We start from the raw sequence: 115,343 nt of genomic DNA, 5'->3' as shown, positions 1-115,343 counted from the left end.
CGCCCGGCGGGCCCTCTGCTCGGAAGCGTGCTGTCCCCGGCGCACGCAGACGGGGACGACTCCCGGGTGGAGACGCTGATGCGTACCAGCCTGGAGGATCTGCGCGCGATGCTGGTCCGCGCACCGGGGCACCCGACCGACATCTACCCGGCGGCGGGAGTGCCCTGGCGGTGCGGGTTCGCGCCCGCGGAGATCCTCTGGACCGCCCGGATGGCGCTGCCGCTCGGCACCCGTCTCGCTGCGGCCGCGCTGCGCCAACTGGCACGTTCCCAGCTCGGGGGGACCGGCTCCGGCGCGGGACGTATCCCCGGGCCTCTCCGGGACGCGGGCCCCCATCTGCCGCCCAGCTGCACCGGAGTGGAGGCGACACTGCTCTTTCCTGTGCTGCTGGCGGAGGCCAGGCGCTGGGGGCTGCCCGAGCGGGAGGTGGCGGAGCTGCTCCCTGCGGCGGAGCGCTGTCTTGCGTGGCTCCGCTCGGCGGCCGACGAGGACGGGCTGCTCGGTGAGGCCGGAGCGGGGGGCCTGCAACGCGCGGAGATCCAGGCGCATGCCCACCGAGCCGCGGCTCTGGCGGCCGAACTGCTCGACGAGTGCGGCCGTCCGGGCGCGGACCGGTGGCGTGAGTGGGCGGGCCGGCTGCGGAGCGGATTCCGGCAGACGTTCTGGATCGAGGACCGCGCAGGGGGAAGACCCGCGGCCGCACGTACCCCCGATGGCCGGACGGTCCCCCAGCTGGGTGCCGGAGCAGCCCATCTTCTGGACACCGGGCTGCTGGGAGGTGGCAGATTCGCGGAGGGGCTGCTGGACAAGGTGCAGACCGAGCAGGTCGCCAGGCTGCTGGGCGGCCCGGCGATGGATTCGGGCTGGGGACTCCGCAGCCTCGGAGCCAGGGAGCAGGGACACAATCCCTTCGGGCACCGGGGTGGCGCGGTGCGCGTGCATGAGACGGCCCTCGCGGTGGCGGGGCTGGCGGCAGCGGGATTCGAGAAGGAGGCGTGCTCGCTGCTCGGCGGAGTGCTCGCCGCGTCCGACGCCTTCGGCCACCGGCTTCCCGAGATGTACGCCGGAGTGCAGAGAACCGAGGACAGCGTCCCCCTCCCGCATCCGGCGGCCTGTCGCCCGGCAGCGGTGTCCGCGGCCGCCGGGGTGCATCTGCTGATGAGTCTCGCGGGTGTCCGTCCCGATGTTCCGGCGGGCACGGTCGCACTCCGGCCGATGAGCAGCGCCCCGCTCGGCGCGATCCAGCTGACGGGCCTGGCGGTCGCGGGGGAGCCCTTCTCGGTTCGCGTCAGCAGGCTGGGCCTCGGGATGGTCGAGGAGGCCGCAGCCGGACTCCAACTGGGGATGTGAGCGGGCGTGAGGAGCGCCGGAGTACGGGTGAATTGGAGAACACTGTGGATGCCGAAGGGCGTGTTTATCGTCAGAGAGACGACTATGATCATGTCATGCCCCCCTACGACCCGTCGGCCTTTCCGCCCTTCGCTGTCACCGTCGATCTGGTCGTGCTCACAGTGCGCAGTCATGCGCTGTGCGCACTGGCTGTACGCCGTGGAGAGGCGCCCTTTCAGGGCCGGTGGGCGCTGCCCGGCGGCTTCGTCAAAACCGACGAGGACCTCGGCGCGGCCGCCGCGCGCGAGCTCGCGGAGGAGACGGGGCTGTGTGCCCTCGACCCCTCGGCCCCGGTCCCGGCTCCCGGCTACGGCGCACATCTCGAACAGCTGGGCACCTACGGAGATCCGAAGCGTGACCCTCGCATGAGAGTTGTCAGCGTGGCCCACCTGGCACTCGCGCCCGATCTGCCCGCGCCCCGGGCCGGTGGGGACGCCCACAGCGCCCGGTGGGCCCCCGTCGATGTCCTGCTCGGCCAGGACGGCGCAGCCGTCAGGGCAGGCGAGCCGCCCGAGCCACTCGCCTTCGACCATGCGCGGATCCTCGCGGACGGTGTGGAAAGGGCCCGCTCGAAGATCGAGTACTCCTCGCTGGCCACTGCCTTCTGTCCCCAGGAGTTCACGGTCGGGGAGCTGCGCCGGGTGTACGAGGCGGTGTGGGGCGTGGTCCTGGATCCCCGTAATTTCCACCGCAAAGTCACCGGGACGCCGGGCTTCCTGGTTCCCTCGGGCGGTACCACGACCCGCCAGGGCGGTCGGCCCGCACAACTGTTCAGAGCGGGAGGAGCGACGCTGCTCAACCCCCCGATGCTTCGGCCGGAGGTCTGAGAATCTCTGCCACGCTGCACTAAAAGTCTGAAATGTCGCGTTATCTTGCTCCGGTAGCCGCCCATGCCGCCCGGCGGCCCTGCTACCCGCGAGAGAAGCGATGCTCCAGGCCATCGGACTCACCAGCCACCCCCGCCGGGATCTGCCGCCCGCGGTGGACGATCTGACCTTCGACGCCGCCCCGGGCCAGATCACCGCACTGCTCGGCCCTCCGGATGCCGGCAAGACCACCGCTCTGCGATTGATGCTCGAACTCGACCAGGGGCGTGGCATCACCTACTTCCGGGGTCTTCCGCTGCACCGGATCGCCCGCCCGGCCGCCGAAGTGGGCACCCTGCTCGGCGATGTGCCCGGGAATCCCGCGCGTACCGTACGCGGACAGCTGCGCATGCTCTGCGCCGCGACCGGAGTGCCGGCATCGCGCGCCGACGAACTCCTCGAAGCCGTGGATCTCGTCAGCCTCGCGGACGAGCGGCTCGGCATGCTCTCCCGTGCCATGGACCGCAGGCTCGGCCTCGCCGTTGCCCTGCTCGCCGATCCGCAGACGCTGGTCCTGGACGAACCCGCCGAAGGGCTCTCGGCGCGGGACAGCGGCTGGCTCTTCGGGCTGTTGCGCGACCACGCGGCCCAGGGCGGCACGGTCCTGTACACCACGAGCGACCCCAAAGCGGCGGCCCGTACCGCCGATCACGTCGTCACCATCGAAGCCGGACGGCTCGTGGCGGACCAGGAAGGAGCCGAGTTCGCCCGTACCCGGCTCCGGCCACGGGTCGCCGTGCGCACGCCCCACACCGCGCGCCTCGCCGGTCTGCTCGGCCGTGAGGCCCGTGAGGGGCACCGCTCCGTAGAAGTCGTCACCGAGGGCGGCAGCAGGCTCTCCGTCTACGGCAGTAGTTGCGCGGAGATCGGCGAGGCGGCGTTCCGGCACGGGGTGCTGATCCATCAGCTTGCCGATGAGACAGGCGACATGGGGCCGGGGGTCGAGACCGTCGCGCCGGCCTCCGGTGTGTCCGGCTCCGAACCTGTCGAGTCGGAACCCGACGGACGCCGGCCCCTCCATCCAGAAGCCCTCGGCCCGGACGGCTCCTTCGGCGACACGTCTGATCCCGGCCCCTTCGACTCCGAGGTTCCGGCCGCCGACGCCCCCGTACTCGCGGCCCGGTCCGTACTCCCGGAGTTCGATTCGCTGATCGAGGTGCGATCCGAACTCTCCGAGCAGCAGCCGGTGATCACTCCGATCCCGCTCAGGGGCCCTGTCAGGCCGCTGCGTTATGAGCTGCGGCGGCTGTTCGGCGTCCGGACGGCGCTTCTCGTCGTGAGCGTCGTCCTCGCCGTTTCCGTGGCCCTGTCCGTGCTGCTCGCCAGGACCGGAGGGACGCCGCTCTCTCATCTCCTGATGGCATGGCCAGGTCCGCTTCCGCTGCCGCCCGCGGCTTTCGCGGCCGGACTCCTCGGCGCTCTGGCGTTCGGCGACGAGTTCCGGTACCCGGCGCTCGCCGTCGGCCGCGGCGGTGCCCCGAGGAGATTCGGTCTGCTGGTCGCCAAGCTCGCCGTGTCGGGCGGGACGGCTCTCCTGCTGGCCCTGCTCACGGCTGCCGCGGACGGGGGGACGCTCCGCCTTGTGTACGGCGGAGACTTGGCGGGAATCCCGGCCAACTGGCTGTCCCTGGCCGTTGGTTGGGTGGGCCTCACGGTCGGCTGCGCCTGGGCCGGACTGCTGGGCGCGGGGGTGTTCAAGAGTACGACCGCAGGGCTGGCCGCCGTCCTGTCGGTCCCTGTCGCCGTCGTACCGCTGGTGAGGGCGGTGCTGGCGGCGCCGGCCGCCCGTTCGGTCGCCGGGCTCCCCGCCAGGCTCCGAGAGGTCGCCGGGGTCTGGCCCGGCAAGGCCGACCGCTGGCTCGTCGGGGTGCTCAGGCTCCTGTCGCAGCCCGTCGGCGCGGCCCTCGTGCTCTCGCTCGCGGCCCTGCTGTGCGCGTTTCTGTTCACGGGCCTTCGGGGCAGGGCTCGTTGGTGACCGTCCTGGCCCGCTTCTCGGCGCCTTGCAAGCAACTCACAGGGGAATGCCCGGGTTCTTTCCGATAAGGCGTCAATTGCAGGGAGGTCGATGATCACCCTTTCGTGTGCTTTTCACCAAAGACCTCAAGGGGGGCTCGGGGCGCGCCGACAAAGGATGCGTGACTACCCTTGCGCATTCCATGATGACCACCGCCCGCTCTGCCGAGTCCGGCCTCGCAGGCTCGGGCGAACTCGACCGCTATCCGTACGCAGAAGCGCCCGGCGCCGCCCGTGCCGGAGCTCCTTCCTGGGGCGGCGGCGATACCGAGATGGGCAGGGCGGGCCGGCGGACCACGGGCAGTCGTGGCCGCGGTCTGCACGGCCAGCTGGTTCAGCAGCTCGGCCAGATGATTGTCTCCGGCGACCTCGGTGCCGACCGTCCGCTGGTTCCCGAGGAGATCGGCCAGCGTTTCGAGGTGTCCCGCACGGTGGTGCGCGAGTCGCTGCGTGTTCTTGAGGCCAAGGGCCTGGTCAGCGCTCGCCCCAATGTGGGTACCCGGGTCCGCCCGGTCAGCGACTGGAATCTGCTGGACCCGGACATCATCGAATGGCGGGCGTTCGGGCCGCAGCGTGACGACCAGCGACGCGAGCTGAGTGAGCTGCGCTGGACGATCGAGCCGCTGGCCGCACGCCTGGCCGCCGGTCATGGACGTGAGGACATGCAGCAGCGCCTCGCGGACATGGTCGAGATCATGAGCCACGCTCTGGCCCAGGGCGACGCGGTCACCTTTTCCCGTGCGGATGCCGAGTTCCACGCCCTGCTGATCCAGCTCGCGGGCAACCGGATGCTGGAGCACCTCTCGGGCATCGTCGCGGGTGCCCTCCAGGTTTCGGGAGGCCCCGTCACGGGGTGTGACCGCCCCACGGAGATCTCTCTCGTTCACCACGCGCGGATCGCTGACGCGCTCGCCGCGAACGACCCGCAGGCCGCAGAGGCGGCCATGCGTCAACTGCTGACCGTCCACCCGGAGGTGGAGCGCGTCGTTCCCGCGCCGCGCGTGCACTGATCGCGGGGTGCGGCCGGTGTGTGCGCCCGAACCCGGTGCCGCCGGATCTTCGGTGCCGCCGGATCTTCGGGGGGTCCGGCGGCATAATTGTGGGTATGCGTCCCCTGGGGAGCCGTATGTCGCAAATGGAGTGTGACTCGGGCCACGTGGATTGGGCGTAACACTCTTTGAGGCAGCGCGATGACCTAAGAGGTGGTAGCCGAAGAGGGAATGCAGGCGTCGTTGGCGGCGCTGTACAGCTCCGAAGCTCAGCCCGCGCCGTCGGTCATCCCCAGCCGGCGGTCGTCGGTTCCAGGCCCGTCAAGGGCGGAGCCGGAAGCCGTTTCCATCGTTTCGAGAGGTTGTTCGTGTCGGCCAGCACATCCCGTACTCTCCCGCCGGAGATCGCCGAGTCCGAGTCTGTCATGGCGCTCATCGAGCGGGGAAAGGCTGATGGGCAGATCGCCGGCGACGATGTACGCCGGGCCTTCGAGGCTGACCAGATTCCGGCCACCCAGTGGAAGAACGTTCTGCGCAGCCTCAACCAGATCCTCGAGGAAGAGGGTGTGACTCTGATGGTCAGTGCCGCGGAGTCGCCGAAGCGTCCCCGCAAGAGCGTCGCAGCGAAGAGCCCGGTGAAGCGCACCGCCACCAGGACTGTCGCGGTCAAGACGACCGCGGCGAGGGCTGTGGCGGCCACTTCCGCTCCTTCTGCCGACAGTGTGGACGCTGTGGCTGACGATGCCGAGCCCGCGAAGAAGGCTGCTGCCAAGAAGACGGCCGCCAAGAAGACCGCCGCGAAGAAGACGGCGGTCAAGAAGACGGCGGCCAAGAAGACCGCCTCCAAGAAGGACGCCGACGAGCTCCAGGACGGAGACGAGGCGGCCGAGGAGACTCCGGTCGCCAAGGCCGGCGAGGAGGAGGAAGAGGGTGGCGAGGCCAAGGGCTTCGTCCTCTCCGACGATGACGAGGACGACGCGCCCGCTCAGCAGGTCGCCGTCGCCGGTGCCACCGCGGACCCCGTCAAGGACTATCTGAAGCAGATCGGCAAGGTCCCGCTCCTCAACGCGGAGCAGGAGGTGGAGCTCGCCAAGCGTATCGAGGCCGGCCTCTTCGCCGAGGACAAGCTCGCCAACGCCGACAAGCTCGCGCCGAAGCTCAAGCGTGAGCTGGAGATCATCGCGGAGGACGGCCGCCGGGCCAAGAACCACCTGCTCGAGGCCAACCTCCGTCTGGTCGTCTCGCTCGCCAAGCGCTACACCGGCCGCGGAATGCTCTTCCTGGACCTGATCCAGGAGGGCAACCTCGGTCTGATCCGCGCGGTCGAGAAGTTCGACTACACCAAGGGCTACAAGTTCTCCACGTATGCCACCTGGTGGATCCGGCAGGCGATCACCCGCGCCATGGCCGACCAGGCCCGCACCATCCGTATCCCGGTGCACATGGTCGAGGTCATCAACAAGCTCGCGCGCGTCCAGCGCCAGATGCTCCAGGACCTGGGCCGTGAGCCCACCCCGGAGGAGCTGGCCAAGGAGCTCGACATGACCCCTGAGAAGGTCATCGAGGTCCAGAAGTACGGCCGTGAGCCGATCTCCCTGCACACCCCGCTGGGTGAGGACGGTGACAGCGAGTTCGGTGACCTCATCGAGGACTCCGAAGCGGTCGTCCCGGCCGACGCGGTCAGCTTCACGCTCCTCCAGGAGCAGCTGCACTCGGTCCTGGACACGCTGTCCGAGCGTGAGGCGGGCGTGGTCTCCATGCGCTTCGGTCTCACCGACGGCCAGCCGAAGACGCTGGACGAGATCGGCAAGGTCTACGGCGTGACGCGTGAGCGTATTCGTCAGATCGAGTCGAAGACGATGTCGAAGCTGCGCCACCCGTCGCGGTCGCAGGTGCTGCGCGACTACCTCGACTAGTCCGCCGGTCGGCCCGGTCCGCCGGTCCTTCGCAGGATGTGACGAAGCGGGCCCGTGTCTCTCCGCAGGGAGAGGTGCGGGCCCGCTTCGCGTTTCCTGAGTGGGTGTACGCGCCACGAGACTGATGCACTCTGAGTGAGACAAGTTCACTGGAGAGTCAGGAAGTCGTATGCGTCGTCCTATCGTCCGAGCACTGACAGGCGTGCTGGCGCTGGCCGCGACAGCACTGCCGCTGGGTGCGTCCATCCCCGCGTCCGCCGCCCAGAAGGCGGTGATCGGCGGCCAGGGGGTGTCGGTGACCGACACCCCCTGGGTGGTCGCGGTATCCAGCCGTGAGCGCTTCGGAGGGGGCCGGGCGGGACAGTTCTGCGGGGGAGTGGTGGTGTCATCGCGCGAGGTCGTGACGGCGGCCCACTGCCTGAGCCGGGAAGTGCTCGGGGCCCCACTGGGCCAAGTGCATGACCTGTCGGTCGTCGCGGGCCGCAGTGACCTGCGTACGTCGGCCGGGCGTGAGATCCGAGTGCAGTCCACCTGGACCGACCCGCGGTACGACCGTGTCAGCAACGCGGCGGATCTCGCGGTGCTGACGCTGTCACGTGCGCTGCCCCGTTCGTACGCGATCAGAATCGCCGATCCGCACGATCCGGCCGAGGGGCCAGGCACGGACGCGACCGTCTACGGCTGGGGCGACACGGCCGGCACGGGGGACTATCCCTCGGGGCTGCACGCCACCCGTGTCTCGGTACTGCCGGACGCGCGATGTGCGTCTGCTTATCCCGGGTCGTCGAGCGGCACTTTCGAGGCGGCGACCATGCTGTGCGCAGGTGAGCCTCAGGGGGGTCACGACGCGTGCCAGGGTGACAGCGGAGGGCCACTGGTCGCCAGGGGGCGGCTCATCGGGCTGGTCTCGTGGGGTGCGGGGTGTGGCCGGGCGAAAAGCCCGGGCGTCTACACGCGGATGTCCGCCATGGCGCAGGCTGTGGCGTCGCACAGCTGACGGAGGGGATCCGGTGGGTGGTCGGCCGCGCTGGGCCGGACCGCGCCGAGACGGGGTCCTCGGGGGCCGGACACGCCCTGACAGGCGTGCTGGGGCCCAGAGGGCTCCGGCTGCCTTACGGACACGCCAGAAGGCCGGTCGGGGCTCTCCTGGGGTCAGGGTATGAGAACGGGCGGCCTCTCCTGTGGGTGCAGGCGGGGCCGCCCGTCGACCGGGCTGATACCGGTCCTTGGCTCGTCGTGGGTGCGAGGTGTCAGCGGTCCTCTTCTTCGGAATGGTTCGGGACGGCCGTCAGGCGATCCGTCTCATCCTGGATGTCCGCGGCGATCTTCTTGAGTTCTGGCTCGAACTTGCGACCATGGTGGGCGCAGAAGAGCAGTTCGCCACCGCTGGTGAGGACAACGCGCAGGTATGCCTGGGCGCCGCATCGGTCGCAGCGGTCAGCGGCCGTCAGCGGGCTCGCGGGGGTCAGAACAGTAGTCACGTCGCCTCTTCTCTAGCTCGACGAGCTGTCGTACCAGGGTCAACATCCAACCAGGCCCAAAACGTTCCCGCTCGTGGCTTTTCCTTGAAACTTTCTGTTCAAGGTGGCTGTCTGCTGCCGGTTGGCGGCGAATAAGCCGTATTGCGGTGGCTTTACGGTTTCGCGTTGCTTGTCTTCGGGTTGATCCTCCCGACTGGCTGCCGGTTGTTGATGAGGACGTGCCCGGAGCCTAAATGGTTCATGCCTGGAAGGGAACGTGATGTGTGAGTCACTCCATCGAGGTATCGAACAGGTGTACGGTGCAGGTTTGGCGCCCCGGCTCTTCTAGGGTGGCGTAACAACGGCTCTACCAGGGCTCGGTAGGCTCTGACGGGCGACCGACGCCCCGGCCTTACCCACAGGGCCCCAAAATAAATTCAGCGAGGAGCGAACCGCGTGACCGCCGATACGTCCGTGCCTTCCACTGCGCTGCTGAGCGGTGCAGACCGTGACGGCTCCAACTACACCGCGCGGCACCTGCTCGTACTCGAAGGGCTCGAAGCGGTCCGTAAACGGCCCGGCATGTACATCGGGTCCACCGACAGCCGCGGTCTGATGCACTGCCTCTGGGAGATCATCGACAACTCGGTCGACGAGGCTCTCGGCGGCTACTGCGACCACATCGACGTGATCCTCCACGAGGACGGCTCCGTCGAGGTCCGGGACAACGGCCGGGGGATCCCGGTCGATGTCGAGCCCAAGACCGGGCTCTCCGGCGTCGAGGTCGTGATGACCAAGCTGCACGCGGGCGGAAAGTTCGGCGGCGGCTCGTACGCGGCCTCCGGCGGGCTGCACGGCGTCGGCGCCTCGGTCGTCAACGCCCTGTCCGCCCGGCTGGACGTCGAGGTCGACCGCGGGAGCGCCACGCACTCCATCAGCTTCCGCCGGGGCGTCCCCGGGATCTTCACCGAGAGCGGCCCCGACAGCCCCTTCGACCCGGCCAACGGGCTGCTCAAGGGCAAGCGCGTACCCAAGACCAGGACGGGCACCCGAGTCCGGTACTGGGCCGACCGGCAGATCTTCCTGAAGGATGCCAAGCTTTCCCTGGACCACCTGTACCAGCGGGCCCGGCAGACGGCGTTCCTGGTCCCCGGGCTGACTCTCGTGGTGCGCGACGAGCGCGGTCTCGAGGGTGCGGGAAAGACCGAGGAGACATTCCGCTTCGACGGCGGGATCAGCGAATTCTGTGAGTACCTGGCCCAGGACAAGGCGGTCTGCGACGTGCAGCGGCTGTCCGGGCAGGGCACTTTCAAGGAGACGGTCCCGGTCCTCGACGACCGCGGCCACATGACCCCGACCGAGGTCACCCGTGATCTCGGCGTGGACATCGCGCTCCGCTGGGGCACCGGCTACGACACCACGGTCAGGTCCTTCGTCAACATCATCGCGACGCCCAAGGGCGGCACGCATGTGTCGGGCTTCGAGCGCTCGCTGACCAGGACGGTCAACGAGGTGCTGCGCTCGTCGAAGCTCCTGCGTGTCGCCGAGGACGACGTGGTGAAGGACGACGCGCTGGAGGGCCTGACCGCGGTCGTGACCGTGCGCCTCGCCGAGCCGCAGTTCGAGGGCCAGACCAAGGAAGTGCTCGGTACCTCCGCTGCCAACCGGATCGTGTCCAACGTCGTCGCCAAGGAGCTCAAGGCGTTTCTGACCTCCACCAAGCGCGATTCCAAGGCACAGGCCCGTGCGGTGCTGGAGAAGGCCGTCGCCGCTGCCCGTACCCGGATCGCGGCCCGCCAGCACAAGGACGCCCAGCGCCGCAAGACGGCTCTGGAGTCCTCGTCGCTGCCGGCCAAGCTCGCCGACTGCCGCAGCGACGACGTGGGGCGCAGCGAGCTCTTCATCGTCGAGGGCGACTCGGCGCTCGGTACGGCCAAGCTGGCCCGGAACTCCGAGTTCCAGGCGCTGCTGCCCATCCGGGGCAAGATCCTCAATGTCCAGAAGGCGTCGGTCTCGGACATGCTCAAGAACGCCGAGTGCGGCGCCATCATCCAAGTCATAGGAGCAGGATCCGGGCGGACCTTCGACATCGACGCGGCGCGGTACGGCAAGATCGTGCTGCTGGTCGACGCCGATGTGGACGGCGCGCACATCCGGATCCTGCTGCTGACGCTCTTCCAGCGGTACATGCGGCCGATGGTGGAGGCGGGCCGGGTCTTCGCCGCCGTGCCGCCGCTGCACCGCATCGAGCTGGTCCAGCCCAAGAAGGGCCAGGACAAGTACGTCTACACGTACTCCGACAACGAGCTGCGGCAGAAGCTGCTGGAATTCCAGCGTAAGAACATCCGTTTCAAGGACTCGATCCAGCGCTACAAGGGGCTGGGCGAGATGGACGCCGATCAGCTGGCGGAGACCACCATGGATCCGCGGTTCCGGACGCTGCGGCGGATCAACATCGGTGACCTGGAGTCGTCCGAGCAGGTCTTCGACCTGCTCATGGGTAATGAGGTCGCGCCGCGCAAGGAGTTCATCACCAGCTCGGCCGCGACGCTGGACCGCTCGCGGATCGACGCCTGACGGCTGACCGTTCGGGGCCTTTGGCCAACGCCGGGTCACCCAGGCCCTCTGCGGCACGCTCGTCCTCCACCAGCGGCCTCCACTCATGGGTTCTCCACCCGTGGGTGGAGCCGCAAGCTCCACCCGGGGTCCACCTCTGCTCCGATTTGCGGGCCCGCTCGCTTCCGTAGCGTCGAAGGCGTCAACCTTCCCCGCTCACCGGAGGCACCCATGTCAGCGTCCACGCTCACCGACGTCGCGGTGGCTGTCGCGGTCATCGCTCTGGTGCTCGTGCGGCAGTTCCGCCCTCAGCAGGTCAACCAGGACAGGCGCTGGTGGCTGCTGCCCGCCATCCTCGTCTTCGTCGCCCTGCGTCAGCACGGTCTGCTCGACGCGCATCACCGCTCCCTGTCCGTCCTGCTGGTCGGGGCCCAGCTGCTGGCCGGGCTGGTCATGGGTGCCGGCTGGGCCTGGACCAGCAAGGTGTGGAGCGAGCCGGACGGGTCGGTCTGGACCAGGGGCACCAAGGCCACGGCGGCCGTCTGGGTCGCGGGACTGCTCGTGCGGTTGGGGGTGGCGGGCCTCGGGGCCCTCGCCGGAGTGAGCCTGGGGACCGGGGCGATGCTGCTCGCGCTGGCGTCCTCGCTGCTGGTGCGGGCCGGAGTGGTCTCATGGCGGGCCGGGCGAATACACCCGTCGTACGGTGTCCCTGCCGCAGTATCGCCCGGAGGGGCAAGGAAGGACCGCGTATGACGCCCGGCGCCTGGACGAGCTGGCCCTCCCGGGAGGCCCTCTCCCGGGTGGGCGTGACGGGCGCGCGCCGCTCGCTCAACTGGACGGTTCGGCTCATTGGCCTGGGCGCCCTGCTGTGGAGCACCTTCGCGCAGATCGGTGGCGACACCTGGGAGCTGGCCGCCGCGGTGGCAGGGGTCGGTGTCTGCGTCGCGGCGGCGAGCGCCTTCTACCGGGCCACTCTGGAACACCGCCTGTGGCCTTCCGTGGCGCTGCTCGTGGTTCTGCTGGGCGCCGCCATGGTGGCGCATCAGTCGGGATTCTCCGGTCCGGCCACTGTCCTGTGGTGCGGCTGCGCCGTCACCGCGCTGGGGCGCCTGCCGCTCGCGGCGGCCCTGCCCTGTACAGCGGCGGCCCTTGCTGCCTATGCCCTGCTGAGCGAGGACCAGTGGCTGACCACCGCCCTGACCACCGCCGGGCTGGCCCTGGTCGGATACGTGCTGCGGCTCGACGCGGAGGCCCGGGGCAGCGCCCAGCGGCTGCTGGTGCAGGAGCGGGCGGCCCGGGTGGCCGAGGCGGAGTCCGCGGCACTGGCGGAGCGCTCGCGTATCGCCCGGGAGATCCACGATGTTCTCGCCCACAGCCTCTCCGCGCAGATGGTGCATCTGGAGGCAGCCAGGTTGCTGATCGAGAGCGATGCCGAGCGGGACCGGATCCTGGAGCGGGTGGTGGCGGCGCGCGGGATGGCCCGGGAGGGGCTCGTCGAGACCAGGCAGGCGCTCTCGGCGCTGCGCGGTGAGATGACACCGGTCGAGGAGTTCCTGGAGGAGGTGGCGGGCCGCTCACGGTTGGCTGTGGCGGGGGACCGCAGACCGTTGCCCGCGGAAGCCTCGCAGACCGTGCGGCGGGTGGCACAGGAGGCGATGACGAATGTGCGCAAGCACGCTCCGGGCGCCGAGGTCCGGCTCCGGCTGGAGTACCTCCCGGACGAAATCACTCTGGAGGTAAGGGACTCGGGCCCCCGGAAGCCGGTGGATGAGCTCGCTGTCAGTGGCTCGGGATACGGTTTGGTCGGAATGCGGGAGCGTGCCGAGCTGCTCGGCGGGACGCTGGAGGCGGGACCTCATGAGGAGGGCTTCTTGGTACGGCTGAGGGTGCCGGCATGACGGCACGGGTGGTGGTGGCCGACGACCAGTCCGTTGTGCGTGAGGGCATCGTGATGCTGCTGGGGCTGCTGCCCGGGATCGAGGTCGTGGGCGCGGCGAAGGACGGCGAGGAGGCTGTCGCGCTGGCCGGCGAACACGCCCCCGACGTGGTCCTGATGGATCTGCGGATGCCCCGCTGCGACGGGGTGGAGGCGACCCGTCGTATCCGCGAGCAGTATCCGTCCACCCAGGTCGTGGTCCTCACGACGTTCTCCGACGACGACTCGCTTTTTCCCGCGCTGCAGGCCGGGGCACGCGGGTATCTCACCAAGGACGCGGGCGGCGAGGAAATCGTCCGGGCCATCGAGGACGTCATGGCCGGGCAGGCCGGGCTCTCGCCGAGCGTGCAGCGGCTGCTCGTCGAGCGGGTCACGGCGCCGCCCGCGTCGGCCCTGCGGACCTCGGTCGAGCTGCCCGACGGCCTCACCCCCAGGGAGGCCGAGATCCTGGCGCTCATCGCGGAAGGGCTCTCCAACGCGGAGATCTCCCGTTCCCTGCACATCTCGCCGGCCACCGTGAAGACGCACATCAACAACCTCTTCGCCAAAACCGGGATCCGCGACCGGGCGCAGGCGGTGCGGTACGCATACCGCCACGGTCTTGCGCTGCCACCGGGTGCGTCCCTCACCTAAAGGGGTGAAGAGGGGGAGATAAGGGTTCGTACGCCCTGTGAAGTACCCATCCTTGGGCACGCGGCTGATGCGGTCGCGCACAGGGAGAGGGTGTTCGGTGGAGAAGGACGATGGGCTCGACGCCGCTGAGGTGCGGTTGGACGACCCCTGGTACGACGCGTTGGCCTCCGGCTGGGGCGAGTTGGACGGTACGGGTGCTTCCGCCGCCGTGCCGGCGCAGGCAGCCTCGACGCCGGGACGCAGCGCGGCCGACATCTATCTGGAAGTACAGAGCAGCGCGGCCTTCCAGGAAGTGCGCGGCCGCTACCGGAGGTTCGTCGTCCCCGCAGTGTGTGCGTTCTTCACCTGGTATCTCGCGTACGTCGTCCTGGCCACCGCCGCACCCGGGCTCATGGCACGCCCGGTGGCCGGAGCGGTGAATGTGGCGATGCTGGCGGGGCTCGGACAGTTCCTCTCCACCTTCCTGCTCACCTGGGCCTACACCCGTCACGCTCGGCTCCACAGGGACCGGGCGGCGCTCGACCTCCGCTGGGACACACAGGAACTGACGCGAGGGATCAGCCGTTGAGCAGCCACACGATCACCACCCAGCACCAGACCCTGGCGCTGCTGCTGTTCAGCGTCTTCGTCGCGGCCACCCTCGCGATCACCACCTGGGTGAGCCGCAACCGGCATGGTTCGGCGGAGGAGTTCTACGTCGGCGGGCGGCTCTTCTCCCCCATGGAGAACGGTTTCGCCATCGCCGGCGACTACATGTCGGCCGCGTCCTTCCTCGGTATCTCGGGACTGATCGCGCTCTTCGGCTACGACGGCATGCTCTACTCGGTCGGCTTCCTCGTCGCCTGGCTGGTCGTGCTGCTGCTGGTGGCCGAACTGGTGCGCAACTGCGGCCGGTTCACGCTGGCCGATGTGGTGGCGGCCCGGATGAGTGAGCGCCCGGTCAGGATCGCGGTGGGCTCGTCGTCCGTCACGGTCTCCGTGCTCTACCTGGTGGCGCAGATGGTCGGTGCCGGAAGCCTTGTCTCTCTCCTGCTGGGCGGGAACAGCGGCGCCGCCCAGGCATGGACCGTGATCGGTGTCGGCGCGCTGATGGTGATCTATGTGACGCTCGGCGGGATGCGGGCCACCACCTGGATCCAGATCGTGAAAGCCGTCCTGCTGATGACGGGATCGGTCCTGCTCACGGCGCTCGTCCTGGTGCGGTTCCACGGGGACTTCAACCAGCTGCTCACCTCCGCCGCGCACCGCAGCGGCCACGGGGCCAAGTTCCTGGCGCCCGGACTCAAGTACGGCGGGGACTGGACCTCCCGCATCGACTTCATCAGTCTCGGCCTTGCCCTGGTTCTCGGGACGGCCGGGCTGCCGCACATCCTGTCGCGCTTCTACACCGTCCCCACCGCCCGTGCCGCCCGCCGTTCCGTCGTCTGGTCGATCGGACTCATCGGCGGGTTCTACCTGATGACGATCGTGCTCGGCTTCGGTGCGGCCGCGCTCGTGGGTTCCGACCAGGTACGGGCGTCGAACCCGGCGGGGAACACCGCGATCCCGTTGCTGGCGCTCGAGGTCGGCGGGGGAGCGGACTCCACCGGTGGGACGGTGCTCTTCGCCGTGGTCGCCGCCGTTGCCTTCGCCACCATCCTCGCCGTCGTCGCGGGGATCACGCTGGCCTCGTCGGCCTCCGTCGCCCACGACCTCTATGCGACGCTCAGGCGGCGCAACGCAGCGAAGCAGAAGCAGAAGCAGCGCAGCGAGGTGGCCGTGGCCCGTGTCGCCGCGGCCGGGATCGGCGCCGTGGCCATCGGGCTCAGCCTGCTGGCGAAGGACCTGAACGTCGCGTTCCTGGTGGGGCTCGCCTTCGCCGTCGCGGCATCCGCCAATCTTCCGGTGCTGCTCTTCTCGCTGTTCTGGCGGAACTTCACCACACGCGGCGCGGTCTGGTCGGTGTACGGAGGGCTCATTCCGGCGGTCGTCCTGGTGGTTCTCTCGCCGGTCGTCTCCGGAAGCCCCACCTCGCTCTTCCCCGGCGTGGACTTCCAGTTCTTCCCCCTGGAGAATCCGGGGCTGCTCTCCATCCCCCTCGGCTTCCTCGCGGGGTGGCTCGGTACGGTCACGTCGTCCGAGCCGCCGGACGCCGCCAAGCACGCCGAGACGGAAGTGCGGTCACTGACCGGCGCCGGGGCCGTCTGAACCGGATGCCGCCCACGCGTAACGATGCTCGGGCCGTCCCGTGTCCCCGTACTTGAGCGTCAGCCGCAGCCGCCCCGTCTGCTCCAGCTGCCGCAGGTAGCGCTGCGCGGTGGAGCGGCTCAGCCCCGTCCTGGCGGCCACCTGGTGCGCCGACAGGGGCTGCCGGGCGCCGGTCAGGACCTCCCGGATCAGATCGGACGTCGGGACGGAGTGCCCGCTGGGCAGCCCGGAGGACGCGGCGGTTCCTGTGGTCCGCAGTGCGCCGAAGATCCGGTCGACCTGTTCCTGCCCCGCGCACTGTCCGCTGCCTCCCACCCGGCTCACGGTGCGCCGCAGCGCCGCGTACCCCTCCAGCCGGGAGCGCAGGACCGAGAAGGTGAACGGCTTGACCAGGTAGTGCAGGGCGCCATGGCGCATGGCGGCCTGTACGGTCGCCACGTCGCCGGCCGCCGTCACCATGATCACGTCGGTGTGGTGGCCCTGTTCCCGCATCCGGCGGACCAGCGACAGCCCCGTCTCGTCCGGCAGATAGTGGTCGAGCAGCACCAGATCGATGGGTTCGCGCTCCAGTGCGGCCATGGCCTGGGCGGCGCTGTGCGCACGGGCCGCGACGCGGAATCCGGGAACCTTCCCCACGTACGCAGCGTTGATCTCAGCGACACGGAAGTCGTCATCGACCACCAGTACATCAATCATCGGGCCGCTCTCTGTCAATGCCGGGTGTGAGACGTTCTTGTCAACCACGTAGTTGTAGCGCGCGCAAAACGAGCACAACAGTCTCTTGCAGGCAGAAGACTGCCTTGCGCCCACAAGGCTGCCGCTGTGCTGTGTGCCACATCTACGGTCCCGGTTCATGAGCACAGACACGAGCCCCGCCATTGAGCTGCGAGGCGCCAGCAAGGTGTTCCGCACCCCGTCGGGGGTGCCGCACACAGCCGTGCGGGATGTGGATCTGACCGTGGGACGCGGTGAGTTCGTCGCCGTGGTCGGCCCCACCGGCTGCGGCAAGTCGACCACCCTGACCCTGGTCAGCGGCCTTGAGGAGCCCACCGAGGGCGAGGTGCTGGTGGCCGGTGAACCGGTCCGCGGCATCGGCGACAAGGTCGGATTCGTCTTCCAGCAGGACGCCGTCTTCCCCTGGCGGACGGTCCTGTCCAATGTGATGGCGGGTCCGCGTTTCCGTGGCGTACAGAAGGCCGAGGCGAAGGAGAAGGCCCGCGAGTGGCTGGCCCGCGTCGGCCTCTCCTCGTTCGAGGACCGCTACCCCCACCAGCTCTCCGGGGGGCAGCGCAAGCGGGTCGCGCTCGCCGCGACCTTTGTGAACGACCCCGAGATCCTGCTGATGGACGAGCCGTTCTCCGCGCTCGACGTCCAGACCCGGGCTCTGATGTCGGACGAGCTCCTGGAACTCTGCGCGGGCACCGGCACTTCGGTCGTCTTCGTCACCCACGACCTGGAGGAGTCCATCGCGCTGGCCGACCGGGTGGTGGTGATGACGGCGGGACCGGCGACCGTGAAACAGGTCTTCGATATCGATCTGCCCAGGCCACGCAAGGTCGAAGAGGTGCGGCTCGAACCCCGCTTCGTCGAGATCTACCGCGAGATCTGGTCCTCGCTGGGCGAGGAAGTCCGTATCACCCGTGAGCGAGGTGCCGCTGATGCCGCCTGAGACCGAGCCGGCGCCGGGCGCCGCCCCCGCCACCTCTTCCTCCAGCTCTTCCTCCACCTCGCCCCTCGCGGTGGCCGCTCCGGCTGTGGCCCTCGACAAGAGGACCGGCCGGACCGAGGAGCGTCAGCGGGCCGCGCGCAACCGCCGTGCCGTGGTGTACGTGAGCCGTGCGCTGCTGCTGGTCGCGGTGATCGCGCTCTGGGAGATCCTGGCCCGCGCCAAGATCATCGATCCCTTCAACTTCTCGATGCCGTCGAAGATCTGGGACCAGATCCGGGACTGGGCGCTGCACGGCACCGCTCAGGGATCCCTGTGGGAACAGATCTGGTACACGATGTACGAGGCGCTCCTCGGCTGGGTCATCGGTGTGGTCACCGGTGTCGTCCTCGGCATCACCCTGGGCCGCATCCGGTTCCTCTCCGATGTGCTCGGCCCGTACATCAAGGTCCTCAACGCCATCCCGCGTATCGTCCTGGCGCCGGTCTTCCTCATCTGGTTCGGGCTCGGCCCGGCGTCGAAGGTCGCCTCGGCCGTCGTGCTGGTCTTCTTCCCGGTCTTCTTCAACGCCTTCCAGGGCGCCAGGGAGGTCGACCGCAATCTGGTCGCCAACGCGCGGATCCTCGGCGCGAGCAACCGGCGGGTCACCTTCCAGGTGGTCATCCCCTCCGCCACCTCGTGGATCTTCACCAGCCTCCATGTCAGCTTCGGCTTCGCCCTCATCGGCGCGATCGTCGGTGAGTACATCGGCGCGACCAAGGGCCTCGGACTGCTGGTGTCGGCCTCACAGGGAACCTTCAACGCCGCTGGTGTATACGCGGCGATGGTGATCCTCGCGGTCGTCGCACTGATCACCGAGGGGCTGCTGACCTTCGCCGAACGGCGGCTGTTCAGGTGGCGGCCCGCCGAAGCCGGCAGCGAGCGCTGACGCACAGCAAGATCAATTCCGAATTAATCACAGGGTTAATCACAGGGACGTGATGAACATGCGCAGCATCAGCAGAGTGTCGGCAGTCGCGGTGACGGGTGTACTGGCGCTGACCGCGCTCACCGGCTGCGGCGGCGACTCACTGGGTGAGGGCAAGAACGCCAACAAGATCAAGATCATGGTGGGCGGCCTGGACAAGGTCATCTATCTGCCCGCGATGCTCACCCAGCGCCTTGGCTACTTCAAGGACGAGGGCCTCGACGTCTCGCTGCTGACGGAGCCCGCGGGTGTCCAGGCCGAGACGGCGCTGGTCTCCGGCGATGTCCAGGGCACTGTCGGCTTCTACGACCACACGCTCGATCTGCAGACCAAGGGCAAACACGTGGAGTCGGTGGTGCAGCTCTCGCACGCACCCGGCGAGGTCGAGGTGGTGTCCAACAAGGCCGCCGGGTCGCTCAGCGGTCCCAAGGACTTCAAGGGCAAGAAGCTGGGTGTCACCGGGCTCGGTTCGTCCACCGACTTCCTGACCAAGTACCTGGCGGTCCGCGGCGGCGGGAAGAGCGGCGACTTCACCCCTGTCGCCGTCGGCGCGGGGCAGACGTTCATCGCCGCGCTCAAACAGGGCTCGATCCAGGGCGGGATGACCACTGACCCCACGGTCACGAACATCGTCGACCAGAAGCTCGGCAAGATCCTCATCGATATGCGCACCCCTGAGGGTTCGCAGGCGGCACTGGGCGGTCCGTACCCCTCGTCCAGCATGTACATGAACGCCGACTGGGTCGACAGCCACAAGCCCGCGGTGCAGAAGCTGGTCAACGCCTTTGTGAAGACCCTGAAATGGATGTCGTCCCACTCGCCCGAGGAGATCGCGGCGAAGATGCCGGCCGACTACGCGCAGGGCGGCAAGAGCCTTTACGCGCAGTCGATCAAGGCGACTCTGCCGATGTTCACCAAGGACGGTGTGATGCCGGCCAACGGACCCGAGACGGTCGAGAAGGTACTCAAGGCGTTCAACCCGAACCTCAAGAACGCCACGGTGGATCTGTCCAAGACGTACACGACGGAGTTCGCGAAGAAGGCCCACTGAGGCGCGTCGGGAGAAGGCCCACTGAGGCGTTGTCGGTGACGGGGCCTGGCCCCGGCTGAGATGATCAGGGTCGGCCGACGCTGATGGGCGTGGCCGCGGAACGTCCTGCCCCGGAGGGTGAACGATGCGTCTTGCCGATGGTCCCCACGTCGAGTGTCAGATCGAGATCGCCGCGCCACCGGACCAGGTGTGGGGGCTGGTGTCGGACATCTCGACATCGGCCCGCCACAGCCCGGAACTCCAGGAGGTGACGTGGCTGGACGGTGCGGAGGCACCGGTCGTCGGTGCGTGTTTCTCCGGCCGCAACCGCAACGAAGGCCTGGGGGAGTGGCACACCGTCAGCCGCATCGCCGAAGTGGAGGAGCCGCGGGCCTTCCGCTGGGAGGTCGTGTACGCCGAGGAGCGGGCCGGCGGCGAGCCGCTGGCCATATGGACGTATCTGCTGGAGCCGGTCGCGGGAGGGGGCACCCGCCTGCGGCACGGCATGCGGATCGGCACGGCGCGCGGTCCGATGCACACCTTTGTGGAGAAGCATCCGGAGCGGGAGACGGAGATCATCGCCGGTCGCCTGGCGCTGCTGCGCGATGGTATCGAGGCGACGCTCGCCGGGGTGAAGTCCGAGGCGGAGGCGCGGGCGCAAGCGTAGGGCGCTGGCGTCGTAGGCCCCTGTCCGTTCCGGGCGGGGGCCTGCTGCCGTCCGGAACGGACAGTGCCGGTCAGCCTGTCGGCCCGTCAGCCCGCCAGCCGGTCCCCCCGTCAGCCCGTAGGCTCCCGCGCCGGCGTCCGGCCGCCGGTCAGCGCCTCCGGGAGTACGACGGTGAACTCGGCGCCCCCGCCCGTCCCCGCGCCCACCTCCGCGCTGCCGCCCTGGCGCTCGGCGAGTCTGCGGACCAGCGGCAGCCCCAGGCCGCGCTTCCCGTGAGCGGGAAGCTTCTTGGTCGACCAGCCCTCCGTGAAGATCAGCTCGCGCTGCTCCTGAGGGACCCCCTCGCCGCTGTCGCCGACGCGCAGGACGGCCGTATGGCCCTCGGTGAGCAGCTCGACCTCCACCCGAGCGCCGTCCGAACCGGACGCCGCGTCCAGGGCGTTGTCGACCAGGTTGCCCACGATCGTCACCAGCCCCTGCGGGTCGACCAGCCGGTCGGGCAGCAGGGTCTCCGGGGTGAGTTGCAGCATGACCCCGCGCTCCGCCGCCACCGTGGCCTTGCCGACCAGCAGCGCGGCCAGCAGCGGGTCGTGGATCTTCTCGGTGACCTGCTCGGCGGTGGTGCGGTGCGCCCCGACCACCTCGGTGATGAAATCGGCTGCCTCGTCGTGCATCTCCAGTTCCAGGAGGCCCAGCAGGGTGTGCATCCGGTTGGCGTGCTCGTGGTCCTGGGCGCGCAGGGCGTCGATCAGGCCACGGGTGGAGTCGAGTTCACGGCCCAGCTGCTCCAGCTCGGTACGGTCGCGGAGGGTGGCCACGGCGCCCCCGTCGTCGGTGGGCATCCGGTTGGTGACCAGGACGCGGCGCCCCCGTACCGCCAGCAGGTCCTCACCGGTGACCCGCCCCGCCAGCACATCGGTGGTGCGCCCCTCGCCCAGTGCCTCGGTGAGCGGCAGCCCGATGATCTCGGGGCCGAGGTCGAGGAGCCGCTGGGCCTCGTCGTTCATGAGCCGTATCCGGCCGCCGCCGTCCAGCGCGACCACGCCCTCGCGGATGCCGTGCAGCATCGCCTCGCGCTCGGCGAGCAGCGCGGCGATGTCGGAGAACGCAAGGTCGTGCATCTGCCGTTGGAGCCGCCGGGAGATCAGATACGCGGCCAGCGCCCCCGCGGCGAGCGCACCGCCCGCGTACGCGAGAAGCCCGGGGATCATGGCGAGCAGATGCGCGCGCACGCTGTCGTACCTGATGCCGACCGACACCGCGCCGACGATCCGGTGGTGGCTGTCGCGCAGCGGGACCTTGCCACGGGCCGAGCGGCCGAGCGTACCGGTGTCGATCTGCATGACCTCGTGGCCGGACAGCGGCTCCTCGGCGCTCGTCGAGACGACACTGCCGATCTCGGAGCGGGTGGTGTGCGACCAGCGGATCCCGCGCACGTCCATGACCACGATGTACTCGGCGTGGGTCGCGCGCCGGATGCGTTCGGCCTCGGCCTGTACGGGGCCCCCGGGCGTCGGCCTGGATGCGAGGAGCTCCGCCGCCAGCCGGGGGGAGGCGGTGGTCTCGGCGATCGCCAGGGCGCGGCGCATGGCCTGGTCGTCGAGCTGGGCGCCGAGCGGGCGCAGGAAGAGGCCGGTCGCCAGCACGAGCACTCCGCCGGCGATGGTCAGCTGCATCAGCAGCACCTGGGAGAACGCCCGTCGGGGCAGTCCGATGCGACGTTTCCAGGGCTGTCCGGTGTTCATGTGGCAGAACGGTAGAGGGCGAGAGGAGCTACCGGAAGTTCCCCCCTGGCCCGCAAACCGCTTGCGGTGCTTGCGCTAATCTTGCGTGTATGACGCGACGACTTGCACAGGTGGCACAGAAGGTTGGGGTCAGCGAGGCCACGGTCAGCCGGGTACTCAACGGCAGGCCCGGCGTCTCGGAGGCCACCCGCCAGGCTGTTCTGTCGGCACTCGACGTGCTCGGGTACGAGCGCCCGACCCAGCTGCGCGGCGAACGGGCCCGGCTGGTCGGCCTGGTGCTCCCCGAGCTCCAGAACCCCATCTTCCCGGCCTTCGCCGAAGTGGTCGGCGGCGCACTCGCGCAGCAGGGCCTGACCCCCGTGCTGTGCACGCAGACCAAGGGCGGGGTCTCGGAGGCCGACTACGTCGAACTCCTGCTGGAGCAGCAGGTCTCCGGGGTGGTCTTCGCCGGCGGTCTCTACCACCAGCTCGACGCGCCGCACGACCACTACAAGGTGCTCGCGGACCGCAAGATTCCGGTTGTTCTGATCAATGCGGTCATCGAGCACCTCGGTTTCCCCGGTGTCTCCTGCGACGACGCGGTCGCCCTCGACCAGGCGTGGCGCCATCTGGCCTCCCTCGGTCACGAGCGGATCGGTCTGGTGCTCGGGCCCGGTGACCACGTGCCGTCGATGCGCAAGCTGGACGCGGCCCGGGTGATCGCGGCCGAGCTGGGCGCCGAACTCCCCGACGAGCGTGTCGTACGGGCGATGTTCTCGCTGGAGGGCGGCCAGGCAGCGGCGGCCCGGCTGCTCGACCAGGGGGTCACCGGAGTCATCTGTGCGAGCGACCCGCTCGCACTGGGCGCGGTGCGCGCCGCCCGCCGGCGGGGCCTCTCGGTGCCCGGTGACATCTCGATCGTCGGCTACGACGACTCGGCCTTCATGAACTGCACCGACCCGCCGCTGACCACGGTCCGCCAGCCCATCGAGGCGATGGGGCGCGCCGCGGTCGAGCTGCTGTCCCTGCAGATCGGAGGCCGTACGGTCCCCTCCGACGAGCTGCTCTTCGAGCCCGAGCTCGTGGTGCGCGGCTCGACGGCCCAGGTGCCGCGGGGCGGGAAGCGGTAGCTGTCAAAAATTTGCGAAATCTGCGCGACATCTTGCGGAGTGCTGTGCCGGGTGGTTGAGTTTGCGCCGCCGCACAGCGACGCAGCTGTGGGCTTCCAGCGCTCTTGCCCACAGGGGGACCACCGATGAGAAGCACCTGGTTCCGCCCGACCCACCGCCGTACCGCGGCGGCGGCCCTCGTCTCCGCGCTCGCGCTGACCGCACTGGCTGCCTGCGGCACCAGCAGCAGCGGGGGCGGCAATGAGGAATCGGGCGGCGGCAGTTCGGACCCGTCTGCGCCACTCGACCCGAAGACCAAGGTCACGCTGACCATGGACTGCATGCCCCCGGCCGCGAAGGCGGCGGAGCTGCGCGAGTGGAAGGAGGACGTCAGGACGTTCAACAAGCAGTACCCGAACGTCACGATCGACGGTAAGTCCACCCCTGGCCAGTGCGAGGAGCCCACGCGCTTCACCGCCGCGCTCAAGGGCAAGTCGCAGCCGGACGTCTTCTACACCTACTTCACCGACCTCCAGCAGGTGCTGGACAACGGCGGCGCCGCCGACATATCGGCGTACGTGAACGCGAAGACGGTTCCGGCGCTGGGCAGCATCGACCCGGATGTCATGAAGGTCCTCAAGCAGGACGGCAAGACCTACGGCCTGCCCACCAGCAACTACACGATGGGCTTGATGATCAATCGCAAGCTCTTCAAGCAGGCCGGACTCGACCCGGACAAGCCGCCGACCACCTGGGCCGAGGTCCGCAAGGACGCCAAGGCCATCGCCGGTCTCGGCAACGGCATCGCGGGCTACGGCGACTACAGCGCGACCAATCAGGGCGGCTGGCACTTCACCGCCGAGATGTACGGACTCGGCGGCGACGTCGTCAGCCCGGACGGCAAGAAGGCGGCCTTCAACAACGCCATCGGCAGACAGGTCCTGACCAACCTCAAGGCCATGCGCTGGGACGACGGCAGCATGGGCAAGACCCAGCTGCTCAAGTGGGGGGATCTGCAGAAGCAGATCTCCACCGACAAGCTCGGGATGTTCCTCGCCGCCCCGGACGACCTCACGTACATGGTCCAGCAGCTCGGTGCCACGTACGCCGACTACGGCATGGGGCCGATCCCCGGCGGCCGCGCCACGCTCTTCGGCGGCAACGACTACATGATCAAGCAGGGCAGTTCGCCGGACAAGATCAAGGCGGCCATCGCCTGGATCAACTTCAAGACGCTCACCCCCGGCAAGGGCCAGTTCGACTGGGCGCGCGCCAAGGCCGACAAGCTGCCGGTCGGGCTGCCGCAGCCCAACTTCTGGACCGGTCAGACCAAGGCGGCTGACCTCCGGTCCCGGACCGACAGCGCGACCATGCCGGTGGAGAACTTCAAGCCCTTCATGGACAACCCCGTCAAGGGCAAGGCCGAGCCGGCCAAGGCCCAGGAGATCTACAAGGTCCTCGACAACGCGATGTCGGGGGTGCTGACCAACAGGAACGCCGACGTCGGCTCCCTGCTCTCCACAGCCGAGCAGCAGGTCAACCAGGTCCTGGCGAACTAGGGCGTGTCCGCAAAGTCGCGTCTGGCGCGCGACGCCCGGCACGCACTCTCGCCGCACCGGGCGAAAGCCCTAGTACGGCCCAGTACGAGGACTTCCGCCCGGCACGCCGAGACCACGCACCGGACGCCGCGCGCCCGCCCTGCGGGCAACGACGCGACTTTGCGGACACGCCCTAGAGCCGGGCGGTCCAGCTCCCGCCCAGCCCGAGCACCGGCGCCAAGGAGAGACGATGTCGGCCCCCACCCTGTCCACGAGCAGCATGACGCCGGCGCAGCCGCCGCGGCACGACGGTCCGCCGCCCGAGGCACGCCGCGAGATCTTCGTCCGCAATCTGCGGCGCAACCTCTCGGCGCACGGCTTCCTGATCGGCGCCGTGCTCTGCTTCGCCTTCTTCTCGTGGTACCCGATGGTCAGGGAGTTCCTCCTGGCCTTCCAGAAGAACACGGCAGGCAGGACCACCTGGGTCGGCCTGGACAACCTGGACTACGTCTTCCACGATCCGGCGTTCTGGCAGGCATGGCGCAACACCCTGCTGTTCACCGGTCTGGCGCTGGTGCTCGGCTTCCTGGTGCCGTTCGTCATCGCGATCGTCATCAATGAATTCCGGCACGCCCAGGGGTACTTGCGCCTGCTGGTCTATCTCCCCGTGATGCTGCCGCCGGTCGCGTCCGTCCTGCTCTTCAAGTACTTCTACGACCCCGGATACGGGCTCTTCAACGGCATCCTGCACTTTCTGCACCTGCCCGAACAGCAGTGGCTCCAGTCCACCAGCACCTCGATGCTCTCCGTGGTCATCGCCTCGACCTGGATGAACATGGGCGGTGCGACGCTGATCTACCTCGCCGCCCTCCAGGGCATCCCGGGCGAGCTGTACGAGGCGGCCGAGCTGGACGGCGCCGGGCTTTTCCGGAAGATCTGGCATGTGACCGTCCCGCAGACCCGGCTGATCCTCTCGCTGCTCCTGCTGATGCAGATCATCGCGACGATGCAGGTCTTCACCGAACCGTTCCTGCTGACCAACGGCGCCGGACCCGAGGGATCGACGACGACCGTCGTCTACCTCATCTACCAGTACGCCTTCAACTTCGACAACTACGGCGGCGCCGCCGCACTCGGCCTGGTCCTGCTCGTACTGCTCGCCGGATTCTCGGCGGCGTACGTCCGGCTCAGCCGCGACAGCGACAGCCAGTGACAGGGGTACGACGATGGCAGAGCGCACTCTGATCTCACCCGCCCAACTGGGCAGGCCCCGCGGCAAGGCCGTCTACTGGGGCGTCCTCACCCTCGTGGTCCTCCTGTTCACGCTGGTCTTCCTCGGGCCGCTCTACTGGATGGTGACCGGCGGGCTGAAGACCGCGCAGGAGATCGCCCAGTCGCCGCCCACCGCCTTCCCCAAGAGCCTCCACCCGGACAACTACTCCAAGGCGTGGCACGTGATGCAGCTGTCCAAGCTGCTGCTCAACACGCTCTACTACGCCTTCGGGGCGCTCTTCTTCCAGCTGGTACTCGACGTCGCCGCGGCCTACTCGCTCTCCAGGCTCAGGCCCGTCTTCGGCAAGGCCATCCTCGGGATGATGCTGGCGACGCTGATGATCCCGGCGACCGTCCTCGTCGTACCGCAGTACCTCACGGTGCTCGACGTGCCGCTGTTCCAGCGCAACCTGCTCAACTCGCCCTGGGTGATCTGGCTTCCCTCCGTGACGAACGCCTTCAACATCTTCCTGCTGAAGCGGTTCTTCGACTCGATCCCCCGGGAGCTGCTGGACGCGGCCGCCATCGACGGGGCCTCGCCACTGCGCACGCTGCGCTCGGTGGTGCTGCCCATCTCCCGGCCCATTCTGGGCGTCGTCTCGATCTTCGCGGTCGTCGGCGTCTGGAAGGACTTCCTCTGGCCGATGCTCACCCTGCCCGACCCCGGCAAGCAGACCCTCAACGTCGGTATCTACTCCCTGGCCCAGGGGGTGCCCGAGAACTGGCTCATCGCCGCACTCGCCATGGCCTCGGCGCCGACACTGATCATCTTCCTGATCTTCCAGCGCAACATCATGAGCGGCCTGACCGCCGGCAGCCTGAAGGGCTGACCACCGGCGCTCCGCCCCAACGACCCTCCGCGCTCCGCCGCCGGACCCGGCCCGGTGCCCCGCTGTCCGGGGCCGGCGGCGGAGTCCCACCTGCCCGAAAGGACCGTCACGTGGCAGCCACCCCTCCGCCCGAGGCCACCGATGACTGGTGGCGCTCCGCCGCCATCTACCAGGTGTACGTACGCAGTTTCGCCGACGCGGACGGTGACGGAACCGGGGATCTGGCAGGGGTACGCAGCAGACTGCCGTACCTCGCGGAACTCGGCGTGGACGCCCTCTGGTTCACCCCCTGGTATCTGTCGCCGCTCGCGGACGGCGGTTACGACGTCGCCGACTACCGCAGCATCGACCCCGCGTTCGGCACCCTCGGCGAGGCCGAGAAACTCATCGCCGAAGCACGTGCGCTGGGGATCGGGGTCATCGTCGACATCGTGCCCAACCATGTGTCCGACCAGCACGCCTGGTTCAGGGCCGCGCTCGCCGCGGGCCCCGGCAGCCCGGAGCGTGAACTCTTCCACTTCCGTCCCGGCCGCGGTGAGCACGGCGAACTCGCCCCGAACGACTGGCCGTCCCAGTTCGCCGGCTCCACCTGGACCCGGGTCCCGGACGGCGAGTGGTACCTCCACCTCTTCGCCCCCGAGCAGCCCGACCTCAACTGGGCCCACCCCGTGGTGCGCGACGAGCACGAGAACGTCCTGCGTTTCTGGTTCGAACGGGGAGTCGCCGGCGTACGCGTCGATTCGGCGGCGCTGCTCACGAAGGCGGCCGGGCTGCCCGACTTCGTCGAGGGACGCGACCCGCACCCCTATATCGACCAGGACGAGATCCACGACATCTACCGCTCCTGGCGTGCCGTCGCCGACGAGTACGGCGGCATCTTCGTCGGCGAGGTCTGGCTGCCCGACTCGGAGCGCTTCGCGCGCTATCTGCGCCCGGACGAGCTGCACACGGCCTTCAACTTCAACTTCCTGAGCTGCCCGTGGGACGCCGCCCGGCTCCGTACCGCGGTCGAGGAGACCCTGGCGGAGCACGCCCCGGTCGGCGCTCCGGCGACCTGGGTGCTGTGCAACCACGACGTGACCCGGACGGTCACCCGTTACGGCCGCCGCGACACCGGTTTCGACTTCGCGGCCAAGACCTTCGGCACCCCCACCGACCTGGCGTTGGGGACCCGGAGAGCCCGGGCGGCCGCACTGCTGTCGCTGGCGCTGCCCGGATCCGTCTACCTCTACCAGGGCGAGGAACTGGGGCTGCCCGAGGCGGAGATCCCCCTGGACCGGATCCAGGACCCGATGCACTTCCGCTCCGGCGGCGCCGACCCGGGCCGCGACGGCTGCCGGGTGCCGCTGCCCTGGACGGCCGGACCGCCCACGGCCGAGCCCTGGCTCCCCCAGCCGGACGGCTGGAGCGGTTACGCGGCGGAACTCCAGGCGGCCGACCCGGACTCGATGCTCTCGCTGTACCGCACGGCGCTCGGGCTGCGCCGGACGGAGGCCGGGTTCGGCGACGGACCGCTGAGCTGGCTGCCCGCCGCCGACGGGGTGCTGGCCTTCGCCCGGTCCGAAGGGCTGATCTGTGTCGTCAACCTCGCCGCGGAGCCCGCCGTGCTCCCCGGCCACTCGCACGCCCTGCTGAGCAGCGGTCCTCTGGACGACGGAGGGCGGCTGCCGCAGGACACGGCGGTCTGGCTGCGGGCCTGACCCCGCGGCCGGACCGCCGGCTCCTCATCCCCCACCGCAGGAAGGCGCAGGACCCCCACATGAAACTGCACAGGACACCGCACAGGAACCAGCGGACGGATCAGCATCAGCATGTCAGGCGCATGACACTCGCCTGGTCGACCGCGGTAGCGCTCTCCGCGACGAGCCTGGTCCTCATGGCTCCCGCCGCGCACGCGGCGGCCACGGCCGGTGCGTCGCTCCCGTTCACATCGGTCGAAGCCGAGAGTGCCACCACCGACGGCACCCTGATCGGACCCGACTACACGCAGGGAACGCTCGCGTCGGAGGCATCAGGACGGCAGGCGGTGACTCTCGGAGCGGGCCAGTCCGTGGAGTTCACGGTGCCCGTCACGGCCAACGCCGTGAACGTCTCGTACAGCGTCCCCGACGGGCAGTCCGGCTCGCTGGGTGTCTACGTCGACGGCGAGAAGCTCACCGGATCCCTGCCCGTCACCTCCACGTACTCGTACGTGGACACGCCCTGGATCGTGGGCTCGAAGACCCACCACCTCTTCGACAACACCCGGATGCTCCTGGGCCGCACCGTCCAGGCAGGGGCGAAGGTGAAGCTGGAGGCGACGATCCCGACCACCGTCGATGTCGCCGACTTCCAGCAGGTGGCCGACCCGGCGGCGCAGCCCGCGGGGTCCGTCTCGGTCACCGACAAGGGCGCCGACCCGACCGGGGCGGGCGACTCCACCCAGGCGTTCCGCGACGCCATCAGTGCCGCGAAGGGCGGCACCGTCTGGATCCCGCCGGGGGACTACCGGCTCACCTCGTCGCTCAGCGGGGTCGACGATGTGACGCTTCTGGGTGCGGGCAACTGGTACTCGGTGGTGCACAGTTCCAGCTTCATCAACCAGTCCGACGCACCGACCGGAAAGGTCGGCCTGCGTGACTTCGCGGTGTTCGGCGAGGTCACCGAGCGCGTCGACTCCAGCCCCGACAACTTCGTCAACGGCTCGCTCGGCCCCGGCTCGTCCGTGTCCGGGATGTGGATCCAGCACATGAAGGTCGGCCTCTGGCTGACCGGCGACAACGACGACCTGGTCGTCGAGAACAACCGGATCCAGGACACGACGGCCGACGGGCTGAACCTCAACGGCGCCGCCCGCGGCGTGCAGGTGCGCAACAACTTCCTGCGCAACAACGGCGACGACGCACTCGCCATGTGGGCGCTCAACACCACCAACAGCTCCGACACCTTCGCCGACAACACCGTCTCCCAGCCCAATCTGGCCAACGGCATCGCCATCTACGGCGGCAGCGACATCACCGTCAGGAACAACCTGGTCTCCGACACCAACGCGCTGGGCAGCGGTATCGCGATCTCCAACCAGAAGTTCGCCGACCCGTTCTTCCCGCTGGGCGGCACCATCAACGTCTCCGGGAACACACTCGTACGCACCGGGGCGCTCAACCCCAACTGGGGCCACCCGATGGGGGCGCTGCGCGTCGACTCGTACGACAGCGAGATCGCGGCCCAGGTCGACATCACCGACACGACGGTCACCGACAGCCCGTACAGCGCGTTCGAGTTCGTGTCGGGCGGCGGCACCGGCAAGGACGTCAGGAATGTGACGGTCGACGGCGCCACGCTGAACAAGGTCGGCACGGTGGCGGTCCAGGCCGAGACACCCGGCGCGGCGACCTTCCGTGATGTCACCGCCACCGGGGTCGGCGCCGCCGGGGTCTACAACTGCCCCTATCCGGCGGGCAGCGGCACCTTCACGGTCACCGACGGGGGTGGCAACACCGGCTGGTCGAGTCTCTGGCAGGACTGCTCGGCCTGGCCGCAGCCGGGCACCGCTGACCCCTCGTCCTGAGGGGTCCGGGAGGCCGGGCTGCCTGGACTGCCGGACTGCCGGACTGCCGGACTGCCGGACTGCCGGACTGCCGGACTGCCGGACTGCCGGTCTGGAGGTCTGTCCGCCTGCCTGCCGACCTGCCCGCCTGCTGGTCTTCGGGCCCCGCTGTGGCTCTCCGGCCGCTGATCTCTCCCGCCCGGTGATCCGCCGTACGGTGCTTCGGCCCGCCCCGCTGTCAGGGCGGGCGGAAGCACCACGACGGCTCATGACGGCGGGGCTGGCCGGGGTCCGGGCAGCGGCTGCGGCGGGCGCGGGCCGTTGTACTGGCCGCTCGGGCGCAGCCGCAGCGGCCGCTCCGCGTACTCCTCCAGCGCATGGGCGATCCAGCCCGCGGTCCTGGCCACCGCGAACAGTGCCTCGCCCGCCTCGGCGCGCATCCCCGACGCCACCGAGAACACGGCAAGCGCCAGATCGACGTTGGCGTGCAGCTCGGTGTGGCGGGCTGTCGTCGTCACCACGTCACGGGCGGCGGCGAGCGCGGGAGCGGCCGCCGGGACCCTGTCGAGCAGCGCGAACAGCGTCGTGGCCCGGGGGTCCTCGCCCCGGTACAGCCGGTGTCCGAGCCCCGGCACCCGCCGCCCGGCCCGCAGATGGTCGGCGACCACCGGGGCCGCACCGCCGCGCTCCAGCACTTCCGCCAGCATCCGGTGGGCGAGTCCGCTGGCCGCCCCGTGCAGAGGGCCTTCCAGGGCGCCGAGCCCGGCCGATACGACGGCGTACGGATGGGCGCGGGCGGATGCCGCGACCCGCGTCGCGAGTGTGGAAGCCGCCAGGTCGTGGTCGATCAGCAGCACAAGAGCCGCTTCCAGCACGGCGAGTGAGGGCACGTCAGGGGCGCGTGTGGTCAGCCGGCGCCAGAACCGGGGCGCGAGCCCCTCGCCTCCGGCGCCTCCGGCCTCCTGGCGGGTCCCGTCGCCCGCGTCCTGGGGGCCTGCCACCGGCAATGAGCCCACCAGGGTGGGGATCAGGGCGCGCGCCGTCCCGAGCACGGCGTCCGGTGAGAGATCGAAGCGCAGCGGATCGGCCGCCGAAGCGGCGACGGCCGCCGCCCGCAGCCGGTCCATCGCCGTGCTGTGCGGGGGCAGCGCGCCGACCGCCCGCCGTCCGGCCGCCAGCGTCTCCGGGGGAGCGGTGAAGCGCACCCCGGGGCGGAGCGTTCCGGTCCACAGCCATTCGGCCACCTCCTCGTAGCCGTACCGCCCGGCCAGCTCGGCCGCGTCCACCCCGCGGAAGTAGTAGCGGCCGGCCTCTGGGTCGATCAGCGTCACGCCGGTGCGGAAGACGAGGTCGGTGCCGGTCGGCTGGGGCTCCCGCCGGGCACCGCGTGCGGCCAGCGCGTCCACCTCGGCTGCGTCGAAGGTGCTGCCCCGGCCGCCCGGTGCGCGACGGCTGCCGAGCTGGCCCCGGCTGACGTACGCGTAGACGGTCTCCGGCTTCACCCCGAGGCGGTCGGCCGCCTCCCTGGTGGTCAGCCGCCGGGGTTCCGCTGCCGCTGGTTGATCGCTCATGTGGTTCACCGTATCTACATTGATTCAATCAACATTGACAGGATTACAGTCAATCATGGACAGTCGAATCAATGAAGAGGGGACGCGTCACCGGACCCGTCTGACGAGGCGCGCTTGACCAAGGAGACAGCCATGTCCACCATCACCGCCCCACGAGGGCTCGCGGGCGTAGTCGTCACGGACACCGAACTGGGCGATGTGCGCGGCCGTGAGGGCTTCTACCACTACCGGCAGTACTCGGCGGTCGACCTCGCCCGGCTCCGTACCTTCGAGGACGTCTGGTATCTGATGGTCCACGGCGAACTCCCCGACGCCGCCCGGCGTGCGGAATTCACCGCGCGGACGGCCGGGCTGCGCCGGCTCCCCGCCGCGGTCCGGGAGGCGCTTCCCGCCATCGCCCGCGCCGGATCAGGTCCGCTCGCCGGGCTGCGGACCGCGCTCTCCCTGCTCGGTGCCGACGCGGACTTCCGGCCGGTCTACGACATCGACGCGGAGCGCCGGGTCGACGACACCCTCGCCGCCTGCGCGGTCGTGCCGACACTGCTGGCCGCGCTGTACCGCATCGGTCAGGGCCTGGAGCCCGTCGAGCCGCGTGACGACCTGCCGGCCGCGGCCAACTACCTCTACATGATCACCGGTTCGGAGCCGGACCCGGACCGGGCGCGCGCCGTCGAGCAGTACCTCGTCTCGACCGTCGACCACGGCTTCAACGCCTCCACGTTCACCGCCCGGGTCATCGCGTCCACCGGCGCCGATGTGGCGGCCTGCCTGGTCGGCGCGGTCGGTGCGCTCTCCGGGCCGCTGCACGGCGGGGCGCCGAGCCGGGCGCTGGACACCCTCGACGCGATCGGCACACCGGACCGCATCGACCCGTGGATACGGGAGAGGGTGCTGGCCGGCGACCGGATCATGGGCTTCGGACATCCCGTCTACCGCACCGAAGACCCCCGCTCGCGGATGCTCCGGGAGATCGCCCAGGGGTTCGGCGGACCGCTCGTGGACTTCGCCGTCCAGGTCGAGGAGCGGGTGGAGGCACTGCTCGCCGAACTGAAACCCGGCCGTGAACTGCACACCAATGTCGAGTTCTACGCCGGGGTCGTCATGGAGCAGTGCGGGCTGCCGCGCGAGATGTTCACGCCGACCTTCTGTGTGGCCCGGGTGATCGGCTGGAGCGCCAACATCCTGGAGCAGGCGGCCGACTCCAAGATCATCCGGCCTGCCGCCCGCTATGTGGGGCCGCCCCCGCCGCAGCCGGTTCCGGACATCGGCTGACCTGCCCGGGCCGGTACGCGGCTCGATTAGGATCGGTGCCCATGTCCAGGAAACCCGTGCCCGTCGTCGTCCTCGCGGGATTCCTCGGTTCCGGCAAGACCACCCTACTCAACCATCTGCTCCGGCAGAGCCGGGGCACCCGGATCGGCGCCGTCGTCAATGACTTCGGCGCCATCGAGATCGACGCGATGACCGTCGCGGGCCAGGTCGACTCGATGGTCTCGCTCGGCGACGGCTGTCTGTGCTGCGCCGTCGACACCAGCGAACTCGACGAGTATCTGGGCCGGCTCTCCCGCCCCGACCTGCGGATCGACGTCATCGTCATCGAGGCGAGCGGCCTCGCGGAGCCGCAGGAGCTGATCAGGATGATCCTGGCGAGCGAAAATCCGGACATCGTGTACGGAGGGCTCGTCCAGGTCGTCGACGCCGCCGAGTTCGACGCGACCCGCAGCCGCCACCCCGAGACCGACCGCCATCTGACCCTCGCCGACCTGGTCGTCCTCAACAAGGCGGACCGGGTGGACGAGGCGGACCGCGCCCGAATCCGCGCCGCGGTCGGCGAGCACGCCGTCGGGGTGCCGGTGGTGACTGCCGAGTACGGGCAGATCGACCCGGGGCTGCTGATCGACCGCAGACCGGCCGGTGAGCGCGTCGGCCAGCTCTCCTTCGACGACCTGCGCGACACGGAGCGCGGCGGCGGTGAGCACATCGGTGGCGGTGATCACGGCGGTGGTGAACACGGTGGCGGCGGTGACCACAGTGGTCATCTGCACGCGCGCTACGAGAGCATCGGCTTCGTCTCGGCCGAGCCGATGAACCCCCGGCGACTGATGGAGTTCCTGGACGCCCGCCCCGACGGCCTCTACCGCATCAAGGGATTCGTCCACTTCGGAGTCCCCGGCCACCCGGAGAAGTACACCCTGCACGCGGTGGGCAACTTCCTGCGCTTCTATCCCTCGCCCCCGGCAGTCGAGCCGCGCGCGGATCAGCCCCGTACCGAGCTGGTTCTCATCGGGTCGGGTATCGACGCCGAAGCCGTACGTGAACGGCTCGACGGCTGCCGGGAGTACGCACCGCGGGACGTCCCCGCCGAAGCCATGTGGGGCGTCCTGCGATATGTGCCCGGCCTCTCCGAAGGGCCCGTCGAACCGGACGGGACCGAGGGAGAGGCCGGGCTGCCGTACTGAGCCCGCCGACTACACCGGGCCCGCGAGCTTCGCCACCGCCGAGGTGAGCGGCAGGCCCGAGCCGTCGCGGCGCGGGTCGGGCTCCGGCAGTTCGGCCGGGGCGCCGTTCGCTGCGGCGGCCCGCACCGGGGTCTCGCCCGCCCAGGCCAGCACCAGCAGATCCTCGCCCTTCAGGAAGCGCTGACAGCGCACCCCGCCGGTCGCCCGGCCCTTGCGCGGATACTGGTCGAACGGGGTCAGCTTCGCCGTGCGCACCGAGTCGTCCAGGGTGCCGTGCGAACTCGCGACGGTGAACACCGCCGCACCGGCCGCCGGATCCACCGCGGTGAACGAGATCACCTTGGCCCCCTCGGCCAGCTTGATACCGGCCATACCGCCCGCCGGCCGGCCCTGCGGCCTGACCTGCCCGGCCGGATAGCGCAGCAGCTGTGCGTCGTCCGTGATGAAGACCAGGTCCTCGTCACCGGTGCGCAGCTCGGCTGCGCCCACGATCCGGTCGCCGTCGCGCAGGCCGATGACCTCCAACTCGTCCTTGTGGGCCGGGTAGTCGGGCACCACCCGCTTGACGATGCCCTGTTCGGTACCGATCGCCAGACCCGGTGACGACTCGTCGACCGTGGTGAGGCAGACGACCCGCTCACCGTCGGCGAGCGAGACGAACTCCGCGATCTGCGCACCCCCCGCCAGGCTGGGCGCGGACGCCGTGTCCGGCAGCTGCGGCAGGTCGATCACCGCCAGCCGCAGCAGCCGGCCGGCCGATGTCACCACACCGATGTCGCCGCGCGCCGTCGCCGGGACGGCCGAGACCACCACATCGTGCTTGGTGCGCTTCTGCCCCTCCGTACTGAGTGTTTCCGCGGTGGCCGTACGCGCCAGGAGCCCGGTGGACGACAGCAGCACCCGGCACGGGTCGTCGGCGACCTCCAGCGATGCCGCGGCGACCGGGGTGCCCGCCGACTCCAGCAGCACGGTGCGGCGGTCGGTGGAGAACTTCTTCGCCACCGCGGCCAGTTCGGACGAGACCAGCTTGCGCAGCTCCGCGTCCGACTCCAGGATCCGGGTCAGCTCCTCGATCTCCTGGTTCAGCCGGTCGCGCTCGCTCTCCAGCTCGATCCGGTCGAACTTGGTGAGCCGGCGCAGCGGAGTGTCCAGGATGTACTGGGTCTGGATCTCGCTCAGCGAGAAGTGCGAGATCAGCCGCTCCTTGGCCTGTGCCGAGTTGTCGCTGGAGCGGATGAGGCGGATGACCTCGTCGATGTCGAGCAGCGCCACGAGCAGGCCGAGGACCAGATGCAGCCGGTCCTGCCGCTTGGTCCTGCGGAACTCGCTGCGCCGTCTGACCACCGAGAAGCGGTGGTCGAGATAGACCTCAAGGAGCTCCTTGAGGCCCAGCGTCAGCGGCTGGCCGTCGACCAGCGCCACGTTGTTGATCCCGAAGGACTCCTCCATCGGGGTGAGCTTGTAGAGCTGCTCCAGCACGGCCTCGGGCACGAAGCCGTTCTTGATCTCGATGACCAGCCGCAGCCCGTGCGCCCGGTCGGTGAGGTCCTTCAGGTCGGCGATGCCCTGGAGCTTCTTCGACGCCACCAGGTCCTTGATCTTGGCGCGGACCTTCTCCGGGCCGACCGCGAAGGGCAGTTCGGTGACGACGATGCCCTTGCGGCGCGGAGTGACGTTCTCCACGGTGGCCGTCGCGCGGATCTTGAAGGTGCCGCGGCCGCGCTCGTACGCGTCCCTGATCCCGTCGAGACCCACGATCCGGCCGCCGGTGGGCAGGTCGGGGCCCGGCACGAAGCGCATCAGGGTGTCGAGGTCGGCGCCCGGGTGCTTGATCAGATGGCGGGCCGCCGCGATGATCTCGCCCAGATTGTGCGGGGGCATATTGGTCGCCATCCCGACCGCGATCCCGGACGAGCCGTTCACCAGCAGGTTCGGGTAGGCCGCCGGGAGCACGACGGGCTCGCGCTCCTGGCCGTCGTAATTGGGCTCGAAGTCGACGGTGTTCTCGTCGATCGACTCCGTCATCAGTGACGTGGCGTCAGCCATCCGGCACTCGGTGTACCGCATCGCGGCCGGCGGGTCGTCATTGCCGAGCGACCCGAAGTTCCCGTGTCCGTCGACCAGCGGGAGCCGCATCGAGAAGGACTGCGAGAGCCGCACCAGGGCGTCGTAGATCGACGCGTCGCCGTGCGGGTGCAGCTTGCCCATGACCTCGCCGACGACCCGGGCGCACTTCACATAGCTGCGGTCGGGGCGCAGCCCCATCTCGTTCATCTGGTAGAGAATGCGCCGGTGTACGGGCTTCATACCGTCACGGGCGTCCGGCAGGGCCCGTGAGTAGATCACCGAGTACGCGTACTCCAGGAAGGAGCCCTGCATTTCATCGACCACGTCGATGTCGAGAATCTTCTCCTCGAAGTCCTCCGGCGGCGGGGTCTTCGTGCTGCGGCGGGCCATCGCTGCTGCGGCTCCTTCACGTGCCTGGTCCGGTACTGACGCCGACCATTGTGGACTGTCCCACCGACAACACCGACCGCGACCCGTGCACACCGGGATGGCTCCCGGCTGTCGCCGCGCTTGCATACAGTGGCAGGACTGCATTTCAACGCGGTCAACACACGCGATCGAAGGGACGTACATGCCCATGGGTCACACGGCCACAGCCGAGGCCGGTTCCGGCGGCCTGACAGCGACCGAGCACCGGCTGGCCAACGGCCTGCGGGTGGTGCTCTCCGAGGACCACCTGACCCCGGTCGCCGCGGTCTGCCTCTGGTACGACGTCGGTTCACGCCACGAGGTCAAGGGGCGTACCGGGCTCGCCCACCTCTTCGAGCACCTGATGTTCCAGGGATCGGGACAGGTCGAGGGCAACGGGCACTTCGAGCTGGTGCAGGGGGCAGGGGGCTCGCTCAACGGGACCACCAGCTTCGAGCGCACCAACTACTTCGAGACGATGCCCACCCACCAGCTGGAGTTGGCGCTCTGGCTGGAGGCCGACCGGATGGGCTCCCTCCTCGCCGCGCTCGACGAGGAGTCCATGGAGAACCAGCGGGACGTCGTCAAGAACGAACGCCGCCAGCGCTACGACAACGTGCCGTACGGCACGGCGTTCGAGAAGCTGACCGCCCTCTCCTACCCGGAGGGGCACCCGTACCACCACACGCCGATCGGCTCCATGGCGGACCTGGACGCGGCGACGCTGGAGGACGCCCGTGCGTTCTTCCGAACGAACTACGCCCCCAACAACGCGGTGCTGTCGGTCGTCGGCGACATCGACCCGGAGCAGACCCTCGCCTGGGTCGAGAAGTACTTCGGCACCATCCCCTCCCACGACGGCAAGCAGCCGCCCCGGGACGGCTCCCTGCCCGACACCCTCGGCGGTGAGGTGCGCGAGGAGCTGTACGAGGAGGTGCCGTCGCGTGCCCTGATGGCCGCCTACCGGCTCCCCGAGGACGGCACCCGTGCGTGTGACGCGGCGGACATCGCGCTGACCATCCTGGGCGGCGGCGAGTCGTCGCTGCTCCACAACAGGCTGGTGCGCCGGGACCGCACGGCCGTCGCCGCGGGCTTCGGCCTGCTGCGGCTCTCCGGCGCCCCCTCGCTCGGCTGGCTGGACGTCAAGACGTCGGGCGGTGTCGAGGTCCCGCAGATCGAGGCGGCCGTCGACGAGGAGCTGGCCCGCTTCGCCGCCGACGGCCCCACGGCCGAGGAGATGGAGCGCGCACAGGCCCAGCTGGAGCGGGAGTGGCTCGACCGGCTCGGCACGGTCGCCGGCCGCGCCGACGAACTGTGCAGGTACGCCGTGCTGTTCGGCGACCCGCAGCTGGCGCTGACCGCGGTGGCCCGGGTGCTGGACATCACGGCCGCCGAGGTGCAGGAGGTCGCGAAGGCCCGGCTGCGCCCCGACAACAGGGCCGTGCTGGTGTACGAGCCCGTCACCGCCGATGAGCCCGAAGAGACCAGTGCGGACGGCGTATCCGACGAGGCCACCGCAGCCACCGAGAGCACAGAGGCGGACCAGTGACCGACCCCGCGGCCGTGATGATGACCTTCCACCCGCAGCCCCAGGCGGGTGCCCCCAGGCCCTGGGCCTTCCCGGCCCCCGGGCGCTCCACCCTGCCCAACGGCCTGACGGTGCTGCGCTGCGACCGTCCCGGACAGCAGGTGGTCGCCGTCGAGATCAGCCTCGACGCCCCGCTGGACGCCGAGCCCGAGGGGCTCGACGGTATCGCCACGATCATGGCGAGGGCCTTCTCCGAGGGCACCGACAAGCACAGCGCGGAGGAGTTCGCCGCCGAGCTGGAGCGCTGCGGCGCCACCCTCGACGCGCACGCGGACCACCCCGGTGTCCGGGTCTCCCTGGAAGTGCCGGTGTCCCGCCTGCCGAAGGCGCTCGGCCTGCTCGCCGACGCGCTGCGGGCGCCCGCCTTCGCGCCGAGCGAGGTCGAGCGGATCGTGGGCAACCGGCTGGACGAGATCCCGCACGAGCTGGCCAACCCGGCCCGCCGGGCCGCCAAGCAGCTCTCCAAGGAGCTGTTCCCGGCCACCGCGCGGATGTCGCGTCCGCGCCAGGGCACCGAGGAGACGGTGGCGCGGATCGACGCGGCCGCCGTCCGCGCCTTCTACGACGCGTACGTCCGGCCGTCCACCGCCACCGCCGTGGTCGTCGGCGACCTGACGGGGACGGACCTGGACGCGGTGCTCGCCGAGACCCTCGGCGAGTGGAAGGGCAACGCGGGTACACCCCGCCCGGTGCCCGCGATCACCGCCGACGACACCGGCCGGGTGGTCGTCGTGGACCGCCCAGGAGCGGTCCAGACGCAGCTGCTGATCGGCCGGATCGGTGCCGACCGGCACGACCGTGTCTGGCCCGCGCAGGTCCTCGGCACGTACTGCCTGGGCGGCACGCTCACCTCCCGCCTCGACCGTGTCCTGCGCGAGGAGAAGGGCTACACCTACGGCGTCCGTGCCTTCAGCCAGGTGATCCGCTCGGCCCCTGACGGGACGGGCGCCGCGATGCTCGCCATCAGCGGTTCGGTGGACACCGAGTCGACCGGGCCCGCGCTGGACGACCTCTGGAAGGTGCTGAGGACGCTCGCAGCGGGCGGTCTGACCGACACGGAGCGGGACGTCGCCGTACAGAATCTGGTGGGCGTCGCCCCGCTGAAGTACGAGACGGCGGCCGCGGTGGCGGGCACCCTCGCCGACCAGGTCGAGCAGCATCTGCCGGACGACTTCCAGGCGCAGCTGTACGCGCGGCTGGCCGCGACCGGCACGGTCGAGGCGACCGCCGCCGTGGTCTCGGCCTTCCCCGACGACCGGCTGGTGACGGTGCTGGTGGGCGACGCCGCGCAGATCGTGGAGCCGGTCAGGGCGCTGGGCATCGGCGAAGTGACCGTGGTCGCGAGCTAGGGCCTTCCGCCCGGATCGTGTGCGCGTGGCAGGGGCCCGGCGGGCAGTGCGTCCGCCGGGCCCCGCTCTCTGAACGCTCCCTGCCCCGGCGCTCCCTGTGGGATGTGCGACAAAACCCGCTGTCTGTTTGGCGCAACGGCGGCGCACCACTTAGCGTCACACCGCTGTCCGTCGGACGTAAGCCGCAACCGCGGCGCCGGGCAGCGATCGCCGAGTCCCCGTCAGGCGCGAGCCGGGGGAGCCGGGGACCCACGCAGTCCCTGGGGTGAATCGGGGCCGCCCCACCGGGGTGGGCCCGTAGGAGACCTTCCTGCTCCGAACCCGTCAGCTAACCCGGTAGGCGAGAGGGAAGGAAAGGATCCAGTTTCTTCATGGCGTTCAGCCGCCCTACCGGCAAGCACCGTGCCCCGAGCCGTCCGGCCCGCAGGACCGCGGGCGTCGCCGGAGTCGTCACCCTCGCCACAGCCGGTGTCATCGGCACCCTCGCATCCCCGGCGCTGGCCGACGGCGCGCAGGTCTCCACCGCACAGGAAGCCCGGCTCGACCGGACCATCCTCGTCGGTGACACCGTCGCCGACCGGATAGCCGCCCAGGCCACCGCACAGCAGCACGCGGCCAACCACGCCGAGGCCGTCGCGAAGGCCAAGGCCGCCGCCAAGGCCAGGGCCGTCGCCGCGAAGGCGAAGGCCGAGCGGGAGCGCAAGGCCGAGGCGGCCAAGCGGCGTGCCGCCCGGGACGCCGCCCGCAAGCGCCTCAACGCCTTCGTGGCCCCGGTCGCCCACTCGTACGTCTCCACCGGCTACAAGACCGGCGGCAGCCTGTGGTCGTCCGGCAGCCACACCGGCATCGACTTCCACGCCGCGAGCGGCACCCCGGTCCACGCCGTCGGCGCGGGCACGGTCGTGGAGGCCGGCTGGGGCGGCGCGTACGGGAACAACATCGTCATCCGGATGCACGACGGCACGTACACGCAGTACGGCCACCTCTCGTCCATCGGCGTCTCGGTCGGCCAGACCGTCACATCGGACCAGCGGATCGCGCTCTCCGGTGCCACCGGCAATGTCACGGGCCCGCACCTCCACTTCGAGGCCCGCACCGGCCCCGACTACGGCTCGGACATCGACCCCGTCGCGTATCTGCGCTCGCACGGCGTCCACGTCTGACGCCTCCTGCCCGGAGCGCCGGCCGTCCCGCGTGCTGTGCTTGAGGCCGGTTTCTGCCTGGCCAAAAGATATCCATGATTTACCGGGGGCCCTCCGGAATTCGGCTGCCCTGCCATAGAGTCGCCGCACAGGTGTGGACAGACCGCGATATGCGGGCGTCGATGCGGAGGTTCGGTCATGCGCATTCCCGCGCATTCGGTATGCACGGCAATCCGTGACGACATCATCTCGGGGGTGTACGAGCGGGGCGGCCGGCTGACCGAGGAGGTGCTCGCGCGCCGTTACGGTGTCTCCCGTGTCCCGGTCCGTGAGGCCCTGCGCACCCTGGAGTCCGAGGGGTTCGTGGTCACCCGCCGCCACGCAGGGGCCTGTGTCGCCGAACCGACCGAGCGGGAGGCGGCCGACCTGCTGGAGATACGGATGCTGCTGGAGCCGATGGGCGCGGCGCGCGCGGCGCAGCGGCGGACCGAAGCGCATCTGAAGGTGCTCCGTGGCCTGGTCAGACTGGGTCAGGAGCGGGCCAGGCGTGGCCAGGGCGAGGATCTGCGGTCGCTGGGCGGCTGGTTCCACGAGACGCTCGCGCAGGCGTCGGGCAGCTCCGCGCTGACCACGCTGCTCGGTCAGCTGAGGCAGAAGATCAGCTGGATGTACGCCGTCGACCAGCCGGTCCTTCCGGTCGTGTCCTGGGCCGAGCACGGCTCGATCGTGGACGCGGTGGCGCGCGGCGACGCGGAGCGGGCCCGCGCCCTGACCGCGCTGCACGGCGAGCGCGCCACGGCGGCGCACCGGCTGCGGAGACAGGGCCGCGTGAGTGATTCGCAACATGCTGTAAACATCGCGGGCATCAGCGATTAACACAGCTGCCGTATACAGAGAGGAAGCATTTTTTGTGCAGCCTTTCCGTGCGGCCCCGCGTGTCTTTTTATGTTCTGCTTTTCTGATTCCAGGAAAGACGGAAAACGAAGAGCCGCAGTGACCGAATTCGGATCACTGCGGCCCGGTGTGTGGCAAGGACGCTGTGTGCGGCAGGGGCGCCTCAGATGTCAGGTACGCCTCAGACGGTCTCGGGGAGTTCGTCGAGCCCGTCGGCGACCAGCTTCGCCAGCCGGTCCAGAGCGGCGTCGGCGCCGTCCACGTCCGAGGTGAGCACGATCTCCTCGCCGCCCTCCACGCCCAGGCCGAGAACGGCCAGCATCGACGCCGCGTTCACCGGCTTGCTGCCGTTCTTCGCGATCGTCACCGGGACGCCGGAAGCCGTGCTGGCACGGACGAAGATGGAGGCCGGTCGGGCGTGCAGGCCCTCGGTCCAACCGACCTTGACGCGACGCTCAGCCATGGTGTTGCCCTTCGAGTTCTGCGACTGTTGTCTAGACCATTCTTGCACGGGTGGGGCGCGTGGTGCGGGCACTGCCGGATCCCACACTGCACCGCCCGCCGTACCACCGCGACCCGTACGCTTTCAGCATGCAGCCCCCGCTGGAGGAGAAGCGACACCAGGAGTACCCGGCCCACTGGGAAGCGGATGTGGTGCTGCGGGACGGCGGTACCGCGCGGATCCGGCCGATCACCACCGAGGACGCCGACCGGCTGGTCAGCTTCTACGAGCTGGTCTCGCCCGAGTCGAAGTACTACCGCTTCTTCGCTCCGTACCCCCGGCTCTCCGCCAAGGACGTCCACCGCTTCACCCATCACGACTACGTCGACCGGGTAGGTCTCGCCGCGACCGTCAACGGCGAGTTCATCGCGACCGTCCGCTACGACCGGATCGGCGCCCACGAGGCCGAGGTCGCCTTCCTCGTCCAGGACGCCCACCAGGGGCGCGGTGTGGCCTCCGCGCTGCTCGAACACATCGCCGCGGTCGCCCGGGAGCGCGAGGTCAGCCGCTTCGTCGCCGAGGTCCTGCCCGCCAACAACAAAATGATCAAGGTCTTCACCGACGCCGGCTACGAGCAGAAGCGCAGCTTCGAGGACGGCTCGGTCCACCTCACCTTCGACCTGGAACCCACCGAAGCGTCCCTCGCTGTCCAGCGCGCCCGCGAACAGCGGGCGGAGGCGCGGTCGGTGCAGCGGCTCCTTTCGCCCCGTTCCGTCGCCGTCGTCGGAGTGGGGCGCGCACCCGGCGGGGTCGGGCGCGCCGTCCTGCGCAATCTGCGCGGCTCCGGCTTCACCGGGCGCACCTACGCGGTGAACCGCGCCTTCCCCGACAGCCTCACCGAAGTGGACGGCGCCCCGGCCCACCGGTCGGTGGCGTCCGTCGCCGCCACCGGGGACGCGGTCGACCTGGTGGTCGTCGCCGTCCCGGCCGCCCAGGTGTCCGACGTGGTCGACGACTGCGGGGCGAGCGGGGTGCAGGGGCTCGTCGTGATCTCCGCCGGTTACGCGGAGAGCGGGCCCGAAGGGCTGCTGCGCCAGCGCCAACTGCTGCGCCGCGCCCGCTCGTACGGCATGCGCGTCATCGGGCCGAACGCCTTCGGCCTCATCAACACCGCGGAAGCCGTCCGGCTGAACGCCTCGCTGGCCCCCGAGTCCCCGGCACGCGGCCGGATCGGGCTCTTCACCCAGTCCGGAGCGATCGGTATCGCCCTGCTCTCCGCGCTGCACCGGCGCGGCGCCGGGCTCTCCTCCTTCATCTCGGCCGGCAACCGCGCCGATCTTTCGGGCAACGACTTCCTCCAGTACTGGCACGACGACCCGGACACCGACGTCGCCCTGCTCTACCTGGAATCGATCGGCAACCCCCGGAAGTTCACCCGCCTCGCCCGGCGCACCGCGGCGGTGAAGCCGGTCGTGGTCGTCAAGGGCGCCCGGCACAGCGGCAGCGCCCCGCCCGGCCACGCGGTCCCGGTCACCCGCGTCCCGGACGCCACCGTCTCGGCGCTGCTGCGGCAGGCCGGGGTGGTCAGGGTCGACACCGTCACCGAACTCGTCGACGCCGGCCTGCTGCTCGCGGACCAGCCGCTGCCCGCGGGGCCGCGCGTCGCGATCCTCGGCAACTCCGAGTCGCTCGGCCTGCTCACCTACGACGCCTGTCTCACCGAGCGGCTGCGCCCGCTGTCGCCCGTCGACCTGACGACCGACGCGACCCCGCAGGACTTCCGCGACGCGCTCGGCCGGGCCCTGGCCGACGACGGCTGCGACGCGGTGCTGGTCACGGCGATTCCCTGGGTGGGCGAGAACGGCGTGACCGAGTCGGGCGACGGCGAGGTGCTGGCCGCGGCCCTGCGCGAGGCGGCGGCGGGCGCCCCCGCCAAGCCGGTCGCCGTGGTGCATCTGGAGATCGGCGGCCTCGCCGAGGCGCTGGCCGAAGCCAGCGGCACGGTGCGCCCGCGCGGAACGGCCCCCGCGGCACCGGGCCCTGCGGCGGCCCCGGACAGCGACGGGGGAGAGGCACCGCCCGCCGACGCGAACGCGCCGGACACGGCGAGCACCACGGACGCAGCGAACACTGCGAGCGCGGTCGGCGCCACACACGCGGCTGACACGGGTGGAGACACGAACACCGGCACCCGCACCGGCACCCGCACCCGCACCGACAACATCAGCACCGGCACCGCCGCCCCCTCCGCGGACGCCGCGCCCCCGCCCGTCCGCACCCGCGGCATCCCCGCCTACCCGGCCGCCGAGCGGGCCGTCCGCGCGCTCGCGCAGGCCGTCCGGTACGCGCAGTGGCGCCGCGAGTCCGCCGAGCCCGGCCGGGTCCCCGAGTACGACGACATCGACGAGAACGCCGCCGCCACCCGGATCGAGGAGCTGCTCGCCACCGCCCGCGTCGACGTCACACGCGGCCTCGCGCTCCCGTCCGACGACGCCTGCGAACTCCTCGGTCTGTACGGCATCCGCGTCCTGCCCGCCCAGCCCGCCCCTGACGCGGACACCGCCGTCGCGGCGGCCGGGCGTCTCGGCTACCCCGTCGCGCTCAAGGCCACGGCCCCCCACCTCCGCCACCGCCCCGACCTCGGCGGTGTGCGCCTCGACATCGGCACCGAGGCGGGGCTGCGCCGCGCCTACGCGGAACTCTCCGGTGACCTCGGCAGCCCGGCCGAGGTCCGGCCCGTGGTGCAGGCGATGGTGGGGCGCGGCGTCGACACCGTCGTACGGTCCGCGATCGACCCCGCCGTCGGGGCCGTCCTCTCCTTCGGCCTGGCCGGGGCGCCGTCGGAACTGCTCGGCGACACCGCCCACCGCCTCGTCCCGGCCACCGACCGGGACGCCGCAGGGCTCATCAGGAGCATCAGGACCGCCCCGCTCCTGTTCGGCTGGCGCGGCTCGGCACCCGTCGACACCGCGGCTCTCGAAGAGCTGCTGCTGCGGGTGTCGCGGCTGGTGGACGACCACCCCGAAGTGGTGTCCGTCGCTCTCGAACCTGTGGTGGTCGGGCAGAACGGGCTCTCCGTGCTCGGTGCCGCGGTACGGCTCGCCCCCGCGAACGCGCTCGGCGACCTCGGCCCGCGCCGCCTCCCCAGCTACTGAGGCGGCCCGCGGCCGGGCCCCGTGCGGCCCCTGCTCCGGCGGCCTCTCGCCCCGCGGCCGTCGGTCTAAGATGGAGCCCATGGCGAAGACCGGTACAACGACCCAGGGGCTCCGCGCGGCGATCGAGCGCAGCGGCTACTACCCGGCCCTCGTGGCCGAGGCGGTGGAGGCCGCTGTCGGCGGCGAACCGGTCTCTTCGTACCTGGTGCATCAAGAGACGACATTCGATTCCAACGAGGTCCGCCGCCATGTCACGGTCCTCGTCCTGACGGGCAACCGTTTCATCGTCAGCCACACCGACGAGCAGGCCGCCGACGGCAGCTCCCCGACACCGTTCGCCACCACGTCGACCGAGTCGGTGAAGCTGGGCCGGATCTCCTCCGTGGTGCTCAGCCGGGTCGTGGCGAACCCGGAGAAGTACGTCCCCGGCACCCTGCCCCGCGAGGTCGTCCTGACCATCGGCTGGGGCGCGGTCGCCCGGCTCGACCTGGAGCCCGCGGCCTGCGGCGACCCCAACTGCGAGGCGGACCACGGCTACACGGGCAGCTCGACGGCCGACGACCTGAGCCTGCGCGTGAGCGAGGCGGGCGACGGCCCGGACACCGTCCGCCAGACCCTCGCCTTCTCGCAGGCGCTCTCCGAGGCGACCGCGGCGGCCGGCCGCTGATGGCTCTGCCCGACTGGCCGTACGAGGACGACACCGCTCCGCTCGCCCTCTCCACCGCCCCGGTGCCGGAGTACGGCTCGGGTTCGCTCGCCGACCTGCTGCCGACGCTCGCCGCCGGGCTGGGAGTCCCCGGCTGCACCTCCGCGATCCCCGAACTGGCACCCGCCGACCGGAACTGCGTCTTCCTGATCGACGGCCTCGGCTGGGAGCAGATCCGCGCGCACCCGGACGAGGCCCCGTACCTCCACTCCCTGCTGGCGACCTCGCGCGGCGGCACCGGCCGTCCGCTCACCGCAGGCTTCCCCGCCACCACGGCGACCTCGCTCGCCTCGGTCGGCACCGGACTTCCGCCCGGCGCGCACGGCCTCACCGGGTACACCACCCGGAATCCGGAGACCGGCGAGCTGATGAACCAGCTGCGCTGGCGCCCCTGGACCGACCCGCACGTCTGGCAGCCGTACCCCACGGTCTTCCAGCTCGCCGACGCGGCGGGCGTGTACACCGCGCAGGTCTCGTCGCCCGACTTCCAGAACACCCCGCTCACCAAGATCGCGCTCAGCGGCGGCACCTTCCGCGGCAAACTCACCGGTGAGGACCGGATGGATCTGGCCGCCGCCCAACTGGGCGCCGCCGACCGTTCGTTGATCTACACGTACTACAGCGAGGTGGACGGCAAGGGCCACCGCTTCGGTATGGAATCGGACGCCTGGCGCGGCCAGTTGATGTACGTCGACCGGCTCGTCCAGCGCCTCGCCGAGCAGCTGCCGCCCCGGTCGGCGCTGTATGTCACCGCGGACCACGGCATGATCGACATCCCCTTCGACGAGGAGTCGCGCATCGACTTCGACGAGGACTGGGAACTGGGCGCGGGCGTCGCCCTGCTGGGCGGCGAAGGCAGGGCCCGGCACGTCTACGCGGTGCCAGGCGCCCGGAGCGATGTGCTGGCCGTCTGGCGCGAGGTGCTGGGCGAGCAGTTCTGGGTCGCGAGCCGCGACGAGGCCATCGCCGCGGGCTGGTTCGGCCCGGCGGTCGACGAGCGGGTGTACGGGCGGATCGGCGATGTCGTCGCCGCGGCCCACGCCGACGTGGTGATCACCGCGTCCCGGCGCGAGCCCCACGAGTCGGCGATGGTCGGCATGCACGGCTCGATGACCCCCGCGGAGCAGCTGGTCCCGCTGCTCGAAGTACGCTCGTAACCGCGCCCGGCGCGTTGCCCCGCTCCGCAGACCCGAACTCTCCGCAGACCCGAAAGGCCCGCGACCTCTCATGCCCGAGCTGGTTTTCTTCTCCGGAACGATGGACTGCGGGAAGAGCACACTGGCGCTCCAGATCGGGCACAACCGCTCCGCGCGCGGTCTGCAGGGCGTGATCTTCACCCGCGACGACCGCGCGGGCCAGGGCAAACTCTCCTCGCGCCTCGGTCTGGTGACCGACGCGGTCGAAGCGGCGCCCGGGATGGACCTCTACGCCTATCTGGTGGGCCTGATGTCGCAGGGCGGCAGGGTCGACCATGTCATCGTGGACGAGGCGCAGTTCCTGGCGCCCGATCAGATCGACCAACTGGCCCGCATCGTGGACGACTTGAGCCTGGATGTCTTCGCTTTCGGCATCACCACCGACTTCCGCACCAAGCTCTTTCCCGGCTCGCAGCGGCTGATCGAACTCGCGGACCGGATCGAGTCCCTCCAGGTCGAGGCGATGTGCTGGTGCGGGGCCCGTGCCACCCACAACGCCCGCACCGTGAGCGGCGAGATGGTCATGGAGGGCGAGCAGGTCGTCGTGGGCGATGTCGACCGCTCCGCGGAGGACGTCGGTTACGAAGTCCTGTGCAGGCGACATCACCGCCGTCGTATGACGAGTGCCGCATCGCGGGCGGGGGCGCTGTCGCCCGACACGCTGCCGGTCACCCCCGCCTGGCTACCGCCCGGTCCGGCCAACCGCTGCTAGCACGACTCGTCCAGGTACGTGCGCGTCAGCGCACCGGCGCGCACGAACCAGTCGGTGAGTACGGCGATCTCGTCCGGCGTGTACTCCGCGCAGAGCTCTGCGAGGCGCGCGTAGTACGGCCCGTAGACGGCCCGCACACGCTCGCCGGCGGCCTGCACCGCGCTGATGTGCACCCGGCGCCGGTCGGTGGGGTCCGGCTCGCGGGTCACGAACCCTCCCCGCTCCAGGCGGTTGAGGATGCCGGTCACCGCTCCTGTCGTGACATGTGCGCGCCCCGCGAGATCGCCGGCGGTGACCCGGGAACCCCCGGCCTCCAGGACGTACGCGAAGCAGATCAGGTCGGTGACGCTCAGCCCCAGATTCCGGGCGAACTCCTGCTGGCCGACGAGGCTCGTCGCTATGAGGCCGTCCATCGCGCTGATCGCGTCAGAGGCGGAAGCGGCGGGCTTGCCCTCCATTGAATTCCCTTAGCACGTAAGATAAATTCTTCACTTACGAAGTCATCGTAAGCCCGGTGGGCGCGAGGGGGCAGGCACGTGAGCGGACATCTGCACGACGAGGGCCACACTATCGCGGGATGGACGGGTAGCGCCGTCGCCACAGCCGGGGCCCTGGTGGCGGGTGTGGGCATCATCGCCTGGCGCCCGGGGATCTGGGTGGGGCTGGCCGTCATGGTGTTCGCGGCGCTCATCGCGTGGGTCCTGCATCTCGCCGGCTGGGGCAAACCGCCCGGCTGGCGGGCTGCCGACCAGTGGGGTCTCACGGTGCGCGACCGCGCCGTGCGTGAGGGGCACGCGGCCTGCCTCGGGTGCCGACTGGCCGGCCGACGCGGTGTTCCGGCGGGCGCGAGTGCCGCGCCCGAGCCCGCTGTCGCCACCGCTCTTACGGATTCTCAGGCCGACGTGTCGGTCTGAGGGACGCCACTCGAGCGTGGGGCCGACGAGGCTGCCCGCGCCGCGGGTCCCGGCTGCGTGAGCTTTCGCGAACCGGTCACCCGTGGGGTGCGGCCCTGCGTCGAGCCGCCGGTGTCCCCCAACGGTGCGCCGGCTGTAGGGGGTCCACATCATCGACGTGGACCCCCTACAGCTTTTTCTATGCGACGGCGTCAAGCGCCGGTGCGACGATGGCGAAGGCCCGGTCGGTCAGTGCGGCGGGGTCCTCGGTGCCGTCGCTGTCGCTCCATCGCTGCAGCACGGCGCCGAAGGCGGTCAGGGCGATCCCTGCGGCCAGTTGCGGGTACAGGTCGGTCGCGGGATCCAGGTCCAGCCTGTCGGCCACCTCCGCCGCGAGCCCGTCGCGCCACTGTGCCTGGCGCTCCAGGAAACGGGCGAGCAGCGCGGGCGTGCCCAGGATCAGCTGCACCACGCGCAGCGCCTGGTCGGCATGGCCGGCGCAGGCGTCGATGGAGACCCAGACGGTGTGCCGCAGCGCAGTGGACGGCGACTCCCGAGCCGGCCGGCCGGCCAGCTCTGCCCGCATGCCGGTGCCCATCTCGGCCAGGAACTGGATGACCACGTCCTCCTTGGACGCGAAGTACCGGAAGAACGTCCGTTTGGACACGCCGACGGCGGCCACGATCTCGTCGACCGTGACCGCGTCGAACCCTCTCAGGGCCAGCAACTTCAGTGCGGCTCCGGTCAGCTCATCCGAGACGAGCTGACGCTTGCGTTGGGCCAGGCTCACTTCAGGGCGGGTAGTCACCCCTCCATCGTATACGCCGTGCCATCGGTGACACTCAGGATCGGCTTGACACCGAATGCCACGTGAGGCAGCTTGTGCCGTATGGGCAATCAGCAGCGCTGGACCGCCGACCAGATTCCCGACCAGAGCAAGCGCGTGTTCCTCGTCACGGGGGCCAACAGTGGTCTCGGCCTGGCCACCACCCGCGCCCTCGCCCGCAAGGGCGCGCACGTGATCCTCGCCGTACGCGACGAGGGCAAGGGGCGCCGGGTGGTCGCGGACCTCACCGCCGAGTACCCGGACGCCCGGCTCGAGGTGCGCCAAGTCGACCTGGCGGACCTGGAATCGGTCCGTGCCTTCTCTGAGCTGCTGCACTCCGACCACGCGCGCCTGGACGTGCTCATCAACAACGCCGGGGTGATGGCGCCGCCCCGCACGCTCAGCCCTCAGGGCCACGAAGTGCAGTTCGCCGCCAACCACCTCGGCCATTTCGCGCTCACCGGCCTGCTGCTCGATCTGCTGGAAGCAGGTGACAATCCCCGTGTGGTCACGGTGAGTTCGCCCAATCACCGGCAGGGAACCATCTTCTTCGACGACGTCTCAGGCGAGCGCAAGTACTCGCCCATGGCCTACTACAACCAGTCGAAGCTGGCAAACGCCGTCTTCGGCTGGGAGCTTCACCAGCGGCTGACCGCGGCCGGCAGCCCGGTGCGGAGCGTGCTCGCGCATCCCGGCTACACCTCGACCAATCTGCAGACGAGCTCGCCGGTCGGCATGGTGAAGCTGCTGTTCGGCCGCATCCTCCTCCCGCTCGCCCAGTCCCCGGACCAGGGTGCGCTGTCCCAGCTGTACGCGGCGACCGCCCCGTCCGCGGCGGGCGGGCAGTTCATCGGCCCGGACGGCATGGCCGAGCTGCGTGGCGCGCCGAAGGTGGTGGAGTTGGCACCGAGGGCCGCCGATGCCGAGACCGGCCGCCGGCTGTGGGAGCTGTCGGAGAAGCTGACCGCCGTGCGGTTCGCCTTCCCGGCTGCTGCCTGAGCCCGCGAAGGCCACGCAGGTGACCGCGAACAGCACCGAGACCAGCCCGTGGATCCGCCGGTACAGCCCGGTCACGGACGCGCGCGCGAGGCTGCTCTGCCTGCCGCACGCCGGCGGTTCCGCGCCGTTCTACCTCCCCTTTGCCCGTGCGCTCGCGCCCGACGTGGACGTGCTCACGGTCCAGTACCCGGGACGCCAGGACCGTCGGCACGAGCCGTGCATCGACTCCATCACCGACCTGGCCGACTCGCTGACCGGCGAGGTGCTCCCGTGGGCCGACCGGCCGCTCGCGATCTTCGGGCACAGCATGGGCGCCATGATCGCCTTCGAGCTGGCCCTGCGTCTCGAGCGTCAGGGGACGCAGCCGCTCGTGGTTTTCGCCTCGGGCAGGCGTGCACCCTCCCGGCGGCGTGAGAACGCTGCTCCTGTGCACCTGCTCGACGAGAAGAGCATGATCGCGGAGCTGCGGTCGCTCAGCGGGACGGACGCGCGGGTCTTCGAGGACGAGGATCTCCTGCGGATGGTGCTGCCCGCCATCCGCAGCGACTACAAGGCGGCCGAGACCTACCGCTACGTCCCCGGACCCCGCCTCGCGGCTCCCGTGCACGCGCATGTGGGCACGGATGACGCGAAGGCGACCCTGGACGAGGTGCGCGCGTGGGCGGACCACACGGACGGCGGCTTCGAGCTGCACACCCATCCGGGCGGCCATTTCTATTTGACCGACCAGATGTCCAGCGTTGCCGCCGCGGTGTCCCGGCAGATCTCGGTGCTGCTGTTGTAGAGGCTTCTCTAACAGGTATATGACTTAGGCCCTGGCCAATTGCGAGTTGTGTGACCTGTCTCACTATCGAACATCTTTCTGACTTTCCTCTTGGTAGGCTCGATCCCTCATTCCGAAGCTGAGTGCGAGAGGTGTGAAAGAGCGTGGGGGACGTGGCAGAGGTCGATGTTGACAGATTTCCGGCATACCCGTTCATTGGCCCGGACGGCGATCCGTTCATTCCGGTTACGGGATCTGATCTCGAGCGACTCGAGGGTCCAGTCGGTAAGGTCCGGCTTCCGTTCGGTGGCTGGCCTGGCTAATCACCCGGCATGAAGACGTGCGGCAATTGCTGCGGCATCCGGGATTTAGTTCCGATCAGTACAAGCCCGGGTTTCCCGTGCTGAATCCGATTCCGCCGAAGCAGGGCGACGCATCGGGCCTGTTCATATTCATGGACGGCGATGCGCACGGCCGCTTCCGGCGGATGCTGACGGCCGAGTTCATGATCAAGAACATCCGGCGGATCGAGCCGCTGATCGAGGAGACGGTGGTCGAGGCGCTGGAGCGGATGCGCGCCCTCGGTGCTCCTGCGGACCTGATGTCCGAGTTCGCGCTGCCGGTACCGTCGATGACGATCTGTCACCTGCTCGGCGTCCCGTACTCCGACCATGACTTCTTCCAGCACCACAGCCGCGTGATCATGGACCGGAACTCCGGTCCGGCGGAGGTCGACGAGGCCCTCGGCGCCCTGGCCGGCCTCCTCGGGGGCCTGGTGAAGGCCAAGCGGACCGCGCCCACCGACGATTTGCTCAGCCGGCTCGTGATCGAGCGAGTGGTGCCCGGCGAGCTCCGCGAGGACGAACTCGTCAGCCTGGCCATGCTTCTGCTCGTCGCGGGCCACGAGACCACCGCGAACATGATCGGCCTCTCCGCTCTCGTGCTCCTCGAGCACCCTGAGCGCCTGGACGCCCTGCGCGAGGACCCGAGCCTGGCGTCGGGCATGGTCGAGGAGCTCCTCCGGTACCTCACCGTCGTACGGACCGGCTGCCCCGCCTCGCCACGGAGGACGCCGAGATCGGCGGACAGAAGATCCGCGCGGGCGAGGGTGTCGTGGCGATGCTGGCGATGGCCAACCGGGACGGCTCGGTCTTCCGTGATCCTGAGCTGTTCGACCCGGCGCGGCGCGAGGCGCACCGGCACCTGGCGTTCGGCTTCGGCCTGCACCAGTGCATCGGCCAGCCGCTGGCCCGGGCCGAGCTCCGGGTGGCTCTCGTCGAGCTGGCCCGCCGCTTCCCCGGACTGCGGTCCGAGAGAGCGCTGGCCGATGTCCCGCAGCGCCCCATGGCGGTGACGTTCGGGGTGGCCGAGCTGCCGGTGATGTGGTGACCATGCGCGTCACGGTGAACAGGGAGCGGTGTGTCGGCTCCGGGAACTGCGTGGTGAACGTCCCGGAGGTGTTCGACCAGGACGACGAGGAGGGCCTGGTGCAGCTGCAGGTCACGGAAGTGCCCGAGGGCCTGCGCGAGCTGGTCGAGGTGGCTGCCCAGCTGTGTCCGGTGGGCGCGATAGAGGTCCAGCATCGCGTGATCACGAAGTAACGGTGTAATACACGGGGGAGTACGCCGCGTTTCGATTGTTATCGCGGATCCGGTCCTGAGCCCGCCGATTTCTTCTCGGCGAGCGACGGGCCGGGTACGGGTCAGCCATTCGCAAATACTGGAATTTTGCGAAGTTGTCGAACGTGCGCCGTCATGCTTTCCATTCCCGTCCAGATTCGCGCGGCCTTTATATGTTCCGGGCGATTTCAGCCGATCGGTGCGAGCGCACCGCAAGGGCTCGGGAATGGTTTATCGGTATGAGTTTTTCGCCCCTGTGTGAATTCCGCTCGACAGTGAGAGTGGATAAGTTTACCAGGGGGGTGTTCGAGGTGAACAGTAGAGTTCAGGCACGAATCGTCATATGTGATCCACACCCATACGCGCGTCGTGGCATTCGTGGAGCGCTTGAGCAGGATTCCGCATTCGTGGTGGTCGCCGAGGTCGGCGACATCGGCGATCTCCTTTCGGCGGTCGAGTCGTACGATCCGGATATCGTGGTGTTGGAGGGGCAGTCGCAGATCGGCCATGCGCAGGAGCTCACCAGCATCGGCGCCGCCATCGTTGTCGTGGGAGACGTGGACAGCACAACACGCTGGATCTGCACCACCCAGGCCGATGTGCGTGCCCTCGTCCACTGCGACGACCCCGAGGAGGAACTGGTGGAGGCGGTGCGCCGGGCGAGCGACGGCACCGGCTACGTCTCTCCCGGCCTCAGCGGGCCGCTGCTCAGGTACATGCGAGCCACGCTGCCGCGACACCTGTCGGTCGTGCCCACGCACACACCGCTGACCTCACGCGAGTCCGAGGTGCTCCAACTGGTGCGACGGGGAATGGCCAACAAGGAGATCGCCCGCCGCCTGAGCCTGAGCGAGAAGACGATCAAGTTCCATGTCTCCAATGTGCTCGCGAAGGCTCACGTGGCGTCCCGGGCCCAGCTGATCGCGTCGGCCGCAGCCATGTGAGAGCGGCGCGGGACAGCGAGCGGGGGCGTACGCACGGTTCGGCCGTGCGTACGCCCCGTCGTCATGAAACCGACCGGGGAGGCTGCGACGAAGGCGGGGGAGGCCAGGGCCCGGGCCTGGTCGAAAGTCCTGGTTCTCCTGGACGGTCCTGCACCGAAGCCCAGCTGCCGATCCCCATCCTCTGGCCGAAGTCGCGCCCCCGGTCGGAAACAGATACTCGCCCTATGAAGCCATCGTTGTCAGGGGATCAGGGGATCGGCGGGGCCCACGACGCCGCTATCGCAGTGATCGGGGTTTCCTGCCGGGTCCCCTTGGCATCGAGCCCGGCAGAGTTCTGGCGCCTCCTGTCGGAGGGAACCGACGCCGTCTCGCCCTGGCCCGCGGAGCGTGGCCAGGGCAGCCGGTCCTGGCGTGGTGGCTTCCTGGACGGAGTCGGCGACTTCGACGCCGCGTTCTTCGGAGTGGAGCCCGCCGAGGCAGCCGCCATGGACCCCCAGCAGCGGCTCGCGCTGGAGCTGGTCTGGGAAGCGATGGAGGACGCCGGTGTCCGCAACGACCGGCCGCGGGGCTCACGCACCGGGGTGTTCGTAGGCGTCTCGTCCGACGACTACGCCGCCCTCGCCGCCCGTGGCGACCGGCCGGAGAGCGGTGAGTTGCACGACTTCACGGGTCGGCACCGCGCCATCGTCGCCAACCGGGTCTCCTGGTCCTTCGGACTGCGGGGCCCCAGCCTCGCAGTCGACGCGGCACAGGCGTCATCACTGGTCGCCGTCCACCTGGCCTGCGACAGCCTGCGTCGTGGCGACTCCGACCTCGCCTTCGCCGGCGGGGTGAACCTGATCCTCTCGCCGGAGAGCATGCGGACCACAGCCGGTCTGGGCGCCATGTCGGCCAAGGGCCGCTGCGCCGCCTTCGACGAGAGCGCCGACGGGTTCGTACGCGGTGAGGGCGGAGGGGTGGTCCTGCTCAAGCCGCTTGCCCGCGCGGTGGCCGACGGCGACCCCGTCTACTGCGTCATCCAGGGCAGCGCCGTCAACAACGACGGCGCCGGTGACCGCCTCACCGACCCCGATGTCGCGGGCCAGCGGGACGTCCTGCACCGGGCCTACGCCGACGCCCGGATCAGCCCCGAAGCCGTCCAGTACGTCGAACTCCACGGCACCGGCACCCCGGTCGGAGACCCCGTCGAAGCCGCCGCCGTGTCCGACGTCATAGGCCGGAGCACCGACGGCCGCGGCCCGCTGCGCGTGGGTTCGGTGAAGACGAACCTGGGCCACCTGGAGGCCGCCGCCGGCATCGTGGGCCTGATCAAGGCCGCGCTGTCGCTGCGCCACCGCCAACTGCCGCCCAGCCTGCACTTCAACGCCCCCAACCCGGCGATACCGCTGGCTGAGCTGAATCTCCGGGTACAGACCGAGCTCGACGCCTGGCCCTCCCCTGCCGCCCCTCTGGTGGCGGGGGTCAGTTCGTTCGGTATCGGCGGGACCAACTGCCACGTCGTCCTCGCCGAAGCGCCGTACACCGGGCGGCCGGACGCCCCCGTGAACCGCACCGCGCCCGGCCGACCCGTGCCCTGGGTGCTGTCCGCCCGTACCGGCCGCGCCCTGGACGCGCAGGCCGCCCGTCTGCGCACCCACCTCGCGCAGCAGCCGGACGTGCACGCCGCCGACATCGCCCGGTCACTTGCGGTCGGCCGTTCCACGTTCGAGCACCGCGCCGTCCTCGTGGGCACGGACACGGACGCGCTCAGGGCTAGCCTGGCACGGCTGCCCGACGAAGCGGTGAACGGCGTCGCCACGACCGGCAGGACGGCCTTCCTGTTCTCCGGCGTCGGGTCCCACCGCGTCGGTATGGGGCGGGAACTGTACGAGACGTATCCGGTCTTCGCCGAGGCCCTGGACGAAGTGCTCGACCACTTCGTCCCCGGCCTCGACCTGCGCGAGGTGCTGCTCGGCGGCCTCGACGACGATGCCGCCGCCGAAGCCCTCGACGGCATGCGCCACATGCAGCCCGCCCTGTTCGCCTTCCAGGTCGCCCTCTACCGCCTGGTCACCTCCTGGGGCGTCACACCTGACCTGCTCGTCGGCCACTCCTTCGGCGAGATCGTCGCCGCCCATGTGTCGGGGGCCCTGCCTCTGGCGCACGCGGCGGCCCTGGTCGCCGCGCGCGGTGAGCTGATGGAGGAACTGCCTCCGGGCGGCGCGATGATCGCGGTCGAGGCCACCGAGGAGGAACTGCTCGCGGCGTTCGACGGCGCCGACGACGTCTCGGTCGGGGTGATCAACGGGCCGCGGGCCGTCGTGCTCTCCGGCGCCGACGAGCCGGTCACCCGGATCGCGGACGAGTTCCGTACGCGCGGCCACCGCACGAGCCGGCTGCGGGTCCGCAATGCCGTCCACTCGCCGCTGATGGCACCGATGCTGGACGAGTTCGCCCGCAGGATCCATGGCCTGGCCGTCTCCGAACCCGGCATCCCCATCGTCTCCACCGTCACCGGGCGGACCGGGGCCGCCCTGACGGAGGAGTACTGGGTCGGCCACCTCAGCGCCACCGTGCGCTTCCACGACGCGATCGCCAGCTGCCGTGAGCAGGGCGTGACCCGGTTCATCGAACTCGGGCCGGGCAGCGTGCTGACGCCGCTCGTCCCGACCTCCGAGACGGACCTCGCGGTGGCGCTGCAGCACCGCGACCGCCCCGAGCCGCAGGCACTGCTGGCCGGGCTCGCCGAGGCGTGGACCGCCGGTGTTCCCGTCGACTGGGCCGAGACCGTCGGCGAGGCCCGGACCGTCGACCTGCCCACCTACGCCTTCCAGCGCCTGCGGTACTGGCTCGACGAACGCCCGGCCGCCGCCGAGGCCGAGCAGCACCTCAGCTCGGCGACGCTCGCCCTGCGCGACCGGGTCCGCAGCGAGCCGGACGGATTCCTGGTCCGCTGGCTGGCCGACCACCTCGCGGAGACGACCAGTACCGCCGCGGCCGACCCCGACGCGACCTTCCGCGATCTGGGCCTGGACTCCGTCCTCTCCGTACAGCTGCGCAACCGCCTCGTCTCGGCGACCGGGCTGCGGATGGCCGCGAGCATCCTGTTCGACTACCCGACGCTGCGCGTGCTCGCAGCGCATCTGCACGACCAGATCCTCGGCGTCCTCGACACGGCGGACGGCAGCGGACCCGCCGCCCCTGCGACGGCGGCCCCCGACGACGACCCCATCGCCATCGTCGGCATGGCCTGCCGTCTGCCCGGCGGCATCGACTCGCCGCAGGAGCTGTGGCAGGCCCTCGTCGACGGGGTGGACGCCACGTCCGAGTTCCCCACTGACCGCGGCTGGGACATCGCGAGCCTGTACGACCCGGACCCGAGCCACGTCGGTACGAGCTACTCCCGCCGGGGCGGATTCCTGTCCGGGGCGGGTGACTTCGACGCCGAGTTCTTCGGGATCAGCCCGCGTGAGGCCGCGGCGATGGACCCGCAGCAACGGCTGCTCCTGGAGACCGCCTGGGAGACCCTGGAGCGGGCCGGTATCGACCCGGGCGGCCTGCGCAGCAGCAGGACCGGGGTGTTCGTCGGCGCGACGAACATGGAGTACGGGCCACACCTGCACGCCCCCGTCGACGGCACCGAGGGATTCCGCCTCACCGGCAACACCTCCAGCGTCGCGTCGGGGCGTATCTCGTATCAGCTGGGTCTTGAGGGCCCGGCGATGACAGTGGACACCGCCTGTTCGTCGTCGCTGGTGGCGCTGCATCTGGCAGTCCAGTCGCTGCGCAGCGGCGAATGCTCGCTGGCGCTGGCCGGCGGCGTGACGGTGCTGTCGACGCCCGGCATGTTCGTCGAGTTCTCCCGTCAGCGCGGCCTCGCCGCCGACGGCCGCTGCAAGCCGTTCTCCGACGACGCCGACGGCACCGGCTGGGCCGAAGGCGTGGGCATGCTCGTGGTCGAGCGGCTTTCCGACGCGCGGCGCAACGGGCATCAGGTTCTGGCTGTCGTGCGTGGTTCCGCCGTCAATCAGGATGGCGGAAGTAACGGTCTGACCGCGCCCAATGGTCCTTCTCAGCAGCGTGTCATCCGTGACGCTCTCGCCGGCGCCCGGCTCACGTCGGCGGACGTGGACGTCGTTGAGGCACACGGCACGGGTACCTCTCTCGGTGACCCGATCGAGGCGCAGGCGCTCCTCGCGACGTACGGCCAAGGGCGTGACGGGGGAGAGCCGTTGTGGCTCGGCTCCATCAAGTCCAACATCGGTCACACCCAAGCGGCGGCGGGGGTCGCTGGCATCATCAAAATGGTGCAGGCCATGCGGTACGGGACCCTGCCGCGCACGCTGCACGTGGACGAACCCTCGCACCATGTCGACTGGAGCGAGGGCCAGGTCAGGCTCCTGACGGAGAACAGGCCGTGGCCCGAGCTCGACCGCCCCCGCCGGGCCGGTGTGTCGTCCTTCGGCTACAGCGGGACGAACGCCCACGTCATCCTGGAGGCTGCGCCGGCCGGGGAGCGGACGTCGCCCGAAAAGACCCGACCGGTGGGCGACGGCGTCGTTCCGTGGGTGTTGTCGGGGCGGAGTGAGGCGGCGCTTTCGGAGCAGGCTGCGCGGTTGCTCGCCCGGGTGGGCGAGGGTGGCGGGCTGGACCTCCGGGATGTGGGGTTCACGCTGGCCGGTGGGCGTGCGGTGCTGGAGCACCGCGCCGTCGTTCTCGGTCACGACATGGGTGAACTGTCCGCAGGCCTGGGAGCGTTGGCAGCCGAACAGCTCGATTCGGGTGTGGTCGCGGGCCGGGCCCGGACCGGCACCGCCGATGGTGTGGTGTTCGTGTTTCCGGGTCAGGGTTCGCAGTGGGCCGGTATGGCGCGTGAGCTTCTTGATTCTTCGCCGGTGTTCGCGTCGCGGATGGCCGAGTGTGCGGCCGCGCTGGAGCCTCACACCGACGGTTGGTCGTTGCTGGATGTCATCCGTGACGCAGACGAGGAGGCGCTGCGCCGCGTCGATGTCGTACAGCCCGTTCTCTTTGCCGTGATGGTGTCGCTCGCGCAGCTCTGGCAGTCACTCGGTATGCGCCCCGCCGCGGTCGTCGGACACTCCCAGGGAGAGATCGCGGCTGCCTGTGTGGCTGGTGGTCTTTCTCTCGATGATGCCGCACGCGTTGTTGCTCTGCGCAGCCGTGCGATTCTGCGTTTGTCGGGGCGTGGTGGGATGGTTTCTGTCCTCGCGCCCGAGCTCGCTGTTGCTGAGCGGTTGACCGACGGGCTGCAGATCGCTGTGGTGAACGGGCCGGAACAGGTCGTCGTTTCCGGGACGCCCGACGAACTGGATGCCCTGGTCGCGGGTTGCGAATCGGATGGTATCCAGGCGCGCCGTATCGCGGTGGACTATGCCTCGCATTCACCGCAGGTCGAAGATCTCAAGGCAGAACTCCTCACCACACTGGGGGACATCGAGCCGCGCACCGGTCACATCCCGCTGATTTCGACCGTGACGGGTGAGCCGGTTGATACGGCGGTCATGGACGCGGAGTACTGGTTCACGAACCTGCGCCGGACCGTGCGCTTCGACACAGCGCTCCAGAACCTCCTCGACACCGGACACCGCGTCTTCGTCGAGAGCAGTCCCCACCCCGTCCTGCTGGGCGCCGTCACGCAGTACGCGGACCACCGCCGTACGGCCGGCGTGACCGCCGTCGGCACCCTCCGCCGCAACGAAGGCGAAGAGGCCCAACTGCTGCGGAACCTGGCCGCTGTGTTCGTCGCCGGGGTCGATGTGGACTGGTCCCCATGGGTGGCGGGCGGACGGCTGGTGGAACTGCCGGGCTACGCCTTCCAGCGCCGCCGGTACTGGCAGCCCGCCGCCACGGCCGCCGACGTCGGTTCCGCCGGCCTGGAAGCGGTGCGGCACCCGCTGCTCGGCGCCGCGGTACGCCTGGCGGGCAGCGACGACGTCGTCCTCACCGGACGGATCTCCCGCGCCACCCACCCCTGGCTGGAGGACCACGCCGTCTTCGGCACGGTGCTGCTCCCCGGAACCGCCTTCGTGGAAATGGCCCTCCGCGCCGGTGGCGAGGTCGGCTGCGACATGGTGCGGGATCTGACCCTGCACACGCCACTGGCCCTCCCCGAACAGGGTGAGATCGACCTCCAGGTGCAGATCGGTGCCGCGGACGGCACCGGCCGCCCGCTGGACATGTACTCCCGTCCCCGTCGGCACGACAGCACGGCGGAGTGGACCCAGCATGCGAGCGCCGTACTCGTCACGGGTGCCGGCACGGACAACGGGCCCACTGAGGCCGACGGGCCGCTGTCTGGCGCCGCGTGGCCGCCCGCCGGCGCGGAGCGCCTGGACGCCACCGCGCACTACGACACGATGGCCGGCGCCGGCCTGGAGTACGGGCCGGCGTTCCAGGGCCTGTCCGACGTATGGCGGCTCGGCGACGAGATCCTCGCGCAGGTCACCCTGCCCGGACGGCAGGTGGAGGAGGCGCCGAGGTTCGCCCTGCACCCCGCCCTCCTGGACGCGGCTCTGCAGGCCGCTGCGGTGGACGGCCTTGACGGCCGTACGCCCCTGCCCTTCTCCTTCGGAGCGGTCACCCTGCACGGCCGCGGCGCGAGTGAGGTCCGTGTGCGCATCACCCCCACCGGGGGCGACACCTTCACGGTCGAGGCTGCCGACCCTTCCGGTGCGCCGGTCGCCCGGATCGACTCACTCCTCGTACGCCCGGTGACGGCAGGCGATCTCGTGACCCCGGGCAGCAGCACGGAAACGCTGCTGTCCGTCGAGTGGTCTCCGTACACGGCTGACGAAGGCGCTCCGGCCGCGGACGCCGGTAACGGCGCGTCGGATGTGACGCTGCTGAGGGCGTGCGGCACCGGGCCGGACGACGGAGACGAGCCCGCCAGGGCCCGGGCGGTACTGCGGGAGGCCCTGCGCGGCATTCAGGAGTGGCTGGCGCAGGACCGGCCGGCCGCGGCGCGCCTCGTCGTACTGACGCGCCGCGCCGTGCTCACCGGCGCCGAGGAGCCCGGCGCAGCCGTCGACCTCGCCCACACGCCTGTGTGGGGGCTGGCCAGGGCCGCTCGGGCGGAGAACCCCGGCCGGGTCGTCCTCGTGGACACCGACGGGGACCTGGACGGCCTCGACGAGGCCGCGCTCCAGGACGTGCTGCACACAGGCCTGCCCGAACTGGCCCTGCGGGAAGGGATGTTGTACGTCCCCGCTCTGCGCCGCCAGAAGACGGAACCGGTGGCCGACGGCGCAGCCGCGGCTTTCGGCACGGGCACCGTGGTGATCACCGGCGGGACGAGCGGTCTCGGCGCGCACGTGGCCCGGCATGCCGCCGGTCTCGGCGCCCGGCATCTGCTGCTCCTGTCCCGGCGAGGCCCCGCGGCCGAGGGGGTCGAGGCGCTGCGCGACGAACTCGCCGTCTCCGGGGCGCGGGTCACCGTACGGGCCTGCGACGTGGCCGACCGCGGCCAGTTGGAGCGGGCGCTGGGCGACGTGCCGGACGCGTATCCGCTGACGGCCGTCGTCCACGCGGCGGGCGTGCTTCACGACGGCGTCGTCGCGTCGATCGACGCGGAGGGCCTGGACGCCGTGCTGCGGCCGAAGACCGACGCCGCCTGGCATCTGCACGAACTGACCGCCGGGGTGGACCTGTCCGCCTTCGTGGTCTTCTCCTCACTCGCGGGCGTCATCGGCGGTGCGGGGCAGGGCAGTTACGCCGCCGCCAATGCGTTTCTCGACGCGCTGATGCAGCAGCGCCGCCGTACCGGCCTGCCCGGCCTCTCCCTCGCCTGGGGCCTGTGGGCGGAGGCGACCGGCATGACCGGACACCTCGGGGAGGCCGACCTGGAGCGGATCAACCGCGGCGGGATCGCCGCCCTCTCCACCAGTCAGGGGCTCGGGCTCCTGGACACCGCCCTCGCCCTTGACACGGACAACGCGCTGCTCCTCGCGGCCGCCCTCGACGAGCCCGTCCTGCGCACCACCGACACGGGCCTGCTGCCCCCGCTCCTCGCCGGTCTCTTTCCGCCGCGCCGCCGCTTCGCCGCGGCCCGTGCCGGGCGGGCGGCCGGCACGGGCGGGCGCATGGCGCTCGACTCGCGGGACGCGGTCGTGGAACGGCTGCTGTACCGGTTCGCCGCAACCATGGGGTTCGACGCCGCGGAGATCGACACCGGCGCGCCGCTCGTCAGCCAGGGGCTCGACTCCGTGATGGCCATGCAGATCCGCAGCCTCATCGAGGCGGACTTCGGCCAGGCTCTGCCGATCGCGTCGATGTTCAACGGTGCGAGCGTCGACAGCATCGCCGACCAGCTCATGGCGGGTGTGGGGCAGGCCGTCGACGGGGCCGAAGCGGCGATTCCCGACTCACCAGGTGATGTCGCGGAGGTCGTACGCCACCCCGCCACCCGGGACGTGGTGCGCCTGCTCCGCGCCGAGCAGCAGGGCACGCCCGCCGTCACGCACCACATCGGCCTCGCCGTGCGGTTGACGGCCCCGACGACCCCGGGCCGCCTCACCGAGGTGATCACCTCGCTCGCCGCCCGGCACGCCGCCCTGCGGACCGCGATCGTCCCGGACACGGACGGCGGGCAGCAGCTGGAGGTCCGGCGCTCCCCGGGCGGCGACCTGGTGCGCTGGTCAGCGGTGGAGGACGGCACGGACGTGGACGAGCGGCTGCGCGAGCTGATGGAGCCACCGTTCGACCTGGCCCTCGCTCCGCTGTGGCGGTTCGAGCTGCTCGCCCACCCGTCGGGCGAGCAGGTGCTCGTCTTCGGCGCGCACCACGCCGTCTCCGACCTGGCCTCGCTGATGCTGGTCGCCCACGGCCTCGGTGCCGGACTGGGCGGCGCCGAGCCGCCCGCCGCCGTCACCAACCGGGACATCGATCTGCTGCTGCGGGCCCAGGCCGCCCGCCCGGACGAGCCGGGTCCGTCGGGCGAGTGGCGCGAGGACTTTGTGGGGGCCAGGCGCCTCGACCTGGAGCTTGCCGGGCCCCGGCCGGCCGAGCGGACGTTCCGCTCGGCCATGCACCTGGCGGAGCTGCCACAGGCCCTCCACGAGAAGGTGGCGGCCCGGGCGAACCGCCTCGGCATCACGCCCGCCGCCTTCTGGCTCGGCGTCCTGACGGTGCACCTCGCCCGTCTGCGCGAGCGGAACAGGTTCGTCCTCGCGGTCCCCGTGGACACCCGGATGCATGTGTCAGCCCTCGACGCGGTCGGGTACTTCGGGCTGCCGATCCCCTTCGCCGCGCAGGTGGAGGCGGGAGAGTCCGCCGCCGACGTGCTGCGGCGCACCGACAGCAGGCTCAGCCGGGTGCTGGAACGCGGTGTCACCTTCTTCGATGCGATGCCCACCCTCGTCGAGGAGGGGCTGTACCGCAAGGACGCGCCCCTCGTCGAGGTCTACTTCAACTACATGCCGCCGCAGGAGGGTGCCGCACACGGCCTGCAGATCGTCCCGGCGGGCACCGGCCACTCCGACCTCGACCTGATGGTCACGGTGATGCCGGGCCTCGGGAAGATCGGCTTCGAGTACAACGCCGACATCCTCTCCGACGCGAGCTGCGCGGACCTCGCCCGCGGCTGCCTCGCCCTCGCCGAAGCGATCGCCGACGGTCCGGACACCCTCGTCGCGCTACCGGAAGAACCCGCCATGGCCATCGAGCCCCCGGCCGCCGCCGAGATCCGGCGCCCGGGCCGGATAGCCGTCGCGGCCACCTTCGCCCTCGGCAACCTCCCCGCGATGCTGTCGGTCGCCCTGGCGGACACCGATGCCGACGGTGGACCCTTCGAGATGGTCGAGGCCCCCTACCACCAGGTCCTGGCGAGCCTGCACGACCCGGGCAGTGTCCTCGCCCAGCCGTCGACCGCCGCGGGACTGGTCCTGCTGCGCCCCGGCGACCTGACGCGCTTCGCGGACGCGGACGGCGATCTGCTCGCCCAGCTCGCCGACGAGTACCCGGCGGCCTTGTGCGCCCTCGCCGACCGCACCCGTGTCCCGCTCGTCGTGGCTTTCCTGCCGGAGCGCTCCGGCGACGAACGGCTGCGCGGGTGGGAGCGGCAGGTGACGGCGCGCCTCGTCGACCGGCCGGGCATCGCCGTACTGCCGTCGGACGGGTGGAGCGACGACTACCCGGCGGACGACGTGTTCGACGCGCACACCGACGAGATGGCCCACCTGCCGTTCCAGGACGAGTTCCAGGCGGTCGTCGCGCTGCGGCTTGCGGACGTCGTCTGGAAAGTCCGCCGCCTGGCGCCCAAGGTGATCGTCGTCGATGGGGACGAGACGCTGTGGAGCGGCGTGGCCGGTGAGATCGGTGCCGACGGCGTCGACCCGACCGGGCCACGCGCCCTGCTCGCCCAGCGGCTGCTGCAGTGGCGGGACGCCGGGGTCCTGCTGGCCCTGGTCTCCAACAACGACGAGGAGACGGTCCACCGCATCCTCGAACGTCCGGACAGCCCGCTGCACCGGGAGCACTTCGCCGCGATCTCGGCGGCGTGGGAGCCGAAGTGGACGCGGATCGAGAAGATCGCCGAAGAGCTGAGGCTCGGCCTCGACAGCTTCCTGTTCCTCGACGACAACCCGGTGGAGATCGCCGGGGTGCGCCCAGCTGCCCGAGGTGGTGTGCGTCACCTGCCCGGGCGCGGACGAACTCGCGGGCTTCGTCAGCGGGTTGTGGCCCATGGTGCCGCGGGGCGCGACGGCGGAGGACGCCGCGAGGGCCGATTTCTACCGGCAGGAACAGGTGCGCGACGAGGCCCGCGCACAGCAGGGCTTCGCCGAGTTCCTCGACAGCCTCCAGCTCGAACTCGACATCGAGCCCGTGTCCGAGGAGACGGCCGAACGCACCATTCAACTGAGCAGGCGCACCAACCAGTTCAACCTGCGGCCCCGCACCCTGGACACCGCAGAACTGGCGCGACTGCAGAAGAACGGCGAAGTCTGGACGGCGACCGCACGCGACCGGTTCGGTGCGTACGGGCAGATCGGCGTCCTGGCCGTCACGGCGGACGGGGAGCACTCGAAGTGGTCGCCTGGATGATGAGCTGCCGCGTGCTCGGCCGCGGAGTGGAGGACCGGCTGCTGCGGTGGCTGGCCGACCGGGCCGAGGAACACGGATGCGGCACGGTGCGCCTCGTCGCCGACCACACGCCCCGCAACACGCCCGCACGGCGCCTGGTGTCCCGTCTGGGCGGCGGCGACATCGAGGCACCACGCCTCGATGTGACGGTGGCTTTGGCACAACTCCGGGAGTTCCGTTCCTGGGACACCGGATCCGAAAACGCAGCGGAGGTCAGCAATGCCTGAGGCCGGTAGCAGTAGCCGCAGCCGCGGGGTCAGCCGTCGCCCCGAGGAGGAGGTCATCGAGCGGCGCGGTCCGGGCCGCGCCGAGGCATCCGACCTCCTGGCGCGCTTCCGGAAGACGGCCGGGCAGGCCGCCCCGCAGCCGGCGTCCGCCGCGGGGGCGGGCGCCCGCGGTGTCGCGGAGGTCGCCGCGGACATCGTCGCCCGAGCCGCCCGCTTCCTGCCGGGCGGCACGGCCGACGCGGAGACGGACCTGTTCGACGCCGGTCTGTCGTCGGTCGACGCGGTCGAGCTGGTCGCGGTCATGGCCCGGGAGCTGGACGTACGGGTGAGCCTGGACGACGTCTTCGCGGACGCGCGGCCCCGCCGCCTCGCACAGCGTTGGGCCGCGGCGGCGGGTCTGCCCACCGCAGTGGCCGAGGCCGCCACGGCCTCGCCGTCACCGAACGCACCGGCCCTGGAGGCCCCGTCACCGAACGGCTCACCGGCCATCGCGCCCGTCGTCTTCCGCGCGTCGGCGGACGGGGCGGACGAGGATCTGGAGATGATCCTGGCCGACCTCGCGCTCGCCGACCGGCTGCCGTTCAGCCACCAGGCCGAGCCGGTGCCGCCGCGCCGTATCCTGCTCACCGGCGCCACCGGTTACCTCGGCAGCCACCTTCTGCTCGACCTGCTGCGGCAAGGGGACGCCCACGTGGTGTGCCTGGTGCGTGCGGCGGACGACGCCGCCGCCGAACGACGCCTCGCCGACGCTTTGGCGAGCTTCGACCAGCCCTGGTCCGCCGAGGTCCGGAGGCGGGTCACGGTGCTCGCGGCGGACCTCAGAAAGCCGCGCCTCGGCCTGCCGGACGACAGCTGGGCGAGCCTGGCCCAGGAGATCGACTCGATCGTCAACGTCGCTGCCGCGGTCGACTTCCTGCGCGGCTACCCTTCGCTGCGGCAGACCAATGTGCTCGGCCCGCTGCTCCTCGCCGAGCTGGCGATGACGGGTCGGCCCAAGCCGCTGCACCATGTCTCGTCGGTGGCCGTCTTCAACGAGGTCGGCATCGAGAAGATGGGCGAGGACGACCCGGTTGCCCACATCGACCGTCTTTTCGCGGGCTACGACAAGTCGAAGTGGGCCGCCGAGGCCGTGCTGCGGCGGACCCGCGAGCACGGTCTGACCGTGACGTTCCTGCGTCCGGGCGCGATCGGCGGTCACACCCGCACCGGCGTGTACAACCCCCGCGACCTCAGTACCGGCCTGATCGGGGCGTTCTCCCGGTACCGGACCGTGCCGGCGTTCAAGTTCATGAACCTGGCACCGGTGGACTGGATCAGCAAGGTAGCGGCCACAGTGGTGTTCGACCCGAAGGCGTGGGGCCAGAACTACAACTTGACGGGCCGTGCGGAGACGCTGCCGGAACTGGTCAAGGACATGAAACTGGCCGGCATGAACGTACGGGTGGCCAACTGGCGGGACTGGCGCGACGACCTGCTCCAGCGGCACGAGGCCGAGCCGGTGCCCGAACTGGACTTCCTGGTCCGGATACTGCGCAGCCCCACCGCGATGAAGCTGTTCGAGGCGCTGATGTTCGGCCCCGAGGCCGGGGCGGAGCGCACCGAGGCGCTCGTCACGCGGCACCGCCTGCCCATGGCCGAACGGTACGGCGCCCAGGCCCAGCTGAAGGCCTTCGAGCGGATGGCGAAGGACGGTGTCGCGCGGCTGCCCAGCCGTGAGGACCCGCCCTACCTGTCGTTCCGCGAGCGGACGAAGGGACACGTCGGCCCGGTCGGGGACGACCGCGACACCAAGTGCCGGATGGCTCTCACGCTGTCCATCGCGAGCATGTACCAGGTTGTACGGCACAGGAAGATCGACGTACGCGGCGAGGTGACCTGCGAGCGGCTGCACCCGGAGCCGCTCACGGTGACGGCGGGCGAGATCTGGGTCCGTCCCGATGAGGGCGTCCCGCTCCAGCACGGCAGCGACCACCCGCTGCTGCGCTACCGCCTGGTCCTGGCCGACCGGGACGGCGGCCGCTGGTGGCTGGAAGGCTGGAAGACGGCCCGCGCCAGCCGCGACTTCTGGAAGCAGACCCGGACCATCGACGTCACCATCGGGCGCGAGGACGAGCCGGCGAGCCTGGCCGGTGTGGTCAAGGTGCCCGGCAAGAGCTTTGTCCCGGACCAGATCGACGGGATCCGGGTCGACCCGCGTCTGTCGGCGCAGGAACAGCGGCTCGCCAAGCTGGCCTGGCTGTCGTGGTTCTTCGTGCAGGTCGGCATGGGGCTCGCGGAGCCGACCCTGCGCGTCGCCGCCGATCTCCTCGACCTGCGCCGGGACGCGATCGACCGGGACAAGGACAAGCTACAACGCAAGATCAGGAAGCTGATGATCAAAAGGGAGCAGACCCGATGACGCTGAGGCCCCTCCACCACGCACTCGGGGACCGGGTCGAGGAGATCCCCTTCACCGCATCCGACGGCACGGAGCTCGGTCTGTGCCGGGTCCTCCCCGAGGACGGCTCGACCGACCGCCCGGCCGTGCTCGTCCTGCACGGCCTCACCGCGTCGGCGGACATGTTCACCCTGCCCGAGACCCGTAACCTGGTCGACGTCCTGCTCGACGCGGGCTACGAGCCCTGGCTGCTCGACTGGCGCGGCAGCTGCCGCCTGCCGTACAACGAGGGCCGGGTGCGCTACACCTTCGACGACGTGGCGCTCTACGACATCCCCGAGGCGGTGTCGCTGATCAAGGAACGGATCGACGGCCGCCAGCTGCTGGTCGTCGCGCACTGCATCGGGGCGATGTGCCTGTCGCTGAGCATGACGGCGGGACTGGTGCCCGGTCTTGCGGGCGTCGTCGCGCAGGGGGTGTTCCTCACGCCGAAGATGTCCTGGAAGACGCGGGCGCGTCTGCACTTCGGCGGGGAGCTGCTCCGGTCCCGCCTCGTCAACATCCCCACCGACTTCAAGAAGGTGGGGATGTGGTCGAAGCACTCCCTGATCTTCGCGGAGGTCTCGCTGGGCGCTGAGTGCAAGGACCCCAACTGCCAGATCCTGCACAACGACTCGTGGGGTGTGGGGGGTTCGCTCTTCGAGCACGACAACCTCGACGTCCTCACCCACGACCGGCTGGCCGACCTGTACGGCACGGTGCCGATGTGGATCCTGCCGCATCTGCGCAGCATCGAACTGGCCCACACGATGATGCGGTACAACGACGCCGACGGACGGTACGACGCGTTGCCGAAGAACGCGCTCGACAACGCGGACAGGATCGAGGCACCGCTGATGCTGCTGTCCGGCAGTGACAACCGCTTCTGGTACGACTCCAACCAGCTCTGCCACGACGTCCTTTCGCGCCGGAACCCGGAGATGGACATCCGCTACGTGGAGGTGCCGGGATACGGCCACCTCGACACGTTCATCGGCCGCAACGCGGCCCTGGACGTATTCGGCCACATTGTGGATTTTCTCGACGAGTGCCGGTCCGTCGACGTCAGGGTGTGATGGCGGCGGCCGGTCCATACCGGCCAGTTGCGGAAGCCGGTGCTGGACGGTCGACGCGCTCCGGAGCGAGGGTGGCGCGGTGGGAGCACGTAAAGGAAGGCGATGATGTCTGACAGCGAGCAGCCGGGTACGGCGCCGTCCGGTAGGAGCCTGGTGATGCCCGTCATCATGCTCGCCATCTTCACGGTCCCCCTGTCGGTGTCCGGAACTGCCGTGTCCCTGGGCGACATCGCACATGATCTGGGGGCGTCATCAGCAGGTGAGCAGTGGGCTCTCAACGGATACAACCTGACCTTCGCCTGCTCGACTCTCATCTGGGGTTCCGTCGCGGACATCATCGGGCGATGGCGGGCCCTGATGATCGGATCGGTGACCTTCGGCGTTGGATCCGCCATCAGTCTGGTCGCGGCGAACTACCTGATGCTTGACGTGGCCCGGCTCGTGGCGGGGGCCGGTGCGGGCGCCGTCTTCTCGGTGGGAACGGCGGTGGTGTCATCGAATTTCGAGGGCCGGCGCCGGACCCGTGCTTTCGCCCTGCTGGGATCGGTCGCGGGCCTGTCCCTGGCCTTCGGCCCTTCCCTGTGCGGTCTGTTCACCCAGGTCGTCGGTTGGCGGTTCGTCTACGGATTCCAATTGGGCTGCCTGGTGATCACGTGCATCGGCATGCCGATGATCCGCCGGGCGGCCGCCCACGAGAAGAGATATGCGGCCCGGATCGACGTGGCAGGAGCAGTGCTCTTCTCCGTGGCGACCACCCTGACGCTCGGTGGGATGGCGCTCGGCTCGGCGACGGGATGGGTGTCTCTCCCGTTCCTGCTGTGCACGGCCGCCGGAATCGCCTGTTACGGGCTCTTCGCGCGGAGAGAGACCACGGCACCGAGCCCGCTGCTGAGTCTCCGCACTCTGCGGAACCGGCGCTTTTCCGGAATGACGCTGGTGGTTGCGGTCGCCTCCTTCACCTTCACCAACGCGGTGGCCTACATGCCGGTCTTCTTCCAGGGCGCCTACGGCTCCTCACCGGGTGCGAGCGGTGCGTTCTTGATGTTCCTGACCATGCCCGTGCTGGTCTCCCCGCTGATCGCCGGCCGTCTGGTTGCCGGAGGGGTGGCCGTGGACAAGATCCTGATCTGGAGCATCGCGTTGATGGTCGTGGGCTTGGTGGCGACGGGCGTGGGCGCTGAGCAGGGCCTTGCATGGATGACGCTCCCGATGGCGATCGTCGGCGCCGGATTCGGACTGCAGGCCGGGTTGATCGACGGTGAGGCACTGGCGCAGGTGTCCGAGAACGAAGCGGGCATGGGGGCCGGGTGGCTCAATACCGTCCGGCTCGGGAGCGAGGCCATCGCGGTGTCGATGTTCGGCTCACTTTTCGCCAGTTTCGTGGGCAGCGCGGGCCACGCTTCCCGTCAGGGATTCGCAGTCATCACGATCGGTTCCACTCTGTTCGCGGCGGTGATCGGTGCGCTGTCGATATTTTTCATGCGCCGGGGCAGGCAGGGCGAAGCGCTACCGGAGAGCCGGACGCGTTCGGCCGCGGACCCGGCGGATACGCGGGGCAGGTGACATACCCGCAGCGGCTGACGGCTGGAGGCGGGGCGACATGTTCGCTCCGGTTCTTCGGCGGGGTCGGTCGCTGGTGTGCCCGAGGGGTCGCCCCGTTCTTCCCGTATGGCTGCTGTCGGCGTCGCGTGGACCGTGACCCGCCGGCTGCTGGAGTCCGCGGGTACCCGGCGCCCTGGAACGGCGCCGGGTTCCTGCGGACTTCAGCGCTCCGTCCTGACGACGGTGAAGACCGCACCCTCCGGATCGGCGACCGTGGCCAGCCGCCCGGTCTCGCCCTGGCGCGGCGGCTGGAGCACATGCCCGCCCAGCTCGGTCACCCGGCGCACGGCCGCGTCGACGTCCGCCACCTCGAAGTACGTCATCCAGTGCGCGCCCCTGTCGCGCGGCAGCGCCTGACCGACCCCGTGCAGCGAGGCCACGGCCCGCCCCTCCAGATACAGCGTCAGATAGTCGAAGTCGGCCGAGACGACCGCCTCCGTCTCGTAACCGAACACCGCCTGGTAGAACTTGCCGACCGACCCGGTCTCCCTGGTCACCAGCTCGTTCCACACCGGCGTTCCGGGGACGCCCGCCTCCGTGGTGCCGAGGTGGGCCGCCGCCTGCCAGATGCCGAAGACCGCGCCGTCGGGGTCCGACCCTATGGCCAGCCGCCCCGCCTCTCCCGCGTCGAGCGGTCCCACTCCGACGGTCCCGCCGCAGTGCCTGACGGTCTCCGCGGTCGCGTCGACGTCGTCGGACGCCAGGTACGTCGTCCAGGCGATCGGCAGATGCCGGTCGGGCGGCATCTGCCCGATCCCCGCGACCTCGCGGCCGCCCAGCAGCGCACGCACATAAGGTCCCAGCTGCTCGGGCCCCGGCTGGAACTCCCAGCCGAACAAGTCCCCGTAGAACTCCTGGGTCTCTGACAGGCCGTGCACCATCAGACTCACCCAGCAGGGGGTTCCGGGCCTGCGCCGCGAGGCTGCCTCGGTCATCTTCGCTCTCTCCTCGGACCATCGGTGGTGGCCGTGCGGGGGCCGGTGTGCCGCCCCCCGCCCAGATGCTTCCACCACCTGCCGCGCGCCGCGCCCCGGCCGCGCCGCATTTTGCACGTTCCAGCAGGAGGATGCCTGTTTTAGTACTCCTCGTCCTTTTCTACGGCGTTACGTACGGGCCGGACTCTGGGCGAGGATGGCAGTCATGACACCCATCATTACCGCAACCGATCTCGCGAGCGAGTCGGCCGGACCGCGTCCGCCGGTGCTCCTCGACATCCGCTGGCAGCTCGGCGGCCCGAACCTCCGCCCCGATTACGAGGCCGGTCACCTGCCCGGCGCGGTCTTCGTGGACCTGGACACCGAGCTGGCAGGAGCGCCCGGCGCCGGTGGCCGCCATCCGCTGCCCGACCCGGCGGAGCTGGGCGCGGTACTGCGCCGGGCCGGCGTCTCGAGGGACGCCCCGGTCGTCGTGTACGACGGCGGCCAGGGCTGGGCCGCCGCGCGCGCCTGGTGGCTGCTGCGCTGGACGGGCCACCCGGACGTCCGGGTGCTGGACGGAGGTCTCGCTGCCTGGGACGGGCCGCGCTCCACGCAGACGCCCGCACCCGCACCGGGCGACTTCGTACCCGCTCCGGGAGCGCTGCCGCTCATCGACGCGGACGGCGCCGCCGAAGTGGCCCGCAAGGGGGTGCTGCTGGACGCCCGCGCCGCCGAGCGCTACCGGGGCGACGTGGAGCCCATCGACCGGGTCGGCGGGCACATCCCCGGCGCGGTGTCGGCCCCGACGTCGGAGAACACCGGAGCCGACGGGCGCTTCCTCGCCGCCGCCGAACTGACCGCCCGGTTCGCCGGGTTGGGGGTCACGGACGAGGCCGCGGAGGTCGGCGTCTACTGCGGGTCGGGCGTCTCGGGGGCGCATGAGGTGCTGGCCCTGGAGATCGCCGGAGTCCGGGCCGCGCTGTACGCGGGTTCCTGGTCGCAGTGGTCGTCGGACGAGTCCCGCCCGGTCGCCACCGGCCCCACGCCGTAGAGCTGCGGCACGACCGCACAGCCGGGGCCCGTACGCAGTGCGTACGGGCCCCGGCTGTCTGCCTGCTCCGGTGGTCCGGCTACTCCTGCTTCTTGCGGCGGGTGCCGAAGACGATCTCGTCCCAGCTCGGCACTGCTGCCCGCCGGCCCGGGCGGACGCCGTCCGCCTCGGCCTGCCGGTCCGTCGTCCCGGTCAGCCGGTCGCGGTGACCCGCCACCGCGCGCGGCATCAGCACGTCCGCGTACGCCGAACCGGCCCCGGCCGACGCCCCGGCCGACGCCGCGGGCGGCTCCTCGGACTCCGGCTCCTGCGCGGGCTCGGTCGGCGGGAGTTCGGGCGGCGGTGCGGGACGCTCGGGTACGACCATGTCGCCCCGGAAGCTCGGTACGGCCTCCAGCAGGCTGGTCAGCGAGTCCCGCTCACCGCTGCTGGTGCTCTCTTCCGGCTCGGGAGGGGCGGGCACCGGTGCGGTGGGCCGCTCCATCTGCCGGTCAAGGGCGCGGTCGAGCGGCCGGTCGCGGGGCAGCCTGGCGATCCTCGGTACGAACGGGAAGCTCGGCTCCGGCGCCACCAGCGAGTCGTCGGACTCGCCGATCAGCGACCGCGCCTCGTCGTCCATCGCCTGTACCAGGCGGCGCGGCGGGTCGTAGCTCCAGCTCGCCGAGTGCGTCTCGGTGGCGACCCGGTAGACCAGCAGGACCTCCCAGGTCCCGTCGTCGCGGCGCCAGGAGTCCCAGAGCACGGTGTCCCGCTCGGCGCCGCGCAGCAGCAGCCGCTCGTTCACGGCCTCGCCGAGCTGCGGTCCTGTGCCGGTGTTCTCACCGGCGCGCCGTACAGGTGTTTTGCGGGCCCGCTCGGCCATGAACGCGCGCTCCGCGAGCACGGGGCCCTCGAAGCGGCGCACCCGGTCGACCGGGATCCCGGCCATCTGGGCGACCTCTTCGGCGGAGGCACCGGCCCTTATGCGCGCCTGGATGTCGCGGGGACGGAGGTGGCTCTCCACCTCGATCTCGATCTGGCCGAGGCGGGCGCGGTCATTACGGACCGCCGCACGCAGCCGTTCATCGATCGGAAGCGTGTACTCCGTACTGTCCGCAGCTTTGAGCACCAGTCGTGTGCCGTCATTCGAGACGGCCACGACACGCAGTTCGGGCATGGGAACCTCCCGGGTGGTGCCTGCCGACGTCACGTGCGTCGCTGCTTCCGCTAGTCGAGTGTGGCCTGCCCGGGTACAGCACGCCACAACCTTGCCGAGTTATCCGGCGTGTCGGGCCTCAGCCCTGGAACGCCGTTATGGCACGGTTACCTGTTTGCAACGCAGAGCGACTGTTGGTCACTCTGTGCAGCAAGCGCCCGTGCGGTGCCTTGGCGTCGCCGCTTCGAGTGCCGCCGTAGGCCCCTCCCGTTGGTCCGGACACCCCTGAGGGAGGCCGGGCCCAGGGCTCGCAACAGTACTCCATTCGGGCCAAGCGGGTGGACGGCTCGCCGCTGAACTTCCGGGCGTCCGGCGGAGCTGGAGTCTCGAATTTGCCGTCAGCGTATGCCCTTCGGTGTTGTGCTTCACACAATCCTCTGAAACGGAACTATCCACTTCGCTCAAATGTCCCTTTCTGGTGCAGGGTGTAATCAGATGGGCAAACAGGGGCTGGTGATGGAACAGAAGCCGGACAGCGGTACGGAGACCGGAAGCGTGAAGAGGAGGCAGCTCGAGCTGAGCGTCCCGCAGGTCGCGGGAAGTGCCTTCGCCGCCGTGGTGGCGGCCGTGCTGGCCTCGACGCTGGGGGTGTACGGAACGATCATCGGTGCCGGTGTGGTGAGTGTGATCGCCACCTGTGGCGGCACGGTCTTCCAGCATCTCTTCCGCCGCACCGGGGAGCAGATCCGTGAAGTGACGGTCCAGGTGAAACCCAGGGTCCTCAAGGTCCCGGTGCGGCAGGTGCCCGGGGCCGCGGAGCCGGGGGAGGCGCCACCGACGATCGTGGGCTCCTGGCCCGGGCAGTCCGACGCGGACAGGACCGAGTGGACCGTGCGGGTCCCGGGTGACCGGGAGCCGGACGCCACGAGGCTGCTGACCCCGGTCGCAGGCGAAGAGTTCACCGAGGCCACGACCCACGGGACACGCGTGCGGGGCTGGAAACGCTCCTCCCTCGCCGCCCTCGTCGTGTTCGTCGTGGCGATGGGCGGGATCACGGGCTTCGAGCTGCTCTCGGGGCACGGCCTCAGCGGCGGCACGGGGACGACCGTGGGATCGGCGGTGCAGGGCGGCGGTACGCAGTCCCACCACCACTCGCCCGCGCCGGCCGGATCGACCGACCCGCAGCAGAGCCAGGACCCGCTCCAGCACGACCAGCGGCAGGGCCAGAGCCCGGATCCGTCGCCGAGCACCGGCTCGGACTCCGCCGGATCCGGTCACTCGAAGCCCGATCCCGGCAAGAGCGGTACATCGGCCGATCCGACGCCCAGTCCCTCGCAGCCTTCGACGGGTGACGGCGCGGGCACTCCGACCCCGGAACCCTCCGGCCCGGCCGGAGACGGCTCCGGCTCCACCGCGGGTCATGACGGCGTCGACCGGCAGGACACCGCACCGGACGCGACCGGCTCGGCCGGATAGCACTCCCGCCGGGTGCCGGCCCCGGGGGAGCGTGCTCCCCCGGGGCGGCGGTCAGTCGCCCAGGACCCGGCGCAGATAGTCGTTGCCGAACAGCCGCTGCGGGTCGAGCCGGTCGCGTACCGCCGTGAACTCGCCGAAGCGCGGGTACACCTCCGACAGATATGCCGCGTCGCGGGTGTGCAGCTTGCCCCAGTGCGGCCGGCCGCCGTGTGCGGTCATGATCCGTTCCACCGCGGTGAAGTAGGCCCGGTGCGGTGTGCCCCGGTACAGATGCACCGCGATGTATGCGCTCTCCCGGCCCGAGGCCGTGGAGAGCGCGATGTCGTCGGCGGGCGCCGTGCGGACCTCGACGGGAAAGCTCACCCGCAGCGGTGAGCGCTCCACCATCGCCCGGACCTCGCGCAGCGCCTCCACCAAGGCCTCCCGGGGCAGGGCGTACTCCATCTCCACGAAGCGCACCCGGCGCGGACTTGTGAAGACCTTGTACGGGATGTCCGTGTAGGTGCGGGCGGACAGCGCCCGGCTGGAGAGCTTCGCGATCGCGGGAATCGTCGCGGGGACGGCCCGGCCGAGCGAACACGCCGCCTGGAAGACGCCGTTGGAGAGCAGCTCGTCCTCGATCCAGCCGGACACACGGCCGGGCGGGGCGGGCGGGCCCGCGCTGCGGTTGTTCCGCTTCGTATTGCAGTTGCCGGTGTGCGGGAACCAGTAGAACTCGAAGTGCTCGTTCTCGGCGGCCAGTTGGCCGAAGTCGGCGGTCACCCGGTCGAAGGGCATCGGCTCCTCGCGCGCCGTCAGCAGGAAGACCGGCTCCACCGCGAAGGTGATCGCCGTGACGACGCCCAGCGCGCCGAGGCCGATCCGGGCGGCCGCGAAGACGTCGGGGTGTTCCGTCGCCGAGCAGGTGAGCACCGAGCCGTCGGCCGTCACCAGCTCCAGTGCCCGGATCTGCGCGGATATCGAGGCGGACTCACGGCCGGTGCCATGGGTGCCGGTGCTGGTGGCGCCCGCCACCGTCTGGTCCATGATGTCGCCCATGTTCGTGAGGGTGAGCCCCTCACGGGCCAGCGCCTGGTTCAGCCGCTTCAGCGGGGTTCCGGCCTCGACGGTCACCGTGCCGGCCGTGCGGTCGATCCGCCGGATGCCGGTGAGGAGACCGGGGCGTATCAGCAGCCCGTCGGTCGCCGCCGCCGCGGTGAAGGAGTGGCCGGTGCCGACGGCCTTCACCTTCAGGCCCTCGTCCGCCGCCCGCCGGACGGCGTCGGCCAGTTCGGCGGTGGACGCCGGGGTCACCTCACGCGCCGGGCGCGCGGTGACGTTCCCCGCCCAGTTACGCCAGGGCCCCGTCGCCCGTACCGCCGTCGCCGTCCGTGCCGCAGCCGGTGTCCTTGGTGTACCGCTCATCCGCCCCGCTCCCGTCTAGTGGCACCGGCACATTGAGCCGGCGGTACCCGGGCAACGCCACCACGGCCGCGAGCGCTCCCGCCACGAGCGGCACCAGATACCCCTGGCGTGCCCCGCCCGCGTCGACCACCCAGCCGGCGGCCGACGAGCCGAGCGCCACCCCGACAGCGAGCCCGGTACTCGTCCAGGTCATGCCCTCGGTCAGCCTGCTGCGCGGTACGTGCTGCTCGACGAGGGCCATCGTGGTCACCATCGTCGGTGCGACGAAGAGCCCCGCGACAAAGAGCGCCCCGGCCAGAAACGGCAGGTTCCCGGCCAGTTGGAGGGGGATCATACTCAGCGCCATCGCGCACACCCCCACCAGCCACCTGCGCGAAGCGGCCCCGCGCAGATGCAGCAGCCCGAAGACCGCCCCGGCCAGACAGGATCCGAGGGCGTACACCGCGAGGACCAGACTGGCCAGCGCCTTGTGTCCGCGCTCGTCGGCGAACGCGACCGTCACCACGTCGATCGACCCGAAGATCGCGCCCGTCGCCACGAACGTCAGCACCAGCAGCCGCAGCCCGGGGGAGCCCAGCGCCGAGCCGCCAGGGCCGTGCGTGTGCGGATGCGGGGCCGGTTCGGTGGCGCGCTGCGCCGTCAGCCAGCACACCCCCACCACGAGGAAGCCGCCCGCCATCAGCGGCCCCGCTTCCGGGAACCAGGCGGTGGAGAGCCCGATGGAGAGGATCGGACCGAAGATGAAGCACACCTCGTCGACGATCGACTCCCAGGAGTACGCCGCGTGCAGCTTGCGCGGATCGCCCCGGTGGATGGCCGCCCAGCGGGCCCGGACCATCGAGCCGACGCTCGGCACACAGCCCGCGCCGGCCGCGAAGACGAAGAGCGTCCAGTCCGGAAGCCGCTGCTGCGCACAGACCAGCAGTCCCGCGACGGCGACGGCGGAGACGACGGTCGCCCGGCGCAGCACCCGCCGCTGCCCGTGCCGGTCGACGAGCCGGGAGATCTGCGGGCCGATCGCGGCCGCGGACAGCGCGAGCGTCGCCGAGAGCGCGCCGGCCAGTCCGTACCGCCCGGTGAGCTGCGAGATCATGGTCACCACACCGATGCCCAGCATGGACAGCGGCATCCGGCCGAGGAGTCCGGCCGCCGAGAACCCCTTGGTGCCGGGGGCGGCGAAGATCGCACGGTAAGGACTGGTCAAGAAGGGCTCCGGTAAGGCGTACTGATGGTGTGCGCAGCTTACGGCCGAAGATCCGCGCAGAGCACCCCGGGGCAGCTCCGACCAGGCGTTCCGTGGGGGGTCCCGGCGGCTGTCGGACCCGGGTGGCAGGATCTGAGGCATGTCCGATCAGCGCGATCCAGCTCCCTACGACGCCCTCCTGCTGCTCTCCTTCGGCGGCCCCGAGGGCCCGGACGACGTGGTCCCGTTCCTGGAGAACGTGACCCGCGGCCGCGGCATCCCGAAGGAACGGCTCAAGGAGGTGGGTCAGCACTACTTCCTCTTCGACGGGGTCAGCCCCATCAACGGCCAGAACCGCGCCCTCCTCGACGCGCTCCGCAAGGACTTCGCCGGGCACGGCCTCGACCTCCCGGTCTACTGGGGCAACCGCAACTGGGCGCCGTATCTGACGGACACCCTGCGCGAGATGACCGCCGACGGGCACCGCCGTATCGCGGTCCTGGCCACCAGCGCGTACGCCTCGTACTCGGGCTGCCGGCAGTACCGCGAGGACCTCGCGGGCGCCCTGGCCACGCTGGAGGCGGAGGGCCTAGAACTGCCGCGCGTCGACAAGCTCCGGCACTACTTCAACCACCCGGGCTTCGTCGGCCCCATGGCCGACGGCGTACTGAAGTCCCTGGCGGAGCTGGACGACACGGTCCGGTCCGGCGCCCACCTGGCGTTCACCACCCACTCCATCCCGACGGCCGCCGCCGACAGCTCGGGGCCCGACGGCGGGGCGTACGTCGCGGAGCACCTGGACGTGGCACGGGTCATCGTCGAGAAGGTCCGCGCGGAGACGGGTGTCGCACACCCCTGGCAGCTCGTCTACCAGTCGCGCAGCGGCTCCCCGCAGACGCCGTGGCTGGAACCCGACATCTGCGACCACCTCACGGAGCTGCACGGGGCGGGGGTGCCCGCGGTCGTCATGGTGCCCATCGGCTTTGTTTCGGACCACATGGAGGTCCTGTACGACCTGGACACCGAGGCGGTCGCGAAGGCGGCCGAACTGGGCCTGCCCGTCGTACGGTCGGCGACCGTCGGCGCCGACCCGCGCTTCGCCGCGGCGGTCCGGGACCTGCTGCTCGAACGGGCGGCGGCCGAGCAGGGCCGCCCGGTGGAGCGCTGCGCGCTCGGCGCGCTGGGCCCCTCGCACGACGTCTGCCCGGTCGGCTGCTGCCCGGCCCGTACGGCCAAGCCGGCGGCCGCGGGCGCCGACAGCCCGTACGCGTAGAGCCGACAGCCCGTCCACGTGCCGCAGCGCCCGTACACGCGATCCGAGGGAGAACCGTGACCGACCCGCTCTACACCGAACTGCTCGAACTGGCCCTGGAGGCCGCCCGGCGCGCCGGGGCGCTGCTGCGTGACGGACGCCCCGCCGACCTGGGGGTGGCGGCCACCAAGTCCAGCCCCATCGACGTCGTCACCGAGATGGACATCGCGGCCGAGAAGCTGATCACGGGCTACCTGACCGACTTCCGCCCCGACGACGGCTTCCTGGGCGAGGAGGGCGCGAGCGCGGAGGGCAGCAGCGGCGTCCGCTGGGTCATCGACCCGCTGGACGGCACCGTGAACTACCTCTACGGACTGCCCACTTGGTCCGTCTCCATCGCCGCCGAGCAGGACGGCGAGACGGTCGCCGGGGTGGTGGCGGCGCCGATGCGCGGCGAGACCTTCCACGCGGTGCGCGGCGGCGGCGCCCACCTCGGTGAAGCGCGGCTGCGGTGCAGGCCCGCGCCCCCGCTCGACCAGGCGCTGGTGTCGACCGGCTTCAACTACGTGGCGACGGTGCGCACGCATCAGGCCGCCGTGGCCCAGCGGCTCATCCCGCAGCTGCGCGACATCCGGCGCGGCGGCTCGGCGGCGATCGACCTGTGCGATGTGGCCGCGGGCCGGCTCGACGGGTACTACGAGCGGGGACTGCACCCGTGGGACCGGGCGGCCGGTGACCTGATCGCCCGTGAGGCGGGCGCACTGACCGGCGGACGCCCGGGGGAGCGCCCCACGGACGATCTGACGGTCGCCGCGTCGCCCGGCGTCTTCGAGCCGCTCCAGGCGCTGCTGGAGGAGTACGGCGCCTGGCACGACTGAGCGCGTACGGGGCCCGGCGCCGCACCCACCAGGCGCCGTACGGGTCCGGACATACGAAACCCCCGGCACCGCAGAACGGTGCCGGGGGCTTCGTGGGTGAACCGTGCGGGTCAGACGCCCGCCGTGCGGATGTCCGCGCCGGACTCGGCGGCCAGGGCCGGCCCGACGGCCACGCCGTGCTCGGCCGCGAGGCGGTGAAGATCGTCCAGCTCGCCCTGCTCGACCTCCGCCAGGAAGTCGTCGCCGGACTCGCGGGCACGCGTCAGGTCGGTCTGGGTGGCCTTTATCCGCTGCAGCAGACCTGCGGTGAATGCGTCCATGGTGCGCCCCCTCGTCGTGGGTCGGTGGCACGGGGGTGTGCCGAGGGTCATCAACTGATCACGCGTCCCCGGTGGTGGCGGAGCGAGGTGTGGTGCGCCCCGTACAGGGCGTGATCGGCGGGTGTGCAGTCGTCCTCCCCTTGCTCCGCCTCGAAGAAACCTCAACCGCACCGGGAATCCCTGAATTCCCCGCCGTCCGTTACCGGGCACTGCCTTACAGCCGGTTTATGGCCGTACGGGGCAGGATGGAAGCACACACCCCAGGCCAGACCCTGCCCGGACACGGGCTGTAACGGAAGGACAAGCGCCGTGCGCGTACTCGTCGTCGAGGACGAGCAGCTGCTCGCCGATGCGGTGGCCACCGGACTTCGCCGGGAGGCCATGGCCGTCGACGTCGTGTACGACGGCGCCGCGGCCCTGGAGCGGATCGGGGTCAACGACTACGACGTCGTGGTCCTCGACCGGGACCTGCCGGTCATCCACGGTGATGACGTCTGCCGCAAGATCGTCGAACTCGGCATGCCCACCCGGGTCCTGATGCTGACGGCTTCGGGCGATGTCAGCGACCGCGTGGAGGGGCTGGAGCTCGGCGCGGACGACTATCTGCCCAAGCCCTTCGCCTTCACCGAGCTGACCGCCCGGGTCCGGGCCCTCGGGCGCCGTACGACGGTCGCCCTGCCGCCCGTCCTGGAGCGGGCCGGCATCAAGCTGGACCCCAACCGCCGCGAGGTCTTCCGGGAGGGCCACGAGATCCAGCTGGCCCCCAAGGAGTTCGCCGTGCTCGAAGTGCTGATGCGCAGCGAGGGCGCTGTCGTCTCGGCGGAGCAGCTCCTGGAGAAGGCTTGGGACGAGAACACCGATCCGTTCACCAACGTCGTACGGGTGACCGTCATGACGCTGCGCCGGAAACTAGGTGAGCCCCCGGTCATCGTGACCGTCCCGGGCTCGGGCTACCGGATCTGAGGAGCCCTGTGTCCAACAGCCCGGCGGCGCCGGCGGCACCGCCCAAACCGACCTGGGACCCGAAGAGCTCGGAGTCCCTCTCCCCGCTGCTGCGGCCGACCATCCGGATACGTCTGACACTGCTCTACGGCGGGATGTTCCTGATCGCCGGCATCCTGCTGCTGACGATCATCTACATGCTGGCGGCGCAGGCGCTCAACGTCGGCGGCCAGCTGCCTTTCAAGATCGTCACCGGTTCGGTCACCAGCCAGGTGTGCAACCTGCCCAAGGGGGGCTCGGCCGACCAGTTCAACGAGGCGATGAACTCCTGCGTCAACCACCAGCGCCAGCAAGCACTCGACGACCTGCTGACCCGCTCGCTGTACGCCCTGGTGGGCCTCAGCATCATCGCCTTCGCCTTCGGCTACGCGGTCGCCGGACGGGTGCTGTCGCCGCTGGGCAGGATGACCCGCACGGCCCGCCGCGTGGCAGGCACGGACCTGACCCGGCGGATCGAGCTGGACGGCCCCGACGACGAGCTCAAGGAGCTCGCCGACACCTTCGACGAGATGCTCGACCGGCTGGAGCGCGCCTTCACCGCGCAGCAGCGGTTCGTCGCCAACGCGTCGCACGAACTGCGCACACCGCTGGCGATCAACCGCACGCTGCTGGAGGTGCACCTCTCCGACCCTGGCGCGCCCGTCGAACTCACCCAGCTCGGCAAGACGCTGCTGGCCACCAACGAACGCAGCGAGCAGCTGGTCGAGGGGCTGCTGCTGCTGGCCCGCAGCGACAACCAGATCGTCGAGCGGAAGCCGGTCGACCTGGCCGAGGTGGCCACCAGGGCCATCGACCAGACGCTGGCGGAGGCCACGGAGAAGGGGGTGGAGATCCGCGGGGAGCAGTCGCCCGCGGTCGTGCAGGGCAACGGCATCCTGCTGGAGCGGATCGCCCTCAACCTCGTCCAGAACGCGGTGCGGTACAACATCGCGGAGGACGGCTGGGTGGCGGTCACCACCGAACTGCAGCCCGGCCAGGCGCTGCTGGTGGTTTCGAACACGGGCCCCGTGGTTCCCGCTTACGAGATCGACAACCTCTTCGAGCCGTTCAGGCGCCTGCGCACCGAGCGGACCGGCAGCGACAAGGGTGTCGGACTCGGTCTGTCCATCGCGCGTTCCGTCGCCCGCGCCCACGGAGGCCGTATCATCGCGGAGCCCCGCGAGGGTGGCGGCCTGGTGATGCGTGTCACGTTGCCTGTCTGAGCCGGTCGGCGGGGGTAGGCCGGATGTTCGCTTTGCGCGGAATTTTCGGGACGCGTTCCCGTAAGACAGATGTGCGATCGGTCACAGGGTCGATTTTCCGTCTACCTACTCTCCGTTATCCGCAAATCCCCGAAAACCCGGGAAAACCCTGGGTTTCCAGGGGGTGCGATCACGGGAAGTACACGGGGTGGCGCCCGTAAAGCGCCACCCCGGGACCGTGTACGGTCCCGATCGCCATCCAAATCGATCTCTCCCCGGGGATCCGGTTGGGTGTCGATTGAGTAACAGACCTTGATGTGAGGCAAAATCTCCGCCTCGGGTCGGGCACAAGTCCGGCCTCTCACGCGTTACGTGCGCTGGAGACACCGCAAATACCCAGAGGGGGAGAGCGCGACATGGCTACGGATTACGACACTCCACGCAAGACCGACGACGACAGCGACCAGGACAGTCTGGAAGAGCTCAAGGCACGTCGGAACGACAAGTCGACAGCCGCTGTCGACGTCGACGAGTTCGAGCAGGCCGAGGGCCTGGAACTGCCCGGCGCCGACCTGTCCAACGAAGAGCTGTCGGTCCGGGTGCTGCCCCGCCAGGCCGACGAGTTCACCTGCATGAGCTGCTTCCTGGTGCACCACCGCAGTCAGCTGGCGCGCGAGAAGAACGGCCAGCCCATCTGCCGCGACTGCGACTGAGGCAGTCGGCCGTGGCAGGCGCGACACCGTCCCGGAAGCGACGCTTCCGGCGGAAGGGTTCCCCCGAGGACCAGCAGGGCCGTACGGGCCCGGCAGAGGGTGCGGAAGCACCCGCCGAGCCCCCCGCCCTCCGGCCCCCGGAGGAGGACGACCACGGGGCGAGCGCGCTCGTCAACAGCGCACGTGACGACGAGCGGGGCCTTCCGGCCTCGCTCGACGAAGCGGCGCCCTTCGCTGCGGTGGCGCGGGGCGTGCAGGACGGACCCACGACCGGGGCCCGTCGGCTGGGCGCTCTGAGGAACGGCGTGCAGGGAATACAGCACGGCATTCAGAAGGGCGGGGCAGGCGCGAAAGCGGGGTTCGCGTACATCGCCGACCGCATCATCGACATCGCACCCCGGATCCCGGTCCGCGATCTCACGACACTGCGCAAGCACTTTCCCGGGCTCGGCCCGGAGGAGATCGCCGACCGGCTCGTCGCGGGGGCCGCCAACGCGACGTCGACCGTCGGCGCGGGCATCGGAGCGGCCGCGATGCTGCCCGTACCGCTCGCCATGCCGGCCGAGATCGCCGCGGAGATCACCGGGGTCGCGGCGATCGAGCTGAAGCTCATCGCCGAACTGCACGAGGTCTACGGGATGCGCCCGCCGGGCGGCCTCAAGGAGCGCTCCACCGCCTATCTGCACGCGTGGTCGGGCGAGCGCGGCTTCGACATCACCAAGCCCGCCACGTTCACCGCGCTCGGCGGCCAGATGAAGCGCGAGATGCGCCAGCAGATCATGAAGCGCACGGTCCGCGACCTGCCGAATCTGATGCCGTTCATGGTGGGGGCCACCGTCGGCGCCGTGATGAACCGCAGGGACACCAGGAAACTCGCCGACAAGGTCCGCAAGGACATGCGCAAGCGCCAGGTCCCCTGGGACGCCCTTCCCGAGCTGCCGCCCCTGGAGAAGCCGAAGGAGCTTCCCGGCGGAAAGGCCGCGGAGCGGTAAGGCCCGCGGAGCAGGAAGGACCGCGAAGCCGTAACGCCCGCGGAGCAGGAACGACGGCGGAGCTGTAGCGCCCGCAGGCCGCGTCAGCCCTGGGCGGCGGTCACACCCGTCAGAGCGGCCTTGAGCGCCTCGGGGTCCCGGGTCGAGAGGTAGGCGTACGGCGTCGGGTCGGCCGGGTCCGTGATCTCCACCCGCAGAGCCGTCCGTACATAGCTGCGCATCAGCATGAAAGCGCGCGGATCGGCCTTGTACGAGCGCCAGGCGACCGTCTCCTCGGCGTCCAGCACCGTGGCCTCGCCCAGCGCGGACAGCGGGATCTTCGCGTCGCCCGCGACGAGCGACCCGGCGACGACCCGGATGCGGACCGAGCCGTACGAACTCACGATGATGCCCGCCACCGCCGCCCCGCCGACCAGGCCGCCGAGCATCGGCAGGGTGCCGAGGGGCAGGGTGATCAGCGCGCCCGCGACCCCGACGAGCAGGGCGATGAGCCACCAGGAACGGGGCGCGGTGAGACGTTCTTCGTAAGGCTGCATAAAGCCAAGCTTGGCATGGTGCCGTCCCCGCGTTGCCGCGCGGGTAATGTCTGCGGCTGTGACACGAACATCTTCAGGGCTGACGCCCCCGGCCGACGCCATAGCGCCCGTGCGCCACCACGATGCCCCGGCCCCCGGAGAGCTCCTCGGAGCGCACTACGCGCACTGTTTCGGCTGCGGCGAGGGACAGCCGCACGGGCTGCACCTCCAGGCGCGGGCCGGCGAAGGTGTGACCGTCACCGCCGAGTTCACCGTGAAACCCGCCCACCAGGGCGCACCGGGCCTCGCGCACGGCGGTGTCCTGGCCTCCGCGCTGGACGAGACGCTCGGATCGCTGAACTGGCTGCTGCGGGTCATCGCGGTGACCGGCCGGCTGGAGACCGACTTCGTACGGCCCGTCCCGGTGGGCACCGCGCTCCACCTGGAGGCCCGAGTCACCGCGGTGAGCGGCCGGAAGATCTACTCCACCGCGACCGGCCGGATCGGCGGCCCCGACGGGCCCGTCGCGGTCCGCGCCGACGCCCTGTTCATCGAGGTCAAGGTCGACCACTTCACGGAGAACGGACGGCCCGAGGAGATCAGGGCCGCCATGGACGACCCCGACCAGATCAAGCGCGCCCGTGCCTTCGAGGTGAACCCATGAGCCGTGACCCCGTCGACGTACTGATCCACCGCGTGGACCCCGATGTGCCGCTGCCCGCCTACGGGCACCCGGGCGACGCGGGCGCCGATCTGATGACCACCGAGGCCGCCGAGCTGGCGCCGGGGGAGCGGACCGTGCTGCCCACCGGGATCTCGGTGGCGCTGCCCGACGGGTACGCCGCCTTCGTGCACCCGCGGTCCGGGCTCGCCGCCCGCTGCGGAGTTGCCCTGGTGAATGCCCCGGGGACGGTGGATGCCGGGTACCGTGGAGAGATCAAGGTGATCGTGGTGAATCTCGATCCGCGCGAGACGGTGCGGTTCGAGCGCTTCGACCGGATCGCCCAGCTGGTAGTACAGCAGGTCGAGAAGGTGCGCTTCCATGAGGTGGCGGAGCTTCCCGGCTCGGCACGGGCCGGAGGGGGCTTCGGGTCCACCGGCGGACATGCCGCTGTGGGCGGGCCACAGGGTGGGAATCGATACGCATCGGTCGTATCCGACCGGGAAGGACAGTGACGTGTTCGGACGTCGCAAGAACAGCGGTTCCGACGAGGACGCGGCGGGCGAGGCCGGGCAGTTCGACGGCGAAGGCGCCGCAGGCGATGAGTCGGCGGAGGTGAGCCAGACGCACAGGTCCGGGCTGCCTCCCGCTCCCCGGCCGGACGGTCCCTGGGACATCTCCGAGGTCCGTGAGGCGGGCGAGGGACGGGTGGACCTGGGCGGTCTGTTCGTCCCCGGAGTCGAGGGCATGGAGCTGCGCGTCGAGGTCGCGGGCGACGCGATCGTCGCGGCGACGGTCGTCCTGCGCGACAGCGCCGTCCAGCTCCAGGGCTTCGCGGCACCGAAGAAGGAAGGCATCTGGGGTGAGGTGCGCGAGGAGATCGCCTCGGGCATCACCCAGCAGGGCGGCATCATCGACGAGGTCGAGGGCCCCCTCGGCTGGGAGCTGCGGGCCCAGGTGCCCGTCCAGCTCCCGGACGGTACGAACGGCGTGCAGCTGGTGCGCTTCGTCGGCGTCGACGGCCCGCGCTGGTTCCTGCGCGGGGTCATCTCCGGCCAGGGCGCGGTCCAGCCCGAGGCGGCCGGGGTCCTGGAGCAGATCTTCCGGGACACCGTGGTCGTCCGGGGCGAGGGGCCGATGGCTCCCCGTGACCCGATCGTCCTCAAGCTGCCGGACGACGCGCAGATGATGCCTGACGGTGTCCAGCAGGAGGAGCAGGAGGGCTCGCGCTTCTCCGGTGGCATGGGCCAGCTCCAGCGCGGCCCGGAGATCACCGAGGTGCGCTGACCTCCGTCCCACCCGCTGAGCCCCGTCCCACACACGGAGACAGCGCGCACAGCACAGCAGAGCACAGCACAGCAGGGCCGGTGGCCCGCACTCCCCGACGGGAGTGCGGGCCACCGGCCTTTCTGCTGGTCACAGCCGTGTGCGCCCGGTCACACGGGGGCGCGTAGGGATCGCGTCAAGGGCGGGGCCCTCGCCGTATGGGTGGCGTCAACGAACGGCTGGGGCGTCTTTCGAGGGGGTTTGCTCAGAGAGTCCGTTCTTTCGAACCTCGAACTGTTTCAGGAGCTCACGATGGCCGATGTGGCCTTCGTCGTCACCATGGTCGCGGTCTTCGCGCTGGTGGCGCTCATCGCCAAGGGGGTGTCGAAGCTGTGACCGGTTCTGCCGTGGAAGCGGTGATCGGCCTCGTGGTGGCCGTCGCCCTGCTGGGCTATCTCGTTCTCGCCCTTGTCCACCCGGAGAGGTTCTGAGCCTGATGAGCCCCGTACTCGCCGGAGTGCTCCAGATGCTCGCGCTCATCGTGGCGCTCGGTCTGGTCTACCGGCCCCTCGGCGACTTCATGGCCCGCGTCTACTCCTCCGACCGGCATCTGCGGGTCGAGAAGTGGATCTACCGGGCCATCGGCGCCAATCCCGACTCCGCGATGCGCTGGCCGGCGTATCTCCGCGGGGTCCTCGCCTTCTCGCTGGCGAGCATCCTCTTCCTCTATCTGCTCCAGCGGACGCAGGGCGCGCTGCCCGGCTCGCTGGGCTTCCGGTCGATCGACCCGGACCAGGCGTTCAACAGCGCCGCCTCGTTCGTCGCCAACACCAACTGGCAGTCGTACTCGGGCGAGCAGGCCATGGGCCACGTCGTGCAGACCGGCGGCCTCGCGGTGCAGAACTTCGTCTCGGCCGCCGTCGGCATGGCCGTCGGCATCGCCCTCGTACGAGGCTTCGCCCGCTCCCGTGCCACCGCGTCCGGCGGCGGTGAACTGGGCAACTTCTGGGCCGACCTGGTCCGGGGCACCGTCCGCATCCTGATCCCCGTCGCCGTCGTCGGCGCGCTGGTCCTGGTGGCGTGCGGCGCCATCCAGAACTTCGCGGGGATCCACGAGGTGGGCCAGTTCGGCGGCGGATCGCAGCAGTGGAACGGCGGTGCCGTCGCCTCCCAGGAGGCCATCAAGGAGCTGGGCACCAACGGCGGCGGCTACTTCAACGCCAACTCCGCCCACCCCTTCGAGAATCCGAACGGCCTCTCCAACCTCCTGGAGGTCTTCCTGATCCTGGTCATCCCCTTCGCGATGACCCGCACCTTCGGCCGGCTGGCCGGCTCCGTCCGGCAGGGCTACGCGATCCTGGCGACGATGGTGACCATCTGGATCGCCTTCACCGCCCTGATGATGTGGACCGAGTTCCACCACGGCGGCCCCGCCTTCGACATCGCGGGCGGCGCGATGGAGGGCAAGGAGACCCGCTTCGGGACCGGCGGCTCCTCGATCTTCTCGGTGGCGACCACGCTCACCTCGACCGGCGCGGTCAACTCCTTCCACTCGTCCTTCACCGGCTTCGGCGGGGGCATCACCCTGCTCGGGATGCAGCTCGGCGAGATCGCGCCCGGCGGTGTCGGCTCCGGCCTCTACGGCATGCTGATCATGGCCGTCATCGCGGTGTTCATCGCGGGCCTGATGGTCGGCCGCACCCCCGAGTACCTGGGCAGGAAGATCGGCGTCCGCGAGATCAAGCTCGCGGCCTGCTACATCCTCGTCACCCCGGCGCTCGCGCTCTGCTTCACCGCGGCCGCGATGGCGCTCCCGACCCCCGGCCACTCGATGACCAACTCCGGGGCGCACGGCTTCTCGGAGATCCTCTACGCCTACACGTCCGGCGCCAACAACAACGGCTCGGCCTTCGCCGGACTCGGCGCCGACACCCAGTGGTTCAACACCACCATCGGACTCGCGATGCTGCTCGGCCGTTTCGTACCGATGGTGTTCGTCCTGGCGCTCGCCGGATCGCTCGCGGAGCAGCGCCAGGTCCCCGAGACCTCCGGGACCCTCCGTACCGACAAGCCGCTCTTCGCCGGGCTCCTCGTCGCCACGATCCTGATCATCGCTGGTCTGACCTACTTCCCGGCGCTCGCGCTGGGACCGCTCGCTGAAGGGCTGGCGTCATGAGTACCCTCACCCCGGCCCGCGCTCCGCAGGGCGCACCGCAGGGCCCGAAGTCCGGAGGCCGCGTCGGCGGCGGCCTGTTCGACCCCCGGCAGCTGCTCAGTTCCTTCCCCGACGCGCTGCGCAAACTCGACCCGCGGATCATGGTCAAGTCGCCGGTGATGTTCGTGGTCGAGGTCGGTTCGGTGGTCACCACCGGGTTCGCCCTCAAGGACCCCGGGGACTGGTTCGGCTGGGCCGTCACCGGCTGGCTCTGGCTGACCGCGGTCTTCGCCAATCTGGCGGAGGCGGTCGCCGAGGGCCGCGGCAAGGCCCAGGCCGACACGCTGCGCAGGGCCAAGAGCGACACCGTCGCCCGGCGCCTGGACGGCGCCGTCGAGGAGCGGGTGCCGGGGACCGCGCTGTGCGTCGGCGACCTGGTGGTCTGCGAGGCCGGTGACACCGTCCCCGGGGACGGCGACGTCGTCGAAGGGGTGGCCTCGGTCGACGAGTCCGCGATCACCGGCGAATCGGCCCCCGTCATCAGGGAGTCGGGTGGTGACCGCTCGGCCGTCACCGGCGGTACGAAGGTCCTCTCCGACCGGATCGTCGTGAGGATCACGACGAAGCCCGGCGAGACCTTCATCGACCGGATGATCAAACTGGTGGAGGGCGCAGCCCGGCAGAAGACGCCCAACGAGATCGCGCTGAACATCCTGCTCGCCTCGCTCACCATCGTCTTCCTGCTGGCCGTCGTGACCCTCCAGCCGTTCGCGACGTACGCCGGCGCGAAGCAGTCGATGACCGTGCTCACCGCGCTGCTGGTCTGCCTGATCCCGACCACCATCGGGGCGCTGCTCTCCGCGATCGGCATCGCGGGCATGGACCGGCTCGTCCAGCGCAATGTGCTGGCCATGTCGGGACGCGCGGTCGAGGCCGCAGGCGATGTGTCGACCCTGCTGCTCGACAAGACCGGCACCATCACCCTCGGCAACCGGCAGGCCGCCGCGTTCGTCCCCGTCCGTGGCGTCACCGAGGCGGTGCTCGCCGACGCGGCGCAGCTCTCCTCACTGGCCGACGAGACACCCGAGGGCCGCTCGGTCGTCGTACTCGCCAAGGAGAAGTACGGGCTGCGCGAGCGCGGCCGCGGTGAGCCGGCCGGGGCCGAGTGGATCTCCTTCACCGCGCAGACCCGGATGTCGGGTGTGGACACCGGCGGCCGCCGGATCCGCAAGGGCGCGAGCGGCTCCGTGGTGGCCTGGGTACGGGAGCACGGCGGCCAGGTGTCCGAGGACGCGCAGACACTCACCGACGCGATCTCGCAGGCGGGCGGCACCCCGCTGCTCGTCGCCGTCGAAGACGGGGAGGGCGCCCGGGTGCTGGGCGTCATCCACCTCAAGGACGTCGTCAAGGAAGGCATGCGGGAGCGGTTCGGCGAGCTGCGCCGGATGGGCATCAAGACCGTCATGATCACGGGCGACAACCCGCTGACGGCCCGGGCCATCGCCCAGGAGGCCGGTGTCGACGACTTCCTCGCCGAGGCCACCCCCGAGGACAAGATGGCGCTGATCAAGCGCGAGCAGGCCGGCGGCAAGCTCGTCGCGATGACGGGCGACGGGACGAACGACGCCCCGGCGCTCGCGCAGGCGGACGTCGGGGTGGCCATGAACACCGGGACATCGGCCGCCAAGGAGGCCGGGAACATGGTGGACCTGGACTCGAACCCCACCAAGCTGATCGAGATCGTCGAGATCGGCAAGCAGCTGCTCATCACCAGGGGCGCGCTGACGACGTTCTCGATCGCCAACGACGTCGCCAAGTACTTCGCGATCATCCCCGCGATGTTCGCGGTGGCGTACCCGGGCCTCGACAAGCTGAACATCATGCGGCTCTCGTCGCCCGAGACCGCCATCCTGTCGGCCGTCGTCTTCAACGCGCTGGTCATCGTCGCGCTGGTGCCGCTGGCGCTGAAGGGCGTGCGGTACAGGCCGGCCGGAGCCGACCGGATGCTCCGCCGCAACCTCGGGATCTACGGGCTCGGCGGCCTGGTCGCCCCGTTCGTCGGCATCAAGATCATCGATCTGCTCATCTCCCTCATACCTGGCATCGGGTGACCACCATGAACAACTCCGTGAGCGGTACGGGCCGCCTGCTCTGGGCCGGTCTGCGCGCCCTTCTCGTCCTGACCGTCGTCTGCGGTGTGATCTACCCGCTCGCCGTCACCGGCGTCGCCCAGGCGGTCATGGGCCACCGGGCCAACGGCTCGGAGATCAAGGCCGACGGCAAGGTCGTCGGCTCCTCCCTCATCGGGCAGAGCTACACCCTGCCGCTGAAGAAGGGGCAGCGGACCCCGGCGCCCGACCTCGGATGGTTCCAGCCGCGCCCCTCCAACGGGCTCGGCACGAACAGCGTCAACACCCAGTACAAGCTGCTGGTGTCCGGCGCGACCAACCTCTCCGGGGACAACGCCGAACTGATCCGGTGGGTCAAGGACGCCAAGTCCGCCGTCGTCAAGGAAAACTCGACCGCCGGCTACCGGGTGCGGCCGTCGGACGTGCCGGCCGACGCCGTCACCTCGTCCGGATCAGGTCTCGACCCGGACATCTCCCCGCGGTACGCGGAGCTCCAGGTGCACCGGATCGCCGCGCGCCATCACCTCAGCGTCGCGCGGGTGGAGCGGCTGGTCGCCGACCACACCACCGGCCGTACGCTCGGCTTCATCGGGGAGCCCCGGGTCAATGTCCTGGAGCTCAATGTGGCGCTGAAGCAGCTGGCACAACGGTGAGCGGCCCGATCCGCCCTGCCTGACCAGGGCGGATCGGGGGCCGCCGCGGCCCATCAGGATCGTGTCAAGACACCCGCGCGGGTGGCCCCCCGTCCGTTATGCCGGAATCTCTGGCCGTAAGGTCGGCGGAGGGTGCTCAGCTCTCCGTAAGACTCCGAAAGACAATGGGGCCATGGCACGAGGCAAGCTTCGAATATTCCTCGGCGCGGCGCCGGGCGTCGGCAAGACGTACGCGATGCTGTCCGAGGCCCACCGCAGGGTGGAGCGGGGCACCGACTGCGTCGCGGCCTTCGTCGAGCACCACGACCGGCCGCGCACCGAGGTGATGCTGCACGGCCTGGAGCAGATCCCGCGCCGTGAGATCGGCTACCGCGGCGGCGTCTTCACCGAGATGGACGTGGACGCGGTCCTGGCGCGCGCCCCCGCCGTCGCCCTGGTCGACGAGCTGGCCCACACCAATGTCCCCGGCTCGCGCAACACCAAGCGCTGGCAGGACGTGGAGGAGCTGCTCAAGGCGGGCATCGACGTCGTATCGGCCGTCAACATCCAGCATCTGGAGTCACTCGGCGACGTCGTCGAGTCGATCACGGGCGTCGCCCAGCGCGAGACCGTCCCCGACGAAGTGGTCCGCAGGGCCGACCAGCTCGAACTTGTCGACATGTCGCCCCAGTCGCTGCGCCGCCGGATGGCCCACGGCAACATCTACAGGCCCGACAAGGTCGACGCGGCTCTCTCCAACTACTTCCGCCCCGGCAACCTCACCGCCCTGCGCGAGCTGGCACTGCTCTGGGTGGCCGACCGGGTGGACGAGTACCTCCAGCAGTACCGCGGCGAGCACAACATCCGCTCCACGTGGCAGGCCCGCGAGCGCATCGTGGTGGGACTCACCGGCGGTCCCGAGGGCCGTACGCTCATCCGCCGCGCGGCCAGGATGGCGGCCAAGGGGTCGGGCAGCGAGATCCTCGCCGTCTACATCGCCCGGAGCGACGGTCTGACCTCCGCGTCCCCCAAGGAGCTGGCGTTCCAGCGGACGCTGGTCGAGGACCTGGGCGGTACGTTCCACCACGTCATAGGGGAGGACATCCCCTCCGCGCTGCTGGAGTTCGCCCGCGGGGTCAACGCCACCCAGATCGTGCTCGGCTCCAGCCGCCGCAAGACCTGGCAGTACATCTTCGGCCCCGGCGTCGGACAGACCGTGGCACGGGACTCGGGCCCCGATCTGGACGTCCACATCGTCACGCACGAGGAGGCCGCCAAGGGGCGCGGGCTGCCGGTCGCGCGCGGGGCGCGTCTGGGGCGGGCGCGGATCATCTGGGGCTGGCTGGCCGGGGTGGTCGGGCCGGCCGTCCTCACCGTGCTGCTGACCAACATCGACGCCGAGCTTGGCCTCGCCAACGACATGCTGCTCTTCCTGTCGCTGACGGTGGCGGCCGCGCTGCTCGGCGGGCTGCTGCCCGCGCTCGCGTCGGCGGCCTTCGGCTCGCTGCTGCTGAACTACTACTTCGCGCCGCCGCTGCATCTGCTGACGATCTCCAACTCCAAGAACATCGTCGCCATCGTGATCTTCGTGTCGGTGGCCGTCGCGGTGGCGTCCGTCGTCGACCAGGCGGCCCGCCGTACCCATCAGGCGGCCAGACTGCGCGCCGAGTCCGAGATCCTCTCCTTCCTGGCCGGCAGCGTCCTGCGCGGCGAGACCACGCTGGACGCCCTGCTCGAACGGGTGAGGGAGACGTTCGCCATGGAGTCCGTCGCACTCCTCGAACGGAAGAGCGACGTCGACCCATGGGTCTGCGCGGGCAGCGTCGGGCCCCGCCCGCTCGCCCGCCCCGAGGACGCCGATGTGGACATGCCGATCGGCGACCACATGGCGCTGGCCCTCACCGGCCGGATGCTGCCCGCCGAGGACCGCAGGGTGCTCGGCGCCTTCGCCGCCCAGGCCGCCGTCGTACTGGACCGCCAGCGCCTCGTCGGCGAGGCCGAGGAGGCCCGCAGGCTGGCCGAGGGCAACCGCATCCGTACGGCGCTGCTCGCCGCCGTCAGCCACGATCTGCGGACCCCGCTCGCCGCCATCAAGGCGGCCGTCAGCTCGCTGCGCTCCGACGACGTCTCCTGGTCGGACGAGGACGAGGCCGAGCTGCTCGAAGGCATCGAGGACGGCGCGGACCGCCTCGACCACCTCGTCGGCAACCTGCTGGACGTCTCCCGGCTCCAGACCGGCACCGTGACCCCGCTGATCCGCGAGATCGACCTGGACGAGGTCGTCCCGATGGCGCTCGGCGGGGTCCCCGAGGGCAGCGCCGAGCTGGACATCCCGGAGACGCTGCCCATGGTGGCCGTCGACCCGGGACTCCTGGAGCGGGCCGTCGCCAACATCGTCGAGAACGCCGTCAAGTACAACCCGGGCGACGTGCCCGTCACCGTGGCCGCCAGCGCGCTGGGCGACCGGGTGGAGCTGCGCGTCGCCGACCGGGGGCCCGGCGTCCCCGACGAGGCCAAGGAACGCATCTTCGAACCCTTCCAGCGCCTCGGCGACGCCCCGCGCGGTGTGGGCGTCGGACTCGGACTCGCGGTCGCCCGCGGCTTCGCCGAGGCCATGGGCGGCACGCTCGGCGCCGAGGACACCCCCGGCGGCGGCATGACCATGGTCCTCACCCTGAGAGCGGCCGGCGGACCGGCGGGCACGGACACCGTGCCGCACTCCGGCTCCACCGCTCCCACCCCATCGGCAGAAAGGCAGACCCAGCTATGACCCGGGTGCTCGTGGTCGAGGACGATCCGCAGATTGTGCGCGCCCTTGTGATCAACCTGAAGGCACGCAAGTACGAGGTGGACGCCGCCCCGGACGGGGCCACCGCACTCCGGCTGGCCGCGGCCCGCCACCCCGATGTCGTCCTCCTGGACCTCGGGCTGCCCGACATGGACGGGGTGGAGGTCATCAAGGGCCTCCGCGGCTGGACCCGGGTGCCCGTCCTGGTGCTCTCCGCACGCCACACATCGGACGAGAAGGTCGAGGCGCTGGACGCGGGAGCCGACGACTACGTCACCAAGCCCTTCGGCATGGACGAGCTGCTGGCCCGGCTGCGCGCCGCCGTCCGCAGGGCCGAGCCCGTCGGACCCGAGTCCGGCGGGGGCGGCGAGGACGTCTCGCTGGTGGAGACCGCGGAGTTCACGGTGGACCTGGCGGCCAAGAAGGTCCAGCGCGCCGGCCGTGACGTACGGCTGACACCGACCGAGTGGCACCTGCTGGAGGTGCTCGTACGGAACACCGGCCGGCTGGTCAGCCAGAAGCAGCTGCTCCAGGAGGTCTGGGGCCCCTCGTACGGCACGGAGACCAACTATCTGCGCGTCTACATGGCCCAGCTGCGCCGCAAACTGGAGGCCGATCCCTCGCACCCCAGACACTTCGTCACCGAGCCGGGCATGGGATACCGCTTCGAGCACTGACGGGCGTCCCCGACCGGGGCCCCGGTACCCTTCACTTATGAGTGTTAAGCCGACCGGCCGCTTCCGCCGGATGATCGACCGGCTGTCGACCTCGCAGGAGGATCTGCACTCCGCGGAGCTGCAGGAGGACACGCAGGCCACGGGGTGCACCAGGATCTCCGAGTGCACCGACCGCCAGATCGTCAAGGTGACTGGTACCTTGCGCACGGTCACCCTGCGTCCCCGGGCCGGTGTGCCCGCCCTGGAGGCCGAGCTGTTCGACGGCACGGCCCCGCTGGACGTGGTGTGGCTGGGGCGGCGCTCGATCGTTGGCATAGAGCCCGGCCGCAAGCTGATCGCCTCCGGCCGGATCTCCATGAGCCACGGCCGGCGGGTGCTGTTCAACCCCAAATACGAACTGCGACCGCTCGGACAGGAGTAGCCGGTGACGTCTCTCGACAAGCCGACCACAACCGACCAGGACACCGCCGCCGGCAGAGCCGTCACGGAGGCCGCTCTCTTCGAAGCCTTCGGCGGAGTGCGGGGCATGGTGGAGACCGTGCTCCCGGGCCTGCTGTTCGTGACCATCTTCACGATCAACAAGGACCTGAAGACCTCCGCGATCGCCGCCGTGGCGGTCTCCCTGGTGCTCGTCGTGGTGCGGCTGGTCCGCAGGGACACCGTCAAGCACGCCTTCAGCGGTGTCTTCGGCGTCGCCTTCGGTGTGGTCTTCGCGATGATGACCGGCAACGCCAAGGACTTCTATCTGCCGGGCATGCTCTACACGCTGGGGCTGGCTCTCGCCTACATCGTCACGGCGGCGGTCGGCTTCCCGCTGATCGGGGTGATCCTCGGCCCGGTCTTCAAGGAGAACCTCTCCTGGCGCAACCGGAACCCCGGCCGCAAGTCGGCGTACGCCAAGTCCAGTTGGGCCTGGGGGCTGATCCTCCTCGCCAAGTGCGCGATCCTCTTCCCGCTGTACTGGTGGGCCGACACCACACAGTTCGGCTGGGTGCTGATCGCGCTGAAGATCCCGCCGTTCCTGCTCGCGGTGTACCTCACCTGGGTCTTCCTGGCGAAGGCGCCGCCGCCCATCGACGTGTTCGCGGAGATGGAGGCCGAGGAGCAGGCGGAGAAGGCCGAGAAGGCCCGCAGGGCGGCCGCGGCCGCCGAGGCGCAGCGCGGCGAGGCGTAACCAGCCGCCCCCGCTCTTCGCGCTTCCGCACCGTCCGCGGACAGAGAAGACGCCGTACCGGATCTCCGGTACGGCGTCTTCGCGTTCTGCGCCTGTTCTGTGCCTGTTCTCCGCCGGGGCGGCTACCCGGCCGCGCCCTGCCGGCGTACCGACAGCAGGTCCTCCAGCTGCTCCTCGCGCGCCTGCGCCGCCACGAACAGCAGCTCGTCGCCCGGCTCCAGGGTCTCCTCCGGGCTCGGGGTGAGGACCCGCGTGCCGCGGATGATGGTGACCAGCGAGGTGTCCTCGGGCCACGCCACCTCACTGACCTGGGTGCCGGCCAGCGCCGACTCGGGCGGCAGCGTCAGCTCGACGAGGTTGGCGTCACCATGGCTGAAGCGCAGCAGCCGTACGAGGTCGCCGACGCTCACCGCCTCCTCGACCAGCGCCGACATCAGCCGCGGTGTGGAGACCGCGACATCGACACCCCAGGACTCGTTGAACAGCCACTCGTTCTTGGGGTTGTTCACCCGGGCCACCACCCGCGGCACGCCGTACTCCGTCTTCGCGAGCAGCGAGACCACCAGGTTGACCTTGTCGTCCCCGGTCGCGGCGATCACCACGTTGCACCGCTGCAGCGCCGCCTCGTCCAGCGAGGTGATCTCGCAGGCGTCCGCGAGCAGCCACTCGGCCAGCGGCACCCGCTCCACCGAGATGGCGGTGGGCGCCTTGTCGACCAGCAGGACCTCGTGCCCGTTCTCCAGCAGCTCGCCCGCGATGGAACGTCCCACCGCGCCGGCCCCGGCAATAGCGACACGCATCAGTGACCGCCCTCCTCGGGACCTCGGGCGAAGGCCGCCTCGACCTTTTCGACCTCGGCCGTGTGCATCATGACGTGCACCAGATCACCCTCCTGGAGCACCGTCCGGGAGGTGGGCAGCATCGCCTCCCCCAGACGTGTGAGGAACGCGACGCGCACGCCCGTCTCCTCCTGGAGCTCGCTGATCCGGTGGCCGATCCAGGCTGCCGACGTATGGACCTCCGCGAGCTGCACACCGCCGCTCGGGTCGCGCCACAGCGGTTCGGCGCCGGACGGCAGCAGCCGCCGCAGCATCTGGTCGGCGGTCCAGCGGACCGTCGCGACGGTCGGGATGCCCAGGCGCTGGTAGACCTCGGCACGGCGGGGGTCGTAGATGCGGGCGGCGACGTTCTCGATCCCGAACATCTCCCGGGCGACCCGCGCCGCGATGATGTTCGAGTTGTCCCCGCTGCTCACCGCGGCGAACGCACCGGCCTCCTCGACACCCGCCTCACGGAGGGTGTCCTGGTCGAAACCGACTCCGGTGACCCGGCGGCCGCCGAACCCGGCGCCCAGACGGCGGAAGGCCGTGGGGTCCTGGTCGATGACTGCGACCGTGTGCCCCTGCTGTTCCAGGGTCTGCGCGAGAGCGGCTCCCACTCGCCCGCAGCCCATGATGACGATGTGCACGACCGTCCTTCCACACGTCCGTAAATTTTCGGTCATAACTGTTCCACCGGAAAATGCCCCGGCCGAGGAATAAAGACTCTCAGACGTGCGGCCAAGCTACACACGCACGGTGCGGGTGGGGAGCCCTGTACGGGGGCCTCTCCGGGGGAGCGCGGGATTCCGTCGTGATGACTCTGCACGGATGAGGGGGTGGGGGGTGCGCGCTCTCTATATCGAACGCTTACGATCCTCACCGTGTCCAAACTGACCGACGTGCCCAAACGCATCCTGATCGGCCGGGCGCTGCGCAGCGACAAGCTGGGCGAGACCCTTCTCCCCAAACGCATCGCGCTTCCCGTCTTCGCCTCCGACCCTCTGTCCTCGGTGGCGTACGCCCCGGGAGAAGTGCTGCTCGTCCTCTCCGTCGCGGGTGTGTCGGCCTATCACTTCAGCCCGTGGATCGCGGTCGCCGTCGTGGTGCTGATGTTCACCGTGGTGGCGTCCTACCGGCAGAACGTGCACGCCTACCCCAGCGGCGGTGGTGACTACGAGGTCGCCACCACCAACCTGGGGCCGAAGGCCGGGCTCACCGTGGCCAGTGCCCTGCTCGTCGACTACGTACTGACCGTCGCCGTGTCGATTGCCTCCGGCGTCGAGAACCTCGGCTCCGCGATTCCTTTCGTGGTCGAGCACAAGGTGCTCTGCGCCGTCGGCACGATTGTTGTGCTGACCCTGATGAATCTGCGCGGTGTGAAGGAATCGGGGAAGCTTTTCGCCATTCCGACGTATGTCTTCGTCGCCGGTGTCTTCATCATGATCGCGTGGGGCGCCTTCCGCGGTCTCGTACTCGGCGACACCATGAAGGCCCCGACCGCGGGCTTCACCATTCACGCCGAGCGCGGCGGCCTCGGCGGCTTCGCCATGGTCTTCCTGCTGCTGCGTGCCTTCTCCTCCGGCTGTGCGGCGCTCACCGGCGTCGAGGCGATCAGCAACGGCGTACCGGCCTTCCGCAAGCCCAAGAGCAAGAACGCCGCGTCCACGCTGGCCCTGATGGGCATCCTGGCCGTCACGATGTTCTGCGGGATCATCGGCCTCGCCATGGCCACCAAGGTGCGGATGGCGTCCAACCCCGGCACCGACCTGCTCAACCACGGGGTGCCGCTGGGCGCCGGCTACAACCAGGACCCGGTGATCTCGCAGGTGGCCGCCGCCGTCTTCGGCAACGGCACCTTCTTCTTCGTGGTCCTCGCCGCCGCGACCGCGCTGGTTCTCTTCCTGGCCGCCAACACCGCGTACAACGGCTTCCCGCTGCTCGGCTCGATCCTCGCCCAGGACCGCTACCTGCCGCGCCAGCTGCACACCCGGGGCGACCGGCTGGCCTTCTCCAACGGCATCGTGCTGCTGGCGGGCGCGGCCGTGCTGCTGGTGGTCATCTACGGAGCCGACTCGACGCGGCTGATCCAGCTGTACATCGTGGGCGTGTTCGTCTCCTTCACCCTCAGCCAGACCGGCATGGTCCGGCACTGGAACCGCCACCTGGCGACCGAGAAGGACCCGAACAAGCGCCGCCACATGATCCGTTCGCGCGCCATCAACACCTTCGGCGCCTTCTTCACCGGACTGGTGCTGGTCGTCGTCCTGGCCACCAAGTTCACCCATGGCGCCTGGGTCGCGCTGCTCGGCATGGTGATCTTCTTCGGGACCATGACCGCGATCCGCAAGCACTACGACCGGGTCGCCGAGGAGATCGCGGCGCCGGACGAGCCGTCCGAGGAGAGCCTGCGCCCCTCGCGCGTCCACTCGATCGTGCTGGTCTCCAAGGTCCACCGGCCGACGCTGCGCGCGCTCGGCTACGCGAAGCTGATGCGCTCCGACCATCTGGAGGCGCTCTCCATCGGGGTCGACCCGGCCGAGACGAAGGCGCTCAAGGACGACTGGGAGCGGCGCGGCATCAATGTGCCGCTGAAGATCCTGGACTCCCCGTACCGCGAGATCACCCGGCCGATCATCGAGTACGTACGGGGCCTGCGGCGCGAGAGCCCGCGGGACGTGGTCTCCATCTACATCCCCGAGTACGTGGTGGGGCACTGGTACGAGCACGTGCTGCACAACCAGAGCGCCCTGCGCCTGAAGGGCCGGCTGCTCTTCACGCCCGGTGTCATGGTCACCTCGGTCCCGTACCAGCTGGAGTCCTCGGAACTCGCGAAGAAGCGCGCGAGGAAGCGGGCCGACTGGAACGCGCCGGGCGCGGTGCGCCGGGGCCCGGTGACGAGGCGGCCGGAGGAGCCTGTGGCTGCCGGTAAGGGGGCGTCGGGCGGGAAGGGCGCGTCCGGCGGGAAGAGCACGTCCGGCGGGAAGGGCGCCAAGGGTTCGAAGGGGCCGCAGGGCCCACAGGACAAGAGCTGAGGAAACCGGCCCCCGGCGGCGGTGAGCCGCTGTGCGACTGGTGAACGGCCGGGCAACACCCACGTAGACTGGTGGGTCGTTGTCCGGCTGTTCCCTTTTGATCTTCTGGAGTCCCCCCGCCATGCAGACAGAACCCACGTCATCGCTGGTCGGGGAGGAGTACGAGGTCGAGGTCGGCCCCGTCGCGCACGGCGGCCACTGCATCGCCCGCACCGAGGAGGGCCGGGTCCTCTTCGTACGGCACACCCTGCCCGGCGAGAAGGTCGTCGCCCGGGTGACCGACGGCGAGGAGAGCTCACGCTTCCTGCGGGCCGACGCCGTCCGGATCATCGAGGCGTCCAAGGACCGGGTCGAGGCCCCGTGTCCCTTCTCCGGCCCCGGCCGGTGCGGCGGCTGCGACTGGCAGCACGCCAAGCCGGGCGCACAGCGCAGGCTCAAGGGCGAAGTGATCACCGAGCAGCTCCAGCGGCTGGCGGGCCTGACCCCGGAGGAAGCGGGCTGGGACGGCACCGTGATGCCGGCCGCCGGTGACAAACTGCCGCCGGGCGAGGTGCCCGCGTGGCGCACCCGGGTCCAGTACACGGTGGACGACCAGGGCAGGGCGGGCCTGCGCAAGCACCGCTCGCACGAGGTCGAGCCGGTCGACCACTGCATGATCGCGGCGCAGGGCGTCACGGAACTGGGCATCGAGAAGCGCGCATGGCCGCAGCTGGCATCCGTCGAGGCCATCGCGGCCACCGGCTCCAGCGACCGCCAGGTGGTCCTCACCCCGAAGCCGGGCGGCCGCTTGCCCCTGGTCGAGCTCGACAAGCCGGTCTCGGTGCTGCGCGTCGAGGAGCACGACGGGGGAGTGCACCGCGTCCACGGCCGCCCCTTCGTCCGTGAACGGGCCGACGGCCGCACGTACCGCGTCGGCATGGGCGGCTTCTGGCAGGTCCACCCGCAGGCGGCCGACACCCTGCTGAAGGCGGTGATGCAGGGCCTGATGCCCCGCAAGGGCGACTCGGCGCTCGACCTGTACTGCGGCGTCGGCCTGTTCGCGGGCGCCATCGCCGAACGGGTCGGCGAGCAGGGCGCGGTGCTCGGCATCGAGTCGTCCAAGCGCGCGTGCGAGGACGCCAGGCACAACCTGAAGGAACTGCCGCGGGTCCGCATCGAACACGGCAAGGTCGAGGCGGCCCTGCCCCGCACGGGCATCACGGAGACGGACCTGATCGTCCTGGACCCGCCCCGGGCGGGCGCGGGCAAGCAGACGGTCAAACACCTGACATCCCTGGGCGCCCGCCGCATCGCGTACGTGGCCTGCGACCCGGCGGCGCTGGCACGGGACTTGGCGTACTTCCGCGATGGCGGGTACAAGGTGCGGGTGCTGCGGGCGTTCGATCTCTTTCCGATGACGCATCACGTGGAGTGCGTGGCAATTCTGGAGCCGGTCGCGAAGGACGCCTGACCTGCGGGTTTGGGTGCGGTGTGGGCGTTACGGGCGATATCTTGACGCTGGAATGACGCTCTCCGAGGCGTCGTGACGCTCATTTGACGCTCGTTCTGATGGGCCGTCAGGCAGCTTGTGTTGCTGGTCGGACGGCTTCCTGGCTGCATGATGTCAGCGCATTGGAGGGAGTCTTTTGCCGCCAGGTTCGTGGGACCGTGGCTCCCCGACCCCAAGCCTGCGCAGTGGCCGAGCGTGTCGTACCGATCCGTGTTGGCCCTCTTGCCGCGATGAGGCGGGGCTTTCACACTGCGGATCACAGGCGGCGGGCAGCGGGAGTGGAGTAAGGGAATGGCGGCACGACGACGGCGTCGGCGGTTGAGGAAGCGTACGCGCCAGCACTTACTGGGCTGGGGCAGCGTCGCAGCGGTGGCCGCCGTGGTGTGGCTGGCGGCGAACTGGGCTGCGGTATGGCCGGTCCTTGTAGTCGCCCTCGGCGTGATCGCGATGGTCGGGATCGGCTGGAGGCTGTGGCGTGCGCACTCGGATGCGGTGGGCCAGGACCGGAAGTGGCGAGCGCAGGAGGAAGCCAAGGCGCGCGAGCTGTCGATGACAGAGGTCGACGCGCTGTCCTGGCAGGACTTCGAGGCTTACGTCGCCGACCTGTGCTGCAGGGACGGCTGTTCGAAGGTTGTCGTCAGCGGCAAGAGCGGTGACCTGGGCGCCGACGTCATCGGCTACTTCCCCGACGGCCGCAAACTGGTTGTTCAGTGTAAGAAGTACGCGCCTGAGCGCAGCGTGTCCTCCCAGGATATGCAGAAGTTCGTGGGCACCGCTCGGCTTGAGCACGGAGCGGACGTCGCCGTCTTCGTCACCACTTGCCGTACGTTCACCAAAGCCGCGCAGGGGTTGGCCCGGCGACAGAACATCGTGGCCCTGCACCGGGACTTGCTGGGTTCCTGGGTCAAGGAGGCCCATCTGGAGTTCCGCTCGGTGGGCGGGGCGACGGCAGAGTGAAGCGAGACTCACCGGCCTGAAGTTCATGGGGCGTTGGAGGCGGCCTGTTTCGCGCCAATGACCAGCACGGTTTCGGAAACGTGCAGCATCGGCCCAGGTAGCTCTCGGTAGATTTATAGCTTCGTGTGCGCACTGCACAACGGGACTTGAGGGGGAGCAAGTGGGCACCAGCCACGCCGGAGCGAGCGGATATCGCGTCTCCATTCTTGATGAGGATCCGCTGCGTGCCCGGCGCGAAGCGCGCGAGCTGCTCGCCGCCCTCGCCGAAGTGGACCCACAGGTAGCCCTCGATGTCTCCGGCCAGGCGTCGGTGAGCGACACCGACAAGGGCGGGCCCGTCACGGACTTGATCGGCTTGGTGTTCAGTGGCGGTTCTCTGGCCGCTGCGGGCATTCAGGTGTGGTTGGCCCGAGTGCCGCAGCGGACAGTTGTCGTCACCCGGCCCGACGGGGCGACGTTGCGTATCACCGGCAAGGAAACACGCAACGAAGAGGAGCGGATCGAGCGGTTCCTCGATGGCACTCCGGCGGACAGCGACGAGGACGGACCGGGCGCGGAGTGAGCCAGAACGACCGATATGCCATGCTCATCGGCGTATCCACCTACGACAGCGACCACTATCACGATCTCCCGCCGGTCCGGGCGGACCTGCACTACATGCAGGCGGTGCTACAGAGCACTGAGATTGGCATGTACAACGAGTGCGCGATGGTCCCCGAGCCGACTCGGGCCGAGATGCTGCATGCCATCGAGGAGTTCCTGGAGGCACGGCAGTCCAGCGAGACGGCCCTGCTGTACTTCAGTGGGCATGGTGAATTCTGCGAAGCCGACGGGCAGTTGTACTTTCTCACTCGGGATGCCGATCCGGATGATCTGCCGGGCACCGCCGTACCCGCCGAGTTTCTGGAGCGGATGCTTCAGTCATGCCGGGCCTCGTCGAAGGTAGTCCTCCTCGACTGCTGCTCCAGTGGCTCAGTCGTACAGGGGTGGACTGCCAAAGGCGCGGCAGACACCAGCGATCGACCCGCGCCGAGCACGCTGTTGCGACCGACCGGCGTGTACTTCATCACTGCTTCGGACGCGCTCCAGGCGGCATCGGCGATGGCGCCGGCAGGGTCGTCTCTCGGCACCTCCCGCTTCACTGGCGAGATCGTGGAAGGGCTGCGCAGCGGGCGCATCAAGGGCAGTGGCTGGATCACCCCGGACGATCTCTTCGAGTACCTGACCTCGCAAATGGTCCGCAGCGGCGTGCCGCAGGAGCAGCGGCCGACCAAGTCCACGATCAGGGCAACGCACTCGCTTCCGCTCGCGCGCTCCGTGGCCCGCTCGGTGCAGCTGCCGGCTCCGCCTCGCGAGGACGCGCGCACCGTCCGGCCCACGGCCTTGCTGAAGGCACAGCAACTGGCCGGGGAAGATGCCCGCGACGGTGTCGACCGGCAGCGGCTCCTGCGCTACTACGCTCGCTGCCTGGGCGCGCAGGCAGCGAGCGGAATGCTCCCCGACAGGGACAGCGGCCGCGGCTCCTCGTACTTCTTGCTGGGACAGGGATCTGAGAGCGTGCAGTGCGGCCTCGGATCCGGCCTTCCTGCTCCACAGCAACTACCCAGGCCGAAGAGTACGGGTGCGCAGACAGATGGAGCCAGCCTCCAGGAGTACTGGTACGGGTATCCGGCCGTCACCCTGCCCGAGCGTGGTGGGGGCGGACGTCGGCGGGCAGCGGTGCGGATCGCACCCCTGCTGATCCAGCCGATGGAGCTTGCTCCTGATGAGGACGGTCGCGACCGTCTACGCTCCAGTGGTGTTCCGTCCCTGCATACGAGTGTGATCACGGAGCTGCTCGAGGACGACGACGCTGCCGAGCTGCTCGCTCGCTGGCAGCCGGCCTGGCAGGAGGGCAACGGTGCCCAAATGGTGACGGCCGTACGGGAGTTGCTGACTGAGCTCGGGCTGCCGGAGCTGGAGCCGCTCGACCTGTCCGCACTCAGCGAGCGGTCCGTCATGGATTCGCTGCGGCCCGGTGCTCACAACGCGGCCGTCCTGCTCGCGCCTTCGGGCGTGGAACGCATCGCGACAGAGGCTCTCGTGGACAACCTCCTTCAGATGTCCACGCGCATCGGGGAGATGTCCGGTACCGCGCTGGATGCCCTCCTGACTGGTGATGATGCCGGAGGCGCCCCTGTGCGAAACGCCCCGGTCGTGGTGGCTCCGGGGCCGTGCAACGAGAGCCAGGAACGGGTGATCGCCTCGGCGATGACGCGTACGCTCACCGTCGCGACGGGACCACCTGGCACCGGGAAGAGCGAGGTCGTGACCGCGGTGGTCACCACAGCGGTTGCTGCGGGGGAGTCCGTGCTCGTAGCGTCCACGAACAACGAGGCCGTGGACGTGGTGGCCCAGCGGTGCGACGCGATCTCACCAGGGCTGCTCATGCGGACGGGTAACGCCGCCGCCCTGGAGCGTGAGGCCGCGAAGCTGGAACGGCTGCTCGCCCAGCCCGTCGAGGCGCCTGGACGCAACTCGACGACTGTGGCTGGCGAGCTGCGCAACCGGCACGTAAGGGTCGGGTCACAGAGGGCGGAGGCGGCCCGACTCGTCGGTGAGGAGAAGCGTCTGCTGGAGCTGCTACGGGACCGGTCACGGCGGGTGGGCGAGCTTGGACTTCCGGTGGAAGTGCTCGCAGCGGCATGGACCGGCAGTGAGGTCGTGATGCTCGCGCGCTGGGAGGAGCGGGCACGAAAGGCGGCCGGCGCCAGGTGGTTCACGTTCGGTCGGTGGCGCAGGGGGCGGGCGCTGTCCGCCCTCGTCGGAGCCGTCGCAGACAGTGTGTCGAACGTATGGCCAAGCTGGACGACGCAGCGGCCTGTCCCGCCTGAACTCCTTATCGCCCTGGGGGAGGCGGTGGCCGTGGAGCGGGCACTTCGGGATCTTGTACCGGAGTATCTCGCTCGGGACGAGCAAGGTCTGAAGGAAGTGCGGCTGGAGAGTGCCGCCGGCTTGTCGGAAGTGTCCGGTGAACTGGCCAGTGCAGTGGCCGCCGAGGCCATGGCTCGTGGCCTCTCGCTGATGGGGCAGCGTCTCCAAGCACTGCGCCAGCGCTCCGGCTTTCAGCGGAGCCAGCGTAATCTGATGGAGCATCTGAAGGGATGGGCCATCAGTACGCACTCGATACGGCAGCTCGAACTGGCTCCGAAGCTGTTCGACTTGGTCGTGATCGACGAAGCGAGTCAGTGCTCCATTCCGTCGGTCCTTCCTCTACTATTCCGGGCGAAGCGGGCGTTGATCATCGGCGACCCCATGCAGCTTGGGCACATTCCTGGGATCACCGCACAGCAGGAGCGTCAGGCAAGGACCCGGTCGGGGCTGAGGGCGGCTCAGCTTGAGGATCGCAGCCTCACCTATCACGTGTATTCGTCCTACCACGCGTCCGCGCAGCACGGTCACGCGGCGCTGCTGCTGGACGAGCACTACCGGTGCCATCCGGCCATCGCGGATGTGGTCAACGGCTATTGCTACGCGGGCCAGTTGCAGGTCCTGACCGATGTCCGGAACCAGGTCCCTGCTGTCGACCCGGCGGGGGCGATTGACCCGGCCCCGGTGCTGGGGTGGGTGGACGTATCGCACGGCGAGTCCGCGCGCGGCAGCGGCGGCCAGTCCTGGCGCAATGCGGCGGAGGCCGAGCAGGTCCGGGAGACGGTGGACGAACTGCTTGCGCGGTTGCCCGACCATGCGACAGTCGGGGTGGTCACACCGTTCCGTGCCCAGAAGGAAGCTCTGGCACGCGTCTGGGCGGATGACGACCGAGTGCGGGTCGGTACCGTACACGCTTTCCAAGGCGGGCAGCGTGACGTGATGGTGCTGAGTCCGGTGGCCACCGGCAACACCCCACCTCGTACGACGCACTGGGTGGCGAGCCAGGTCAACCTGTGGAACGTGGCGGTCACGCGGGCCAAGTCGCAGCTGATCACGGTGGGCAGCCACGCCCTCTGGCAGAGCCAGGCCGGGCTGCCGGCGCTGCTCGCGGAGCGAGCAGCAGTCCTGCGAGCCGGGGCCGGAACGCAACAGGACACGGCCTTCGGGATGCGGGCGCCGTCAGGATCGCGTGTAGAGCTTGGCGATAGGCTCCAGGAGTACCTCGGTCTGCGGGGCGTCACGGAGCTGGAGCGAGCTGCGGTCGTCGGCGGACACACTGTCGACCTGTTGTTCACGGTGGACGGGGCGAACACGGCGGTACTCATTGATCCCGGGCCCGAGCACGGTCAGGATCCGGCCCGTCATCTGCGGCTGATGCACGCGCGCAGCGACTTGCTCACCGGGCTGCCCTCCGGAGGAACCGGCGCGAAGGCCGAGCCCGTGGACCGGACTGTCCGAGTCCCGGCCTGGCGGATTCTTGCTGGGGCGGCCGCGTTGGACCCACTGTTCGTCAGGTCGCAGAACTCGGTGGATCGGGTCGGGACGGCGATGTGACGAAAGCCCGGCCCGCTGACGGAACGTCGCCCCGGCGACCGCGTCAGCACCGGCACGCACGGCAGCACCCAGCGTTCTGCTCGAACCGGCCAGCACCTGCAGACCGCCATCAAGGGCATCGGGGAGATCGACAAGTATCCGGCACCGGTACGGGCCGCCCGCTCGGCCTAGAACATGATGTGGTCGTTCTGCGACGTAGGAGGAATGACCTGGAGCACGTCCCAGCGTTAGACAATCTTTCCGCCTGCGGCGAAGCGGAAGATGTCGATGCCCCCGTACTCCTCGGCGGGCCAGATCTGGCGGCAGTGCAGCACAACGTGAGCCTTGACGCCCCTGTCAAGGGCACCGTCACCGTGAATGGGCCCGTTACGTCGAGCACTCCGCTCCGCTGCAGGAGATCGGGACTTTCCTCGACACAGAGTCGGTGCACCCCAGGCGCAGCGCGTTCAGCCGCCTGATGGCGCTCGCCCACACCCACGGCATCAGCTGTGGCCGGGTGGACGAGGTGATCGACCGGGCCGGGCCGACCAGCGTGACCGGCAAGCGGGTGGGTGCGTTCTCGCTCGGTATGTGCCAGCGGCTCGGTATCGCCGTAGTGCTGCTCAGCGACCCGGACATCGTCATGCTCGACGAGGCGGTCAACGGCCTCGACCCCGAGGGCGTGCTGTGGGTGCGCAAGTTGCTGCGCGCCCTGGCCGACGAGGGTCGGGCGGTCATGCTCCCGGACCAGGTCTGAGGACGTGACTTGGTGGCAGCCAACGCGAGATCTCCCCGCATCGCTCGCGGTCGAGCACGGTGTCGTCTGGGGGGAAGTGACGACCCCGCGTGCCGGGGAACTCGTAGAGACTCGCGGCCCCAGATGCCACATTCCGGAGAGGTTCTGGGAGAGCCCTGAGAACCGTGGACCCCGTCCCGCAGGTCAGGCGGTGTACGACGCCACAACGTGGGCCGGTCTCTCAGGAGGGCCCAGGACTGCCATCGATCGCCGCTCACCACTCAGGGCGCCCTTTTGACCTCCACCACGCGAAGCGCGAGGACCGTGCCGTCCTCGTCGATCGAGACTGGGCCGCCCCACTCCGGGTCCCAACCGGTGGCGGGCCAACCCGCGCCCTGGTCGTAGATGCGGCTGCGCAGTGATTCGACGTCTGGCCTCCTGCCCTTGGCGAGGAGCCGGAAGAGATCTGTACGGATGCCGGAGAACGCCTCGACTCGAGCCTCGTTCAAACGGAAGATGTGGTCCGTGCCGGTGAAGTGCGTGCCAAGGAGCTGGTACCCGCTGTCCTGGACGCTTCCAGAGGCGGGATGCTCGAGCCCTCGGAAGAACTTCCGGCCCTGCCGATCGGTGAGAAGGCGGGAGGTGGCGCGCCCCGCTCCAGCAAAGGAGGTCATCCCTGCCGCGCTGGTGTGCGCCAGTACACGTTGAAACCATGCGTAGCGCTTGGGATCGAGCTGGCAGCCGGGCAGGGGAGTGGCGGAGTGATCTGCCGTTTTGGTGTGCTGGATGCCGGGGAGCAGGTCCTTCTGCTCTACAACCGGATTCAAATCGATTTCGTCCGCATGCTCTTGGAGCGTGGGTGTCAGATTCCCACCCCGCCCACTTGCGTGTAGGGCATTGACAGTCACGGGGCCGTCGACCGGGAGCTCTGTGCTGAGTACGAAGCCTGGGGTTTCGTTCCACGGACCGATGTGCAATCCGTCGACATAGGCGGCGGACGAAGCCAGTTGATCGTGTGAGGCACCCGGCCCTGTGTGATTTCCCTTGCAAGCGATAGGGAAAACCATTGAGGGTTCCGACGGCTTCCACACCTCGGCCAGATATTGAGGTCGGAATCGATAGCCCACACTTCCGACTTCGCTGCCTTTCACCTTCTCTGTGCTGGTTAGTGCCCAACCGGCACGCAGGACCGTGTCCGCATGAACGATCGAGACGCGGTGCTGGGGGTAGCGGCTGCGCAGGATGCGTGCGGCGGCAGCCAAGGCGAAGGCGTGGCCCAACTCGTCGGACTGAAGCGCCTTGTAGTACTTCACGGTGCGCCTGCCCTCGGGAGACAGCCATAGCAAGGGCCCTTTTCCGGCCTGCAGAGCCTGGATGTATTTCAAGCTGCCCCAGTGCTCCGCCAGTCCTCGCGCCGCACCGCGTTGTGTGAGCGTCAGGCCCCTCGCGAGGTGATGCAGCACCTCTGCGTAGGTCAGTCCTATGGAACTGCCCAGTTCGGCGCTAGGAAAAGGGCGAAGCCCTTCCTTACGTCGCAGCCCGACCGGCCTCTCAATTGACTTCCGAGCTTCCAACTTGGCTTCTTCGAGCTGTCGTTGATGCTTCTTCCATCGTCGCCTGTCCTCGGCGGCCGCAGCCTTCTCGACGCTTCCGGCCAGGGCCAGGTTTGACCGGGTGGCGACCTTCACCTGGTGCACGAGGTGCTCCAGTACTGCAGCTGCGCTGGGCCTGTCCTCCACGATGTCCGGCACGACTCCCCCTCCCTGCACGGCATTCAGAGTCATGAGCGTGCAAGGGGGGTCCGCGTTGCGCCAGACCGCCTCCGAGGATTGGCTGAATCGCCACCGTCTCCCTTGGGGGTTCGGCGGGTCTGCTGGGATCTCGTATTTGGCTGCCGATGTGACGAAGCCAGAGACCTTCTCCAGTGCCGCTTCATCCCTAAAATTTCGCTGGTGCGGCGTGCCAATGGTGCGTTCGGGAGTAGGTCTTTGGCTTACCTTCGGGGAATTCAGCCGCGCTGCGCTGCGTTTGCTGCCTCGGCCCGATCTGACCTGAGGAACGATTGGATGGAGCAGATGCTTAGAAGGCGCCCGTCCTGCCCTATTTTAGGGGCAATTGTGCAGCCATCTCTGCTCGTGATGGCAGTTCGCCCACGGCAGACGTATTTAAGCGGCAATGGACTGGATTAGTTCGGTCGCTTCAAGTGAACCTAGGTGCAGATGGATTGGCCGCCATGTCATACGAATTCGGCGACGCGCAGGCGAAATTTGCCGCGCCAGCGGCATGGGCGGTCCCCTATCTTTGTAGCACGGGATCCCTGGTTACCGAAACCGGGGATCGTGTGGACGATTGTTGTTGTCGAGCGGGACTCCGCGCGGCGAATCCCCCTTTTCCCCCAAGGAGTTCTTCGCTGTGGTCTCGCTTAGGCCGCTTGTCTCCTGGAGCCGATTATCCGCTGAACCAGGCGGGTGCTTCAGCGGACTGGCAGAGCACCGCCGCCCGCGATGTCCCTCCCGCACACTCCGGTCCGTCGTCGACAACTTTGTGACCTGGCTCCTGCTTTGCAGGAGATCCGCCGTTCCCTGACGTGCTGCGCCCCTCCCCGGCATGTCGACCTTCACCGTGGACCGGCTTCTCCCCGGCTGCCTGCTCGCCGGAAACTCACTCACCTCCCCACCAAGGACTGACCCATGCCTGCACGCCTGTTGTCCATTCCCGCCGTCGCCGCTGCTCTGGACGTCGACCGCCGCACCGTCTACCGCTTCATCGCAGCCGGTGACCTCCCAGTCGTCGATCTGCGCACAGGTACGGGGCGTTCGTGCATATGCGTCCCCGCCGCCGGCCTTGACGAGTTCATCTCCAGCCGCGCGGTCCTCGCGCCGAGAGCGCGCGTCTGATCCAGATTCGCAGCTGTTCCTTCCGTACCGACATGAGGAGTTGGGCTGTACCTACGCAAGTTGAAGACCGGCAAGTGGCAGGCGACGGTTCGCAACCGGCTCGGCGGCCGATTCAGCGAATCGTTTCCCCTCAAGGCGCAGGCGCGTGCCTGGGGCCTCGAAATGGAGACCCAGTTCGCCCGCGGCGGCATGCGAGCCCCGAGGGCCGGCGAAACGTCGTTCCGCGAGTGGCACGACCGATGGTGGGACGCCCGCGTGGTCGAGCCCCACACCCGTCGAGCATCAAGAACCACGTCATGCCCCACTGGGCCGACTGGGAGATGCGGGCCATCACCCGCATGGGCATGCAGAGTTGGATCCGCTCCCTGATCGAGAAGGGAGCCGGAGCCTCCGCCATCAAGCGGGCCTACAACCTGACGTTCTCCATCATGCGCGCGGCCGTCGACGACGACGTGATCGCGGTGAGCCCCTGTCGCAGCACGGCTCACTCCAGTCAGTTTCTCTCGTCCGTCGCAGCTGGCGCGTCGTCGGTTCGGGCGTGGGCGGCCCGTCGCGAAGCGAGACGATAAATTGTTTGGTGTGACGCTCGTTTGACGCTTCGAGTTCCCGTACGCGGGACAATGGGCGGACAGGCTGCCTCTGACCTGGGCTTTTTCGTGACCCGTCCAGGCCGACGACGCACCATGTGGAGTGCGTGGCGATTCTGGAGCCTGCGGAGAAGGCCGCCTGACCTGCTGTTTCGTCAAGTGTCAAGGGATGGGACGTCGAGTTCGCTCCTACGAAGGAGAACGGCGGCCTCACCGTCGCTGAATCTCCCCGAATCCGGGCGGCCCAGGGCATCCGCATTGACGTGGTCGGCCCTGGCGCCTGACGGGCGCCCCACCGGCGTGCGGAGCATGGGCCCACCTGCCGGGATCCGGTCCGATCACCCCTGTGCGCGGCGCACGCTCTCCCCCCGGGGCGGGTGTGCGCCGCGCACGTGTGCCGGGGACCGCCGGTGTCTATGGTGCCGCCACCCCTGATTCCGGGGGCCTCAGCCTGGTCAGGCCGGAAGGACAGCCGATGAGCACCATGAGAGATGCGGACCCGGGCGCTGTGCCCGGCGGGGCCGCGGCCGCGGTGGGGGCGGCGGGCCGCCCCGTCGGCGCGTGGTTCGAGAGCATGCCCTTCGGGCGGGCGCACATCCTTGCCGCCGCCGCCCTTTTCATGGCCTTCGTGATCGAGTCGTGGGAACAGCTGGCGCTGGTGTACGTGTCGGGTGACCTCGGCGACGCCTTCGGGATCGACGAGTCCGCGATCGGCTGGGCCCTGTCCGCCGTAGCGCTCGGCATGATCCCGGGCAGCCTGGTGTGGGGGCCGGTGTCCGACCGGATCGGGCGGCGTTCGGTCTGCCTGTGGTCGCTCGCCGCGTATGGAGTCACCGCACTGGCCAGCGCCTTCTCGCCCGACTTCACCGTGCTCATGGTCACGCGGTTCGTGTCAGGACTGGCGCTCGCCGGCATCTACACGGTGACGTTCCCCTACTTCCTGGAACTGCTCCCGTCCCGGCTGCGCGGGCGTGCCGCCGTCCATCTGTCCGTCGGCTGGCCCATCGGTGTCCTGCTCGCCGTCGGCGTCACCCATGCCCTGGGCGGCCTCGGCTGGCATGTCGTCGCCCTCGCCAGTGAGCTCGCCGGACTGTGGGTGTTCGCTATCCGGGCCTGGGTCCCGGAGTCCCCGTACTGGCTCGCGGAGCAGGGACGGCATCAGGAGGCGGCCGATGTGCTGCGGCGGCTCGGGGCCGATGTCCCCGAGGGCACCGTCTTCGCGTCCGCCCCGGCGGCAGAGGCCCGTGCGGGCCGGCCGGTCGATCTGTTCCGTGGACCGCTGCTCCGCGTCAGCGCGCTCATGCTCGTCGTCAACTTCGCCTTCAACTGGGGTTACTGGGGGCTGCAGACGTGGCTGCCCACCCTGTTGCAGGACAAGGGGCTGAGCATGTCGGCGAGCCTCGGCTTCGTCGCGCTGAGCGCCGTGTGCATGATTCCGGGATATGTCTCGGCGTCCTGGCTGACGGGCCGCTACGGCCGTAAGAAGGTCTTCCTGCCGTACCCGCCGACCGGCACGGGAGCTGGCGCTGCGGCGCGCACGTCCAGCGCGGGCGGGCCGCACTCACCGCGGTCGGCGTCGATCCGGTGACGGGCCTGATGTCGGCGTCCACGGCCCCGGTCCACGTGCGCGCCTCGTAGCCCGCCTGAACACCCGGCAGCCGGCAAGCCGCGCCGGTCGGACAGCGGCTCGTCCGGAAGCGCGGCGACCTCTTCGCCGCCTGGCCATACCCGAAAGCCCGCGCGCCACGGTCTCCAGGACCGTGGCGCGCGGGCTTTCCCCGTCGTGCCGCGCCCGGCGCTGTTGAGTACGTCCGCTCCAGGCCGGGGGCCGGAGTCATGCGTGCTTCTTGGGTGCTTCATGGGGGCGTTGCTCCGTGTCGTGGAGCGTCATTGTCGGACAGACCTTCGCCGGGGAGGTTCGGCGTTTCTGTGAATGTGAGGTTCTCTCTGCACACTTCTTGTGCCACCTGAGGGGCGGTGTTACGTTCCCATTACCGGTTGTCGGACAATCTTGGCGGCGCGCAGTATCGCGAAGGTCGCATCAGCGGGAGAGTCCACCCGGCCCCGATGTCTGTTCGTGTGCATCGGGCGTACCACCTGTCACAGCACCGCCACCCACACATGCCGCCACAGGCGCGAGCGCACGGCCCCCGCTTCATCTCTTGCGAGGAGGAGGCCGAGGAGACAGATATGTCGACCACACAGCGCACCTCCCACCCGGAGGCCCTCCGTCTCGACCACGTCACTCTGGAGTTTCCCGGCACGCACCGGCCGGCGATCGAGGACGTGTCGTTCTCGGTCGACCGCGGCAGAGTCGTCGCCGTGATCGGACCCAGCGGGTGCGGGAAGAGCACCGTGCTCAACCTGGCCGCCGGGCTGCTCACTCCCACACAGGGGCAGGTCCACTACGCAGGCGAACCGGTCACCGCGGTCAACTCCGATGCCGCGTACGTGACTCAGCAGTCCCATCTGCTGCCCTGGCTGAGTGTCAGGGCCAACATCGGCCTGGCGCTGAAGTTCCGCAAGGTGCCCAGGGAGGAACGCGAGGAGCGCATCGCGCACTGGATCGGGCTCGTCGGCCTGACCGGCTTCGAGAACCACTTCCCCCGGGAGCTGTCGGGCGGTATGCAGAAGCGCTGCGCGATAGCGCGAGCGCTGATCTACAACCCGTCCATCGTGCTGATGGACGAGCCGTTCGGGCCGCTCGACGCCATCACCCGGCTCGAACTCCAGCAGGAACTGCTCAACATCTGGCGGGAGCAGAACGGGACTCTGATCTTCGTCACGCACGACCTCAACGAGGCCATCTACCTGGCCGACGAGGTCATCGTGATGTCCAAGGGCCCGGGCACGATCCGCCGTGTCATCCAGGTCCCCTTCGAACGCCCGCGCCAGATCGGCTCGCTCGTCGAGTCGCCCGAGTTCTCCGAGCTCTACAACGACCTCTGGGGTCTCTTCGCCGAGGAACGGAAGGCCGCCGCGTAACACGCGGCCGCGCCGCCTTCCGCCACCGGGGCACACCCACCCCGTCGCGTCCCAAGTCGTCCGACCGCCCAGCCGGTTGCGCCGTCATGCCCTTGTGCGCCGACGCCGCGCCCGCCGCCGAGTGAGGTTCACAGCTTTGATATCGATCACGGAAGAGATCCTTGTACCGAGTCCGCCCGGACGCGTCTGGGAGGTGATCTCCGATCCCTCGGCCGTCGTGTCCTGCATCGGCGGCGCCGAACTCGGGCCCTCGCACGACGACGGGTCCTTCGACGGCACCCTGGCCATCAGGTTCGGCGGTCTGCGCGTCAAGTTCGCCGCCCGGGTCTCCCTGGACCTGGACGAGTCCGCGCACGAGGGCCGCCTCACAGCCCGCGGCGCCGACGGGCAGCGGGCCACCCGCTTCAGCGCGGGCGCCACCTTCCGGGTCGTCGAGGGGGACACCCCGGGCGGGTCACGGGTCTTCTGCGACGGCGAGATCAAACTCAACGGCAAGCTCGCCAAGCTGATCGAGTCGGGTGCGGGGATGGTGGTCTCCCGGATGACGAAGGAGTTCACCGAGCAACTGGTCCAGAAGTGCGCCGAGCCGGACAGTCCGCGCGTGGCAGCCTCCGCCCAGCCGGACGGCCCGCGCGTGGCAGCTTCCGCCCAGCCGGATGGTCCGCCCGTGGTGGCTTCCGCCGAGCCCATCGGTCCGCGCGTGGCAGCCTCCGCCCCGTCGGACGGCCCGCTCGCGGTGGACTCCACCCAGCCGCCCCCCGCCGCATCCACCGCCGTACCCACGACCCCGCCCCGCCCGGCCGGACTGTTCGCACGTCTGCGGGCGTGGTGGGCGGGGCGCCGGTCCGGGCGCCCGGGGCAGCCGCCGCAGGCGACGCAGGCGACGCGGTCCGCGGCCGAGAGCACATCCGGTGAAGCACTGGGCCAGGGAGGCCGGCGATGACAACGACAACGTCCAGGTTCAACAAGGTGATCGGCGCCCTGGAAGCGGGGCTGCACGTCCTCGCCACCTTCTCGGCGGCCGACCCGGCGTCCGCGATCGAGCTGAGCAACTCCGACTACGACGCCGTGGTGTTCGAGATGGAGCACAAGCCCTGGGACATCAACGCCCTCAAGGACAGTTTCCAGTATCTGCTGAGCAGGCGCCGGGTCTTCGAGGCGGACAGCCTCGCCCCGGCCGTCACCCCGCTCGTGCGCATCCCCGCCAACGGCGCCGAGAAAGCACAGTGGCACGCCAAACAGGCCCTGGACCTGGGCGCGTTCGGCATCATCTGGCCGCACATCTCCACGGTGGAGGAGGCCAGGAACGCCGTCGCCGCCTGCCGCTACCCACGGCTGCCCGACGCCCCCCGTTACGAGCCGGCCGGTCTGCGCGGGGACGGCCCGCACGCGGCGACCCGCTACTGGGGCATCTCGAACACCGAGTACTACGCCAGGGCCGACGTGTGGCCGCTCGCGCCCGACGGCGAGATCCTGGTGGGCCTCATGATC

Annotated in this window: 90 protein-coding genes, 2 pseudogenes and 1 riboswitch (2 of these 93 cut by a window edge); of the genes and pseudogenes, 74 read left to right on the top strand and 18 right to left on the bottom strand. The window is 70.0% G+C overall.

What is annotated here, in order from left to right:
* The 6 genes from OG510_RS08815 to OG510_RS08790 form a co-directional block, all read left to right on the top strand.
* Positions 1 to 1,350, top strand: partial view of a glycogen debranching N-terminal domain-containing protein gene (locus OG510_RS08815; RefSeq protein ID WP_406142338.1) — the 3' portion only. 585 nt of this gene lie to the left of the window's left edge; only the last 1,350 of its 1,935 coding nucleotides appear in the window; its start codon lies beyond the left edge, outside the window; its stop codon occupies positions 1,348 to 1,350.
* 95 nt (positions 1,351 to 1,445) lie between these two features.
* The gene (locus tag OG510_RS08810) at positions 1,446 to 2,216 is read left to right on the top strand and encodes an NUDIX hydrolase (protein WP_406136217.1); all 771 of its coding nucleotides are present in this window, start codon (positions 1,446 to 1,448) and stop codon (positions 2,214 to 2,216) included.
* A gap of 100 nt (positions 2,217 to 2,316) precedes the next feature.
* Complete coding sequence (locus OG510_RS08805; protein ID WP_406136216.1) at positions 2,317 to 4,230, top strand: ATP-binding cassette domain-containing protein; 1,914 nt, start codon at positions 2,317 to 2,319, stop codon at positions 4,228 to 4,230.
* A 106-nt stretch (positions 4,231 to 4,336) separates the two neighbouring features.
* Complete coding sequence (locus OG510_RS08800; protein WP_406136215.1) at positions 4,337 to 5,278, top strand: FadR/GntR family transcriptional regulator; 942 nt, start codon at positions 4,337 to 4,339, stop codon at positions 5,276 to 5,278.
* Between the two features lie 347 nt (positions 5,279 to 5,625).
* The gene (locus tag OG510_RS08795; RefSeq protein WP_164259090.1) at positions 5,626 to 7,173 is read left to right on the top strand and encodes an RNA polymerase sigma factor; all 1,548 of its coding nucleotides are present in this window, start codon (positions 5,626 to 5,628) and stop codon (positions 7,171 to 7,173) included.
* A 169-nt stretch (positions 7,174 to 7,342) separates the two neighbouring features.
* The gene (locus OG510_RS08790) at positions 7,343 to 8,170 is read left to right on the top strand and encodes a S1 family peptidase (RefSeq protein ID WP_406136214.1); all 828 of its coding nucleotides are present in this window, start codon (positions 7,343 to 7,345) and stop codon (positions 8,168 to 8,170) included.
* Between the two features lie 253 nt (positions 8,171 to 8,423).
* Here the strand turns inward: OG510_RS08790 and OG510_RS08785 are convergent, their stop codons facing one another.
* Positions 8,424 to 8,654, bottom strand: coding sequence for a hypothetical protein (locus OG510_RS08785; RefSeq protein WP_164259094.1), 231 nt, complete (start codon positions 8,652 to 8,654; stop codon positions 8,424 to 8,426).
* Between the two features lie 435 nt (positions 8,655 to 9,089).
* Between OG510_RS08785 and OG510_RS08780 the strand changes: the two genes are divergently transcribed.
* From OG510_RS08780 to OG510_RS08755, 6 genes are all read left to right on the top strand, one after another.
* Positions 9,090 to 11,210: a type IIA DNA topoisomerase subunit B gene (locus OG510_RS08780; protein WP_406136213.1), complete on the top strand. Its 2,121-nt coding sequence runs from the start codon at positions 9,090 to 9,092 to the stop codon at positions 11,208 to 11,210.
* A 210-nt stretch (positions 11,211 to 11,420) separates the two neighbouring features.
* Complete coding sequence (locus OG510_RS08775) at positions 11,421 to 11,942, top strand: DUF1453 domain-containing protein (protein WP_406136212.1); 522 nt, start codon at positions 11,421 to 11,423, stop codon at positions 11,940 to 11,942.
* Positions 11,939 to 13,087 (top strand): sensor histidine kinase, encoded by a 1,149-nt coding sequence (locus tag OG510_RS08770; protein WP_406136211.1) that lies wholly within the window; start codon positions 11,939 to 11,941, stop codon positions 13,085 to 13,087. The genes OG510_RS08775 and OG510_RS08770 overlap by 4 nt, the downstream gene beginning before the upstream one ends.
* Positions 13,084 to 13,758, top strand: a complete 675-nt coding sequence (locus tag OG510_RS08765) for a response regulator (protein ID WP_406136210.1) — start codon at positions 13,084 to 13,086, stop codon at positions 13,756 to 13,758. Before OG510_RS08770 ends, OG510_RS08765 begins: the two co-directional genes overlap by 4 nt.
* Before the next feature lie 67 nt (positions 13,759 to 13,825).
* Positions 13,826 to 14,326, top strand: coding sequence for a DUF485 domain-containing protein (locus tag OG510_RS08760; RefSeq protein WP_406142337.1), 501 nt, complete (start codon positions 13,826 to 13,828; stop codon positions 14,324 to 14,326).
* 11 nt (positions 14,327 to 14,337) lie between these two features.
* On the top strand, positions 14,338 to 15,945 hold the full coding sequence (locus OG510_RS08755) for a cation acetate symporter (RefSeq protein ID WP_406142336.1): 1,608 nt from the start codon (positions 14,338 to 14,340) through the stop codon (positions 15,943 to 15,945).
* Here the strand turns inward: OG510_RS08755 and OG510_RS08750 are convergent.
* Positions 15,919 to 16,641, bottom strand: a complete 723-nt coding sequence (locus tag OG510_RS08750; protein ID WP_406136209.1) for a response regulator — start codon at positions 16,639 to 16,641, stop codon at positions 15,919 to 15,921. The genes OG510_RS08755 and OG510_RS08750 overlap by 27 nt on opposite strands.
* Positions 16,642 to 16,798: 157 nt before the next feature.
* Between OG510_RS08750 and OG510_RS08745 the strand changes: the two genes are divergently transcribed.
* The 4 genes from OG510_RS08745 to OG510_RS08730 all read left to right on the top strand — a co-directional run bounded on the left by OG510_RS08745 (position 16,799) and on the right by OG510_RS08730 (position 20,275).
* Positions 16,799 to 17,614 (top strand): ABC transporter ATP-binding protein, encoded by an 816-nt coding sequence (locus OG510_RS08745; RefSeq protein WP_406136207.1) that lies wholly within the window; start codon positions 16,799 to 16,801, stop codon positions 17,612 to 17,614.
* Positions 17,604 to 18,539 carry an ABC transporter permease gene (locus tag OG510_RS08740; RefSeq protein ID WP_406136206.1) on the top strand — a complete coding sequence of 312 codons (936 nt, stop codon included), beginning with the start codon at positions 17,604 to 17,606 and terminating at the stop codon, positions 18,537 to 18,539. The genes OG510_RS08745 and OG510_RS08740 overlap by 11 nt, the downstream gene beginning before the upstream one ends.
* Before the next feature lie 58 nt (positions 18,540 to 18,597).
* The gene (locus tag OG510_RS08735) at positions 18,598 to 19,629 is read left to right on the top strand and encodes an ABC transporter substrate-binding protein (protein ID WP_406136205.1); all 1,032 of its coding nucleotides are present in this window, start codon (positions 18,598 to 18,600) and stop codon (positions 19,627 to 19,629) included.
* 124 nt (positions 19,630 to 19,753) lie between these two features.
* Entirely contained in the window at positions 19,754 to 20,275 is a 522-nt protein-coding gene (locus OG510_RS08730; protein ID WP_406136204.1) for an SRPBCC family protein, read from the top strand.
* 110 nt (positions 20,276 to 20,385) lie between these two features.
* Here the strand turns inward: OG510_RS08730 and OG510_RS08725 are convergent, their stop codons facing one another.
* Positions 20,386 to 22,020, bottom strand: a complete 1,635-nt coding sequence (locus tag OG510_RS08725; RefSeq protein ID WP_406136203.1) for an ATP-binding protein — start codon at positions 22,018 to 22,020, stop codon at positions 20,386 to 20,388.
* A gap of 89 nt (positions 22,021 to 22,109) precedes the next feature.
* Between OG510_RS08725 and OG510_RS08720 the strand changes: the two genes are divergently transcribed.
* The 6 genes and pseudogenes from OG510_RS08720 to OG510_RS08695 form a co-directional block, all read left to right on the top strand.
* Positions 22,110 to 23,129: a LacI family DNA-binding transcriptional regulator gene (locus tag OG510_RS08720; protein ID WP_406136202.1), complete on the top strand. Its 1,020-nt coding sequence runs from the start codon at positions 22,110 to 22,112 to the stop codon at positions 23,127 to 23,129.
* 125 nt (positions 23,130 to 23,254) lie between these two features.
* Positions 23,255 to 24,667, top strand: coding sequence for an extracellular solute-binding protein (locus OG510_RS08715; RefSeq protein WP_406136201.1), 1,413 nt, complete (start codon positions 23,255 to 23,257; stop codon positions 24,665 to 24,667).
* A 229-nt stretch (positions 24,668 to 24,896) separates the two neighbouring features.
* Complete coding sequence (locus tag OG510_RS08710; RefSeq protein ID WP_406136200.1) at positions 24,897 to 25,859, top strand: carbohydrate ABC transporter permease; 963 nt, start codon at positions 24,897 to 24,899, stop codon at positions 25,857 to 25,859.
* Between the two features lie 13 nt (positions 25,860 to 25,872).
* Complete coding sequence (locus OG510_RS08705; protein ID WP_406136199.1) at positions 25,873 to 26,748, top strand: carbohydrate ABC transporter permease; 876 nt, start codon at positions 25,873 to 25,875, stop codon at positions 26,746 to 26,748.
* Between the two features lie 110 nt (positions 26,749 to 26,858).
* A complete protein-coding gene (locus OG510_RS08700) occupies positions 26,859 to 28,448 on the top strand; it encodes a glycoside hydrolase family 13 protein (RefSeq protein WP_406136198.1) in 1,590 nt (529 codons plus the stop codon).
* 122 nt (positions 28,449 to 28,570) lie between these two features.
* Positions 28,571 to 30,286: pseudogene (locus tag OG510_RS08695) on the top strand (glycosyl hydrolase family 28-related protein); the annotation flags it as partial.
* 254 nt (positions 30,287 to 30,540) lie between these two features.
* On the opposite strand, the gene OG510_RS08690 reads toward OG510_RS08695, so the two are convergent.
* Positions 30,541 to 31,845: a citrate/2-methylcitrate synthase gene (locus tag OG510_RS08690; protein WP_406136197.1), complete on the bottom strand. Its 1,305-nt coding sequence runs from the start codon at positions 31,843 to 31,845 to the stop codon at positions 30,541 to 30,543.
* A gap of 132 nt (positions 31,846 to 31,977) precedes the next feature.
* Here OG510_RS08690 and OG510_RS08685 point away from each other — a divergent pair, with 132 nt between their 5' ends.
* Positions 31,978 to 33,117, top strand: a complete 1,140-nt coding sequence (locus OG510_RS08685; RefSeq protein ID WP_406136196.1) for a citrate synthase — start codon at positions 31,978 to 31,980, stop codon at positions 33,115 to 33,117.
* A 41-nt stretch (positions 33,118 to 33,158) separates the two neighbouring features.
* Positions 33,159 to 34,304: a CobW family GTP-binding protein gene (locus tag OG510_RS08680; protein WP_406136195.1), complete on the top strand. Its 1,146-nt coding sequence runs from the start codon at positions 33,159 to 33,161 to the stop codon at positions 34,302 to 34,304.
* Between the two features lie 9 nt (positions 34,305 to 34,313).
* Here the strand turns inward: OG510_RS08680 and OG510_RS08675 are convergent, their stop codons facing one another.
* Entirely contained in the window at positions 34,314 to 36,761 is a 2,448-nt protein-coding gene (locus OG510_RS08675) for a DNA topoisomerase (ATP-hydrolyzing) subunit A (protein WP_406136193.1), read from the bottom strand.
* A gap of 181 nt (positions 36,762 to 36,942) precedes the next feature.
* On the opposite strand from OG510_RS08675, the gene OG510_RS08670 reads away from it, so the two are divergent.
* The 4 genes from OG510_RS08670 to OG510_RS08655 all read left to right on the top strand — a co-directional run bounded on the left by OG510_RS08670 (position 36,943) and on the right by OG510_RS08655 (position 41,734).
* Positions 36,943 to 38,328 carry a M16 family metallopeptidase gene (locus OG510_RS08670; protein ID WP_406136192.1) on the top strand — a complete coding sequence of 462 codons (1,386 nt, stop codon included), beginning with the start codon at positions 36,943 to 36,945 and terminating at the stop codon, positions 38,326 to 38,328.
* A 20-nt stretch (positions 38,329 to 38,348) separates the two neighbouring features.
* Positions 38,349 to 39,716 (top strand): M16 family metallopeptidase, encoded by a 1,368-nt coding sequence (locus tag OG510_RS08665; RefSeq protein WP_406142335.1) that lies wholly within the window; start codon positions 38,349 to 38,351, stop codon positions 39,714 to 39,716.
* A gap of 198 nt (positions 39,717 to 39,914) precedes the next feature.
* Positions 39,915 to 40,074: riboswitch (cyclic di-AMP (ydaO/yuaA leader) on the top strand.
* Positions 40,075 to 40,087: 13 nt separating this feature from the next.
* Entirely contained in the window at positions 40,088 to 40,879 is a 792-nt protein-coding gene (locus OG510_RS08660; RefSeq protein ID WP_406136191.1) for a M23 family metallopeptidase, read from the top strand.
* Positions 40,880 to 41,056: 177 nt separating this feature from the next.
* Positions 41,057 to 41,734 (top strand): GntR family transcriptional regulator, encoded by a 678-nt coding sequence (locus OG510_RS08655; protein WP_406136190.1) that lies wholly within the window; start codon positions 41,057 to 41,059, stop codon positions 41,732 to 41,734.
* 199 nt (positions 41,735 to 41,933) lie between these two features.
* On the opposite strand, the gene OG510_RS08650 is transcribed toward OG510_RS08655, so the two are convergent.
* A complete protein-coding gene (locus OG510_RS08650; protein ID WP_164260090.1) occupies positions 41,934 to 42,215 on the bottom strand; it encodes an HPr family phosphocarrier protein in 282 nt (93 codons plus the stop codon).
* Positions 42,216 to 42,343: 128 nt separating this feature from the next.
* On the opposite strand from OG510_RS08650, the gene OG510_RS08645 reads away from it, so the two are divergent.
* The 4 genes from OG510_RS08645 (at position 42,344) to OG510_RS08630 (ending at position 47,963) form a co-directional block, all read left to right on the top strand.
* Complete coding sequence (locus tag OG510_RS08645) at positions 42,344 to 45,349, top strand: GNAT family N-acetyltransferase (RefSeq protein WP_406136189.1); 3,006 nt, start codon at positions 42,344 to 42,346, stop codon at positions 45,347 to 45,349.
* Positions 45,350 to 45,428: 79 nt separating this feature from the next.
* Positions 45,429 to 46,016: a DUF5998 family protein gene (locus OG510_RS08640; protein ID WP_164260094.1), complete on the top strand. Its 588-nt coding sequence runs from the start codon at positions 45,429 to 45,431 to the stop codon at positions 46,014 to 46,016.
* Positions 46,016 to 47,212 carry an alkaline phosphatase family protein gene (locus OG510_RS08635; RefSeq protein WP_406136187.1) on the top strand — a complete coding sequence of 399 codons (1,197 nt, stop codon included), beginning with the start codon at positions 46,016 to 46,018 and terminating at the stop codon, positions 47,210 to 47,212. The genes OG510_RS08640 and OG510_RS08635 overlap by 1 nt, the downstream gene beginning before the upstream one ends.
* 70 nt (positions 47,213 to 47,282) lie before the next feature.
* On the top strand, positions 47,283 to 47,963 hold the full coding sequence (locus OG510_RS08630) for a thymidine kinase (RefSeq protein WP_406136186.1): 681 nt from the start codon (positions 47,283 to 47,285) through the stop codon (positions 47,961 to 47,963).
* On the opposite strand, the gene OG510_RS08625 is transcribed toward OG510_RS08630, so the two are convergent.
* Positions 47,960 to 48,421 (bottom strand): MarR family winged helix-turn-helix transcriptional regulator, encoded by a 462-nt coding sequence (locus OG510_RS08625; protein ID WP_406136185.1) that lies wholly within the window; start codon positions 48,419 to 48,421, stop codon positions 47,960 to 47,962. The two genes, OG510_RS08630 and OG510_RS08625, sit on opposite strands and share 4 nt — an antisense overlap.
* Before the next feature lie 78 nt (positions 48,422 to 48,499).
* Between OG510_RS08625 and OG510_RS08620 the strand changes: the two genes are divergently transcribed.
* Positions 48,500 to 48,877, top strand: a complete 378-nt coding sequence (locus OG510_RS08620; protein WP_406136183.1) for an HGxxPAAW family protein — start codon at positions 48,500 to 48,502, stop codon at positions 48,875 to 48,877.
* A 178-nt stretch (positions 48,878 to 49,055) separates the two neighbouring features.
* On the opposite strand, the gene OG510_RS08615 is transcribed toward OG510_RS08620, so the two are convergent.
* A complete protein-coding gene (locus tag OG510_RS08615; RefSeq protein ID WP_406136182.1) occupies positions 49,056 to 49,664 on the bottom strand; it encodes a TetR family transcriptional regulator in 609 nt (202 codons plus the stop codon).
* 81 nt (positions 49,665 to 49,745) lie between these two features.
* Here OG510_RS08615 and OG510_RS08610 point away from each other — a divergent pair, with 81 nt between their 5' ends.
* A complete protein-coding gene (locus OG510_RS08610) occupies positions 49,746 to 50,681 on the top strand; it encodes an oxidoreductase (RefSeq protein ID WP_406136180.1) in 936 nt (311 codons plus the stop codon).
* A 19-nt stretch (positions 50,682 to 50,700) separates the two neighbouring features.
* Positions 50,701 to 51,465 (top strand): thioesterase II family protein, encoded by a 765-nt coding sequence (locus OG510_RS08605; RefSeq protein WP_406136179.1) that lies wholly within the window; start codon positions 50,701 to 50,703, stop codon positions 51,463 to 51,465.
* A 298-nt stretch (positions 51,466 to 51,763) separates the two neighbouring features.
* Here the strand turns inward: OG510_RS08605 and OG510_RS08600 are convergent, their stop codons facing one another.
* The gene (locus tag OG510_RS08600; protein WP_406136178.1) at positions 51,764 to 52,399 is read right to left on the bottom strand and encodes a hypothetical protein; all 636 of its coding nucleotides are present in this window, start codon (positions 52,397 to 52,399) and stop codon (positions 51,764 to 51,766) included.
* Between the two features lie 92 nt (positions 52,400 to 52,491).
* Here OG510_RS08600 and OG510_RS08595 point away from each other — a divergent pair, with 92 nt between their 5' ends.
* The 7 genes from OG510_RS08595 to OG510_RS08565 all read left to right on the top strand — a co-directional run bounded on the left by OG510_RS08595 (position 52,492) and on the right by OG510_RS08565 (position 70,365).
* Entirely contained in the window at positions 52,492 to 52,833 is a 342-nt protein-coding gene (locus tag OG510_RS08595) for a cytochrome P450 (protein WP_406142334.1), read from the top strand.
* A 2-nt stretch (positions 52,834 to 52,835) separates the two neighbouring features.
* The gene (locus tag OG510_RS08590; protein WP_406136177.1) at positions 52,836 to 53,045 is read left to right on the top strand and encodes a ferredoxin; all 210 of its coding nucleotides are present in this window, start codon (positions 52,836 to 52,838) and stop codon (positions 53,043 to 53,045) included.
* A gap of 425 nt (positions 53,046 to 53,470) precedes the next feature.
* On the top strand, positions 53,471 to 54,007 hold the full coding sequence (locus tag OG510_RS08585; protein WP_406136176.1) for a LuxR C-terminal-related transcriptional regulator: 537 nt from the start codon (positions 53,471 to 53,473) through the stop codon (positions 54,005 to 54,007).
* 224 nt (positions 54,008 to 54,231) lie between these two features.
* A complete protein-coding gene (locus tag OG510_RS08580) occupies positions 54,232 to 65,310 on the top strand; it encodes an HAD-IIIC family phosphatase (RefSeq protein ID WP_406136175.1) in 11,079 nt (3,692 codons plus the stop codon).
* Positions 65,303 to 67,708 (top strand): thioester reductase domain-containing protein, encoded by a 2,406-nt coding sequence (locus OG510_RS08575; RefSeq protein ID WP_406136174.1) that lies wholly within the window; start codon positions 65,303 to 65,305, stop codon positions 67,706 to 67,708. Before OG510_RS08580 ends, OG510_RS08575 begins: the two co-directional genes overlap by 8 nt.
* Complete coding sequence (locus tag OG510_RS08570; protein ID WP_406136173.1) at positions 67,705 to 68,802, top strand: alpha/beta fold hydrolase; 1,098 nt, start codon at positions 67,705 to 67,707, stop codon at positions 68,800 to 68,802. Before OG510_RS08575 ends, OG510_RS08570 begins: the two co-directional genes overlap by 4 nt.
* A 105-nt stretch (positions 68,803 to 68,907) precedes the next feature.
* On the top strand, positions 68,908 to 70,365 hold the full coding sequence (locus tag OG510_RS08565) for an MFS transporter (protein WP_406136172.1): 1,458 nt from the start codon (positions 68,908 to 68,910) through the stop codon (positions 70,363 to 70,365).
* A gap of 200 nt (positions 70,366 to 70,565) precedes the next feature.
* On the opposite strand, the gene OG510_RS08560 is transcribed toward OG510_RS08565, so the two are convergent.
* Positions 70,566 to 71,339 carry a VOC family protein gene (locus OG510_RS08560; protein WP_406136171.1) on the bottom strand — a complete coding sequence of 258 codons (774 nt, stop codon included), beginning with the start codon at positions 71,337 to 71,339 and terminating at the stop codon, positions 70,566 to 70,568.
* Between the two features lie 205 nt (positions 71,340 to 71,544).
* Between OG510_RS08560 and OG510_RS08555 the strand changes: the two genes are divergently transcribed.
* Positions 71,545 to 72,372 carry a sulfurtransferase gene (locus OG510_RS08555; protein WP_406136170.1) on the top strand — a complete coding sequence of 276 codons (828 nt, stop codon included), beginning with the start codon at positions 71,545 to 71,547 and terminating at the stop codon, positions 72,370 to 72,372.
* 79 nt (positions 72,373 to 72,451) lie between these two features.
* Here OG510_RS08555 and sepH read toward each other — a convergent pair whose 3' ends face one another.
* Positions 72,452 to 73,528, bottom strand: coding sequence for a septation protein SepH (gene sepH / locus OG510_RS08550; RefSeq protein WP_406136169.1), 1,077 nt, complete (start codon positions 73,526 to 73,528; stop codon positions 72,452 to 72,454).
* 474 nt (positions 73,529 to 74,002) lie between these two features.
* Here sepH and OG510_RS08545 point away from each other — a divergent pair, with 474 nt between their 5' ends.
* Positions 74,003 to 74,983 (top strand): hypothetical protein, encoded by a 981-nt coding sequence (locus OG510_RS08545; protein WP_406136168.1) that lies wholly within the window; start codon positions 74,003 to 74,005, stop codon positions 74,981 to 74,983.
* Between the two features lie 51 nt (positions 74,984 to 75,034).
* On the opposite strand, the gene OG510_RS08540 is transcribed toward OG510_RS08545, so the two are convergent.
* Positions 75,035 to 76,387 carry a D-arabinono-1,4-lactone oxidase gene (locus OG510_RS08540; RefSeq protein ID WP_406136167.1) on the bottom strand — a complete coding sequence of 451 codons (1,353 nt, stop codon included), beginning with the start codon at positions 76,385 to 76,387 and terminating at the stop codon, positions 75,035 to 75,037.
* Positions 76,314 to 77,591 carry an MFS transporter gene (locus OG510_RS08535; protein WP_406136166.1) on the bottom strand — a complete coding sequence of 426 codons (1,278 nt, stop codon included), beginning with the start codon at positions 77,589 to 77,591 and terminating at the stop codon, positions 76,314 to 76,316. Before OG510_RS08535 ends, OG510_RS08540 begins: the two co-directional genes overlap by 74 nt.
* A 139-nt stretch (positions 77,592 to 77,730) precedes the next feature.
* Between OG510_RS08535 and OG510_RS08530 the strand changes: the two genes are divergently transcribed.
* Positions 77,731 to 78,843, top strand: coding sequence for a ferrochelatase (locus OG510_RS08530; protein ID WP_406136165.1), 1,113 nt, complete (start codon positions 77,731 to 77,733; stop codon positions 78,841 to 78,843).
* Positions 78,844 to 78,899: 56 nt separating this feature from the next.
* Positions 78,900 to 79,700, top strand: coding sequence for an inositol monophosphatase family protein (locus OG510_RS08525; RefSeq protein WP_406136164.1), 801 nt, complete (start codon positions 78,900 to 78,902; stop codon positions 79,698 to 79,700).
* Positions 79,701 to 79,810: 110 nt separating this feature from the next.
* On the opposite strand, the gene OG510_RS08520 is transcribed toward OG510_RS08525, so the two are convergent.
* Complete coding sequence (locus OG510_RS08520; protein ID WP_406136163.1) at positions 79,811 to 80,020, bottom strand: hypothetical protein; 210 nt, start codon at positions 80,018 to 80,020, stop codon at positions 79,811 to 79,813.
* Between the two features lie 309 nt (positions 80,021 to 80,329).
* Here OG510_RS08520 and OG510_RS08515 point away from each other — a divergent pair, with 309 nt between their 5' ends.
* The 4 genes from OG510_RS08515 to OG510_RS08500 all read left to right on the top strand — a co-directional run bounded on the left by OG510_RS08515 (position 80,330) and on the right by OG510_RS08500 (position 83,908).
* The gene (locus OG510_RS08515; protein ID WP_164260115.1) at positions 80,330 to 80,983 is read left to right on the top strand and encodes a response regulator transcription factor; all 654 of its coding nucleotides are present in this window, start codon (positions 80,330 to 80,332) and stop codon (positions 80,981 to 80,983) included.
* An 8-nt stretch (positions 80,984 to 80,991) separates the two neighbouring features.
* Positions 80,992 to 82,224: a sensor histidine kinase gene (locus OG510_RS08510; RefSeq protein WP_406136162.1), complete on the top strand. Its 1,233-nt coding sequence runs from the start codon at positions 80,992 to 80,994 to the stop codon at positions 82,222 to 82,224.
* Positions 82,225 to 82,619: 395 nt separating this feature from the next.
* On the top strand, positions 82,620 to 82,916 hold the full coding sequence (locus OG510_RS08505) for a DUF4193 domain-containing protein (RefSeq protein ID WP_164260119.1): 297 nt from the start codon (positions 82,620 to 82,622) through the stop codon (positions 82,914 to 82,916).
* A gap of 11 nt (positions 82,917 to 82,927) precedes the next feature.
* On the top strand, positions 82,928 to 83,908 hold the full coding sequence (locus OG510_RS08500) for a hypothetical protein (protein ID WP_406136161.1): 981 nt from the start codon (positions 82,928 to 82,930) through the stop codon (positions 83,906 to 83,908).
* 83 nt (positions 83,909 to 83,991) lie between these two features.
* Here the strand turns inward: OG510_RS08500 and OG510_RS08495 are convergent, their stop codons facing one another.
* Complete coding sequence (locus OG510_RS08495) at positions 83,992 to 84,444, bottom strand: DUF3093 domain-containing protein (protein ID WP_164260123.1); 453 nt, start codon at positions 84,442 to 84,444, stop codon at positions 83,992 to 83,994.
* Between the two features lie 58 nt (positions 84,445 to 84,502).
* On the opposite strand from OG510_RS08495, the gene OG510_RS08490 reads away from it, so the two are divergent.
* From OG510_RS08490 to OG510_RS08435, 12 genes are all read left to right on the top strand, one after another.
* The gene (locus tag OG510_RS08490) at positions 84,503 to 85,087 is read left to right on the top strand and encodes a PaaI family thioesterase (protein WP_406136160.1); all 585 of its coding nucleotides are present in this window, start codon (positions 84,503 to 84,505) and stop codon (positions 85,085 to 85,087) included.
* A complete protein-coding gene (dut, locus tag OG510_RS08485; RefSeq protein ID WP_406136159.1) occupies positions 85,084 to 85,599 on the top strand; it encodes a dUTP diphosphatase in 516 nt (171 codons plus the stop codon). The genes OG510_RS08490 and dut overlap by 4 nt, the downstream gene beginning before the upstream one ends.
* A gap of 1 nt (position 85,600) precedes the next feature.
* Positions 85,601 to 86,371 carry a DUF3710 domain-containing protein gene (locus tag OG510_RS08480; protein WP_406136158.1) on the top strand — a complete coding sequence of 257 codons (771 nt, stop codon included), beginning with the start codon at positions 85,601 to 85,603 and terminating at the stop codon, positions 86,369 to 86,371.
* Between the two features lie 240 nt (positions 86,372 to 86,611).
* Positions 86,612 to 86,746: a hypothetical protein gene (locus OG510_RS08475; protein ID WP_406136157.1), complete on the top strand. Its 135-nt coding sequence runs from the start codon at positions 86,612 to 86,614 to the stop codon at positions 86,744 to 86,746.
* 11 nt (positions 86,747 to 86,757) lie between these two features.
* Positions 86,758 to 86,841 carry a K(+)-transporting ATPase subunit F gene (kdpF, locus tag OG510_RS08470; RefSeq protein WP_164260163.1) on the top strand — a complete coding sequence of 28 codons (84 nt, stop codon included), beginning with the start codon at positions 86,758 to 86,760 and terminating at the stop codon, positions 86,839 to 86,841.
* A gap of 5 nt (positions 86,842 to 86,846) precedes the next feature.
* Entirely contained in the window at positions 86,847 to 88,526 is a 1,680-nt protein-coding gene (kdpA, locus tag OG510_RS08465) for a potassium-transporting ATPase subunit KdpA (RefSeq protein WP_406136156.1), read from the top strand.
* Complete coding sequence (gene kdpB / locus OG510_RS08460) at positions 88,523 to 90,616, top strand: potassium-transporting ATPase subunit KdpB (RefSeq protein ID WP_406136155.1); 2,094 nt, start codon at positions 88,523 to 88,525, stop codon at positions 90,614 to 90,616. Before kdpA ends, kdpB begins: the two co-directional genes overlap by 4 nt.
* 5 nt (positions 90,617 to 90,621) lie before the next feature.
* Complete coding sequence (locus OG510_RS08455; protein WP_406136154.1) at positions 90,622 to 91,287, top strand: potassium-transporting ATPase subunit C; 666 nt, start codon at positions 90,622 to 90,624, stop codon at positions 91,285 to 91,287.
* Between the two features lie 172 nt (positions 91,288 to 91,459).
* Positions 91,460 to 94,036 carry an ATP-binding protein gene (locus tag OG510_RS08450; RefSeq protein ID WP_406136152.1) on the top strand — a complete coding sequence of 859 codons (2,577 nt, stop codon included), beginning with the start codon at positions 91,460 to 91,462 and terminating at the stop codon, positions 94,034 to 94,036.
* Positions 94,033 to 94,731: a response regulator gene (locus OG510_RS08445; protein WP_164260138.1), complete on the top strand. Its 699-nt coding sequence runs from the start codon at positions 94,033 to 94,035 to the stop codon at positions 94,729 to 94,731. Before OG510_RS08450 ends, OG510_RS08445 begins: the two co-directional genes overlap by 4 nt.
* A gap of 70 nt (positions 94,732 to 94,801) precedes the next feature.
* A complete protein-coding gene (locus OG510_RS08440) occupies positions 94,802 to 95,152 on the top strand; it encodes an OB-fold nucleic acid binding domain-containing protein (protein ID WP_203599219.1) in 351 nt (116 codons plus the stop codon).
* Positions 95,153 to 95,155: 3 nt separating this feature from the next.
* Positions 95,156 to 95,905, top strand: coding sequence for a DUF3159 domain-containing protein (locus tag OG510_RS08435; protein WP_164260142.1), 750 nt, complete (start codon positions 95,156 to 95,158; stop codon positions 95,903 to 95,905).
* A gap of 122 nt (positions 95,906 to 96,027) precedes the next feature.
* Here the strand turns inward: OG510_RS08435 and OG510_RS08430 are convergent, their stop codons facing one another.
* Both OG510_RS08430 and OG510_RS08425 read right to left on the bottom strand, forming a co-directional pair.
* Positions 96,028 to 96,705 (bottom strand): TrkA family potassium uptake protein, encoded by a 678-nt coding sequence (locus OG510_RS08430; protein WP_164260144.1) that lies wholly within the window; start codon positions 96,703 to 96,705, stop codon positions 96,028 to 96,030.
* Positions 96,705 to 97,373, bottom strand: coding sequence for a TrkA family potassium uptake protein (locus OG510_RS08425; protein ID WP_164260146.1), 669 nt, complete (start codon positions 97,371 to 97,373; stop codon positions 96,705 to 96,707). Before OG510_RS08425 ends, OG510_RS08430 begins: the two co-directional genes overlap by 1 nt.
* A 234-nt stretch (positions 97,374 to 97,607) precedes the next feature.
* Between OG510_RS08425 and OG510_RS08420 the strand changes: the two genes are divergently transcribed.
* The 6 genes and pseudogenes from OG510_RS08420 to OG510_RS08395 all read left to right on the top strand — a co-directional run.
* A complete protein-coding gene (locus OG510_RS08420) occupies positions 97,608 to 99,758 on the top strand; it encodes an APC family permease (RefSeq protein WP_406136151.1) in 2,151 nt (716 codons plus the stop codon).
* 121 nt (positions 99,759 to 99,879) lie between these two features.
* The gene (locus OG510_RS08415) at positions 99,880 to 101,208 is read left to right on the top strand and encodes a class I SAM-dependent RNA methyltransferase (RefSeq protein WP_406136150.1); all 1,329 of its coding nucleotides are present in this window, start codon (positions 99,880 to 99,882) and stop codon (positions 101,206 to 101,208) included.
* A gap of 408 nt (positions 101,209 to 101,616) precedes the next feature.
* Positions 101,617 to 102,204 (top strand): restriction endonuclease, encoded by a 588-nt coding sequence (locus OG510_RS08410; RefSeq protein ID WP_406136149.1) that lies wholly within the window; start codon positions 101,617 to 101,619, stop codon positions 102,202 to 102,204.
* A 160-nt stretch (positions 102,205 to 102,364) separates the two neighbouring features.
* Complete coding sequence (locus OG510_RS08405; RefSeq protein WP_406136148.1) at positions 102,365 to 102,766, top strand: hypothetical protein; 402 nt, start codon at positions 102,365 to 102,367, stop codon at positions 102,764 to 102,766.
* Complete coding sequence (locus OG510_RS08400; protein ID WP_406136147.1) at positions 102,763 to 106,668, top strand: AAA domain-containing protein; 3,906 nt, start codon at positions 102,763 to 102,765, stop codon at positions 106,666 to 106,668. Before OG510_RS08405 ends, OG510_RS08400 begins: the two co-directional genes overlap by 4 nt.
* Positions 106,669 to 106,985: 317 nt before the next feature.
* Positions 106,986 to 107,389: pseudogene (locus OG510_RS08395) on the top strand (ATP-binding cassette domain-containing protein); the annotation flags it as partial.
* A 275-nt stretch (positions 107,390 to 107,664) separates the two neighbouring features.
* Here OG510_RS08395 and OG510_RS08390 read toward each other — a convergent pair.
* On the bottom strand, positions 107,665 to 109,134 hold the full coding sequence (locus OG510_RS08390) for a hypothetical protein (RefSeq protein ID WP_406136146.1): 1,470 nt from the start codon (positions 109,132 to 109,134) through the stop codon (positions 107,665 to 107,667).
* Positions 109,135 to 110,073: 939 nt separating this feature from the next.
* On the opposite strand from OG510_RS08390, the gene OG510_RS08385 reads away from it, so the two are divergent.
* The 6 genes from OG510_RS08385 to OG510_RS08360 form a co-directional block, all read left to right on the top strand.
* On the top strand, positions 110,074 to 110,280 hold the full coding sequence (locus OG510_RS08385) for a helix-turn-helix transcriptional regulator (RefSeq protein ID WP_406136145.1): 207 nt from the start codon (positions 110,074 to 110,076) through the stop codon (positions 110,278 to 110,280).
* 296 nt (positions 110,281 to 110,576) lie between these two features.
* Positions 110,577 to 110,849: a hypothetical protein gene (locus tag OG510_RS08380; RefSeq protein WP_406136144.1), complete on the top strand. Its 273-nt coding sequence runs from the start codon at positions 110,577 to 110,579 to the stop codon at positions 110,847 to 110,849.
* A gap of 493 nt (positions 110,850 to 111,342) precedes the next feature.
* A complete protein-coding gene (locus OG510_RS08375) occupies positions 111,343 to 112,455 on the top strand; it encodes an MFS transporter (RefSeq protein WP_406136143.1) in 1,113 nt (370 codons plus the stop codon).
* A 602-nt stretch (positions 112,456 to 113,057) separates the two neighbouring features.
* On the top strand, positions 113,058 to 113,852 hold the full coding sequence (locus OG510_RS08370; RefSeq protein WP_406136142.1) for an ABC transporter ATP-binding protein: 795 nt from the start codon (positions 113,058 to 113,060) through the stop codon (positions 113,850 to 113,852).
* A gap of 136 nt (positions 113,853 to 113,988) precedes the next feature.
* Positions 113,989 to 114,795 (top strand): SRPBCC domain-containing protein, encoded by an 807-nt coding sequence (locus tag OG510_RS08365; protein WP_406136141.1) that lies wholly within the window; start codon positions 113,989 to 113,991, stop codon positions 114,793 to 114,795.
* Positions 114,792 to 115,343 carry the 5' portion of an HpcH/HpaI aldolase/citrate lyase family protein gene (locus tag OG510_RS08360; RefSeq protein WP_406136140.1) on the top strand. 315 nt of this gene lie beyond the right edge of the window, so 552 of the gene's 867 nt are visible here — the first part of the coding sequence; its start codon is at positions 114,792 to 114,794; the stop codon falls past the right edge of the window. The genes OG510_RS08365 and OG510_RS08360 overlap by 4 nt, the downstream gene beginning before the upstream one ends.

It is taken from the genome of Streptomyces sp. NBC_01089 (assembly GCF_045162975.1).
Classification (GTDB): Bacteria; Actinomycetota; Actinomycetes; order Streptomycetales; family Streptomycetaceae; genus Streptomyces.
The sequence above is the reverse complement of the archived record's forward strand: the minus strand, read 5'-3'. Positions and strand labels throughout refer to the sequence as shown.

Coding starts and splice junctions, on each gene's coding strand:
- OG510_RS08810 (WP_406136217.1), top strand. CDS start 1,446: ATGCCCCCCTACGACCCGTCGGCCTTTCCGCCCTTCGCTGTCACCGTC.
- OG510_RS08805 (WP_406136216.1), top strand. CDS start 2,317: ATGCTCCAGGCCATCGGACTCACCAGCCACCCCCGCCGGGATCTGCCG.
- OG510_RS08790 (WP_406136214.1), top strand. CDS start 7,343: ATGCGTCGTCCTATCGTCCGAGCACTGACAGGCGTGCTGGCGCTGGCC.
- OG510_RS08775 (WP_406136212.1), top strand. CDS start 11,421: ATGTCAGCGTCCACGCTCACCGACGTCGCGGTGGCTGTCGCGGTCATC.
- OG510_RS08770 (WP_406136211.1), top strand. CDS start 11,939: ATGACGCCCGGCGCCTGGACGAGCTGGCCCTCCCGGGAGGCCCTCTCC.
- OG510_RS08765 (WP_406136210.1), top strand. CDS start 13,084: ATGACGGCACGGGTGGTGGTGGCCGACGACCAGTCCGTTGTGCGTGAG.
- OG510_RS08760 (WP_406142337.1), top strand. CDS start 13,826: ATGCGGTCGCGCACAGGGAGAGGGTGTTCGGTGGAGAAGGACGATGGG.
- OG510_RS08750 (WP_406136209.1), bottom strand. CDS start 16,641: ATGATTGATGTACTGGTGGTCGATGACGACTTCCGTGTCGCTGAGATC.
- OG510_RS08745 (WP_406136207.1), top strand. CDS start 16,799: ATGAGCACAGACACGAGCCCCGCCATTGAGCTGCGAGGCGCCAGCAAG.
- OG510_RS08740 (WP_406136206.1), top strand. CDS start 17,604: ATGCCGCCTGAGACCGAGCCGGCGCCGGGCGCCGCCCCCGCCACCTCT.
- OG510_RS08735 (WP_406136205.1), top strand. CDS start 18,598: ATGCGCAGCATCAGCAGAGTGTCGGCAGTCGCGGTGACGGGTGTACTG.
- OG510_RS08730 (WP_406136204.1), top strand. CDS start 19,754: ATGCGTCTTGCCGATGGTCCCCACGTCGAGTGTCAGATCGAGATCGCC.
- OG510_RS08725 (WP_406136203.1), bottom strand. CDS start 22,020: ATGAACACCGGACAGCCCTGGAAACGTCGCATCGGACTGCCCCGACGG.
- OG510_RS08720 (WP_406136202.1), top strand. CDS start 22,110: ATGACGCGACGACTTGCACAGGTGGCACAGAAGGTTGGGGTCAGCGAG.
- OG510_RS08715 (WP_406136201.1), top strand. CDS start 23,255: ATGAGAAGCACCTGGTTCCGCCCGACCCACCGCCGTACCGCGGCGGCG.
- OG510_RS08710 (WP_406136200.1), top strand. CDS start 24,897: ATGTCGGCCCCCACCCTGTCCACGAGCAGCATGACGCCGGCGCAGCCG.
- OG510_RS08705 (WP_406136199.1), top strand. CDS start 25,873: ATGGCAGAGCGCACTCTGATCTCACCCGCCCAACTGGGCAGGCCCCGC.
- OG510_RS08690 (WP_406136197.1), bottom strand. CDS start 31,845: ATGAGCGATCAACCAGCGGCAGCGGAACCCCGGCGGCTGACCACCAGG.
- OG510_RS08685 (WP_406136196.1), top strand. CDS start 31,978: ATGTCCACCATCACCGCCCCACGAGGGCTCGCGGGCGTAGTCGTCACG.
- OG510_RS08680 (WP_406136195.1), top strand. CDS start 33,159: ATGTCCAGGAAACCCGTGCCCGTCGTCGTCCTCGCGGGATTCCTCGGT.
- OG510_RS08675 (WP_406136193.1), bottom strand. CDS start 36,761: ATGGCCCGCCGCAGCACGAAGACCCCGCCGCCGGAGGACTTCGAGGAG.
- OG510_RS08670 (WP_406136192.1), top strand. CDS start 36,943: ATGCCCATGGGTCACACGGCCACAGCCGAGGCCGGTTCCGGCGGCCTG.
- OG510_RS08665 (WP_406142335.1), top strand. CDS start 38,349: ATGACCTTCCACCCGCAGCCCCAGGCGGGTGCCCCCAGGCCCTGGGCC.
- OG510_RS08660 (WP_406136191.1), top strand. CDS start 40,088: ATGGCGTTCAGCCGCCCTACCGGCAAGCACCGTGCCCCGAGCCGTCCG.
- OG510_RS08655 (WP_406136190.1), top strand. CDS start 41,057: ATGCGCATTCCCGCGCATTCGGTATGCACGGCAATCCGTGACGACATC.
- OG510_RS08650 (WP_164260090.1), bottom strand. CDS start 42,215: ATGGCTGAGCGTCGCGTCAAGGTCGGTTGGACCGAGGGCCTGCACGCC.
- OG510_RS08645 (WP_406136189.1), top strand. CDS start 42,344: ATGCAGCCCCCGCTGGAGGAGAAGCGACACCAGGAGTACCCGGCCCAC.
- OG510_RS08640 (WP_164260094.1), top strand. CDS start 45,429: ATGGCGAAGACCGGTACAACGACCCAGGGGCTCCGCGCGGCGATCGAG.
- OG510_RS08635 (WP_406136187.1), top strand. CDS start 46,016: ATGGCTCTGCCCGACTGGCCGTACGAGGACGACACCGCTCCGCTCGCC.
- OG510_RS08630 (WP_406136186.1), top strand. CDS start 47,283: ATGCCCGAGCTGGTTTTCTTCTCCGGAACGATGGACTGCGGGAAGAGC.
- OG510_RS08625 (WP_406136185.1), bottom strand. CDS start 48,421: ATGGAGGGCAAGCCCGCCGCTTCCGCCTCTGACGCGATCAGCGCGATG.
- OG510_RS08610 (WP_406136180.1), top strand. CDS start 49,746: ATGGGCAATCAGCAGCGCTGGACCGCCGACCAGATTCCCGACCAGAGC.
- OG510_RS08590 (WP_406136177.1), top strand. CDS start 52,836: ATGCGCGTCACGGTGAACAGGGAGCGGTGTGTCGGCTCCGGGAACTGC.
- OG510_RS08580 (WP_406136175.1), top strand. CDS start 54,232: ATGAAGCCATCGTTGTCAGGGGATCAGGGGATCGGCGGGGCCCACGAC.
- OG510_RS08575 (WP_406136174.1), top strand. CDS start 65,303: ATGCCTGAGGCCGGTAGCAGTAGCCGCAGCCGCGGGGTCAGCCGTCGC.
- OG510_RS08570 (WP_406136173.1), top strand. CDS start 67,705: ATGACGCTGAGGCCCCTCCACCACGCACTCGGGGACCGGGTCGAGGAG.
- OG510_RS08565 (WP_406136172.1), top strand. CDS start 68,908: ATGTCTGACAGCGAGCAGCCGGGTACGGCGCCGTCCGGTAGGAGCCTG.
- OG510_RS08560 (WP_406136171.1), bottom strand. CDS start 71,339: ATGACCGAGGCAGCCTCGCGGCGCAGGCCCGGAACCCCCTGCTGGGTG.
- OG510_RS08555 (WP_406136170.1), top strand. CDS start 71,545: ATGACACCCATCATTACCGCAACCGATCTCGCGAGCGAGTCGGCCGGA.
- sepH (WP_406136169.1), bottom strand. CDS start 73,528: ATGCCCGAACTGCGTGTCGTGGCCGTCTCGAATGACGGCACACGACTG.
- OG510_RS08545 (WP_406136168.1), top strand. CDS start 74,003: ATGGGCAAACAGGGGCTGGTGATGGAACAGAAGCCGGACAGCGGTACG.
- OG510_RS08540 (WP_406136167.1), bottom strand. CDS start 76,387: ATGAGCGGTACACCAAGGACACCGGCTGCGGCACGGACGGCGACGGCG.
- OG510_RS08530 (WP_406136165.1), top strand. CDS start 77,731: ATGTCCGATCAGCGCGATCCAGCTCCCTACGACGCCCTCCTGCTGCTC.
- OG510_RS08520 (WP_406136163.1), bottom strand. CDS start 80,020: ATGGACGCATTCACCGCAGGTCTGCTGCAGCGGATAAAGGCCACCCAG.
- OG510_RS08505 (WP_164260119.1), top strand. CDS start 82,620: ATGGCTACGGATTACGACACTCCACGCAAGACCGACGACGACAGCGAC.
- OG510_RS08495 (WP_164260123.1), bottom strand. CDS start 84,444: ATGCAGCCTTACGAAGAACGTCTCACCGCGCCCCGTTCCTGGTGGCTC.
- dut (WP_406136159.1), top strand. CDS start 85,084: ATGAGCCGTGACCCCGTCGACGTACTGATCCACCGCGTGGACCCCGAT.
- kdpA (WP_406136156.1), top strand. CDS start 86,847: ATGAGCCCCGTACTCGCCGGAGTGCTCCAGATGCTCGCGCTCATCGTG.
- kdpB (WP_406136155.1), top strand. CDS start 88,523: ATGAGTACCCTCACCCCGGCCCGCGCTCCGCAGGGCGCACCGCAGGGC.
- OG510_RS08455 (WP_406136154.1), top strand. CDS start 90,622: ATGAACAACTCCGTGAGCGGTACGGGCCGCCTGCTCTGGGCCGGTCTG.
- OG510_RS08450 (WP_406136152.1), top strand. CDS start 91,460: ATGGCACGAGGCAAGCTTCGAATATTCCTCGGCGCGGCGCCGGGCGTC.
- OG510_RS08445 (WP_164260138.1), top strand. CDS start 94,033: ATGACCCGGGTGCTCGTGGTCGAGGACGATCCGCAGATTGTGCGCGCC.
- OG510_RS08440 (WP_203599219.1), top strand. CDS start 94,802: ATGATCGACCGGCTGTCGACCTCGCAGGAGGATCTGCACTCCGCGGAG.
- OG510_RS08430 (WP_164260144.1), bottom strand. CDS start 96,705: ATGCGTGTCGCTATTGCCGGGGCCGGCGCGGTGGGACGTTCCATCGCG.
- OG510_RS08415 (WP_406136150.1), top strand. CDS start 99,880: ATGCAGACAGAACCCACGTCATCGCTGGTCGGGGAGGAGTACGAGGTC.
- OG510_RS08385 (WP_406136145.1), top strand. CDS start 110,074: ATGCCTGCACGCCTGTTGTCCATTCCCGCCGTCGCCGCTGCTCTGGAC.
- OG510_RS08380 (WP_406136144.1), top strand. CDS start 110,577: ATGCCCCACTGGGCCGACTGGGAGATGCGGGCCATCACCCGCATGGGC.
- OG510_RS08375 (WP_406136143.1), top strand. CDS start 111,343: ATGAGCACCATGAGAGATGCGGACCCGGGCGCTGTGCCCGGCGGGGCC.
- OG510_RS08370 (WP_406136142.1), top strand. CDS start 113,058: ATGTCGACCACACAGCGCACCTCCCACCCGGAGGCCCTCCGTCTCGAC.